Source organism: Malikia sp. (assembly GCF_028687635.1).
Classification (GTDB): Bacteria; Pseudomonadota; Gammaproteobacteria; order Burkholderiales; family Burkholderiaceae_C; genus Malikia.
In genome coordinates this window covers 110790-222737 of sequence record NZ_JAQTZS010000004.1, presented here as the reverse complement: position 1 = coordinate 222737, position 111948 = coordinate 110790, and the positions used below count along the sequence as shown (strand labels likewise).

The 111948-nt window shown below is 67.2% G+C and carries 107 protein-coding genes, 1 tRNA gene and 1 pseudogene (2 of these 109 running past the window's edge); 39 read left to right on the top strand and 70 right to left on the bottom strand.

All coding sequences use genetic code 11. From position 1 onward, the window contains the following. The 3 genes from PHR85_RS04880 to PHR85_RS04870 form a co-directional block, all read right to left on the bottom strand. On the bottom strand, nucleotides 1-2619 hold the 5' portion of the coding sequence (locus PHR85_RS04880; RefSeq protein ID WP_300051186.1) for an Hsp70 family protein. 237 nt of this gene lie to the left of the window's left edge; 2619 of the gene's 2856 nt are visible here — the first part of the coding sequence; its start codon is at nucleotides 2617-2619; its stop codon lies beyond the left edge, outside the window. 19 nt (nucleotides 2620-2638) lie between these two features. Continuing rightward, on the bottom strand, nucleotides 2639-4471 hold the full coding sequence (locus PHR85_RS04875) for an Hsp70 family protein (protein WP_300051209.1): 1833 nt from the start codon (nucleotides 4469-4471) through the stop codon (nucleotides 2639-2641). 74 nt (nucleotides 4472-4545) lie between these two features. After that, nucleotides 4546-5172, bottom strand: a complete 627-nt coding sequence (locus PHR85_RS04870; RefSeq protein WP_300051184.1) for a DUF2760 domain-containing protein — start codon at nucleotides 5170-5172, stop codon at nucleotides 4546-4548. Nucleotides 5173-5352: 180 nt separating this feature from the next. On the opposite strand from PHR85_RS04870, the gene PHR85_RS04865 reads away from it, so the two are divergent. The 7 genes from PHR85_RS04865 to PHR85_RS04835 all read left to right on the top strand — a co-directional run bounded on the left by PHR85_RS04865 (nucleotide 5353) and on the right by PHR85_RS04835 (nucleotide 10419). Next, nucleotides 5353-5429: transfer RNA gene (locus PHR85_RS04865), tRNA-Met, on the top strand. Nucleotides 5430-5517: 88 nt separating this feature from the next. Continuing rightward, entirely contained in the window at nucleotides 5518-6663 is a 1146-nt protein-coding gene (locus tag PHR85_RS04860; protein WP_300051183.1) for an ABC transporter permease, read from the top strand. Further along, the gene (locus PHR85_RS04855; RefSeq protein ID WP_300051180.1) at nucleotides 6660-7439 is read left to right on the top strand and encodes an ABC transporter ATP-binding protein; all 780 of its coding nucleotides are present in this window, start codon (nucleotides 6660-6662) and stop codon (nucleotides 7437-7439) included. The genes PHR85_RS04860 and PHR85_RS04855 overlap by 4 nt, the downstream gene beginning before the upstream one ends. A 6-nt stretch (nucleotides 7440-7445) precedes the next feature. Then, the gene (locus PHR85_RS04850; RefSeq protein WP_300051178.1) at nucleotides 7446-8387 is read left to right on the top strand and encodes an MlaD family protein; all 942 of its coding nucleotides are present in this window, start codon (nucleotides 7446-7448) and stop codon (nucleotides 8385-8387) included. Further along, nucleotides 8384-9073 (top strand): ABC-type transport auxiliary lipoprotein family protein, encoded by a 690-nt coding sequence (locus PHR85_RS04845; RefSeq protein WP_300051176.1) that lies wholly within the window; start codon nucleotides 8384-8386, stop codon nucleotides 9071-9073. Before PHR85_RS04850 ends, PHR85_RS04845 begins: the two co-directional genes overlap by 4 nt. Before the next feature lie 162 nt (nucleotides 9074-9235). Then, nucleotides 9236-9772: a phasin family protein gene (locus tag PHR85_RS04840; RefSeq protein WP_300051174.1), complete on the top strand. Its 537-nt coding sequence runs from the start codon at nucleotides 9236-9238 to the stop codon at nucleotides 9770-9772. A gap of 173 nt (nucleotides 9773-9945) precedes the next feature. After that, on the top strand, nucleotides 9946-10419 hold the full coding sequence (locus tag PHR85_RS04835; RefSeq protein ID WP_300051171.1) for a c-type cytochrome: 474 nt from the start codon (nucleotides 9946-9948) through the stop codon (nucleotides 10417-10419). A gap of 15 nt (nucleotides 10420-10434) precedes the next feature. Here the strand turns inward: PHR85_RS04835 and PHR85_RS04830 are convergent, their stop codons facing one another. Next, nucleotides 10435-10953 (bottom strand): Rrf2 family transcriptional regulator, encoded by a 519-nt coding sequence (locus PHR85_RS04830; RefSeq protein ID WP_300051168.1) that lies wholly within the window; start codon nucleotides 10951-10953, stop codon nucleotides 10435-10437. Nucleotides 10954-11205: 252 nt separating this feature from the next. Here PHR85_RS04830 and PHR85_RS04825 point away from each other — a divergent pair, with 252 nt between their 5' ends. Genes PHR85_RS04825 through cysQ form a run of 3 tightly spaced genes read left to right on the top strand, consistent with a single transcriptional unit; the run spans nucleotide 11206 to nucleotide 14050 of the window. Beyond that, nucleotides 11206-12072, top strand: coding sequence for an EamA family transporter (locus PHR85_RS04825; protein ID WP_300051165.1), 867 nt, complete (start codon nucleotides 11206-11208; stop codon nucleotides 12070-12072). 59 nt (nucleotides 12073-12131) lie between these two features. Then, entirely contained in the window at nucleotides 12132-13172 is a 1041-nt protein-coding gene (gene galE / locus PHR85_RS04820) for a UDP-glucose 4-epimerase GalE (RefSeq protein WP_300051162.1), read from the top strand. Nucleotides 13173-13195: 23 nt separating this feature from the next. Beyond that, entirely contained in the window at nucleotides 13196-14050 is an 855-nt protein-coding gene (gene cysQ, locus PHR85_RS04815) for a 3'(2'),5'-bisphosphate nucleotidase CysQ (protein ID WP_300051160.1), read from the top strand. On the opposite strand, the gene hrpA is transcribed toward cysQ, so the two are convergent. Further along, the gene (gene hrpA / locus PHR85_RS04810; RefSeq protein WP_300051157.1) at nucleotides 14013-17990 is read right to left on the bottom strand and encodes an ATP-dependent RNA helicase HrpA; all 3978 of its coding nucleotides are present in this window, start codon (nucleotides 17988-17990) and stop codon (nucleotides 14013-14015) included. The two genes, cysQ and hrpA, sit on opposite strands and share 38 nt — an antisense overlap. Nucleotides 17991-18071: 81 nt before the next feature. On the opposite strand from hrpA, the gene argA reads away from it, so the two are divergent. Together argA and PHR85_RS04800 are read left to right on the top strand one after the other, a co-directional pair. After that, on the top strand, nucleotides 18072-19421 hold the full coding sequence (gene argA / locus PHR85_RS04805; RefSeq protein ID WP_300051155.1) for an amino-acid N-acetyltransferase: 1350 nt from the start codon (nucleotides 18072-18074) through the stop codon (nucleotides 19419-19421). 8 nt (nucleotides 19422-19429) lie between these two features. Further along, nucleotides 19430-22204: a C45 family autoproteolytic acyltransferase/hydolase gene (locus PHR85_RS04800; RefSeq protein WP_300051153.1), complete on the top strand. Its 2775-nt coding sequence runs from the start codon at nucleotides 19430-19432 to the stop codon at nucleotides 22202-22204. A gap of 19 nt (nucleotides 22205-22223) precedes the next feature. Here the strand turns inward: PHR85_RS04800 and ahpF are convergent, their stop codons facing one another. From ahpF to PHR85_RS04780, 4 genes are all read right to left on the bottom strand, one after another. Beyond that, nucleotides 22224-23792, bottom strand: a complete 1569-nt coding sequence (gene ahpF, locus PHR85_RS04795; RefSeq protein ID WP_300051150.1) for an alkyl hydroperoxide reductase subunit F — start codon at nucleotides 23790-23792, stop codon at nucleotides 22224-22226. A 125-nt stretch (nucleotides 23793-23917) separates the two neighbouring features. Next, nucleotides 23918-24481 (bottom strand): alkyl hydroperoxide reductase subunit C, encoded by a 564-nt coding sequence (ahpC, locus tag PHR85_RS04790; protein ID WP_300051148.1) that lies wholly within the window; start codon nucleotides 24479-24481, stop codon nucleotides 23918-23920. 191 nt (nucleotides 24482-24672) lie between these two features. After that, nucleotides 24673-25737: an RNA-guided endonuclease TnpB family protein gene (locus PHR85_RS04785; RefSeq protein ID WP_300051146.1), complete on the bottom strand. Its 1065-nt coding sequence runs from the start codon at nucleotides 25735-25737 to the stop codon at nucleotides 24673-24675. Next, nucleotides 25734-25862, bottom strand: coding sequence for a ribbon-helix-helix protein, CopG family (locus tag PHR85_RS04780; RefSeq protein ID WP_300051143.1), 129 nt, complete (start codon nucleotides 25860-25862; stop codon nucleotides 25734-25736). Before PHR85_RS04780 ends, PHR85_RS04785 begins: the two co-directional genes overlap by 4 nt. A gap of 96 nt (nucleotides 25863-25958) precedes the next feature. Between PHR85_RS04780 and PHR85_RS04775 the strand changes: the two genes are divergently transcribed. From PHR85_RS04775 to PHR85_RS04760, 4 genes are all read left to right on the top strand, one after another. Further along, complete coding sequence (locus PHR85_RS04775) at nucleotides 25959-26804, top strand: energy transducer TonB (RefSeq protein WP_300051141.1); 846 nt, start codon at nucleotides 25959-25961, stop codon at nucleotides 26802-26804. A 9-nt stretch (nucleotides 26805-26813) separates the two neighbouring features. Next, a complete protein-coding gene (locus PHR85_RS04770; protein WP_300051139.1) occupies nucleotides 26814-27527 on the top strand; it encodes a MotA/TolQ/ExbB proton channel family protein in 714 nt (237 codons plus the stop codon). Nucleotides 27528-27537: 10 nt separating this feature from the next. Next, on the top strand, nucleotides 27538-27948 hold the full coding sequence (locus tag PHR85_RS04765) for a biopolymer transporter ExbD (protein WP_300051136.1): 411 nt from the start codon (nucleotides 27538-27540) through the stop codon (nucleotides 27946-27948). Between the two features lie 63 nt (nucleotides 27949-28011). Continuing rightward, the gene (locus tag PHR85_RS04760; RefSeq protein ID WP_300051133.1) at nucleotides 28012-28704 is read left to right on the top strand and encodes a Bax inhibitor-1 family protein; all 693 of its coding nucleotides are present in this window, start codon (nucleotides 28012-28014) and stop codon (nucleotides 28702-28704) included. Nucleotides 28705-28844: 140 nt separating this feature from the next. Here PHR85_RS04760 and rlmD read toward each other — a convergent pair whose 3' ends face one another. Beyond that, on the bottom strand, nucleotides 28845-30317 hold the full coding sequence (gene rlmD, locus PHR85_RS04755) for a 23S rRNA (uracil(1939)-C(5))-methyltransferase RlmD (protein ID WP_300051131.1): 1473 nt from the start codon (nucleotides 30315-30317) through the stop codon (nucleotides 28845-28847). Between the two features lie 139 nt (nucleotides 30318-30456). Here rlmD and PHR85_RS04750 point away from each other — a divergent pair, with 139 nt between their 5' ends. Continuing rightward, nucleotides 30457-31659: an RNA-guided endonuclease TnpB family protein gene (locus PHR85_RS04750; protein WP_300051129.1), complete on the top strand. Its 1203-nt coding sequence runs from the start codon at nucleotides 30457-30459 to the stop codon at nucleotides 31657-31659. A 29-nt stretch (nucleotides 31660-31688) separates the two neighbouring features. On the opposite strand, the gene PHR85_RS04745 is transcribed toward PHR85_RS04750, so the two are convergent. From PHR85_RS04745 to PHR85_RS04725, 5 genes are all read right to left on the bottom strand, one after another. Continuing rightward, on the bottom strand, nucleotides 31689-32546 hold the full coding sequence (locus PHR85_RS04745) for a peptidoglycan DD-metalloendopeptidase family protein (RefSeq protein ID WP_300051206.1): 858 nt from the start codon (nucleotides 32544-32546) through the stop codon (nucleotides 31689-31691). 93 nt (nucleotides 32547-32639) lie between these two features. Further along, entirely contained in the window at nucleotides 32640-33482 is an 843-nt protein-coding gene (locus PHR85_RS04740; protein ID WP_300051126.1) for a protein-L-isoaspartate(D-aspartate) O-methyltransferase, read from the bottom strand. Next, nucleotides 33479-34312 (bottom strand): 5'/3'-nucleotidase SurE, encoded by an 834-nt coding sequence (gene surE / locus PHR85_RS04735; protein WP_300051123.1) that lies wholly within the window; start codon nucleotides 34310-34312, stop codon nucleotides 33479-33481. The genes PHR85_RS04740 and surE overlap by 4 nt, the downstream gene beginning before the upstream one ends. A gap of 94 nt (nucleotides 34313-34406) precedes the next feature. After that, entirely contained in the window at nucleotides 34407-36998 is a 2592-nt protein-coding gene (locus PHR85_RS04730) for a cache domain-containing protein (RefSeq protein WP_300051120.1), read from the bottom strand. A 137-nt stretch (nucleotides 36999-37135) separates the two neighbouring features. After that, complete coding sequence (locus PHR85_RS04725) at nucleotides 37136-39370, bottom strand: NADP-dependent isocitrate dehydrogenase (RefSeq protein ID WP_300051118.1); 2235 nt, start codon at nucleotides 39368-39370, stop codon at nucleotides 37136-37138. Nucleotides 39371-39567: 197 nt separating this feature from the next. Here PHR85_RS04725 and PHR85_RS04720 point away from each other — a divergent pair, with 197 nt between their 5' ends. Then, the gene (locus PHR85_RS04720; RefSeq protein ID WP_300051115.1) at nucleotides 39568-40107 is read left to right on the top strand and encodes a DUF192 domain-containing protein; all 540 of its coding nucleotides are present in this window, start codon (nucleotides 39568-39570) and stop codon (nucleotides 40105-40107) included. A gap of 117 nt (nucleotides 40108-40224) precedes the next feature. Here PHR85_RS04720 and PHR85_RS04715 read toward each other — a convergent pair whose 3' ends face one another. Continuing rightward, nucleotides 40225-40806 carry a Fe-Mn family superoxide dismutase gene (locus PHR85_RS04715; RefSeq protein ID WP_300051112.1) on the bottom strand — a complete coding sequence of 194 codons (582 nt, stop codon included), beginning with the start codon at nucleotides 40804-40806 and terminating at the stop codon, nucleotides 40225-40227. A 152-nt stretch (nucleotides 40807-40958) separates the two neighbouring features. On the opposite strand from PHR85_RS04715, the gene PHR85_RS04710 reads away from it, so the two are divergent. After that, nucleotides 40959-41597 carry a MotA/TolQ/ExbB proton channel family protein gene (locus PHR85_RS04710; RefSeq protein WP_300051109.1) on the top strand — a complete coding sequence of 213 codons (639 nt, stop codon included), beginning with the start codon at nucleotides 40959-40961 and terminating at the stop codon, nucleotides 41595-41597. A gap of 4 nt (nucleotides 41598-41601) precedes the next feature. On the opposite strand, the gene PHR85_RS04705 is transcribed toward PHR85_RS04710, so the two are convergent. Then, entirely contained in the window at nucleotides 41602-43122 is a 1521-nt protein-coding gene (locus PHR85_RS04705; protein WP_300051106.1) for an aldehyde dehydrogenase family protein, read from the bottom strand. Nucleotides 43123-43427: 305 nt separating this feature from the next. Here PHR85_RS04705 and PHR85_RS04700 point away from each other — a divergent pair, with 305 nt between their 5' ends. From PHR85_RS04700 to adk, 5 genes are all read left to right on the top strand, one after another. Next, the gene (locus tag PHR85_RS04700) at nucleotides 43428-43865 is read left to right on the top strand and encodes a biopolymer transporter ExbD (RefSeq protein WP_300051103.1); all 438 of its coding nucleotides are present in this window, start codon (nucleotides 43428-43430) and stop codon (nucleotides 43863-43865) included. Next, nucleotides 43862-44965 (top strand): tetraacyldisaccharide 4'-kinase, encoded by a 1104-nt coding sequence (gene lpxK / locus PHR85_RS04695; protein ID WP_367278703.1) that lies wholly within the window; start codon nucleotides 43862-43864, stop codon nucleotides 44963-44965. The genes PHR85_RS04700 and lpxK overlap by 4 nt, the downstream gene beginning before the upstream one ends. Beyond that, nucleotides 44946-45155, top strand: a complete 210-nt coding sequence (locus tag PHR85_RS04690) for a Trm112 family protein (protein WP_300051098.1) — start codon at nucleotides 44946-44948, stop codon at nucleotides 45153-45155. Before lpxK ends, PHR85_RS04690 begins: the two co-directional genes overlap by 20 nt. Continuing rightward, nucleotides 45152-45943: a 3-deoxy-manno-octulosonate cytidylyltransferase gene (gene kdsB, locus PHR85_RS04685; protein WP_300051095.1), complete on the top strand. Its 792-nt coding sequence runs from the start codon at nucleotides 45152-45154 to the stop codon at nucleotides 45941-45943. Before PHR85_RS04690 ends, kdsB begins: the two co-directional genes overlap by 4 nt. A 144-nt stretch (nucleotides 45944-46087) precedes the next feature. Continuing rightward, nucleotides 46088-46744 (top strand): adenylate kinase, encoded by a 657-nt coding sequence (gene adk, locus PHR85_RS04680; RefSeq protein WP_300051093.1) that lies wholly within the window; start codon nucleotides 46088-46090, stop codon nucleotides 46742-46744. A gap of 110 nt (nucleotides 46745-46854) precedes the next feature. Here the strand turns inward: adk and PHR85_RS04675 are convergent, their stop codons facing one another. From PHR85_RS04675 to PHR85_RS04655, 5 genes are read right to left on the bottom strand one after another with little or no spacing between them, the layout of a single operon-like run. Continuing rightward, nucleotides 46855-47760 carry a hydroxymethylglutaryl-CoA lyase gene (locus tag PHR85_RS04675; RefSeq protein WP_300051091.1) on the bottom strand — a complete coding sequence of 302 codons (906 nt, stop codon included), beginning with the start codon at nucleotides 47758-47760 and terminating at the stop codon, nucleotides 46855-46857. 18 nt (nucleotides 47761-47778) lie between these two features. Next, nucleotides 47779-49800 (bottom strand): acetyl/propionyl/methylcrotonyl-CoA carboxylase subunit alpha, encoded by a 2022-nt coding sequence (locus tag PHR85_RS04670; protein ID WP_300051088.1) that lies wholly within the window; start codon nucleotides 49798-49800, stop codon nucleotides 47779-47781. A gap of 11 nt (nucleotides 49801-49811) precedes the next feature. After that, complete coding sequence (locus tag PHR85_RS04665) at nucleotides 49812-50591, bottom strand: enoyl-CoA hydratase/isomerase family protein (RefSeq protein ID WP_300051085.1); 780 nt, start codon at nucleotides 50589-50591, stop codon at nucleotides 49812-49814. Between the two features lie 7 nt (nucleotides 50592-50598). Then, nucleotides 50599-52206, bottom strand: a complete 1608-nt coding sequence (locus PHR85_RS04660) for a carboxyl transferase domain-containing protein (RefSeq protein ID WP_300051082.1) — start codon at nucleotides 52204-52206, stop codon at nucleotides 50599-50601. Nucleotides 52207-52263: 57 nt separating this feature from the next. Then, on the bottom strand, nucleotides 52264-53988 hold the full coding sequence (locus PHR85_RS04655) for an AMP-binding protein (RefSeq protein WP_300051079.1): 1725 nt from the start codon (nucleotides 53986-53988) through the stop codon (nucleotides 52264-52266). 200 nt (nucleotides 53989-54188) lie between these two features. On the opposite strand from PHR85_RS04655, the gene PHR85_RS04650 reads away from it, so the two are divergent. Beyond that, the gene (locus tag PHR85_RS04650; RefSeq protein ID WP_300051203.1) at nucleotides 54189-55217 is read left to right on the top strand and encodes an AraC family transcriptional regulator; all 1029 of its coding nucleotides are present in this window, start codon (nucleotides 54189-54191) and stop codon (nucleotides 55215-55217) included. On the opposite strand, the gene PHR85_RS04645 is transcribed toward PHR85_RS04650, so the two are convergent. Beyond that, the gene (locus PHR85_RS04645) at nucleotides 55105-56232 is read right to left on the bottom strand and encodes an AraC family transcriptional regulator (RefSeq protein ID WP_300051076.1); all 1128 of its coding nucleotides are present in this window, start codon (nucleotides 56230-56232) and stop codon (nucleotides 55105-55107) included. The genes PHR85_RS04650 and PHR85_RS04645 overlap by 113 nt on opposite strands. A gap of 101 nt (nucleotides 56233-56333) precedes the next feature. Between PHR85_RS04645 and PHR85_RS04640 the strand changes: the two genes are divergently transcribed. From PHR85_RS04640 to PHR85_RS04625, 4 genes are read left to right on the top strand one after another with little or no spacing between them, the layout of a single operon-like run. Continuing rightward, on the top strand, nucleotides 56334-57098 hold the full coding sequence (locus PHR85_RS04640; protein ID WP_300051073.1) for a 3-hydroxyacyl-CoA dehydrogenase: 765 nt from the start codon (nucleotides 56334-56336) through the stop codon (nucleotides 57096-57098). A 15-nt stretch (nucleotides 57099-57113) separates the two neighbouring features. Next, nucleotides 57114-58295 (top strand): acetyl-CoA C-acyltransferase, encoded by a 1182-nt coding sequence (locus tag PHR85_RS04635; protein ID WP_300051070.1) that lies wholly within the window; start codon nucleotides 57114-57116, stop codon nucleotides 58293-58295. 11 nt (nucleotides 58296-58306) lie between these two features. Further along, a complete protein-coding gene (locus PHR85_RS04630; RefSeq protein ID WP_300051067.1) occupies nucleotides 58307-59443 on the top strand; it encodes an acyl-CoA dehydrogenase family protein in 1137 nt (378 codons plus the stop codon). A 21-nt stretch (nucleotides 59444-59464) separates the two neighbouring features. Then, entirely contained in the window at nucleotides 59465-60607 is a 1143-nt protein-coding gene (locus PHR85_RS04625; RefSeq protein ID WP_300051064.1) for a CaiB/BaiF CoA-transferase family protein, read from the top strand. Nucleotides 60608-60622: 15 nt separating this feature from the next. Here PHR85_RS04625 and PHR85_RS04620 read toward each other — a convergent pair whose 3' ends face one another. Together PHR85_RS04620 and PHR85_RS04615 are read right to left on the bottom strand one after the other, a co-directional pair. Then, nucleotides 60623-61072 (bottom strand): PaaI family thioesterase, encoded by a 450-nt coding sequence (locus PHR85_RS04620; RefSeq protein ID WP_300051061.1) that lies wholly within the window; start codon nucleotides 61070-61072, stop codon nucleotides 60623-60625. Nucleotides 61073-61088: 16 nt separating this feature from the next. After that, nucleotides 61089-62270 (bottom strand): isovaleryl-CoA dehydrogenase, encoded by a 1182-nt coding sequence (locus PHR85_RS04615; protein ID WP_300051058.1) that lies wholly within the window; start codon nucleotides 62268-62270, stop codon nucleotides 61089-61091. Between the two features lie 196 nt (nucleotides 62271-62466). Between PHR85_RS04615 and PHR85_RS04610 the strand changes: the two genes are divergently transcribed. Next, nucleotides 62467-62712, top strand: coding sequence for a hypothetical protein (locus PHR85_RS04610; protein ID WP_300051056.1), 246 nt, complete (start codon nucleotides 62467-62469; stop codon nucleotides 62710-62712). A 17-nt stretch (nucleotides 62713-62729) separates the two neighbouring features. Here PHR85_RS04610 and PHR85_RS04605 read toward each other — a convergent pair whose 3' ends face one another. From PHR85_RS04605 to PHR85_RS04595, 3 genes are read right to left on the bottom strand one after another with little or no spacing between them, the layout of a single operon-like run. Beyond that, nucleotides 62730-63767 carry a ketopantoate reductase family protein gene (locus PHR85_RS04605; RefSeq protein WP_300051053.1) on the bottom strand — a complete coding sequence of 346 codons (1038 nt, stop codon included), beginning with the start codon at nucleotides 63765-63767 and terminating at the stop codon, nucleotides 62730-62732. 37 nt (nucleotides 63768-63804) lie between these two features. Beyond that, a complete protein-coding gene (locus tag PHR85_RS04600; RefSeq protein WP_300051050.1) occupies nucleotides 63805-64806 on the bottom strand; it encodes an asparaginase in 1002 nt (333 codons plus the stop codon). A 14-nt stretch (nucleotides 64807-64820) separates the two neighbouring features. After that, on the bottom strand, nucleotides 64821-65360 hold the full coding sequence (locus tag PHR85_RS04595) for a metal-dependent hydrolase (RefSeq protein ID WP_300051047.1): 540 nt from the start codon (nucleotides 65358-65360) through the stop codon (nucleotides 64821-64823). A gap of 178 nt (nucleotides 65361-65538) precedes the next feature. On the opposite strand from PHR85_RS04595, the gene fabG reads away from it, so the two are divergent. Genes fabG through PHR85_RS04580 form a run of 3 tightly spaced genes read left to right on the top strand, consistent with a single transcriptional unit; the run spans nucleotide 65539 to nucleotide 67539 of the window. Beyond that, nucleotides 65539-66282, top strand: coding sequence for a 3-oxoacyl-[acyl-carrier-protein] reductase (gene fabG, locus PHR85_RS04590; RefSeq protein ID WP_300051044.1), 744 nt, complete (start codon nucleotides 65539-65541; stop codon nucleotides 66280-66282). A 22-nt stretch (nucleotides 66283-66304) separates the two neighbouring features. Then, nucleotides 66305-66961: a chromate transporter gene (locus PHR85_RS04585; protein ID WP_300051041.1), complete on the top strand. Its 657-nt coding sequence runs from the start codon at nucleotides 66305-66307 to the stop codon at nucleotides 66959-66961. Next, the gene (locus PHR85_RS04580) at nucleotides 66958-67539 is read left to right on the top strand and encodes a chromate transporter (RefSeq protein WP_300051038.1); all 582 of its coding nucleotides are present in this window, start codon (nucleotides 66958-66960) and stop codon (nucleotides 67537-67539) included. The genes PHR85_RS04585 and PHR85_RS04580 overlap by 4 nt, the downstream gene beginning before the upstream one ends. 6 nt (nucleotides 67540-67545) lie before the next feature. Here the strand turns inward: PHR85_RS04580 and PHR85_RS04575 are convergent, their stop codons facing one another. From PHR85_RS04575 to PHR85_RS04565, 3 genes are all read right to left on the bottom strand, one after another. Then, nucleotides 67546-67884, bottom strand: coding sequence for a hypothetical protein (locus tag PHR85_RS04575; RefSeq protein WP_300051035.1), 339 nt, complete (start codon nucleotides 67882-67884; stop codon nucleotides 67546-67548). A gap of 11 nt (nucleotides 67885-67895) precedes the next feature. After that, the gene (gene rlmB, locus PHR85_RS04570; RefSeq protein WP_300051032.1) at nucleotides 67896-68639 is read right to left on the bottom strand and encodes a 23S rRNA (guanosine(2251)-2'-O)-methyltransferase RlmB; all 744 of its coding nucleotides are present in this window, start codon (nucleotides 68637-68639) and stop codon (nucleotides 67896-67898) included. Nucleotides 68640-68700: 61 nt separating this feature from the next. Then, nucleotides 68701-69399, bottom strand: a complete 699-nt coding sequence (locus PHR85_RS04565; RefSeq protein ID WP_300051030.1) for an ABC transporter ATP-binding protein — start codon at nucleotides 69397-69399, stop codon at nucleotides 68701-68703. On the opposite strand from PHR85_RS04565, the gene PHR85_RS04560 reads away from it, so the two are divergent. Then, nucleotides 69398-70063: an arylesterase gene (locus tag PHR85_RS04560; protein ID WP_300051028.1), complete on the top strand. Its 666-nt coding sequence runs from the start codon at nucleotides 69398-69400 to the stop codon at nucleotides 70061-70063. The genes PHR85_RS04565 and PHR85_RS04560 overlap by 2 nt on opposite strands. A 7-nt stretch (nucleotides 70064-70070) precedes the next feature. On the opposite strand, the gene PHR85_RS04555 is transcribed toward PHR85_RS04560, so the two are convergent. Further along, nucleotides 70071-70442: a hypothetical protein gene (locus PHR85_RS04555; RefSeq protein ID WP_300051025.1), complete on the bottom strand. Its 372-nt coding sequence runs from the start codon at nucleotides 70440-70442 to the stop codon at nucleotides 70071-70073. Between the two features lie 48 nt (nucleotides 70443-70490). Beyond that, nucleotides 70491-71312: a mechanosensitive ion channel family protein gene (locus PHR85_RS04550; protein ID WP_300051022.1), complete on the bottom strand. Its 822-nt coding sequence runs from the start codon at nucleotides 71310-71312 to the stop codon at nucleotides 70491-70493. Between the two features lie 225 nt (nucleotides 71313-71537). Between PHR85_RS04550 and PHR85_RS04545 the strand changes: the two genes are divergently transcribed. Further along, entirely contained in the window at nucleotides 71538-71771 is a 234-nt protein-coding gene (locus PHR85_RS04545; protein ID WP_300051019.1) for a ParD-like family protein, read from the top strand. After that, on the top strand, nucleotides 71768-72052 hold the full coding sequence (locus tag PHR85_RS04540) for a type II toxin-antitoxin system RelE/ParE family toxin (RefSeq protein WP_300051016.1): 285 nt from the start codon (nucleotides 71768-71770) through the stop codon (nucleotides 72050-72052). Before PHR85_RS04545 ends, PHR85_RS04540 begins: the two co-directional genes overlap by 4 nt. A gap of 18 nt (nucleotides 72053-72070) precedes the next feature. On the opposite strand, the gene PHR85_RS04535 is transcribed toward PHR85_RS04540, so the two are convergent. From PHR85_RS04535 to PHR85_RS04470, 14 genes are all read right to left on the bottom strand, one after another. Beyond that, nucleotides 72071-72535 carry a CreA family protein gene (locus PHR85_RS04535; protein WP_300051013.1) on the bottom strand — a complete coding sequence of 155 codons (465 nt, stop codon included), beginning with the start codon at nucleotides 72533-72535 and terminating at the stop codon, nucleotides 72071-72073. Between the two features lie 13 nt (nucleotides 72536-72548). Beyond that, complete coding sequence (locus PHR85_RS04530; protein WP_300051010.1) at nucleotides 72549-73982, bottom strand: hypothetical protein; 1434 nt, start codon at nucleotides 73980-73982, stop codon at nucleotides 72549-72551. Between the two features lie 75 nt (nucleotides 73983-74057). Further along, nucleotides 74058-74816: a hypothetical protein gene (locus PHR85_RS04525; RefSeq protein WP_300051007.1), complete on the bottom strand. Its 759-nt coding sequence runs from the start codon at nucleotides 74814-74816 to the stop codon at nucleotides 74058-74060. Beyond that, complete coding sequence (locus PHR85_RS04520; RefSeq protein WP_300051004.1) at nucleotides 74773-75204, bottom strand: hypothetical protein; 432 nt, start codon at nucleotides 75202-75204, stop codon at nucleotides 74773-74775. The genes PHR85_RS04525 and PHR85_RS04520 overlap by 44 nt, the downstream gene beginning before the upstream one ends. Next, the gene (locus PHR85_RS04515; protein WP_300051001.1) at nucleotides 75204-77432 is read right to left on the bottom strand and encodes a hypothetical protein; all 2229 of its coding nucleotides are present in this window, start codon (nucleotides 77430-77432) and stop codon (nucleotides 75204-75206) included. The genes PHR85_RS04520 and PHR85_RS04515 overlap by 1 nt, the downstream gene beginning before the upstream one ends. A 470-nt stretch (nucleotides 77433-77902) precedes the next feature. Further along, complete coding sequence (locus PHR85_RS04510; RefSeq protein WP_300050999.1) at nucleotides 77903-78622, bottom strand: hypothetical protein; 720 nt, start codon at nucleotides 78620-78622, stop codon at nucleotides 77903-77905. Continuing rightward, nucleotides 78619-79092, bottom strand: coding sequence for a hypothetical protein (locus tag PHR85_RS04505; RefSeq protein WP_300050997.1), 474 nt, complete (start codon nucleotides 79090-79092; stop codon nucleotides 78619-78621). Before PHR85_RS04505 ends, PHR85_RS04510 begins: the two co-directional genes overlap by 4 nt. Next, nucleotides 79076-79702, bottom strand: a complete 627-nt coding sequence (locus PHR85_RS04500) for an OST-HTH/LOTUS domain-containing protein (RefSeq protein WP_300050994.1) — start codon at nucleotides 79700-79702, stop codon at nucleotides 79076-79078. The genes PHR85_RS04505 and PHR85_RS04500 overlap by 17 nt, the downstream gene beginning before the upstream one ends. Before the next feature lie 28 nt (nucleotides 79703-79730). After that, nucleotides 79731-80234, bottom strand: a complete 504-nt coding sequence (locus tag PHR85_RS04495) for a hypothetical protein (RefSeq protein ID WP_300050991.1) — start codon at nucleotides 80232-80234, stop codon at nucleotides 79731-79733. Between the two features lie 29 nt (nucleotides 80235-80263). Then, nucleotides 80264-80695, bottom strand: a complete 432-nt coding sequence (locus PHR85_RS04490; RefSeq protein WP_300050989.1) for a hypothetical protein — start codon at nucleotides 80693-80695, stop codon at nucleotides 80264-80266. An 87-nt stretch (nucleotides 80696-80782) separates the two neighbouring features. Beyond that, the gene (locus PHR85_RS04485; RefSeq protein WP_300050986.1) at nucleotides 80783-83029 is read right to left on the bottom strand and encodes a dynamin family protein; all 2247 of its coding nucleotides are present in this window, start codon (nucleotides 83027-83029) and stop codon (nucleotides 80783-80785) included. 10 nt (nucleotides 83030-83039) lie between these two features. Further along, nucleotides 83040-85352 (bottom strand): dynamin family protein, encoded by a 2313-nt coding sequence (locus PHR85_RS04480; protein ID WP_300050983.1) that lies wholly within the window; start codon nucleotides 85350-85352, stop codon nucleotides 83040-83042. Between the two features lie 32 nt (nucleotides 85353-85384). Beyond that, nucleotides 85385-86281 carry a WYL domain-containing protein gene (locus PHR85_RS04475; protein WP_300050980.1) on the bottom strand — a complete coding sequence of 299 codons (897 nt, stop codon included), beginning with the start codon at nucleotides 86279-86281 and terminating at the stop codon, nucleotides 85385-85387. Between the two features lie 86 nt (nucleotides 86282-86367). Continuing rightward, nucleotides 86368-87018 carry a hypothetical protein gene (locus tag PHR85_RS04470; RefSeq protein ID WP_300050977.1) on the bottom strand — a complete coding sequence of 217 codons (651 nt, stop codon included), beginning with the start codon at nucleotides 87016-87018 and terminating at the stop codon, nucleotides 86368-86370. Between the two features lie 185 nt (nucleotides 87019-87203). On the opposite strand from PHR85_RS04470, the gene PHR85_RS04465 reads away from it, so the two are divergent. Beyond that, nucleotides 87204-87668 carry a helix-turn-helix domain-containing protein gene (locus tag PHR85_RS04465; protein WP_300050974.1) on the top strand — a complete coding sequence of 155 codons (465 nt, stop codon included), beginning with the start codon at nucleotides 87204-87206 and terminating at the stop codon, nucleotides 87666-87668. Nucleotides 87669-87670: 2 nt separating this feature from the next. Next, complete coding sequence (locus tag PHR85_RS04460; protein ID WP_300050971.1) at nucleotides 87671-88243, top strand: PIN domain-containing protein; 573 nt, start codon at nucleotides 87671-87673, stop codon at nucleotides 88241-88243. Between the two features lie 37 nt (nucleotides 88244-88280). Here PHR85_RS04460 and PHR85_RS04455 read toward each other — a convergent pair whose 3' ends face one another. From PHR85_RS04455 to PHR85_RS04355, 21 genes and pseudogenes are all read right to left on the bottom strand, one after another. Next, nucleotides 88281-88601: a hypothetical protein gene (locus tag PHR85_RS04455; protein WP_300050968.1), complete on the bottom strand. Its 321-nt coding sequence runs from the start codon at nucleotides 88599-88601 to the stop codon at nucleotides 88281-88283. Nucleotides 88602-88662: 61 nt separating this feature from the next. Further along, a complete protein-coding gene (locus tag PHR85_RS04450) occupies nucleotides 88663-89844 on the bottom strand; it encodes a PLP-dependent transferase (protein ID WP_300050965.1) in 1182 nt (393 codons plus the stop codon). 4 nt (nucleotides 89845-89848) lie between these two features. Then, complete coding sequence (locus tag PHR85_RS04445) at nucleotides 89849-90379, bottom strand: phosphoribosyltransferase (RefSeq protein WP_300050963.1); 531 nt, start codon at nucleotides 90377-90379, stop codon at nucleotides 89849-89851. An 87-nt stretch (nucleotides 90380-90466) separates the two neighbouring features. Next, on the bottom strand, nucleotides 90467-91855 hold the full coding sequence (locus tag PHR85_RS04440) for an adenylosuccinate synthase (protein WP_300050961.1): 1389 nt from the start codon (nucleotides 91853-91855) through the stop codon (nucleotides 90467-90469). Nucleotides 91856-91882: 27 nt separating this feature from the next. Further along, nucleotides 91883-93043 (bottom strand): ATP phosphoribosyltransferase regulatory subunit, encoded by a 1161-nt coding sequence (locus PHR85_RS04435; protein WP_300050958.1) that lies wholly within the window; start codon nucleotides 93041-93043, stop codon nucleotides 91883-91885. 70 nt (nucleotides 93044-93113) lie between these two features. Further along, nucleotides 93114-94010: a protease modulator HflC gene (gene hflC / locus PHR85_RS04430; protein WP_300050955.1), complete on the bottom strand. Its 897-nt coding sequence runs from the start codon at nucleotides 94008-94010 to the stop codon at nucleotides 93114-93116. A 20-nt stretch (nucleotides 94011-94030) separates the two neighbouring features. Beyond that, complete coding sequence (gene hflK, locus PHR85_RS04425) at nucleotides 94031-95368, bottom strand: FtsH protease activity modulator HflK (RefSeq protein ID WP_300050952.1); 1338 nt, start codon at nucleotides 95366-95368, stop codon at nucleotides 94031-94033. A gap of 28 nt (nucleotides 95369-95396) precedes the next feature. Beyond that, the gene (hflX, locus tag PHR85_RS04420; RefSeq protein ID WP_300050949.1) at nucleotides 95397-96581 is read right to left on the bottom strand and encodes a GTPase HflX; all 1185 of its coding nucleotides are present in this window, start codon (nucleotides 96579-96581) and stop codon (nucleotides 95397-95399) included. 6 nt (nucleotides 96582-96587) lie between these two features. After that, nucleotides 96588-96854 carry an RNA chaperone Hfq gene (gene hfq, locus PHR85_RS04415; RefSeq protein ID WP_300050946.1) on the bottom strand — a complete coding sequence of 89 codons (267 nt, stop codon included), beginning with the start codon at nucleotides 96852-96854 and terminating at the stop codon, nucleotides 96588-96590. Nucleotides 96855-96916: 62 nt separating this feature from the next. Further along, nucleotides 96917-98245 carry a ribosome biogenesis GTPase Der gene (der, locus tag PHR85_RS04410; protein WP_300050944.1) on the bottom strand — a complete coding sequence of 443 codons (1329 nt, stop codon included), beginning with the start codon at nucleotides 98243-98245 and terminating at the stop codon, nucleotides 96917-96919. Next, entirely contained in the window at nucleotides 98242-99381 is a 1140-nt protein-coding gene (bamB, locus tag PHR85_RS04405; RefSeq protein WP_300050942.1) for an outer membrane protein assembly factor BamB, read from the bottom strand. Before bamB ends, der begins: the two co-directional genes overlap by 4 nt. A gap of 5 nt (nucleotides 99382-99386) precedes the next feature. Then, nucleotides 99387-100055, bottom strand: coding sequence for a tetratricopeptide repeat protein (locus PHR85_RS04400; RefSeq protein ID WP_300050940.1), 669 nt, complete (start codon nucleotides 100053-100055; stop codon nucleotides 99387-99389). Between the two features lie 80 nt (nucleotides 100056-100135). Then, nucleotides 100136-101431, bottom strand: a complete 1296-nt coding sequence (hisS, locus tag PHR85_RS04395) for a histidine--tRNA ligase (RefSeq protein WP_300050938.1) — start codon at nucleotides 101429-101431, stop codon at nucleotides 100136-100138. 47 nt (nucleotides 101432-101478) lie between these two features. Next, nucleotides 101479-102768 carry a flavodoxin-dependent (E)-4-hydroxy-3-methylbut-2-enyl-diphosphate synthase gene (gene ispG / locus PHR85_RS04390; protein WP_300050935.1) on the bottom strand — a complete coding sequence of 430 codons (1290 nt, stop codon included), beginning with the start codon at nucleotides 102766-102768 and terminating at the stop codon, nucleotides 101479-101481. A gap of 3 nt (nucleotides 102769-102771) precedes the next feature. Next, nucleotides 102772-103707 carry a helix-turn-helix domain-containing protein gene (locus PHR85_RS04385; protein ID WP_300050932.1) on the bottom strand — a complete coding sequence of 312 codons (936 nt, stop codon included), beginning with the start codon at nucleotides 103705-103707 and terminating at the stop codon, nucleotides 102772-102774. Continuing rightward, a complete protein-coding gene (gene pilW, locus PHR85_RS04380; RefSeq protein ID WP_300050929.1) occupies nucleotides 103700-104515 on the bottom strand; it encodes a type IV pilus biogenesis/stability protein PilW in 816 nt (271 codons plus the stop codon). The genes PHR85_RS04385 and pilW overlap by 8 nt, the downstream gene beginning before the upstream one ends. Continuing rightward, a complete protein-coding gene (gene rlmN, locus PHR85_RS04375) occupies nucleotides 104515-105648 on the bottom strand; it encodes a 23S rRNA (adenine(2503)-C(2))-methyltransferase RlmN (protein ID WP_300050926.1) in 1134 nt (377 codons plus the stop codon). The genes pilW and rlmN overlap by 1 nt, the downstream gene beginning before the upstream one ends. 7 nt (nucleotides 105649-105655) lie before the next feature. Continuing rightward, nucleotides 105656-106081: a nucleoside-diphosphate kinase gene (gene ndk / locus PHR85_RS04370; RefSeq protein WP_300050924.1), complete on the bottom strand. Its 426-nt coding sequence runs from the start codon at nucleotides 106079-106081 to the stop codon at nucleotides 105656-105658. A 98-nt stretch (nucleotides 106082-106179) separates the two neighbouring features. Beyond that, nucleotides 106180-107472: a pseudouridine synthase gene (locus tag PHR85_RS04365; RefSeq protein WP_300050921.1), complete on the bottom strand. Its 1293-nt coding sequence runs from the start codon at nucleotides 107470-107472 to the stop codon at nucleotides 106180-106182. A gap of 89 nt (nucleotides 107473-107561) precedes the next feature. Further along, nucleotides 107562-108065, bottom strand: a pseudogene (gene scpB / locus PHR85_RS04360) (SMC-Scp complex subunit ScpB); the annotation flags it as partial. Between the two features lie 96 nt (nucleotides 108066-108161). Then, nucleotides 108162-109208: an RluA family pseudouridine synthase gene (locus PHR85_RS04355; RefSeq protein ID WP_300050918.1), complete on the bottom strand. Its 1047-nt coding sequence runs from the start codon at nucleotides 109206-109208 to the stop codon at nucleotides 108162-108164. A gap of 35 nt (nucleotides 109209-109243) precedes the next feature. Between PHR85_RS04355 and PHR85_RS04350 the strand changes: the two genes are divergently transcribed. Beyond that, entirely contained in the window at nucleotides 109244-110068 is an 825-nt protein-coding gene (locus PHR85_RS04350) for an outer membrane protein assembly factor BamD (protein WP_300050915.1), read from the top strand. A 44-nt stretch (nucleotides 110069-110112) separates the two neighbouring features. Here the strand turns inward: PHR85_RS04350 and zapE are convergent, their stop codons facing one another. After that, complete coding sequence (gene zapE / locus PHR85_RS04345) at nucleotides 110113-111243, bottom strand: cell division protein ZapE (protein WP_300050913.1); 1131 nt, start codon at nucleotides 111241-111243, stop codon at nucleotides 110113-110115. Between the two features lie 13 nt (nucleotides 111244-111256). Beyond that, a protein-coding gene (lpdA, locus tag PHR85_RS04340) for a dihydrolipoyl dehydrogenase (protein ID WP_300050910.1) crosses the window boundary here: on the bottom strand, nucleotides 111257-111948 show its 3' portion. 736 nt of this gene lie beyond the right edge of the window; 692 of the gene's 1428 nt are visible here — the last part of the coding sequence; its start codon lies beyond the right edge, outside the window — the gene reads right to left on this strand; the stop codon is at nucleotides 111257-111259.

The following is a 111948-nucleotide window of genomic DNA, read 5'->3' as shown; positions in this document are numbered from 1 at the left end:
GTCGAGTTCCAGCAGCGCGTTCAGCCACTCCTGCGCGACCTCGGGCGGCACCACGTTCTGCGCCTGGCCGTAGAGCGAGACGCGCGCGCCCAGACGGCCGACCACCCACCAGTCGCCCGCCTTCTCGATGCCCTGGCCCGCCTCCTTGGCGCTGTTCGGATCGGCACGGCCAGCCGACTTGCGCAGGCGCTCGACCAGCCAGTGGCCGACCTCGGCGCGGTAGCCGTGCGGCACCCGCTCCAGCGCCGCGACCAGCCTGAGCATGTCGCCATGGCTGCCCTTGAGCGGGTGGCTGGCCGACCGGCTGGTGACGAGCTGCTCCAGGTGGGCACCGACCGTCTGCAGCAGCTCGATCTGCGCTGCCTCGCTCAAGCCGCCAGCGGCACGCCGCCACAGCGTCCACCATTCCGACCAGTTGTTGCTCTCGGCGCCGAACTGCAGGCCCTGCGGATAAAGCTCCCACAGCTGCTCGACACGCCACTCGTCGAGCGGCGCGCCGGTGCCCGGGCGCAGGCAATAGCCCGCCAGGTTCAGCCAGGCACGCTCGTGCGCGGCGGATCGGCGCCGGCGCCTGGCACGCGCCAGCAGCGCATCGAACAGCGCGCGCGACAGCGCCAGCTCCCAGCTCTCGCGCGGGCCCAGCAGGCGCTCAAGCCCGGCGCGCAGCTGGCTGACCTCGCGCGGCTCGACCCGCTGCGAACCCTCGCCAAAGACCCGATCCAGCAGCGCGAGCGCATCGGCCAGACGTGGATGCCCGGGCGCTGGAGCTGACTCGTCACCCGGCTGCGAGGCAGTGTCACCTGCGCGCAGGTCGAAGGCCAGCCGCCAGCGCTGCTGCGGGTCGTCGCAGGCCACCGCATGGACTTCCAGCGTGCCGAGCTCGGTCATGGTCGCGACCAGGCCGACCTCGACCTCGGCGCGACGTCGCCCCTGCGGGGGCGGCAGCACGGCGACCAAGGGCGGCAGCCGCAGCAGGCCCTCGTCGTCGGCCGGGATCAGATCGCCAGCCTGCCAGGGCTGGTCGGACACGGTGGAGGCCAGATGAAAGCGCACCGCCTGGCCCAGCCGCAATGCGAAACGGCGGCCCGGCAGCGCCACCGCCTGGCCCTCGGGCGTGCCGCGCGGCAGCACGCACAGGCCCTGCTCGCGACCGCCCTCCTGCAGCAGCAGGAAATAGCTGCGCGCCGCGCCGCCGCCGATACCCGCGCCCAAGCCCGCGAGGCGTCCGGCGCGCAGCAGCGCCTGCGCGACCGCGCCGCGCGCGACCGCGAGGTCGGGATCGAAGTGGTACAGTACGCGCAGCGGACCGCCACGCCAGGACTGCATCAGCTGGATGATGCGGCTGGTGATCGCCGCCGAGCGGAACACGCCGCCGTTGAGCAGCAGCGTGTCGGGCAGCGGAAAGCCACCCTCGCAGTCAGTGGCGTCAGCGCCCAGGGCCGCGCGCGCCGCCACCGCGTGGCGCTGCAGGAAATCGGCCAGATGGCGCGTGATCGCCGCATCGGCCGGATACGGCAGGCCGAACTCGACGATGCCAGCGCGCCGCCGGCGCGGCCGCTCGCGCGGCGACTCCAGCGGCAGGAAACCGTCGAGCACCAGGGCCTCGACCTCGGCGCGGCCGAGCTCGACGCTGCGCGCGCCACCGATCAGCCTGGATCCGGCCCCCAGCAGCGTGACCGGCACCGAATCCGGCGCCGGGTCAGACAGCAGCAGCTCCTTGGCCGCGCGGCAGCGCTGCACCAGCTGCGACAGGCGCGCCGCCGGCAGCGGGGCGTCACCCGTGAGCCGGCGTTCGACCAGATGCGCCAACGCCAGGTCCATGTTGTCGCCGCCCAGCATCAAATGGTCGCCGACCGCGACCCGGGTCAGGCGCGGCGCGCCACCCGCCGCATCGGGCTCGACCCGCACCAGCGTCAGGTCGGTCGTGCCGCCGCCGACATCGACCACCAGCACCAGGCGCGAATCCTTGAGTTCATCGGCCAGGCTAGCGCGATGCTGGAACAGCCAGTCTTGCAGCGCCGCCTGCGGCTCCTCGACCAGGCGCAGCTGCTCCAGCCCGGCCAGCCGCGCGGCCTCCAGCGTGAGCGCGCGCGCGCCCTCGTCGAAGGACGCCGGCACCGTCAGCGTGAGGTCCTGCCGCGCCAGCGGATGACCGGGGTGGCGCTGATCCCAGGCCAGCCTGACCTGCGCCAGGTAGCTCGCGCTCGCGGCGACCGGCGAGATCCGAGCCACCTCGTCCGGCGCGCCCCAGGGCAGGATGGCCGCCTGCCGGTCCACCCCGGGATGCGAGAGCCAGCTCTTGGCGCTCGCGACCAGGCGGCCCGGCGTTTGGGCGCCTAGCTCGCGCGCCCGGCGCCCGAACACGGCAACCGGCAGCTCGATGCCACCGGCGAGCGCCGGCTGCGGCCAGGGCAGCTCCAGCTCGGAGGCGGCGAGCTCGCCCTCAGCCGGGTGATAGCGCACCGAGGGCAGCAGCGGCGAGTCCGCCACCTGTCCCGGCGCGACCGACTGCGCGATCCCGAGCAGCTGCAACTCGGGCTCGGCCGCCTGCAGATCGGCCCAGGCCACCACCGTGTGGCTGGTGCCCAGGTCGATGCCGACCGCGTAGCGTGCGCTCACACCGAACCCCGCCGCCGACTCAGTCCGCTGCCTGGGCCGAAGCCTCGGCCCGCACGTCGAGCTCGACCTTCCAGCGCTCGCTGCCACCGACCGGCAGCGCTTCGAGCTCCAATGTACCGGCCTCGGTCACGCGCGCGTGCAGCCGCACCGCGACCACCTCGCCGGCCGAGCGGCCCTCGGCCGGCAGGCTGGCCTCGATCTCCTGCAGCTCGTGCAACTCGTCCGTGCCCCAGAAGTCGAGCAGAGCGCCGACCTGGTCCTGGCGCCGCACGGTCGAGCCGAAGAAGCGAAAGCGCACCGGCTCGCCCACCACCAGGCCGAACTGCTGCTCGGGCAGCGGCGCCTCGGTGCCCTCCTCCATGCCGAAGGGCGCCAGGCACAGCGCCTGCAGCGGCGGCTCGAAGCCCGGAATCGCGGGCATGGAAGACTCGACACCGACGTAATAGGCCTGGGCCGTGCCGCCACGGATGCGCACGCCACGACCGCGCCGCACGTAGCCGTAATAGGCGGCCCCGCGCGCGACCGCCAGATCCAGGTCGGCGCCATCGAGCAGGCGCGCGGGCTGGGCGCTGTCGGCGGCCAGCCAGCCGTTGAGCACGCTGAGCAGACGCTCGGCGATCAGCCCCGACTTGAGCACGCCGCCGTTGAACAGCACCGCGGTCGGGTGCAGGAAGCTCGCGGCCTCGGGCTGCGGCACGCCAAAGCCCTCGATCTGCTCGGTCGCGCCGAGCTGGCGGCTCAGGAAGGCCGCCAGGTGGCGCGTGACCGCCGCATCCTGCGCATAGGGCAGGCCGAGCTGGGTCAGGCCGGCGCGCGCGCGGCTGACCGGCTGGTCCGAGGCCTGCGCCGGCGGGAAGAAGCCTTCCAGCAACAGCTTGCCGAGCTCGGCGCGCGTGACCTCGGTCCGGATGCTGCCGCCGATCAGTTTCGAGCCGCGACTCGGCACCACCACCGCAACGGATTCCAGCGTGGCGTCGGCCAGCAGCGCCTCCTTGGCGCCACGGCAGGCATGGGCCAGCGCGCGGGTCTGCCAGGCGTCGAGCCGGGTGCCCTGCTGCGCCAGCTTGGCCGTCACGCCATAGGCCAGCGCCAGGTCCATGTTGTCGCCACCGAGCAGGATATGGTCACCCACCGCGACCCGGTGCAGTTCGAGCTCGCCGTCGCGCTCGAGCACCGCGATCAGCGACAGGTCGGTGGTGCCGCCGCCGATGTCGACCACCAGGATCACGTCGCCGCGCCGGACCTGCTTGCGCCAGCCGCCCGCGCTCTGCTGGATCCAGCTGTAGAGCGCGGCCTGCGGCTCCTCCAGCAGCGTCGGCTGGCCAAAGCCCGCCAGCCGGGCCGCCTCGGCCGTCAGCTCGCGCGCGACCGGATCGAACGAGGCCGGAATCGTGACCGTGACCTGCTGCTGCTCGAACGGCGCCTCCGGGTGCGCCTGGTTCCAGGCCGCCTTCAGGTGCGACAGGTAGCGCACCGAGGCCTCCAGCGGCGAGACCCGCTCGACCTCGGCCGGCGCCTCGGCCGGCAGGATCGGCCCGCGCCGGTCCACGCCCGGGTGGCACAGCCAGCTCTTGGCGCTGGCGACCAGGCGGATCGGCGTGGCCGCGCCGCGCGAGCGGGCGAATTCGCCGACCGCGTAGGGCTGGCCGGCCACCCAGGGCAGGCCCAGGTCGCCGATTGCCAGCTCGCTCTCGTGCGGCAGATAGAGGAAGGACGGCAGCAGCGGCTTGTCCTCGACCGCGCCGGGGCCGGTCAGCTGCGGGATCTGCAGCACGCCCTGGACCACCTTTTCGCCGTCGCAGGCCTGGGTATCGACCCAGGACAAGGCGCAATGCGTGGTGCCCAGGTCCAACCCGAGGCTGAAGCGCGGCTGGGTGGCTGGCTGATCCGCTGCCGGGGTTGCGGGGTTCTGGTTCGGAGTCGGTTTCACAGCTCGACCTCCGCCTGCGCCAGCACGGTGGCATCGTGGCCCTGGCCCAGCTTGGGCAACCGGGTCTCGCTCGCGCGCCAGCCGCGGTGGCCCAGCGTGCCGGTGAAGGGCGGCTGACCGACCACATGGCCCGTGACGCGCACGGCCGCGGCGTCAAAGCCCGGCTGCAGCGTCAGGCGGCTGCCCTCGGCCTCGGCGCGCACCGGCTCGAAAGTGAAATGCTCGCGCAACACCTTGCGGCAGCCCTCGTGCACGACGCGCGCGGCCGCGCCGATCTCGGCGTCGCCATAGCCCTTGATGTCTTCCTCGATGAAATCGATGAAGCGCGCCTCGCGCTGCAACAGGCCCAGCAGTTGCAAGGCGGCGGTCTCGGGGGCGAGCTGGGACTGTGGGGCCGGCGCGGGCGGCGGCGCGACCGGAGCAGCCGCCACTGGGGCCGCGACCGGGGCTGCGGCAGGCGGCGTGACCGGCGCGGGCGCCGGGGCGACTGGCTGCGCTGCCGGCCAGCCCTCGGCGCGCAGGCGCTGGACATCGGCGGCAAAGCCGGGCTTGGACAGTATCGAGAAGAAGCTGCAGAGGGCCAGCGAGAGGCGGCTCAGCAGTGGAGGATTCGTGGTGCTCATGGAGGGATTTCGTCCGGTTTGAGAGAGGACTCGACCGCAGCGGCGGGCCGGCTGGCGCGCCCTGCCATTGCAGGGCCGCTGGCTCGGCAAGGCTGCGATATTACTCAATGTCGTCCCGGAAAATAAAAATGCGCCGTTGCCGGGATTCCTTCGAATACCAGCGCATAATAGAGCCTCTGACGCGCGGTGGAGCAGCCTGGTAGCTCGTTGGGCTCATAACCCAAAGGTCGCAAGTTCAAATCTTGCCCGCGCAACCAAACATCAAAAGCCCAGCAGTTCTGCGACTGCTGGGCTTTTTGGTTTTCTTGCCCGCTCATCCTGCACGCCAGGTCGTATAGTCGATCCATGCCCGATAGCCCCGCCACCGCACAGGCCAAGCTGATGACCGCCCAGGGCCGGCCGGCGCTGTGCATCAGCGGCGACTGGACCCTGCCGCGCTACGCCGCGCTGGCCGAGCAGATCGAGGCCTTGCGGCCGCTGCTGACAGCCGACATGGCGATCGATGCCTCGGGGCTGGGCGCGCTCGATACCGCCGGGGCCAGCCTGCTGCACGATCTGCTGGGCCTGCAGCGTCTGCGGCAACTCGCGCACGACAACAGCCCGCTGACGCCGGAGCGGCGCAGCCTGATCACCGCCTGCTGCCAGGCCATGCAGGACAGCGAAGCCTCGCCGCCGGGCCTCGGCGGCTACGAGTTCGGTGACCTGCTGGAGCACATGGGCCGCGCGATGCTGGCGTTCTGGCAGCACGCCATCGGCCTGGCGGGCTTCGTCGGGCTCACGATCGAGACCGGGCTGCGTCTGCTCTGGCGGCCCAGGCGCTGGCGCCTGACCGCCTGCGCGGCCCAGCTCGAACGGGTCGGGCTCGACGCGGTGCCCATCGTCGCGCTGCTGAGCTTCCTGGTCGGCGCCGTGGTCGCCTTCCTCGGCGCCACCGTGCTGTCGACCTTTGGCGCCAGCCTCTATACCGTGCACCTGGTCGCCTACGCCTTCCTGCGCGAGCTCGGCGTGCTGCTGGCGGCCATCCTGGTGGCGGGGCGCACCGCCAGCGCCTTCGCGGCCCAGATCGGCTCCATGCGCGCCGACGAGGAGATCGACGCGCTGCGCGTGATGGGGCTCGACCCGGTCGAGCTGCTGGTGCTGCCGCGCGTGCTCGCGCTGCTGGTCGCGCTGCCGATCCTGGGGCTGGTCGCCATGGGCTCGGGTGTAGCGGGCGGCATGCTGGTCTGCGCGCTCAAGCTCGACATCTCGCCCACGATGTTCCTGTCGGTGCTGGAGCAGACCATCGGCCTGCGCCATTTCCTGGTCGGCATCAGCAAGGCCCCGGTGTTCGCCTTCCTGATCGCCGTGATCGGCTGCCTGGAGGGGTTCCGCGTCGCGGGCAGCGCGCAATCGGTCGGCGAGCACACCACCTCGGCCGTGGTGCAGTCGATCTTCGTCGTGATCGTGGTCAACGCCATCGCCGCGCTGTTCTTCATGGAGATGCGCTGGTGAGCGCCGTGATCGAGGTGCGCGGCCTGCGCACCCAGTTCGGCCAGCAGCTGGTGCACGAGGGGCTGGAGCTGGACGTCTGGCGCGGCGAGATCCTGGGCGTGGTCGGCGGCTCCGGCAGCGGCAAGTCGGTGCTGCTGCGCACCCTGGTCGGCCTCAACCGCCCGCAGGCCGGCAGCGTGCGCCTGTTCGGCCAGGACCTGCTCGCGCTGCCAACCGAGCAGCGCCAGGCGCTGGAACGCCGCCTGGGCGTGCTGTTCCAGCAAGGCGCGCTGTTTTCTTCCTTGACCGTGGCCGAGAACGTCGCGCTGCCGCTGATCGAGCACGCCGGTCTGTCGACACGCGACGCGCAGCGGCTGGCCGCGCTCAAGATCGCGCTGGCCGGGCTGCCCGCCGGCGCGGCGGCCAAGTACCCGGCCGACCTCTCGGGCGGCATGATCAAGCGCGCGGCGCTGGCGCGCGCGCTCGCGCTCGACCCCGACATCCTGCTGCTCGACGAACCCACCGCCGGGCTCGACCCGATCGGCGCGGCCGCCTTCGACCAGCTGATCCTGACGCTGCGCGACGCGCTCGGTCTGACCGTCTTCATGGTCACGCATGACCTCGACACGCTGCACGCGATCGCCGACCGCGTCGCGGTGCTGGCCGGCAAGCGCGTGCTCGTGACCGGCACGCTGGAACAGGTGGCCGCCAGCGACGACGCCTGGGTGCGCGACTACTTCCATGGCCCGCGCGGGCGTGCCGCCCTGCGCGGCGACCAGTCACCCTTGAACGGATAGCCAGACATGGAAACCCGAGCCCACCATATCCTGATCGGATGCTTCACGCTGCTGGCCGCCGCCACCCTGCTGGGGGTGATGCTCTGGCTGGGCCAGGCCGGCGGCGACCAGGCCCCGTATCGCTACGACATCCTGTTTCAGGAGCCGGTCTCGGGCCTGTCGCGCGGCAGCAAGGTCGAGTTCAACGGCATCCGCATCGGCGAAGTCACCGAACTGCGGCTCGACCCGCAGGACCCGCAGCGGGTCTACGCCCGGGTCAGCGTCGAGCAGAGCGCCCCGATCCGCACCGACACGAGCGCGCGACTGGTGCTGGCTGGCGTGACCGGAACCTCGTTCATCCGCCTGAGCAGCGGCAACGACGCCAACAGCCGCGAGCTGCGCCCCCCAGGCAGCGCCGTGCCAATCATCAAGGCCACCCCGTCGCAGATCAGCAAGCTGCTCAACCAGGGCGAGGACGCGGTGCTCAACGTCAACGAACTGCTGCTGCAGGTCAGGACCATCGTCTCGACCGAGAACGCCGACAGCATCCGGCGCACGCTGCAGCATGTCGAGCAAGCCAGCGCCACCGTGGCCGAGCAACGCGAGGACCTCGCGCAGGCGATGCGCTCGCTCGCGCTGGCCAGCGAACGCGCCAACGCGGCGCTGGAGCAGGCCAGCCGGCTGATGCTCTCCAGCCAGCGCCTGGTCGACGAACAGGGGGCCCAGACGCTGCAAGGCGCCCAGCGCTCGCTCGCCGCGCTCGAACAGACCCTGCGCAGCGTCGACCAGCTGGTGGTCGACAACCGGGGGACCATCGACAGCGGCCTGCGCGGCCTGTCCGAAATCGGACCGGCACTGGGCGAACTGCGCGCCTCCCTCGCCTCGCTGCGCGCGATCAGCCGCCAGCTCGAAGACAGGCCCGCCGACTTCCTGCTGGGCCGCGAGCCGATCAAGGAATTCCAGCCATGACCCAGACCTGCTACCCCCCCGTCCAGCCCGACGCTAGGCGCCATCACATCTTGCACTGGAGGCACGGCCTGGCACTCGCCGCACTGGCTTGCAGCCTGCTGCCGGGCTGCTCGGTGCTGCCCAAGCCGGCGCCGGTCGAGGTCTTCCTGTTGCCCTCGACCCTGCCGGTGTCTGTCACGCCGCCCCCCGGTGCGGCCCTGCCGGTCCCGATGCCCGCCTCGCTGCGCGTGACGCGGCCGGCCGCCAGCAACCTGCTGGCTGGCCAGCGCATGCTCGTGCAGCCCGAAGGCGACCGGGTCAGTTACTACAAGGGCGCCCAATGGAGCGAGCCGGCCCCGCAGCTGCTGCGCAACCGCCTGCTCGACGCGCTGCGCAGCGACGGCAGGATTGCGACGCTCAGCAGCGACGACCGCATCCTGCAAGCCGATTTCGAGCTCGACGGCGACCTGCGCGCCTTCCAGGGCGTCTACCGGGACGGGCAGGTACAGGTGCTGCTGCGGCTGGACCTGCGCCTGGTGCGTCCCGCCACGCAGCGCATCGTCGCGAGCCGACGCTTCGAGCTGAGCCAGCCGGCCGCCGAGCGCGATCTGCCAGCGGTGGTACGGGCCTTCGGTGACGCCAGCGACCGCCTCGCGCTGCAGGTCGTGGACTGGACGGTCGGACAGATGCTGAACGCATCGCGCTAAAGGCAAGGCGGCTTCGGCACGGGCCCTGGCGGTACAGCGCAAATAAATCTCCCGACCGCAACAGAAACGCTTGGCAAGGCCCGCGCGGGAGGCTTAGAATGAAGCCATGTTGCAGTGCAACATTAAAGTTTTACCCTGATAACCGATACCGAGGCCCAAGCCATGATCAACACCGAACAACTCTTCTCCAGCTACAAGACCAACATCGAACAGATGCTCGCCAGCAATCCGGCCGCTCCCGAGAGCGTCAAGAAGCTGGTCGAACTGAACCTGAAGACCGCCGAGGCCGCCGTTGACGACGCCTCCAAGCTGGCACAGGCCATGACCAGCGCCAAGAACCCGCAGGAACTGATGGACCTGCAGGCTTCGGTGCTCAAGTCGGTCACCGAGCGCACCATGTCGTACAGCCAGAAGCTGGTCGAGATCGTTTCGAGCACCGCCTCCGACGTCAACCTCGGCAAGTTCGCGCAGGGCTTCGGCGGCGCCGGCCAACAGCCCTTCATGGCTGCCTTCGAGAACATGACCAAGTCGGCTCCGGCTGGCACCGAGCCCATGATCGCCGCGATGAAGAACGCCATGTCCGCTGCCACCAGCGCCATGGAAACCATGCAGAAGACCGTGACCCAGGCCACCTCGCAGGCCCAGTCCAGCTTCAACGCCATGACCGGCGCTGCGGCCAAGGGCGGCAAGAACGCCTGAGCTCCCGGCCTGCCAAGCGGTGACGGGTAGCCCCGAAGCCGCTGGATCAGGACGACAGCCCCGACCCCGCTTCCTCACAGGAGCGGGGTTTTCTTTTTGCTTGTGGCCGGACGGCGCTTGGGTGCAGAATGACCTGGACCAAAAACGACGGAACGCCTGCGAGGAGGGCCTGAATGAGAACCGAGTTCGGCAAATGGGGTAAATGGGGGTTGGCGCTCGCTGGCGCGATGCTGCTGCAGGGCTGCGCGCTCGAAATCAGCAATACCCGGCCCGCGCGCGAATTGGCGCGGCTGTTCCAGCCACCGGGATCCGTCTACACCGGCTGGCGGGTCTACCAGGACCGCTGCGCGAGCTGTCACGGCCCGGCTGGAACCGGCGCGGCCGAGGCGCCCAACCTGCTGCCCCTGGTCCACACCATGGGACCGCGCCGCTTCGTCGGGCTGGTGCTGCAGCGCTACGACTGGACGCTGCCGCCGGGGCAGTCGCGCGAGTCCTGGCTGGAGCAGGCGGTGCAACGCCGCGAGGCCACCTTGGCCATGCCGGCCTGGCAGGAAGAGCCCGCCGTCAACGCCCATGTCATGGACCTCTACGCCTACCTGTCGGCGCGCGCCGACGGCAGGCAGGGTCCGGGCCGGCCAGCCCCCTGAGGCCAGGCCCGAGGCTCAGGCCGGCTCTGGCACGGCAGCCCTGGCCCACTGGAAGACCGAGCTCACGCCGTGCGGCAGCATGGGGCGCGGCAACGGCTTGAGCTTGAACGGTCCTTCGGCCACTGTCGGCCTGGGACTGGCCAGGTCGATGGAGGACGCCACCTCCAGCAGGCTCACGGCCTGGCAGGCACGCCGGAAGCTGTCGTGCAGCGCGGCCTCCACCCCGGCGAAGGCATCGGACGGGCGCGGGGCAGGATCGGCGTCTTCCGGCTCCTGGTAGATCCGGACGACATCCCACAGGCTGACGCCACGCGGATCACGAAACAGGGCGGCGTTGAATTGGTAGCCGCCACCCGGGCCACGATGGGCCACCAGCAAGCCATGCTCGCGCAGATCGCGCACCAGCACTTCCAGATAGCCGACGGACATGCCCAGCGTGTCGGACATTTCCTTGACGGTCACCGGCTTGCCGGGCGTACGCGAAGCCACCAGAACGGCGGCTTCCACAGCCTTGATAACTTTTCTGGAGATCATGATTCAACCCTGCTCGTATATGGACTGGGGCCTATTTTCCCTCACAAAACCCACTTTGTCCTAGACAAATTGGGGGATTTTTAGAAATCGCTGATCATTGCCCCCATGAAGCAACCGGTGCGACGCACCGCTGCGCCTGGGCCAGGCCCGGTGCCAGCCAGCGCCGGACTGCGTTTATGCTCTTGCGGCATTGCAGCTCGCGCCAGGCCGATCTGGCGTCCTGCGTCCCCACCTTCCCCCCGAAAGCCTGAATTGAGTTTCCCCCTGCGTCCCGTCGCGGCCCTGACGGGCTCACTGATTTCGCTTTGCGTGGGCACATCCTTCGCCAAGGGACTGTTCCCGCCGCTCGGACCTGCCGGCGCCACCGCCTACCGCCTGTTCTTCGCGGCGCTGCTGATGGCGGCACTGATGCGGCCCTGGCGCAGGCGCTGGACTCGGACCGATCTGCCCATGCTGGGCCTGTTCGGCGCCGCGCTCGGTCTGATGAACCTGCTGTTCTACTGCTCGCTGGCGACCATACCGCTGAGCCTGGCGATCGCCATCGAGTTCTCGGGACCGCTGGCGGTCGCACTCTGGGGGGCGCGCAAGCCCAGCGACTGGTGCTGGATCGCGCTGGCACTGGCAGGCCTGGGCCTGCTGCTGCCCCTGCCTGGGCTGGAACAGGCGGCCGCACTGGACCCGGTGGGCGTGGCCTACGCGCTCTCGGGTGGACTGTGCTGGGCCGGCTACATCATTTATGGTCAGCGAGCGGCTAGGCGCCACGGCCAGATGGCGGCGCCCATGGGTCTGGCCATCGCGGCGCTGGTCGTCGCGCCGGTCGGAATCCTGCAGGCTGGTCCCGCCCTGCTGGATGCCAGCCTGCTGCTGCAGGGCCTGGGCGTGGGCCTGCTGGCCAGCGCCATCCCCTACACGCTCGAAGTCTACGCACTGGGCCGTCTGCCCAAGCCGGTGTTCAGCATGCTGCTGAGCATGGAACCAGCGGTGGGGGCCATGGCGGGCTGGCTCATCCTGTCCGAGCGGCTCTCGCCCGTCCAGCTGCTGGCCGTGGCCTGCGTGATCACGGCCGCCATGGGCAGCGCCTGGTCTGCCGGCCAGATGCGCAAGAAAAATCCGGCTTGATCGGTGGCATGCCGACGCCACGCCCACTTCCAGTCAGAATGACGGGCGATAATCCCGCCATGAACCCGATTCCACACAACCCAGGCCAGATACTCGTCACCGGCGGCGCCGGCTACATCGGATCGCACACCACGCTGGCGCTGCTGCAGGCCGGCCACGAGGTGGTGGTGCTCGACAACCTGTGCAACAGCTCGGCCGAGTCGCTGCGCCGCGTCACCGAGATCGCCGGCCGCCAGCCGCGATTCGTGCAGGGCGACATCCGCGACCGCGCGTTGCTCGACCGCCTGTTTGCCGAGCAGCAGATCAGCGCGGTGCTGCATTTCGCCGGCCTCAAGGCCGTGGGCGAGAGCGTGCGCGAGCCGCTGGCCTACTACGAGAACAACGTGGCCGGCACCGTGACGCTGTGCCAGGCCATGGCGGCAGCCGGCGTGTATCGGCTGGTGTTCAGCAGCTCGGCCACCGTCTATGGCGAGCCGACCGTGATGCCGATCAGCGAGCAACAGCCGACCGGCGTCCCCACCAACCCCTACGGCCGCTCCAAGCTGATGGTCGAGGAGCTGCTGCGCGACCTGGCCCGGTCGGAGCCACGCTGGGCGATCGCGCTGCTGCGCTACTTCAACCCGGTCGGCGCCCACGAGAGCGGCCTGATCGGCGAGGACCCCAACGGCATCCCGAACAACCTGCTGCCCTATGTGGCCCAGGTCGCGGTCGGCAAGTTGAAGGAACTCGCGGTGTTCGGCGACGACTACCCGACGCCCGACGGCACCGGCGTGCGCGACTACATCCATGTGGTCGATCTGGCCGATGGCCACCTCAAGGCGCTGCGGGCCTTGGCGACCGAGGGCGGCGTGCGGACCTGGAACCTGGGCACCGGCCAGGGCTACAGCGTGCTCGAGATGGTGCGTGCCTTCGAGCAGGCCTCGGGCCGACCGGTGCCGTTCCGGATCGCGCCGCGCCGCCCGGGCGACATCGCCGAATGCTGGGCCGACCCCGCCAAGGCGGCGCGCGAGCTGGGCTGGCGGGCCGGGCGTGGGCTGGACCAGATGATGCGCGACGCCTGGCGCTGGCAACTGGGCAACCCGAATGGCTACGCCGCCTGAAGCGGCGGCACTGGTCAACCGGCATGACAAGCCAGAACACAGCTGATCCGCCAGCCCGGCCCGGGTTCGGCGAACTGCTCGAATCGGTCGCAACCGTGGTGCTGGAAGCCGGCCGCCTCGTCATGGCGGTGTATGCGCGCGACTTCGCCGTCGCAGCCAAGGATGACGCCTCGCCCGTGACCGAGGCCGACCAGCTTGCAGAGGCGCTGATCACGCCGGTGCTGCTTGCCCTGCTGCCGGGCGTTGCGGTGGTGGCCGAGGAAGCCGCGGCGGCCGGACAGGCGCCAGCGGCCAGCGAGCTCGGCCCGCGCTTCTGGCTGGTCGACCCGCTCGACGGCACGCGCGAGTTCATCCAGCGCAATGGCGAGTTCACCGTCAACGTGGCGCTGATCGAGCACGGCCGGCCGGTGCTGGGCGTGGTGCTGGCACCAGCCTTGGGTCAGCTCTACGCGGGCGCGGCGGGCCTGGGTGCCTTCACCCAGGCCGGGGACGATGCCAGCACGCGGCAAGCGATCTCATGCCGGGCGCAACCGGCCGAGGGCCTGACCGTGCTGGCCAGCCGCTCGCATGGCGACCAGGCGGCGCTGAACGCCTACCTGGCGGGCCAGCAGCGCGTGGCCCGGATCATCCACGCGGGCTCCTCGCTCAAGCTCTGCCTGCTGGCCGCTGGCGAGGCCGACCTCTACCCGCGCCTGGGCCGCACGATGGAGTGGGACATCGCGGCTGGCCAGGCGGTACTGGAAGCCGCTGGCGGCCGGGTCGAGGACCTGCAGGGCCAGCCGCTGCGCCACGGCAAGCCGGGCTTCGAAAACCCGAACTTCGCGGCCTGGGGCCGGGCGATCAGCCCAGCTGGGCCCAGACCTTCTCCAGCCGCTTGACGCTGACGGGCTGGGGCGTGCGCAGCTCCTGGGCAAAGAAGCTCACGCGCAATTCCTCCAACAGCCAGCGCAGCTCGTTCATGCGCTCGTCCTGCACCCCCTTGCGCTCGGCGACCAGGCGCCAGTAGCGCTGCTCTTGCGACCGGATCTCGGCCAGGCGTGACGCATCGCGCGCGGGGTCGGCGCGGTACTTGTCCAGCCGCAGCACGATGGCCTTGAGGTAGCGCGGGACATGCTGCAGCTGCAACCAGGGCGAATCGGCCAGGAAGCGCTTGGAGATCAGGCGCTGCAGCTGCTGACTGGCGTCGGCCACTGCCTCGGGCGCGTACTTGCAGTCCTTCAGCTTGCGCGCCGCCGCCGCGTAATCGACCAGCACGGTGGCGCACAGGCGCGCGACCTCGTTGGCGATCAGCGTCAGCCGGCCACGCCCTTCGTCGAGACGGCGCTTGAAGTCGGCCGCGTTGGCCGGCAACGGATCGAGCAGGAAGGCGCGGTCGATCGCGACACCGATGATCTGCTCGCGCAATTCCTCCTGCGTGCCCAGGGCCATGTAGGCCACCGCCATCTTCTGCAAGTCGGGGATGTTCTTTTCCAGATACTTGAGCGCGTCGCGGATCTGCAAGGCGAACAGGCGGCGCAGGCCGGCGCGGTGTTTCCTGGCCGCGACCTCGGGCTCGTCGAAGACCTCGATCGTGACCGCGTCTGCGGCATCGATCAGCGCCGGGAAGCCGATCAGGGTCTGGCCGCCCTTGCGGATCTCCATGATCTCGGGCCAGTCACCGAAGGTCCAGGCGGTGTGGCGCTGGGCGGCGTCAGTGGCCGGCTGTGCCACAGCACCTGCCTGGCCTTGACCAGCGGCCTTGGGCTGCGGGACGGCCCTGTCGGCGACTTTTGCGGCTTTTTCGGCATTGGCAGCGTTGGCGCCCGCCTCGCCCGCCCCCAGATCCGCCACCTTGAGCTTGGCCAGCGCCTGGAAGGCGCCGCGCGCCTTGGCGCCGAGCTCGGCCTTCAGGGCCGGCAGGTTGCGGCTCTGGCCGAGCTGGCGGCCATGCTCGTCGACCACGCGCAGGTTCATGAACTGGTGCGACTGCAGCATGTCGAGCTTGAAGTCGGTGCGCTTGACATCGAGGCTGGTGATCCGTTTGACCTCCTTCAGCAGCGCATCGGTCAGCGATCCTTGCGCCCAGCGCTCAGGCGCGCTCAGGATGGCAGCCAGCTTCTCGGCGCTGTCGGGCAGCGGCACCAGCCGGGCGCGCGGCTTTTGCGGCAGGCTTTTCAGCAGGGCCTGGATCTTGTCCTTGAGCATGCCGGGCACCAGCCACTCGCAACGGTCCTCGCTGACCTGGTTCAGCACGAACAGCGGCAGGCTGACGGTGATGCCGTCCTTGGGGTCGCCAGGCTGGTGCAGGTAGCTCGCGCTGCAATCGACGCCGCCGATCTTGACCAGCTTGGGGAAGGCCTGGGTCGTGATGCCGGCGGCCTCGTGCCGCATCAGCTCGTCGCGCGTGAGGTGCAGCAGCTTCGGCTGGCCCCGGGACGCCTCGCGGTACCAGAGTTCGAGCTCGCGCCCGCTGCAGACCTCGGGTGGCAGTTGCGCGTCGTAGAAGGCGAAGATCAGCGGGTCATCGACCAGCACATCCTGGCGGCGCGACTTGTGTTCGAGCTCCTCGACCTGGGCGATCAGCTTGCGGTTGGCGGCCAGGAACGGCAGCCGCGTCTCCCATTCCTGCCCGACCAGGCCCTCGCGGATGAAGATCTCGCGCGCGCCGACCGGATCGACCCGGCCGTAGTTCAGACGGCGCTGGCTGTAGACCACCAGGCCGTAGAGGGTGGCGCGCTCGTAGGCGACGACCTCGGCCGCCTTCTTCTCCCAGTGCGGGTCGAGCAGCTGTTTCTTCAGCAGATGGGCGCCGACCTGCTCCAGCCATTGCGGCTCGATCGCGGCGATGCCACGGCCGAACAGGCGCGCGGTCTCGACCAGTTCGGCGCAGACGATCCAGCGCCCGGGCCGCTTGCTCAGGTGCGCGCCCGGGTGGCGGTGGAACTTGATGCCGCGCGCGCCCAGATAGACCTCCTCGGTTTCGTGCTTGCAGCCGATGTTGCCGAGCAACCCCGACAGCATCGACAGGTGCAGCTGCTCGTAGCTGGCCGGCGTGCTGTTGAGCTTCCAGCCATGCTCGGCCACCACGGTGTGGAGCTGGCTGTGGATGTCGCGCCACTCGCGCACGCGCCGCATGCTGACGAAGTTCTGCCGCAGCAGCGCCTCGTACTGGCGGTTCGACAGCTTGTGGGTGGCCGCCATCTTGCCGCCGCGCGCCTCCTCGATCCAATGCCAGAGCTTGAGGTAGCTGGTGAACTCGCTCTTCTCGTCGTCGAACTTGGCGTGCGCCTGGTCGGCCTGGGCCTGGGCTTCGAGCGGGCGCTCGCGCACGTCCTGCACGCTGAGCGCGGAGGCGATGATCAGCACCTCGTCGAGGGCGTTGCGGCTCCTGGCCTCCAGGATCATGCGGCCCACGCGCGGGTCGAGCGGCAGCTTGGCCAGCTCGGCGCCCAGCGTGGTGAGTTCGTTGAGGTCGTCGACCGCGCCGAGCTCGTTGAGCAGCTGGTAGCCGTCGGTGATCGCACGCCGGGTCGGTGCCTCCAGGAACGGGAAGTCCTCGACATGACCCAGGTGCAGCGACTTCATGCGCAGGATCACCGAGGCCAGCGACGATCTCAATATCTCGGGATCGGTGAAGCGCGGCCGCCCGTTGAAGTCGGCCTCGTCGTAGAGCCGGATGCAGATGCCGTCGGCCACCCGGCCGCAGCGGCCGGCGCGCTGATTCGCCGCCGCCTGACTGATCGGCTCGACCAGCAGCTGCTCGACCTTGCTGCGCAGGCTGTAGCGCTTGACGCGCGCGGTGCCGGCGTCGATCACGTAGCGGATGCCCGGCACGGTCAGCGAGGTCTCGGCCACGTTGGTCGCCAGCACGATGCGGCGCTGGCCGTGCGGCTTGAAGATCTGGTCCTGCTCGGCCGCGCTCAGGCGCGCGAACAGCGGCAGCACCTCGGCGCTGCGCAGCACCGGCTGGTGGCTCAAATGCTTGCGCAGATGGTCGGCCGCCTCGCGGATCTCGCGCTCGCCGGGCAGGAAGATCAGGATGTCGCCGGCCAGCGCCCCGCCGCGCCAGAGCTCGTCGACCCCGTCGGCGATCGCCTCGTTGAGGCCGTAGTCGCGGCTGTCCTCGAACGGGCGGTAGCGCTGCTCCACGGGGAAGGTCCGACCCGAGACCATGATCACCGGCGCCGGACCCTTGGCGGACTCGAAATGGCGCGCGAAGCGGTCGGCGTCGATCGTGGCCGAGGTCACGATCACCTTCAGGTCGGGTCGACGGGGCAGGATCTGCTTGATGTAGCCGAGCAGGAAGTCGATGTTGAGGCTGCGCTCGTGCGCCTCGTCGATGATCAGCGTGTCGTAGGCCTGCAGCAGCGGATCGGTCTGGGTCTCGGCCAGCAGGATGCCGTCGGTCATCAGCTTGACCGAGGCGTTCTTGCCGAGACGGTCGTGGAAGCGCACCTTGTAGCCGACCACCTCGCCCATCTGGGTCCTGAGCTCCTCGGCGATGCGGGTCGCGACCGAGCTGGCCGCGATCCGGCGCGGCTGGGTGTGGCCGATCAGCTGGGGCCGCTGCCCACGCTGTCCACGCGCCGGGCGACGATCGCCAGCAGCGTTGGCCGCCGCCGCCGCCCGGCCCTCGGCGCTGGCGAGCGCCTGGCGCCGCGCCTGCCCGCCGCGCCCCATGGCCAGCGCGATCTTGGGCAGCTGGGTGGTCTTGCCCGAGCCGGTCTCGCCGCAGACGATGACGACCTGATGACCGGCGATGGCGGCCTCGATCTCGTGGCGGCGCGCCGACACTGGCAGGGATTCTGGGAACTCGATGGTGAAAGAGGCGGACTGCAAGTGGCAAACTTCCGTGGGATGCGAAACCCTCGATTATCCTAAAGGGTCGCCACCCGCGCCCGCGCGCTCCACATTCACCGCATGTCCAACGTATTCAACTTCACTTTCGTGCCCTGGTTCCGCTCGGTGGCACCCTATATCCACAAGTTCCGCAACCAGACCTTCGTGGTCGGGATACCGGGCGAGGCGATCGCCGCCGGCAAGCTGCCCAACCTGGCGCAGGACCTGGCGCTGATCCAGAGCATGGGCGTGCGCCTGGTGCTGGTGCACGGCTTTCGGCCGCAGGTCAACGAACAGCTGGCGACCAAGGGCCAGAGCGCGAAATACCACCACGGCATCCGCATCACCGACAGCGTGGCGCTCGACTGCGCGCAGGAAGCCGCCGGCCAGCTGCGCTACGAGATCGAGGCCGCCTTCAGCCAGGGCCTGCCCAACACGCCGATGGCCGGCGCCACGGTGCGGGTGATCTCGGGCAACTTCATCACCGCGCGCCCGGTCGGCATCATCGACGGCGTGGACTACCAGCACTCGGGGCTGGTGCGCAAGGTCGACGTGCAGGGCATCGCGCGCACGCTCGACATGGGCGCGCTGGTGCTGCTGTCGCCGTTCGGCTTCTCGCCCACCGGCGAGGCCTTCAACCTCGGCATGGAGGAGGTCGCCACCAGCGTGGCGATCGCGCTGAAGGCCGACAAGCTGCTGTTCCTGAGCGAGGTGCCCGGCATCCGCATGCGGCCGAACGAGCCCGCCAGCGAGGACAACCCCATCGACACCGAGCTGCCGCTGGCGCAGGCGGTGCGGATCCTGGCCGAGTCGCCGCGCGCGCTGCAGCCGACCGACACGGCGTTCTACCTGCAGCATTGCGTCACCGCCTGCAAGGCCGGGGTCGAGCGCAGCCACATCATCCCGTTCGCGGTCGACGGCGCGCTGCTGCTGGAGGTCTATGTGCACGACGGCATCGGCACCATGCTGGTCGATGAGCGGCTGGAGGAACTGCGCGAGGCGACGGCCGACGACGTCGGCGGCATCCTGCAGCTGATCGAGCCGTTCGAGAAGGACGGTACCCTGGTCAAGCGCAACCGCACCGAGATCGAGCGCGACATCGGCCACTACACCATCGTCGAGCACGATGGCGTGATCTTCGCCTGCGCCGCGCTCTACCCCTACCCCGAGGCCGGCACCGGCGAGATGGCCGCCGTGACGGTCTCGCCCCAGGTACAGGGCCAGGGCGACGGCGAGAAGCTGCTCAGGCGCATCGAGCAGCGCGCCCGCCTCATGGGACTCAAGAGCATCTTCGTGCTGACCACCCGCACCATGCACTGGTTCCTCAAGCGTGGCTTCGAGCAGGTCGACCCCGACTGGCTGCCCGAGGCGCGCAAGCTCAAGTACAACTGGGACCGCAAGTCGATGGTGCTGGTCAAGAAGCTGAGCTGAGCCCCGCGATGGCCAGTCAATCCTTCTGCAAGTTTCAATCGACCCGGCCTGGGCTGGCGGCCGCCCTGGCGCTGCTGTGCTGGCTCGGGACGGTGGGCCAGGCCACGGCGCAAGGCATCGACCCGCGCGCCGTGCAACGCTGGCAGGCCGGCTGGCGCCATCCGCAAGCGGGCTGGACGGTCGTGCATATCCAGGGCGAGCCCTACGAGCGCGGGCGGCAGCATGGCCATCTGCTGGCGCACGAGATCGCGAGCTACATCGACGCGCTGTCGCGCTACTGGGGACCCGAAGCGCCGCGCCAGGCCTGGGAGCACAACCGCCGGCTGTCGAACGCCATGTTCCTGCGCGGCTTCACGCAGGAACAGCTGCAGGAGATGAAGGGCATCGCCGACGGCGCCGCCGCCGAGGGCGCGACCGTCCACGGCCGGCCGGTCGAGCTGGCCGACATCGTGACGATCAACTCGAGCAACGAGATCGACACGCTCGACGACGCGCTCACGGCCACGCCGACCGGACTCGAAGGCCTGCGCGGTTCGCCCAGCGCGGAGCGCAAGCAGGCCTCGGCCGCGCAGCCACGCAAGAAGAAGCCGCTGCGCTGCAACGCCTTCGCCGCCATCGGCCCCGCGACGCGCGACGGCAAGCTGGTGTTCGGCCACATCACGATGTACGACCTGTATCCGGCCAACCACTACAACGTCTGGATGGAGGTCAGGCCCAGCCAGGGCTACCGCTTCGTGATGCAGACCACGCCGGGCGGCATGCACAGCGGCATGGACTACTCGATCAACGAGGCCGGCCTGCTGCTGAGCGAGACCACGCTCGATCAGGGGCCGCTGGCCCCGGCGGGCGTGTCGCTGGCCTCGCGCATCCGGCAGGCGCAGCAATACGCCGACAGCATCGACAGCGCGGTCGAGATCCTGGGGCGCGACGGCAACGGCCTGGTGAGCACGGAATGGATACTGGCCGACATCCGGCGCAACGAGATCGCGCTGCTGACCCTGGGCACCCACCAGCGCGTGCTGCGCCGCAGCAGCCGCAACGAGTGGCTGGCCGGCGCCGAGGGCTTCTACTGGAGCGACAACAACATCAAGGACCGCGCGGTCCGACTGGAGACCGCCGGTGCGCTCGACGGTCGCCCCTCGGCGGCCGCCGTCTACGAGCCATCCAAGCGCGACGCCGTCTGGCTGCGCATGTACGAGCAGAGCAAGGGGGCGATCGACCTCGACTTCGCCCGCCGCATGCTGAGCACGCCCGAGATCGTCTCGGCCTATGCCGTCGACGCCAAGTACACCGATGCGACGCTGGCGGCCGGCTTCCAGACCTGGGCCTCGTTCGGGCCGCCGGTCGGCGCGATCTGGCAGCCCAGCGTCAAGGAGCAGATGCAGTTCCCCGGCATCAAGCCGTTGATCCACAACCCCTGGACCCGGCTCGGCGTCAACCCGCCACCAGCCCAGCCGCCCGACGAGGAGCCGGCCGTTGATCTCCAGCCCCCGCAGCGGCCGCTGGCGCACAAGGCCAGCGCCAGCGACCGGCTGCGCGACCCGCCCGCCTGGCAAGGCACGCTGCTGCCGGCGGGCGACGCCGACATCTGGCTCGCGACCGGCTTCGCCAACTACGAGCGCATCGTCGCGCTCGAGCACCGGCTCCGGCGTGAAGCGGCGGATGGCACGCTGCCGGAGGAAGCACTCGACGAAATCGCGGTCGAGATCGCCTACTACCGCTCGCAATACGAGCTCGGCGTGCGCGCCGGACGGGATGTCCCGCTCGCGCAGACCCAGTCCAGCTACCGGGACCAACAGTGGTATCGGGTCGCGACCGGCAAGGGCGTGCTGCTGCTGCACACCCTGCGCGGCATCGTCGGGGCCGAGGTCTTCGACCAGGCCATGGACGAGTTCGGCCGCCAGCATGCCGGCCAGCCGGTGACGGGTCGCGACTTCGAGCGCTTCCTGCAAGGCCGCACCGACCAGGCGCTGGGGCCGGTGTTCGACTGGTGGCTCCATCGGACCGGACTGCCGCGCCTGGGCCTGCTGGGCACCAAGGTCGCCCGCAGCGGCAAGGGCTGGCAGACCACCGTCGAACTCGACGGCTCCCGGCTGGGACCGGCGCTCTCGGTGCCCGTCACGGTCGAGACCGATGACGGCGAGGTCACGCGCGAGTTCCTGGTCTCGGGTCCGCGCAGGACCGTCACGCTGGCGACCACTCAGCGACCTACCCGCGTCACCGTCGACAAGTACGGCACCACCGCGCGCGACAATGGCTCGCCCTTCACCATCCTGACGCTCGACGACGAGCTCGAACAGGTGCTGATCGTCGCCGGCACGCGGGACGAGGCCACCGGCAACCTCGAGGCCGCCAAGCTGCTGCAGCAATCGCTGCGCCGGCGCGAGCACAATGTGCTGCCCCGGCTCTTGACCGACCGCGAGGTGAGCGAGGAGGATCTGCGCCGCCACCACCTGCTGCTGGTCGGACGGCCAGCGACCAACTCGCTCACGGCCCGGCTGGCCGGTCAGCTGCCGGTCGGCTTCGGCCCGCAGTCGTTCGAGGTGCGCGAGGAGCGCTACGCCCACCCGGAAAGCGCGGTCATCGCCGCCGGCGACAACCCATTCAACCCGCGCTACTCGGTGGTCGTGGTCGCGGGCCTGAGCAGCCTGGGCACCTGGCAGGTCATGTCGCGCTTCATGGACGAGCAGCTGAGCTACGCGCCGGTCGTCGTGCTGCCGCACGGGCGTGACGACGACAGCCTGGTGCCGCCGCTGGCCGAACTCACGCGCGAGCTCGACTGAGCGCCGACCGGACGCTATATCAGGCCGCTGCCGGAATCCGGATCAGGTGATCGAAGGCCGACAGGGCCGCCTTGGCGCCCTCGCCCGCCGCGATCACGATCTGCTTGTACGGCACCGTGGTGCAGTCGCCGGCCGCGAACACGCCCGGCAGGCTGGTGTGGCCCTTGGCGTCGATCACGATCTCGCCGAAGCGGGACAGCTCAAGCGTGCCCTTGAGCCACTCGGTGTTGGGCACCAGGCCGATCTGCACGAAGATGCCTTCCAGCGGCACCAGGTGTTCCACCTCGGTCGCGCGGTCCTTGTACTTGATGCCGTTGACCTTGGCTCCGTCGCCGGTGATCTCGGTGGTCTGGGCGTTGGTCAGGATGGTAACGTTTGGCAGACTCTTGAGCTTGGCCACCAGCACGGCGTCGGCCTTGAGCTGGTCGGCGAACTCGATCAGCGTCACATGGGCCACGATGCCTGCCAGGTCGATCGCCGCCTCGACCCCTGAGTTGCCACCACCGATCACCGCCGTGCGTTTGCCCTTGAACAGCGGGCCGTCGCAATGCGGACAGTAGGCCACGCCCTTGTTCTTGTATTCCTGCTCGCCGGGGACGTTGACGTTCCTCCAGCGCGCGCCGGTCGACAACACCACGCTGCGGCTGCGCAGCACGCCGCCGTTGGCCAGCTCGACCTGGATCAGGCCGCCCTCGGTCTCGGCCGGCAGCAGCTTGACCGCATGCTGCAGGTTCATGACATCGACGCCGTAATGGCGCACCTGGGCTTCGAGCGCGGCGGCGAACCTGGGGCCGTCGGTCTCAAGCACCGAGATGTAGTTCTCGATCGCCATCGTGTCGTTGGTCTGGCCACCCATGCGCTCGGCGGCCACGCCGGTGCGGATGCCCTTGCGCGCCGCATAGACCGCGGCGGCCGCGCCAGCCGGGCCACCGCCGACGATCAGCATGTCGTAGGGGGCCTTCTCGCTGAGCTTGGCGGCCTCGCGCGCGGCCGAGCCGGTGTCGAGCTTGGCGACGATCTCTTCCAGCGTCATGCGACCCGCGCCGAACACCTCGCCGTTGAGGAGCACCATCGGCACGGCCATGACCTGGCGCTGCTCGACCTCGGCCTGGAAGGCGCCGCCCTCGATCACCGTGGTCCTGACCTTGGGGTTCAGGATCGCCATCAGGCTCAAGGCCTGCACCACGTCCGGGCAGTTGTGGCAGCTCAGCGACATATAGACCTCGAACTCGAAGTCGCCGTCGAGCGCCTGGATCTGCTCCTGCACCGCCTGCTCGGCCTTCGGGGGATGGCCACCGGCCCACAGCAGCGCCAGCACCAGCGAGGTGAATTCATGGCCCAGCGGCAGGCCGGCGAAACGCAGGTTCAGGCTGCCATCGGGACGCTGGAGGGCAAAAGAAGGCTTGCGTGCGTCCTGGCCATCGAGGCGCAGGCTGATCTTGTCGGCGCGCAGGCCCTGGATGGTTTCGAGCAGCTCGCGCATCTGCCGCGCGGTCTCGCTGCCATCGAGCGAGGCCACCAGCTCGAACGGCAGGGTCACGCGCTCCAGGTAAGCGGCTAACTGGGTCTTGAGTGCTTGATCGAGCATGGCGATACCTTTTTAATTTGATAAATTTACAGAAATGAAAAAGCCGGACGGCAGGGCAGAAAAATCCCTGTCGCAGTCCGGCTTCGGGGCGCCACCAGGGCGCCGGGCCGTCAGGAAATGATGGCTTAGATCTTGCCGACCAGGTCGAGCGACGGGGTCAGGGTGGCGGCGCCTTCCTGCCACTTGGCCGGGCAGACCTGGCCGGGGTGGGCGGCGGTGAACTGGGCCGCCTTGAGCTTGCGCAGGGTTTCGCCGACGTCACGGGCGATTTCGTTCGAATGCACTTCCATCGTCTTGATCTTGCCTTCGGGGTTGATCACGAAGGTGCCGCGCAGGGCCAGGCCTTCTTCGGGGATGTGCACGCCGAAGGCATTGGTCAGGGCGTGGGTCGGGTCGCCCACCAGCGGGAACTGGGCCTTGCCGACGGCCGGCGAGGTTTCGTGCCAGACCTTGTGCGAGAAATGGGTGTCGGTGGTGACGATGTAGACCTCGGCGCCGACCTTCTGGAACTCGGCGTAGTTGTTGGCCGCGTCCTCGATCTCGGTCGGGCAGTTGAAGGTGAAGGCCGCCGGCATGAAGATCACGACCGACCACTTGCCGTGGAAGGACTGCTCGGTGACGTCAACGAACTGGCCATTGTGGAAAGCCTGGGTCTTGAACGGCTGGACTTGGGTGTTGATCAGGGACATCGTGAATCCTTTGGTTGTCAGAGGTTGAACTGTGTCTTGGCGACGGAGTGAATCATAGCTCGAAACTATGAGACCCAGCGATTGATAGATACAATCATGGCGATAGCCAACGCCACGCACGCGAGTCCAGGCTTGGCTCGCTGACAGCGCGACCGGCAATGAAAGACTGAGCTTTTGACATCCTCCCCTGCCTAAAGACAGGGGATTCCCTCTGCAGGCGCTCGATGCCCCGAGCGGGCGCTTGACTTGTTCAGGATATTTTTCGCGGCATTCACATCACGATCATGCTCACAGCCACATGCCGAACAGGTCCAGCGCCTTATTCCAAGGTCTGCGATACCTTTCGGCCTCGAATCGGGCAGAGCGCCACAGTTCGAGCAGACTTGGGAAGAAAACGCTTCATTCACTTCTTCGTACCACGCGCCATTCGCAACCGACTTGTACGCGAGCATCTGCTTGAAGGAATGCCAGGAGGCGTCATGGACGCTTTTGGCCATCCTGGTCTTGGCCAGTTTGCTGCTGCTGACGTTGCCCACAGCGATGTAGTCGAAGCGGCGCACGATATCCGTGCTGGCCTTGTGCAGGAAATCCATCCGGCAGTTGGCTATTTTGGCGTGAATGTTCGTCGCTTGCCGCTTCTTGCGCGCCCGCTGGGCCTTGGCGAGCTTGGTCTGCAGCTCCCGGAAGAAGCGCGGGTGCTCGATCTTCTCCCCCGTGGACAGCGTGGCCAGATCCTTCAGGCCGAGGTCGATGCCGACGCCGCGCTCGGGCGTGCGAACCGGTACATCGGCCGCTTCCACCACGATGTTGAGGAACCAGTTGCCGCGCCGATCCTGCGAGAAGCAGGTGCCGTCCTTGATCTTGCCCTCGGGCAGCGGGCGACTGTTGAACACGCGGAAGGTGTTGCCTGCAAACCGGAAGGCATCGCCCTCGCGCTTCAAGTCCCGACCCTTGAGCGGCACCCAGCCCAGCGTGCGCCGGCCGCGATAGCGCAGGTACGGACGGTTGAACTGCTGGCGCGACTTGGCGTACTGCTCACAGACCGCATTCACAGCGCCCGAGTGCAGCCCGAGTTCCTTGCTGCTGCCACTGGTCAGCTTGTTCAGGTCAAAGCCCGTGGGCCAAGGCTTGCGCCACTTGAGCGCGTGCCCCTGCGTGTCGTTGCAGAAGTTCCAGACGTGGTTCACCGCGCGCGCCTGCTGGTTGAGCAGTCCGTTGAGGGACTTGACGCAGTAGCGGTAAACCTGGGTGGTCATTGGCGCTTGAGGTACTCGTCGATGGCGCGGCGGACCAGTTCGGCCACGGACAGCCCGGTCTTGTCGGACAGGGCGCGAAGAGCCAGCAGATCTGGCTCTGGCAAGAAAAGATGTGTGCGCTTCATGCACATACTATATCGACAATCTCAACCCCATGTGCAGCCTGTCGGCTGCGCTCCTTTCCTCCTCCCCCTGTAGGGGGAGGTTTCACGGAGCTACTGATGATCAGCCTGCTCATGTTGCCCGCCAGCCCCCACTTCGTCAAGACCGGTCCGGCTGCGGCGTTGGGCAGCAAGCGCGCCAGGCGCAACCAACTGACGACACTGGCTGTGCTGTCGGTGCATGCCCTGCTGCTGGGCCTGCTTTGGAACGGCCAGCCTGCGCGCACCCCGTTGCCGGCACCACGCCCTGCTCTGATCGAAGTCAGCGTGCTGGCGCCAGCCACGGTGGCAGCGGCTGCCGTGCTGCCTGCAGGCCGCAACACTAGGCCAGTGCCAGCGGCTGACCGGGCCTCACACCCGGCTCCTGCCATGGCCACCGCTCGGACCTCCTCCCAGCCGCAGCCAGCCAGCGCCAGCCCGGATGTGACGCCTGCTCTTGCTGCCGCACCCTCTCAACCAGCCGCCGCCAGCCTGGACGCGGCAAGTAAGGCCAACACCGTGGCTGCGTCCCCATCGACAGCGCAGCAGGCCGCAGCAGCAACCCTGCACAGGCCAACAGATCAGGAGTCCGGCCATGGACAGAGAACCGCCGTTGGACAGGCGCCAGCCTCCGCTGCGACCCGAATCGAGCGGCCCGATTCAAGCGCTGACTACCTCGACAATCCGAGGCCAGCCTACCCCCCGATGAGCCGCCGCCTGGGCGAGCAAGGCCAGGTGATGCTGCGGGTCTGGGTCGAGGCCGACGGCCGGCCGGCCAAGGTCGAGATCGGGCGCGGCAGCGGCTTCGACCGGCTCGATCGCGCCGCGCTGCAGGCGGTGCAGCGCTGGCGCTTCGTGCCGGGCAAGCGCGCGGGCTTGCCCGAAGCCATGTGGACCGAGGTGCCGTTACAGTTCGTGCTGGAGTAGAAACACCATATGGAAAGCAAATTCGGATTGGCCCATGTCTGGCAACAGGGCGACTGGGTCACGCTGGCGGTCGCGCTCGCGCTGCTGGCCATGTCGATCGCGAGCTGGATCGTGATCATCGTCAAGCTGCTCGACCTCAGGCGGCTGCGCGCGCGGACGGCGCGCTGCCAGGAATTCTGGCGCGGCCAGGACTTCCAGGACGGGCTGGCAAGACTCGGCGACGATGCGGACAACCCGTTCCGGCTGCTGGCACAGGCCGGCCGCGATGCCACCAGTCATCTGCTGCATCTGGCCGGCGAGTCACCGGCGCCGCTGCGTGACAGCGTCGACGTCAGCGAATGGATCACGCGCGCCCTGCGCAACACCATCGACGACTGCACGGCGCAGCTGCAGTCGCGCCTGTCGCTGCTGGCCACCATCGGGTCGACCGCGCCGTTCGTGGGCCTGTTCGGCACCGTCTGGGGCATCTACCACGCGCTGATGGCGCTGGGCCAAGGCGGATCGGCCAGCATCGAACAGGTCGCCGGCCCGATCGGCGAGGCGCTGATCATGACCGCGCTCGGGCTGGCGGTCGCCATCCCGGCCGTGCTGGGCCACAACGCGCTGGTGCGCGGCAACAAGCGCGTGCTGCACCGGCTCAACCGCTTCGCGCACGACCTGCACGCCTACTTCGTGACCGGCGCGCGCGTCGAGGCCGGCCGCCATCCCGCCGTCCGCAACTGAGGAGACTGCAATGGCTTTCGGCCAATTCGACGACCAGGACGACGACCAGCTGCTCGGCGAGATCAACATGGTCCCGCTGATCGACGTGATGCTCGTGCTGCTGATCGTCTTCATCGTCACGCTCCCGGTGATCAACCATGCGGTCAAGGTGGACCTGCCCAAGGCAGCGGCGTCTCCAAGTCAACGGCAGGCCGTCACGATCGACCTCACGGTCGATGCGCAGGGGCAATACCACTGGAACCGCGAGCCGGTCAGCGACGAGGCGTTGCGCGAGCGACTGACCGCCGCCGCGCTGCGGCAGCCGCAGCCCGAGCTGCATATACGGGGCGACAAGGCGGTGCCCTATGAGCGCGTCGCGCAGCTGCTGGCGGCGGCACAGCGCGCGGGCCTCACCAAGCTCGGCTTTGTCACCGAGCCCTGACGCCCGCTGGCGACCTGCCCTAGAATGAGTGGCAACCTCATTTTCAAGGAACCATCACCCACCATGAACCGTTACCCCGACACCTTTGGCCGCTTCGGCGGCGCCGTCTCTGGCGCGCAGCGCAATCAGGTGCTGCGCAACACCTACTGGCTGCTCGCGCTGAGCCTGCTGCCGACCGTGCTGGGCGCCTGGATCGGCGTGGCGACCGGCATCACGGCGTACCTGGGCGGCGGTCTGGGCATGATCGTGTTCCTGGCCGGCGCCTTCGGCTTCATGTACGCGATCGAGAAGACCAAGCACAGCGGTGCCGGCGTGGCCGTGCTGCTGGGCTTCACCTTCTTCATGGGCCTGATGCTGTCGCGCATGATCGCCCATGTGCTGGGCTTTCGCAACGGCGGCGAGCTGATCATGACCGCCTTCGGCGGCACCGCCGGTGTGTTCCTGGTCATGGCCAGCCTGGCGAGCACGATCAAGCGTGACCTCGAAGGCCTGTCCAAGTGGCTGTTCGTCGGCGTGCTGGTGCTGCTGGTAGGCGGCATCGTCAACGTCTTCGTCGGCAGCAGCGCCTTGATGGCGGTGCTCAGCACGATGGCGATCGCCATCTTCAGCGCCTTCCTGCTGGTTGACCTCAAGCGCATCATCGACGGCGGCGAGACCAACTACATCACCGCCACGCTGGCGATCTACCTGAACCTGTTCAACATCTTCCAGAACCTGCTGGCGCTGCTGGGCATCTTCGGCGGCGAACGCGACTGATCCGGGTCTGCCGTCTGGCTAATGCCTGACGGTCCCCAGCAAAAAAGGCCTGGAAGCTTGCTCCAGGCCTTTTCCGTTTTCAGCTCAGCAGAAGCCTGCGCGTGACAGGCCCGGGCAATCGCCGATAAGCCCGAAGCGCTTCAGTCGGCGCGCTCGAACACCGCGATGCTCTCGACATGGGCGGTGTGCGGGAACATGTTGACCACGCCCGCCGCCGTGCAGCGGTAGCCGGCCTGATGCACCAGCAGGCCCGCGTCGCGCGCCAGCGTCGAGGGATTGCAGCTGACGTAGACGATGCGCTTGGGGAAGACCCAGCCTGCGGCCTGTTCGGCCTCGGGCGGCAAGGGCTCGGCCCCCTCGGCGCCGATGCGCGCCTGGTGGATGTCGGCCAGCGCCTTGGACAGCGCGAACGCGCCTTCGCGCGGCGGGTCGACCAGCCACTTGTCGGCGTGGCCGTCGGCCACCAGCATGGCGGGCGTCATCTCGAACAGGTTGCGCGCGACGAAACTTGTCGGCGCCAGGCCGCCGCGCCGGGCCTGGTTGCGCTCCAGGTTCTGGCGCGAGCGCGCCACCAGCGCCTCGCTGCCCTCGATGCCCAGCACCTCCTTGGCCTGGGTGGCCAGCGGCAGCGTGAAGTTGCCCAGGCCGCAGAACCAGTCGATGACCCGCTCATCCTGCTGGACTGCGAGCAGGCGCAGCGCGCGCGCGACCAGCACCCGGTTGATATGCGGGTTGACCTGGGTGAAGTCGGTCGGCTTGAACGGCATCTCGATGCCGAAATCGGGCAAGGCGTAGGCCAGCGGCACCGGCGCGGGCTCGGTGTCGAGCAGATGCACGGTGTCCGGCCCCTTGGGCTGCAGCCACCATTGGATCACCTGTCCATCCACGCCGTGGCGCAGCGCGAACTCTCTGAGCAGCAGCAGGTCGGACGCCGACAGCGGCTCCAGATGGCGCAGCACCAGCGCGGTAACCGCGTCGCCGCAGGCCAGCTCGATCTGCGGGCAGGTCTCGCGCGCCTCCATGCCGTGGATCAATGCGCGCAGCGGCAGCAGCCAGGCGCTGACATGGGGCGGCAACACATGGCACTCGCGCATGTCGGCGACGTAGCGGCTCTTGCGCTCGTGGAAGCCCACCAGCACCTCGCCCTTCTTGTGCACGTAGCGCACCGACAGGCGGGCGCGGTAGCGGTAGCCCCAGGCCGGACCGGCGATCGGGCGCAGCAGGCTCTCGGCCTTGACCTTGCCCAGGTGCCAGAGGTTGTCCTCCAGCACGCGCTGCTTGACCGCGACCTGGGCCGACGGCTCCAGGTGCTGCATCTTGCAGCCACCGCAGGCGCCCGCGTGCAGGCCGAAATGCGGACAGCGCGGCGCCACGCGCAGCGAGGACTCGCGGTGGATCTCGGTCAGCTGCGCCTGCTCCCACTGGTTCTTCTTGCGCGTGGTCTGGGCGCTGACGATCTCGGTCGGTAGCGCGCCATCGATGAAGACGACCTTGCCGTCGGGCTTGCGCGCGACGCCCTGGGCGTCGAGGTCCATCGAGGTGATTTCGAGCCAGCCCTCGGGCAGCGCGGGCTTGTCCGCCGGTTCGGCGGCTTGCAGGTTTTCTTGTTCCATCAGGGTTTCATTCAGTTACCGTAAAATCTGCTCAATTCTTCTCTTTCATGCTCATACCTGCTCACGCACTGTAGCGGCATGACGAGAAGAACCGCAGCCCGGTTCAAACCGTGCGGGTTCGTGCCAGAATTATGCCGCCATGCTGATCGCGCATCAGATCGCTCTCGATCCGAACAACGCACAGGCCACCTATCTGGCCCGCGCGGCGGGTGTGGCGCGCTTCGCCTACAACTGGGCGCTGGCCGAGTGGAAGCGCCAGTACGAGGCCTGCAAACTGGATCCGACGCTTTCCAAGCCCTCCCAGGCTGCCTTGCGCCGCCAGCTCAACTCCGTCAAGCGCGAGCAGTTTCCCTGGATGCTCGAAGTCACCAAGAACGCGCCGCAGATGGCGATCATCCAGCTGGGCCAGGCGTTCCAGAACTTCTTCGCCGGGCGTGCCAAGTATCCGCAGTTTCGCAAGAAAGGCCAGCACGACCGCTTCACGCTCAGCAACAACCAGTTCGGTCTCGACGGTTCACGCATCCGTATCCCCAACCTGGGCTGGGTACGGATGCGCGAGGCGTTGCGCTTCGCTGGCAAAGTCCTGTCAGCCACGGTTTCGCGCGTGGCGAATCGCTGGTTTGTCAGCCTTGCCGTCGATACCCAGGACGATTCACCTCTGCCCCAAGCCGAGAACCAAGGCGCGGTGGGTGTGGATCTGGGTGTCAAGGCGTTGGCGACGCTCTCGACGGGGGAAAGCATTCCTGGCCCCAAGCCGCACAAGGCGCTGCTGGACCGCTTGCGCCAGCTATCCAGGAGTCTGTCGCGCAAGCAGAAGGGATCAGCCAATAGAAAGAAGGCCAGGGCCAGGCTGGCGAAGTTGCATGCCCGTATCGCCAACATCCGCTCGGACGCGCTACATCAGCTCACGACGGACCTCACGCGCCGCTTCCACACCATCGGCATCGAGGACCTGAACGTCAAGGGCATGGTCAGGAACCGGCGCCTGTCCCGCTCGATTGCCGACATGGGATTCTTCGAGTTCCGGCGGCAGCTGGACTACAAGGCCGCGAGGCGTGGCGGGCAGGTGATCGTCGCCGATCGCTGGTATCCCAGCAGCAAGACCTGTTCGGGCTGCGGGCATAAGCTCGACGAACTGCCGCTGTCGGCGCGTGAGTGGACTTGCCCGCACTGTGGCGCCACCCACGACCGCGACGTGAACGCGGCAGTGAATCTCAAGAACATGGCGGTGAGTTCCACCGTGTCAGCCTGTGGAGAGGAAGGCTCTGGCCTTGGTCGCAAGACCAAGGCGAAACCGGCCTCGGCGAAGCAGGAAGTCAGCTTTGTTCATGTTTGCACATGAATGAGCAAGTCTGACGGAACGGATCAGTTTCAGCGGGAAGGCAGGTATTTGAGCGGATCGACCGGCTTGCCCTGGCGCCGCACCTCGAAGTGCAGCTTGACGCGGTCGGCGTCGCTGCTGCCCATCTCGGCGATCTTCTGGCCCTGGCGCACGTTCTGGTCTTCCTTGACCAGCAGGATCTGGTTGTGGGCGTAGGCGGTCAGGTAGGTGTTGTTGTGCTTGAGGATGATCAGGTTGCCGTAGCCGCGCAGGCCCGAGCCGGCGTAGACCACACGGCCGTCGGCGGCCGCCAGCACCGGATCGCCGGCCTTGCCGGCGATATCGACCCCCTTGTTGCGCGTCTCATCGAAGCGATCAAGCAAGGCGCCGCTGTTGGGCCAGGAGAAACCGAGCTCTTCGCCATTGGCGGGCGCGCTCGCGGCGGCAGACCTGGCAACAGGCTCCGCGCTGGCGGACTTGGCGGCGGGCTCGGTCCCCTTGCCGTTCAACGGGCGAGGCTTGACGCGCGCATCCGCGGCCGGCGCCACGGCCACCACGCCCGGAGCGGGAACGGCCGGCTCCTTGAGCGGTGGCACGACGCGCAACACCTGCCCCACCTCGATCAGATTGGGATTCTCCAGGGCATTCCAGCGCGCCAGGTCGCGTGGACTCTGACCACTGTCGAGACCGATGCGCGTGAGCGTATCGCCCGGGCGCACAATGTAGTAGCCCGGCTTGCCGGCATTTTCCTGGCCCGGCGGCAGGGACGCGGCCTGAGATACGGAAGAAGACGCGGAGCCGGAAGACCTGTCGGTCACGGGCGCGTGCTGGTCGAGACTGGTGGTGGTACAGGCCGCCAGCAGGGACAGGCCGGCCGCCAGCGCGAGTTGCAGCGGCCAGCGGGCCATCACGGCATGTTGCGGCGCCAGCGCGCCGCTATGCGGAACCATTCGCTCCATCGGAAAACCTCTGCTTGAAATGAGAAGCGCCCGACCGCATGGTCAGGCAACCCCGGATTTTAGGGGGACAAAGTGGACCGCTTCCAGCACGGTCCTGACAAAGCCCTGGGCGGTCCGGTCGACCACGACCAGGCTCTGCCGGCCCGGTGCCTGCGCAACGGGTGCGACCAATCGACCACCGAGGGCGAGCTGGTCCAGCCAGGCCTGCGGGATGAACTCGCCACTGGCCGCCGAGAGGATCGCGTCGTAGGCCGCGCCCCGGGGATAGCCCAGCATGCCGTCACCCAGTATCAGGTGCACATTGTGCAAGCGCAAGGGCCGCAGATTGTCGCGCGCCTTGTCGTGCAGGCCGCGCAAACGCTCCAGGCTGTAGACCTCGCGCACCAGTCGGGCCAGCAACGCGGACTGGTAACCGCAACCGGTTCCGATCTCGAGCACGCGGCCCGGCGGGCTGGCGCGACCCTCCAGCAACAACTCAAGCATGCGCCCGACGACGCTGGGCTTGGAGATGGTCTGACCCAGACCGATCGGCAAGCTGGTGTCCTCGTAAGCCTGGTTGACCAACGCGGAATCGACAAAACGGTGCCGTTCCACCGCCGCCAGCGCCTGCAGCACGGCCGGATGGGACAGGCCCTGCGCCGCCAGGCGGGTGACCATGGCCTGGCGCACGGCGCTGGAATCCAGCCCCAACCCGGTCGGCACCGATGCCGCCGCCGGGTAGCGTGCCGCCGTCGTCACGCCCGACGGGGCGGCCGGCACCGGCCGGGCTATCGGCCCTGGCGCACCGATGCCTTCCAGACGAACCGGGAAGGCCGGCCTGGGCCGGGTCGGGGCCGCCACAGAATCCGGCCTGTGGGGCTTGGGCTGCGCTGAGTGCGGGTTCATGCCGCGTCGCCCCGTGCCAGCGAGTCGAGGCGCGACAGCCGGGCCGCTGTCTGCGCCCAGTACGGCAGCAGAGCATGGTCGGTCAGGTCGATCTGCAACGGCGTGAGCGAGGCATAGCCCTCGCGGGTGGCGTGGAAGTCCGTTCCCTCGCTGGCATCCATCGCGGGGCCGGCCGCGCCGATCCAGTACATGGTTTCGCCGCGCGGGTTGAGCTGCTGGATCACGGGCTCGGCCGCATGGCGGCGGCCCAGGCGCGCCACCTTGAAACCCTTGATCTGCTCGCGCGGCAGGTTGGGAATGTTGACGTTGAGCAGCCAGGGCTTGAGTCCCTGGCCCGCTCCTGGCGCCGCGTCGGCCTGCGCCTGCCGGCTCAGCGCCGCGATGGACGGCTCCAGCGATTGCACCAGTTCGCGCGCGCGCTCGGCGGCCGCCTCCAGATGCGCCCAGGCCCGCTCGACCTGTGAAAAGGCGATCGCCGGCACGCCAAACAGATAGCCCTCCATGGCGGCGCCAACCGTGCCCGAGTAGATCGTGTCGTCCCCCATGTTGGCGCCGTTGTTGATGCCCGAGACCACCAGATCGGGCCGGTAGCCGAGCAGGCCGGTCAGCGCGATATGGACGCAGTCGGCCGGCGTGCCGTTGACATGGCGAAAGCCGTTGGGCGCGCGCTGCACATAGAGCGGGGTGTGCAGCGTCAGCGCATTGGATTTGGCGCTGTTGTTCTGCTCGGGCGCGACCACATCGACCTCGGCAAAGGAGGCCAGCACCTCGTACAAGGCGCTGATGCCAGCAGCCTGGTAACCATCGTCGTTACAAAGAAGAATTCTCATTGGCTGTCATTTTAGAGCCCGGGCGCGACTTTGCACGGATCAGCGGCACGGCTATTGCAATGGGGCGCGCCAGGCCACGGGCGTGGCGAGGCACTCAGGACTGTTCCAGCAGCGCCAGCGCCGCCGGAAAATCGTAGCTGCGCATGGCCTGCGCCAAGGCCCGGTGGCGTTCGCCCAGGGCCGCGCGCAGCAAGTCCTCCTGCTGCTCGAACAACTGCAGGCTGTCGACGTCGTCGTGGCGCAACAGGCTCAGCAGCCGCTCGCGCAAGGCCGACCAGGCGGGGTCATCGGGCACCCCCATGGGGGCCACCCCAGCGACCGGCTCGACAGCGGGTGCCGCTGGGGCCGCCGCGTGAGGCCAGCGATAAGCGGCGGCCTCCTCCCGGGCGGCGACCGGGTGGCTGGTCTGGCCCAGGCACGCCGTGAACCAGAAGGTCGAACCGCGACCGGGCTGGCTGTCGCAGCCAGCCTCGCCCCCCATCAGCTCGGCCAGCTGCTTGACCAGCACCAAACCCAGTCCGGCCCCGCCGTAGCGGCGCGTGCTCGAAGCATCGCCCTGCTCCAGGTGTTGGAACAGTCGCTGGCGTCTTGCCTCGTCGATGCCGATGCCGGTGTCGCTGACCTCGAAGCGCAGCCGCACGCGGTCGACGTCGCGCTGCAGCAGCCTGACCCGCAGGCCGACCGCGCCCTGCTCGGTGAACTTGATCGCGTTGGCCAGGTAATGGTGCAAGGCCTGGCTCAGCCGCTGCGGATCGCCGACCAGCTGGACCGGCACTCCGGCATCGACGGCCAGCGTGAAGCCCAGGTCCTTGGTGGCGGCCTCGCCGGCCAGCCGCTGCGCCAGCTGGTCGAGCAGCTCGCCCAGCACGAAATCCCCGCTCTGCAGCTCCAGCCGGCCGCTGTCGAGGCTGGCGTAATCCAGCATGTCGATGATGATGCCGTGCAACTGGCGACTGGCGAGCTGCACCTGGCGCAGGTAGTCCGTCTGCTGGGGCGACAGCGGCGTCTGCGCCGTCAGGTGCAGCATGCCCAGGATGGCGTTGAGCGGGGTGCGCAGCTCGTGACTGACGTTGGACAGGAAGTCGGACTTGGCGCGGTTGGCCGCCTCGGCGACATCGCGCGCCTGCGCCAGCACGACCTCGACACGCTGGCGTTCGCTGACGTCGGTGGTGACGCCGCACAGGGCGTAGATGCCCCCGCTGACGTCGCGCAGGGGCAGCTTGACGGTGGCCAGCGCCACGCTGCGCCCGCGCAGCTCGCCGACCCATTCGCTGGCGACGCGCTCGCCGCGCTCGAACACGCGGCGGTCGATCTGGCGCACCTGCCGGGCGCGCTCGGGGTCGAGCAGCTCGCGGTCCTCGCGTCCGACGATGGCCGACAGCGGCAAGCCCAGCTCCTCGCAGAGCTTGCGGTTGGCATAAAGGAAGCGGTAGTCCGGCCCCTTGATGAAGATCGAGGCATCGACGCTGTCGAGAATGGTATTGAGGCGATGCTCGCTTTCGCGCAGCGCCTGCTGCTGCTCCAGATTGCGGCGGTGGTAAGCCTGGAACAGCCGCCCCGACCAGCGCGAGAACAGCCATGATCCGCCCAGCGTCAGCAGGGCCGCGGCCAGCAGCACGCACAGCAGCCCCATGGCCTGCTCGCGCCCGAGCAACCGCTGCTGCCCGAGCTCCTGCTTGACCGGCGCCATCAGCTCGTCGTCGAGCATGGCGACGACCAGCACCCAGCCCCAGGGCTGGTAGGCCCGGACCAGCGCGGTCTTGTTCATGATCTGACGGGACTGGGGATCGCGCCAGCCGTAGTTCAGAAAGCCGCCTCCGTCTCGCGCCAGGCGGATGATGCGCTCGACCGATTCCGACTCCAGCTCGGGGAGCTCGCCCATCGGCTTGCCCTCGAGCTCGGGAGTGGAAGGGGTCAGGAGGGTCACCCCATCGAGCGTGGAAACCCCGACATGACCGGTGCGACCAAAGCGGGTGGCGCGCAGCCGGGACAGCGCCTCGCGGCGCTGGTAGCCCTCCCAGTGGTGCAGGTAGTCACCGACGCCGATCAGCCAATCGTAGGGCTCGAAATGGCGCACATAGGACAGCTTGTCCTTCATCTGCCGGGGGTCGTCGGAGGGATACCAGCGGTAGCGCGCCCAGCCCTCGCCGCGCGGCTGGCGCGCGGCTTCGATCAGGCTGCCCATGACGGGCTGACCCCAATCGTCCCGGTTTTGCCGGTTGGACTGGCCCTCCAGTTCCGGTTTGGGTGGCAGCAGCCGGATGTAGCCTTGCATGTCGTTGACGAACACATAGCCGCGCCCGTCGAAGAAACGGGCCGGACGCAAGGCCTCCAGGATCAGCTGCTTGACCTCGGACCGCGGCCGGCGGCCGGACTCGCGGGCGTGGATGCCCTCGGCCACGCCATGGGCGACATCAACCTGGTCGACCAGGCTGCGGCGCAGCGCCGCCTCGGTCTGCGAGCGCGTGAAGTCGATGGCGCCCCGCACGCTGTCCATTTCGCTGGTGAGTCGGGCCTGGATCTGCTGCTGCGACGCTTGCTCGATGTTATGCAGCGCCTCGCGATGGACGCGCCAGCCTTGCCAGGCGAACAGGCCCGCCAGCAGCAGGACCAGCAGCAGCACGATCACCAGGGTGCCGATCCGGTGGAGGCGCGGCAGGTTTTTTTCGTCGGGAACCAGTTTCATACGAGAATATCCCGAGCTTGCGCAAGAACGCCTCAAGCCGTGGCGAAAGTTTGATGGGCACGAAAAAACCGGCCGTCTGGCGACGCCGGTTTCTTGGCGGCCGGCGGCACCAGGACGCCGGCTCGGTCACGGACCGATCAGGCCTTGACCAGCTCCAGCGCGGCGTTGAAGGTCGCGCTCGGGCGCATCACGGCTTCGAGCTTGGCGGCGTCGGGCAGGTAGTAGCCGCCGATGTCGGCCGGCTGGCCCTGGACCCCGTTGAGCTCCTCGACGATCTTGGCTTCGTTGTCGGCCAGGGTCTGGGCCAGCGGCGCGAACTTGGCGGCGAGCTCGGCGTCCTCGGTCTGCGCGGCGAGTTCCTGCGCCCAGTACAGCGCCAGGTAGAACTGGCTGCCGCGGTTGTCGAGCTGGCCGGTCTTGGCCGACGGACCCTTGCTGTTGTCGAGCAGCTTGCCGGTGGCCGCGTCCAGCGTCCTGGCCAGCAGCTTGGCGCGGGCGTTGCCGGTCTTGATGCCGAGGTCTTCCAGCGAGACCGCCAGCGCCAGGAACTCGCCGAGCGAATCCCAGCGCAGGTGGTTTTCCTCGACCAGCTGCTGCACATGCTTGGGAGCGGAGCCGCCGGCGCCGGTCTCGTACATGCCGCCGCCGGCCATCAGCGGCACGATCGACAGCATCTTGGCGCTGGTGCCGAGTTCCATGATCGGGAACAGGTCGGTCAGGTAGTCGCGCAGGATGTTGCCGGTGGCGCTGATGGTGTCCTCGCCGCGGATCACGCGCTCCAGGGTGTAGCGCATCGCGCGCACCTGGCTCATGATCTGGATGTCCAGGCCGGTGGTGTCGTGCTCATGCAGGTACATCTTGACCTTGGTGATGAGCTGGGCCTCGTGCGGGCGGTAGGCGTCGAGCCAGAACACGACCGGCATGCCGGAGTTGCGCGCCCGGTTGACGGCCAGCTTGACCCAGTCGCGGATCGCGGCGTCCTTGACCTGGCACATGCGCCAGATGTCGCCGGCCTCGACGTTCTGGCTCATCAGCACTTCGCCGGTGTTCAGGTCGGTGATGTTGGCCACGCCGTCCTCGGGCACCTCGAAGGTCTTGTCGTGCGAGCCGTATTCCTCGGCCTGCTGCGCCATCAGGCCGACGTTGGGCACGGTGCCCATGGTCTTGGGGTCGAAGGCGCCGTGCCACTTGCAGAAGTTGATCATCTCCTGGTAGATGCGCGCGAAGGTCGACTCCGGCATCACGGCCTTGACGTCCTTCAGGCGACCGTCGGCGCCCCACATCTTGCCGCCGTTGCGGATCATCGCGGGCATCGAGGCGTCGACGATGATGTCGTTGGGCGAGTGGAAGTTGGTGATGCCCTTGGCCGAGTCGACCATCGCCAGCTCGGGGCGGTGCTCGTGGCAGGCGTGCAGGTCGCGCTTGATCTCGTCTTGCTGGCTCTGCGGCAGGGTGGCGATCTTGTTGTACAGATCGACCATGCCGTTGTTGACGTTGATGCCGAGTTCGTCGAACAGCTTGCCGTGCTTCTCGAACGCTTCGCGGTAGAAGATCTTGACGCAGTGGCCGAACACGATCGGGTGCGAGACCTTCATCATGGTGGCCTTGACGTGCAGCGAGAACATCACGCCGGTCTTGCGGGCGTCCTCGATTTCCTTTTCATAGAAGGCCAGCAGCGCCTTCTTGCTCATGAACATGCTGTCGATGATCTCGCGGTCGAGCAGCGAGACTTTTTCCTTCAGGACGATGGTCTTGCCGCTCTTGGTGATCAGCTCCATCTTGACGTCGCGCGCGCGGTCCAGCGTCATGGACTTCTCGCCATGGTAGAAGTCGCCAGCGTGCATGTGCGACACATGGGTACGCGAAGCCGGGCTCCAGTCGGCCATGCTGTGCGGGTGCTTGCGCGCGTATTCCTTCACGGCCCTGGGCGCGCGGCGGTCGGAGTTGCCTTCGCGCAGCACCGGGTTCACGGCCGAGCCCAGGCACTTGTTGTAGCGGGCACGGATGGCTTTTTCTTCCTCGGTCTTGGGCTGCTCCGGGAAGTCGGGCACCGCATGACCCTTGTCTTGCAGCTCCTTGATGGCGGCCTTGAGCTGAGCCACGGAAGCCGAGATGTTGGGCAGCTTGATGATGTTGACATCGGGCTGCAGCGTCTTCTTGCCCAGCTCGGCCAGGGTGTTGGGAACGCGCTGCGCTTCGGTCAGGAAGTCCGGGAATTCGCCCAGGATGCGGCTGGCCACGGAGATGTCTGCCTCGGCGACTTCGACGCCGGCGGGTTGTGCGAAGGCGCGGACGATCGGCAGCAGCGACGCCGTCGCCAGGCGCGGCGCCTCGTCGGTCAGCGTGTAGATGATCTTGGATTTGTCAGACATAGCGTCCTCTTAAGGGTGCGAGCTCAGGGGTGGAGCAGTGAAACGGCGTGCCGGACCGGTGGGCCAGGCCGCACAAGCGGCTTCGGGGGAAGTCAGCCTCAAATTCTAGCCACAAATCACATGGCGGAAAAGTCTTGCATCTTATAGAAGAGTGGCCGGCGACCGATTTCGCCGACGGCAGGTAAGATCACGGCACCATGAGCCAGCGCATCGTCTTCGAAACTCCCGCCATCACGCCCACCGGGGCGAATCGTCAACGGCTGCCGGACGCGGGTCTGGCGCGGCGCGGCCTGCTGGCCCTGACGCTGGCGCTCGGGCTGGGCGCGCAGCCGTTGGCGCGGGCGCAGACCCCGCAAAGCGGGCTGCCACACACCCAGATCCAGGCCGGCATGCACCTGATCGATGCCCAGGTCGCGGCCACGCCCCAGCAGCGCGGCATCGGCCTGATGTGGCGCCAGCAGATGCCGCTCAACGAGGGCATGCTGTTCGTCTTCGAGCAGCCGGCCGTGCAGTGCTTCTGGATGAAGAACACCCTGTTGCCGCTGACGGCGGCCTTCGTCGCCGACGACGGCAGGATCGTCAACCTGGCCGACATGCAGCCGCACAGCGAGGCCAACCACTGCTCGGCCCAGCCGGTGCGCTTCGTGCTGGAGATGCAGCAGGGCTGGTTCGCCAGGCGCGGCATCCTGGCCGGCTTCAAGCTCGGCGGCGCGCCGTTCCGGCCAAGCCAGCCCTGAAGGCGGCGCGGCCAGCCTCAAGCCGGCATCCAGCCGGCGACCCAAAAAAAACCCGCAGGCCGTCGCAGGCTGCGGGTTTTCTTGTCAGCTGCGCGTGACGGACACGCGCGCGGCCGATCAGGCGAAGTTGGCTTCGGCGAACGACCAGTTGACCAGCTTGTCGAGGAAGGTCTCGACGAACTTCGGACGCAGGTTGCGGTAGTCGATGTAGTAGGCGTGTTCCCAGACGTCGACGGTCAGCAGGGCCTTGTCCTCGGTGGTCAGCGGGGTGCCGGCGGCGCCGGTGTTGACGATGTCGACCGAGCCGTCAGCCTTCTTGACCAGCCAGGTCCAGCCGGAACCGAAGTTGCCGACGGCCGACTTGACGAAGGCTTCCTTGAAGGCGGCGTAGCTGCCGAACTTGGCGTTGATGGCCTCGGCCAGCGCGCCGGTGGGCTCGCCGCCGCCGTTGGGCTTCATGCAGTTCCAGAAGAAGCTGTGGTTCCAGATCTGGGCCGCGTTGTTGTAGATGCCGCCGCTGGACTGCTTGATGATGGACTCGAGGTCCATGTTCTCGAAGTCGGTGCCCTTTTGCAGGTTGTTCAGGTTGACCACGTAGGCATTGTGGTGCTTGCCGTGGTGGTACTCCAGGGTTTCCTGGCTGTAATGGGGGGCCAGCGCGTCGATCGCGTAGGGCAGTGCGGGCAGGGTGTGTTCCATCTGTGCTTCCTTGGGTTGGTGTGGATGACAGTCGATGATTGTAGGAAACAAACAAGGCCTTGCGGACGCCACGGGCAAACGGGACATAATCAGCAAAATCATCACGGCGCACCACACAGGAACCCGCCACGCCTGTCACGAGGAGTATCGAATTGCTGTCTATCCTGGAAGCGGCCGGCTGGCCGATCTGGCCGCTGCTGGCCTGCTCGGTGCTGGGCCTGGCGCTGGCACTGGAGCGCTTCATCAGCCTGAGGGCATCGCGCGTGGCGCCGCCCGGCGTGCTCGAGGAGGCCTTATTGGTGGCCGCGCGCGCGGGCCTGCCCGCCCCCGAGGTGCTGCGGCAGTTCGAGGATCATTCGGTGCTGGGCGCCGTGCTGGTCAGCGGCTGGCGCGCGCTGCAGCGCCACCCCGGCGCGAGCGAGGCCGAGCTGCGTTCGGCGCTTGAGTCGGCCGGCCGGCTGGCGGCGGCCCGGCTGCACCAGAATCTGACCGCGCTGGGCACGATCGCCTCCGCCGCGCCGCTGCTGGGGCTGCTCGGCACGGTGATCGGCATGATCGAGATCTTCGGCTCGCAAAGCGGCACCGCCGGCCTGACGCCGGGCGGCGGCGACCCGACCCAGTTGGCCCATGGCATCTCGATCGCGCTCTACAACACGGCCTTCGGCCTGCTGGTGGCGATTCCGGCGCTGGTCTGCTGGCGCCACCTGCGCGCGCTCGCCGACGCGCATCTGCTGCAGCTCGAGATCGCGACCGAGCGCTTCGCGCAGCAGCTGTGCGCGCAGCGCCGCTGAAAGCTCAGAAGAAGCCGAGCTTGCTCTCGCTGTAGCTGACCAGCAGGTTCTTGGTCTGCTGGTAATGGTCGAGCATCATCTTGTGGTTCTCGCGCCCGATGCCCGACTCCTTGTAGCCGCCGAAGGCCGCGTGCGCCGGATAGGCGTGGTAGCAGTTGGTCCAGACCCGGCCGGCCTTGATCGCGCGGCCCATGCGGTAGGCCACGTTGCCGTTGCGGCTCCAGACGCCGGCGCCCAGGCCATACAGCGTGTCGTTGGCGATCGCCAGCGCCTCGGCCTCGTCCTTGAAGGTGGTGACGGCCAGCACCGGGCCGAAGATCTCCTCCTGGAAGATGCGCATCTGGTTGTGGCCCTTGAACAGGGTGGGCTGGACGTAGTAGCCGCCTTCGAGGTCGCCACCGAGGTGGGCCTGGCCGCCGCCGATCAGCAGCTCGGCGCCTTCCTGCTGGCCCAGGTCGAGGTAGGACAGGATCTTGGTCAGCTGCTCCTTGGAGGCCTGCGCGCCCATCATGGTGTCGGTGTCGAGCGGGTTGCCATGCTTGATCGCGGCCACGCGCTTGAGGACACGCTCCATGAACTTGTCGTAGATGCTTTCCTGGATCAGCGCGCGCGAGGGGCAGGTGCAGACCTCGCCCTGGTTGAAGGCGAACAGCACCAGGCCCTCGATCGCCTTGTCGAGGAAGCCGTCATCCTTGTCCATCACGTCGGCGAAGAAGATGTTGGGCGACTTGCCGCCCAACTCCAGCGTGGCCGGGATCAGGTTGTTGGCCGCCGCCTGCGCGATCACGCGGCCGGTGGAAGTCGATCCGGTGAAGGCGATCTTGGCGATGCGCTTGGAGGTCGCCAGCGGCATGCCGGCCTCGCGGCCAAAGCCGTTGACCACGTTGAGCACGCCAGCGGGGAGCAGGTCGGCGATCAGCTCGACCAGGATCAGCAGGCTGATCGGGGTCGACTCGGCCGGTTTCAGGACCACGCAGTTGCCCGCGCCCAGCGCTGGCGCCAGCTTCCAGGCCGCCATCAGAATGGGGAAGTTCCAGGGGATGATCTGGCCGACCACGCCGAGCGGCTCGTGGAAATGGTAGGCGACCGTGTTCTCGTCGAGGTCGGACAGCGCGCCTTCCTGCGCCCGCACGCAGCCGGCGAAGTAGCGGAAATGGTCGACCGTCAGCGGGATGTCGGCGTTGAGCGTCTCGCGGATCGGCTTGCCGTTGTCGACGGTCTCGGCGTAGGCCAGGCGCTCGATATTGGCTTCGATGCGGTCGGCTATCCTGTTGAGCAGGTTGGCGCGCTCGGTCGGGCTGGTCTTGCCCCAGGCGTCGGCGGCGGCATGCGCGGCGTCCAGCGCCAGCTCGATGTCCTCGGCGCCGGAGCGCGCGGCGCGGGCGTAGACCTGGCCGTTGATCGGGGTGATCACGTCGAAATACTCGCCCTTGACCGGGGCCACCCAGCGGCCGCCGATGAAGTTGTCGTACTGGGCCTGATAGGCAATCGGGGCGCCTTCGGTGCCGGGAGCTGCGTAGATCATCTTGTCTTCCTCTTTGTGCGTTGCGGATGGAGCAATGTGCCTGGTGGCGCTGTATCTCTTCAAGTTCCGTGCCAGCCTGGACAGGCATGGCAAGCCATTGATTCGATTGACTCATCGCACAAACCGAGAGTGAAAGCCGCGGCCAGTGCCAGAGTTCAGGAAGTGACAACTGTCACGGAATGGAACAACGCAACGGCCGGGTGGTACAGCACCGGAACCAGACCGTGACCTGAACCGAGGCAAGCCGGGATAATCTGCTCGATCAAGGACCGCCTGCCGGCAAACCCCATCCCATGGGAAACCCAATGAACTTCAGAAAATCGAGCTTCGACCGGGGCAGCCCGGACCCCGAGATCAACCTGATCCCCTTCATCGACGTGCTGCTGGTGGTGCTGATCTTCCTGATGCTGACCACGACCTACAGCCGCTACAGCGAGCTGCAGGTCCTGCTGCCAGTGGCCCAGGCCGATGCACAGCAGCAGCGCCCGCATGAGCTGGTCGTGGCGGTGGCAGCCGACGGCCGCTACGCGCTCGACCGCCAGCCGCTGGCCGGCCAGGACAGCGAGGCGCTGACCCAGGCCCTGGTGCAAGCCGCACGCCAGCACAGCGGCCAGGAGACGGTGCTGGTCATCAGCGCCGACGAGGCGGCCAGCCACCAGGCCGTGATCCGGGTCATGGACGCGGCGCGCCGCAGCGGGCTCGAACGCATCGTGTTCGCCACCCGCCAGTCGCAGGGGAATTGAGCTTGTCGGCAAGACTGCAACAGGCCTGGCTGCGCCGCGGCCCGCTGGCCGCCCTGCTCTGGCCAGTCTCACAGCTCTATGCGACGCTGACGGGGCTGCGACGCCTGGCCTACCGGACTGGATGCAAGCGCAGCGAGCGGCTGCCGGTTCCGGTACTGGTGGTCGGCAACGTGGTGGTGGGCGGCGCCGGCAAGACGCCGACCGTGATCGCGCTGCTGCGCCATCTGCGCGCCCGGGGCTGGACGCCGGGCGTGATCTCGCGCGGCTACGGCCGCGAGGGCGACGGCTGCCTGGAGATCACCCCCGACAGCAGCAGCCGCGAGGCGGGCGACGAGCCGCTGTTGATCGCGCGCGCGACCGGCGCACCGATGGTGGTCGGGCGCCGGCGCGCCGAAGCCGGCCGCCTGCTGCTGGCGCGCCACCCCGAGGTTGACCTGGTCATCTGCGACGACGGCATGCAACACTGGGCGCTGGCGCGCGACCTGACCGTGGTGGTGTTCGACGAGCGCGGCACCGGCAACGGCTGGCTGCTGCCGGCCGGGCTGCTGCGCGAACCCTGGCCGGCACGCCCCTGGGGCGATGGCGCGGGTGAGCTGCTGGTGCTGCGCACCGCACGCCCCGGCGTCGAACTGCCGCCGCTGCTGCCCGCCCGACCAGGCGGCTCGGTCCATGCGGCAAGGCGCGAGCTCGCGGCCGAGGCGGTCGATGCCCGAGGCCTGCGATGCACGCTGGCTGAACTGGCCCTGGCAGAAGGCGTCGAGACCGGTGCGCTGGCCGGCATCGCGCAGCCGCAGCGCTTCTTCGAGATGTTGCGCGCGCGCGGTCTGGCGCCGCAGCAGGAACTCGCGCTACCCGACCATGCCGACGGCCCTGCCCTGCTCGCGACGCTGCTGGCCGGGCATCGCCCCGGCAGGCGCTGGTTCTGCACCGAGAAGGACGCGGTCAAGCTGTTTCCGCTGCTGAGCGGGCAGCCGGAGCTTGCGGTCTGGGCGGTGCCGCTGGTGCAGACGCCCGAGGCCGCGTTCTGGAACGAATTCGACCGCGCGCTGGAGCGGGCCCGGGAGCGACTATCATCCCGTCATGGACGCCAAACTCCTTGAATTGCTGGTCTGCCCCGTCACCAAGGGCCCCCTGATCTACCTGCGCGAGTCGCGGGAGCTTGTCTCGCGCAGCGCCCGCCTGGCCTATCCGGTGCGCGACGGCATCCCGATCCTGCTGGAAAACGAGGCGCGCGAACTCAGCGACGAAGAACTCGAACGCCTGCCGCGCAGCGAAAGCCCCGCCGCATGAGCCGCGACGCGCCCCCCTTCCATGTGCTGATCCCGGCCCGGCTGGCATCGAGCCGGCTGCGCAACAAGCCGCTGGCCGACATCTGCGGCCAGCCGATGATCGTGCGCGTGGCCGAACGGGTGCGCCTGAGCCGCGCCCAGTCCTGCGTGGTCGCGACCGACGACGAGCAGATCCTGTCGGCCTGCCGCGCGGCCGGCGTTGACGCCCTGCTCACGCGCGCCGACCACCCGAGCGGCAGCGACCGGCTGGCCGAGGCCTGCGCCCTGCTGGGCCTGCCCGACGACGCCATCGTCGTCAACGTGCAGGGCGACGAGCCGCTGATGGACCCGGCGCTGATCGAGGCGGTCGCCGCCGAACTGCAGCGCCGCCCCGACTGTGTCATGAGCACGGCCGCGCACGCGATCGAACACGCGGCCGAATTCGCCAACCCCAACGTGGTCAAGGTGGTGCTGGACCGCCTCGGCACGGCGCAGTACTTCAGCCGCGCGCCGATTCCGTGGTGGCGCGACGGCATGGCCGAGGCCTGGAGCGAAGGCATCGTGGAGCTGCCGCAAAGCCCGCTGCCGCTGCGCCATGTCGGCATCTACGGCTACCGGGTCGGCTTCCTCAAGGCCTTCCCCGGCCTGGAACCCGCCCCGACCGAGCAATGCGAGTCGCTGGAGCAGCTGCGCGTGCTCTGGCATGGCGAGCGCATCGCGGTCCATATCTGCGACCAGGCACCTGGCCCGGGGGTGGACACGCAAGCCGACCTGGAACGGGTACGCGAGATCTTCGCGGCCCGGGCCTGAAGCCTGGCGCGGACCGGACCAGAGTTCTTCGCGCCGTAAGCTGGGCGACAAGTCCCACATGCTATCCTTGGTTGTTTGCCCAGGAGGGGCAGGCGGCGAGGAACCGCGAGACAACCGTTTGACACACTGAAGACAAGGAAACCCATGCGACTGATCCTGTTGGGCGCCCCCGGCGCAGGCAAAGGCACCCAGGCCAACTTCATCTGCCAGAAGTACGGCATTCCCCAGATCTCGACCGGCGACATGCTGCGCGCCGCGGTCAAGGCCGGCACCCCGCTGGGCCTGGAAGCCAAGCAGGTCATGGACGCCGGCGGCCTGGTCAGCGACGAGCTGATCATCAACCTGGTCAAGGACCGCATCGCCCAGGCCGACTGCGCCAACGGCTTCCTGTTCGACGGCTTCCCGCGCACGATTCCGCAGGCCGACGCGATGAAGGCCGCCGGCGTCAAGCTCGACTACGTGCTCGAGATCGACGTGCCGTTTGATGCCATCATCGAGCGCATGAGCGGTCGCCGCTCGCACCCGGCGTCGGGCCGCACCTACCATGTCAAGTTCAACCCGCCCAAGGTCGAGGGCGTGGACGACGTGACCGGCGAGCCGCTGGTGCAGCGCGCCGACGACCAGGAAGAAACCGTCAAGAAGCGCCTGGATGTCTACAGCGCGCAGACCCGCCCGCTGGTCGACTACTACGGCGACTGGGCCAAGGCCGATCCGGCCGCCGCGCCGAAGTACCGCGCCATCAGCGGCACCGGCAGCGTCGAGGACATCACCGCGCGCGCCTTCGCTGCACTGGCGGAGTGATGCACTGCGGCGCACAGGCCTGATCGGCCTGTGGCGAACAAAAAACCCCTGAGCGCCGAGCTGCAGGGGTTTTTTCATTTATGGCCCGGACGTAAGTTTTATCATGCTGTTCAGCCGCGCCTGGCCAGCAAGGCCCGCGCCACGCGCGAATTGGTCGGACGGCCCAACGCGGTGCTGATGTAGGCTCCCGCGTCGACCAGCGCGTCGAGGTCGATGCCGGTCGCTATGCCCATGCCGTGCAGCAGGTAGACCAGGTCCTCGGTCGCGACGTTGCCGGTGGCGCCCTTGGCATAGGGACAGCCACCGAGACCGGCGACCGATGACTGGAAGTTCCAGACCCCCAGCTGCAAGGCCGCCAGGGTGTTGCTCAGGGCCTGGCCGTAGGTGTCGTGGAAATGGCCACTGACCTGGTCGAGCTCGTAATGCTTTAGCGTGGCTTCGATGGCGCGCTGCACCTTGAGCGGCGTGCCCACGCCGATGGTGTCGGCGACATCGACCCGCTGCACGCCGATGGCCTTCATCAGCCCGGCCAGCATTTCGACGCGCTCGGGGGCGATCTCGCCCTCATAGGGGCAGCCAACCGTGCAGCTCATGGCGCCGCGCACCGCGATGCCGGCGTCGAGCGCGGCCTGCACGACGGGTGCGAAGCGGGCTATGCTCTCGGCGATGCCGCAGTTGATGTTCTTCTGGCTGAAGGCCTCGCTGGCGGCGCCGAAGACCACGATCTCGTCGGGCCGATCGGCCAGCGCGGCCTCGAAGCCCTTGAGGTTGGGCGTCAGCACCGAGTAGCGCACGCCGTCGCGCCGCTGGATACCGCTCATGACCTGGTGGTTGTCGGCCATCTGCGGCACCCATTTGGGGCTGACGTAGCTGGTGACCTCGATCTCGCGCAGGCCGCTGTCCTGCAGGCGGTGCACGAGTTCGATCTTGACCGCAGCCGGCACCGGCTGCGGCTCGTTCTGCAGGCCGTCGCGCGGGCCGACCTCGACCAGCCGGACGCTTGGGGGGTAGTTCATGCTGATTCCTCTGCGGTTTCAGGCCGGCTCGAGTTCGAGCTTGAGCAGTTCGGCGCCATCGCCGACCTGATCCCCGACCGCGTACAGCAGCTCGGCCACCACCCCGTCGGCAGGGGCGGCAATCGTGTGCTCCATCTTCATCGCTTCCATCACGGCGAGTGGCTGGCCCTTGGCGACGCGTTCGCCCGCCGCGACCATGAAGGCGACCACCTTGCCCGGCATCGGCGCGGTCAGGCGACCGGCCTCGGTGCCGCTGTCGCCGGCGTGGGCCAGCAGGTCGATCTCGACCAGCTGCGCGGCCCCCTGCGGCGTGAAGACCTCGACCCGTTCGCCATCGAGGTAGATGGTGGCCAGGCTGCGCTGCGCGCCAAAACTGATGTCCAGCGCCCAGTCGCCATCCTGGCGCGGCGTGAATTGCAACGGACCCGAGACGGCTTGGGCGCCCTCGCCCACGGTCAGCCGCAGCGCGGCGTCGCGCTGATAGGACAGCGTGGCGGCCACGCGCTCGCCGAGGTAGTCGAAGGCGAAGCGGCGCGCGAAGACCCCATGGCTGCGCCAGCCGTCGGTCCTGCTGAACGGGTCAGCGCCTTCAGTGGCGCGCTCGGCCAGCAAGGTCTGCGCCACGGCAGCGGCAACCGCCAGCGGCAGTCCGACCTCATCCTGGCCGAACAGCACGGCGCGCTCGCGCTCGATCAGCGCGGTATCGAGGTCGGCGCCAGCGAACGACGGGCTGCGCACGACGCGGCGCAGGAACTGGACGTTGGTCGACAGGCCGACGACATGGGTCTGGGCGAGGGCCTCGTCGAGCCGGGCCAGCGCCTGCTCGCGGGTGTCGCCCTGCACGATCAGCTTGGCCACCATCGAGTCGTAGTAGGGACTGATCGCGTCGCCCTCGCGCACGCCGTCGTCGAAGCGCAGCGGCGCGATCTGGAAGCTGTCGTGCGCAGGCTTGTGGTAGTGGTCGAGCCGGCCGGTGGCGGGCAGGAACTGGCGCTCGGGGTTCTCGGCGCAGATGCGCGCCTCGATCGCGTGACCCTTGATCCGCAGCTGGTCCTGGCGCAGCGGCAGCGGCTCGCCGGCGGCGACGCGAAGCTGCCACTCGACCAAATCGAGCCCGGTGATGGCCTCGGTCACCGGGTGCTCGACCTGCAGCCGGGTATTCATCTCCATGAAGAAGAAGTTCATGTCGCCGCCTGCGCGCTGCTCGACGATGAACTCGACCGTGCCGGCGCCGACATAATGCACCGCGCGCGCCGCCGCGACCGCCGCCAGGCCCATCTGGGCGCGCAGCTCGGCGCTGAGCCCCGGCGCCGGCGCTTCTTCGAGCACCTTCTGGTGCCGGCGCTGCACCGAGCAGTCGCGCTCGAACAGGTAGACGATGTTGCCGTGCGTGTCGCCAAAGACCTGGATCTCGATGTGGCGCGGGCGCTGCACGTATTTCTCGATCAGCACGGCGTCGTCGCCGAAGCTGTTGCGTGCCTCGCGCTGGCAGGACGCCAGCGCGGCGGCGAAGTCTTCGCCGCGGTCAACCGCGCGCATGCCCTTGCCGCCGCCACCCGCGCTGGCCTTGATCAGCACCGGATAGCCGATGCGGTCGGCCTCGGCCTGCAACAGCGCGGGGTCCTGGTTGGCACCGTGGTAGCCGGGCACGAGCGGCACGCCGGCGCGCTCCATCAGTTGCTTGGACTCGGCCTTCAGGCCCATGTCCTTGATCGCGGAAGGCGGCGGGCCGATGAAGACCAGTCCGGCATCGGCACAGGCCTGCGCGAATTCCTCGTTCTCGCTCAGGAAGCCATAGCCGGGATGGATGGCCTGCGCGCCGGTGGCCTGGGCGGCCTCCAGGATGGCCTGCCAGCGCAGATAGCTTTCCTTGGGCGAGCTGCCGCCGATATGGATGGCCTCGTCACAGGCAGCGACATGCTTGGCGCCGGCGTCGGCATCCGAATAGACCGCGACGGTCTTGATGCCGAGGCGGCGCGCGGTGGCGGCGACGCGGCAGGCGATTTCGCCACGGTTGGCGATCAGGATTTTCTTGAACATGTCTGGTCTCCTCAGGCCAGCCAGGCCGGCTGGCGTTTTTGCAGGAAGGACTGCACGCCCTCCCTGCCCTCGGTGCTGGCGCGGATGTCGGCGATCGCCTCGACCGTCTGGGCGATCAGCGCCGCGTCGATCTCGCGCTGCGCGACGTCCTGCAGCAGGCGCTTGCAGGCGCGCACGGCGGTCGGGCTCGCGTTGAGCAGCGCCTTGACGACCGCATCGACCCGGGTGTCGAGTTGGTCGGCGGGAACCACCTCGTGCACGAAGCCGATGCGCAACGCCTCGGCGGCGTCGAAGCGCTCGGCGCTCAGGCAGTAGCGCTGCGCGGCGCGCGGCCCCATGGCGCGCATCACGTAGGGGCTGATGGTGGCCGGCACCAGGCCGAGCCGGGTTTCGCTCAGGCAGTAGTGCGCGCTGTCGGCGCTGAGCGCGATGTCGCAGCAGGCCACCAGGCCCATGCCACCGGCGTAGACATCGCCCTGCACCCGGGCCACGATCGGCTTGGGACAGTGGTAAATGGTGCGCAGCATCTCGGCCAGGCGCGCCGCGTCGGCCAGGTTCTGCGCGCGGTCGTAGTCGGCCATGCGGCGCATCCAGTTCAGGTCGGCACCGGCGCAGAAGGCCGCTCCCTCGGCCGCCAGCACGATGGCGCGCACGTCCTCGCGTGCCCCGAGTTCGGTGAAGGCCTGGGTCAGTTCGGCGATCACCTCGTCGTTGAAGGCGTTGCGCAGTTCGGGCCGGGTCAGCGTGAGGGTGGCGCGCTGCGCCTCGACTTTTATGTTCAGGTTGCTCATCACGGCCTCACATGCGGAAGATGCCGAACTTGGTGTCGGGGATCGGCGCGTTCAGACTGGCGGACAGGCCCAGCGCCAGCACGCGGCGGGTGTCGGCCGGGTCGATCACGCCGTCGTCCCACAGCCTGGCGCTGGCGTAGTAAGGGTGCCCTTGCTCCTCGTACTGCTGGCGGATCGGCGCCTTGAAGGCTTCCTCCTCGTCGGCGCTCCACTGGCTGCCCTTGGCCTCGATGCCGTCGCGCCGGACGGTCGCCAGCACGCTGGCGGCCTGCTCGCCGCCCATCACGCTGATGCGGGCGTTGGGCCACATCCACAGGAAGCGCGGCGAGTAGGCGCGACCGCACATGCCGTAGTTGCCGGCGCCAAAGCTGCCACCGATGATGATGGTGAACTTGGGCACCTGCGCGGTCGCGACCGCCGTGACCATCTTGGCGCCGTTGCGCGCGATGCCCTCGTTCTCGTACTTGCGCCCGACCATGAAGCCGGTGATGTTCTGCAGGAACACCAGCGGGATCTTGCGCTGGCAGCACAGCTCGATGAAATGCGCCCCCTTCAGCGCCGACTCCGAGAACAGGATGCCGTTGTTGGCGATGATGCCGACCGCCATGCCCTCGATATGCGCGAAGCCGCACACCAGCGTGGTGCCAAAGCGTGGCTTGAATTCGTGCAGCTCGGAGCCGTCGACCAGGCGCGCGATGATCTCGCGCACGTCGAAGGGCTTGCGCGTGTCGGTCGGGATCACGCCGTAGAGCTCATCGGCCGGGAACAGCGGCGCGCGCGGCTCGCGCAGTGGAATTTCCGGGCACTTGGCGCGGTTGAGGTGGCCCACCGCCTCCCGCGCCAGGCTCAAGGCATGCAGGTCGTTCTGCGCCAGATGGTCGGCCACGCCCGAGAGGCGGGTATGGACGTCGCCGCCACCGAGGTCCTCGGCGCTGACTTCCTCGCCGGTGGCGGCCTTGACCAGCGGCGGGCCGCCCAGGAAGATCGTGCCCTGGTTCTTGACGATGATGGTCTCGTCGCTCATCGCCGGCACATAGGCGCCGCCCGCCGTGCAGCTGCCCATGACGACCGCGATCTGCGCGATGCCCTGCGCGCTCATGTTGGCCTGGTTGTAGAAGATGCGGCCGAAATGGTCGCGATCCGGGAACACCTCGTCCTGGTTCGGCAGGTTGGCGCCACCCGAGTCGACCAGGTAGATGCAGGGCAGCCGGTTCTGCTCGGCGATCTCCTGCGCGCGCAGGTGCTTCTTGACCGTGGCGGGATAGTAGGTGCCGCCCTTGACGGTGGCGTCGTTGCAGACGATCATGCAGTCGATGCCGGCGACGCGGCCAATGCCGACGATCAGGCCGGCGCCGGGCGCGTCGTTGCGGTACATGTTGAGCGCGGCCAGCGGCGCGACCTCCAGGAAGGGCGTGCCGGGGTCGAGCAGCATCTGCACGCGCTCGCGCGGCAGCAGCTTGCCGCGCGCCAGATGCTTGGCGCGCGCGGCGTCACCGCCGCCTTGCGCGATCTGTTCGATCCGCTCGCGCAGGTCGTCGACCAAGGCGCGCATCGCGGCGGCGTTGGCCTGGAAGTCCGCGCCGCGCGGATTGAGTTGGGTGCCGAGTGTGCTCATCGGGGGCTTTCTGTCTTGGGTCTTGAAGGTGGGGGCTACAGGCGGCTTCAGGCGGCATCAAGCCGTTTTGGCTTCCCGCAGGCCGAGCTGGGCCTTCATCGCTTCGCGGATCCTGAACTTCTGGATCTTGCCGGTCACCGTCATCGGGAAGCCCTCGACGAAGCGGATATGGCGCGGGATCTTGTAATGCGCGATGCGGCCACGGCAGAACTCGCGCAGCGCGTCCTCGGACAGGCTCTGGCCGGGCTTGAGCACCACCCAGGCGCACAGCTCCTCGCCGAAGCGCTCATCGGGCACGCCGACCACCTGCACGTCCTGCACCTGCGGCAGGCGGTAGAGGAACTCCTCGATCTCGCGCGGGTAGATGTTCTCGCCGCCACGGATCACCATGTCCTTGATGCGGCCGACGATGTTGATGTAGCCCTGCTCATCCATGGTCGCGAGGTCGCCGGTGTGCATCCAGCCCTCGGCGTCGATCGCTTCGCGCGTCCTGGCCTCGTCGCCCCAGTAGCCCTTCATGACCGAGTAGCCACGGGTGCAGAGTTCGCCCGCCTGACCGCGTATGAGCGTGGCGCCAGTATCGGGGTCGGCGATCCTGACTTCGAGATGCGGCTGGACCTGGCCAACGGTCGAGACCCGCTTGTCCAGCGGCGTGTCGGTGCGGCTCTGGCAGCTGACCGGGCTGGTCTCGGTCATGCCGTAGGCGATCGTGATCTCGCCCAGGTGCATGTCGCTCACCACCCGCTTCATGACCTCGATCGGACAGGGCGAGCCGGCCATGATGCCAGTGCGCAGGCTCGACAGATCGAACTCGGCAAAGCGCGGGTGGTCGAGCTCGGCGATGAACATGGTCGGCACGCCATGCAGTCCGGTGCAGCGCTCGTCCTGCACCGTCTGCAGCACGGCGAGCGGGTCGAAGGCATCGTTCGGGTAGACGATGGTCGCGCCGTGCGTCAGGCAGGCCAGGTTGCCCAGCACCATGCCGAAGCAGTGGTAGAGCGGCACCGGGATGCAGAGCCGGTCGGCCGGGGTCAGCCGCATCGCCTCACCGATGAAGAAGCCGTTGTTGAGGATGTTGCGGTGCGTCAGCGTCGCGCCCTTGGGAAATCCCGTGGTGCCGCTGGTGAACTGGATGTTGATCGGGTCAATGGGATTGAGCGTGGCGGCCACGCGGTCGAGGCGCGGGTCGTCGGCGCGGCCGCGCGCCATCAGCTCGGAAAAGCGCAGCAGGCCTGGCACTTCCTCGCCCTGGCCGGGAACATCGATCCAGACCACGGTGCGCAGGTGTGGCAGCTGGGCCGACTCAAGCGCGCCCGGCTGGCCGTGGACCCATTCGGGCGCCAGCTGGCGCAGCATGGCCAGGTAGTCGCTGCTCTTGAAGCGGCTCATGGTCACCAGCGCGCGGCATTCGACCTTGTTGAGCGCGTATTCGACCTCGGCCGTGCGGTAGGCCGGGTTGATGTTGACCAGCACCAGCCCGACCTGCGCCGTGGCCAATTGCAGCAGCACCCATTCGGCGTTGTTGTGCGACCAGATGCCGACCCGGTCGCCGGGCTCCAGGCCCAGCCCGAGCAAGGCACTCGCAAGCTGGCGCGCGGCCTGCTGCAGGCCATGGTAGCTGTAGCGCCGGCCCTGGTGCACGCTGACCAGAGCCTCGTGCTCGGGCTGGCGCGCCACCATGGCGTCAAAGCAGGCGCCGATGGTCTGCTCGATCAGGGGCTGGTCGGTCGCGCCCCACGCCAGGGCAAAGGCGGTGGTCGGTGTCTTGTCGTCTTGCTGCATGCGGGTCTCCTGCTGTCGCTTGGGGTTCTTGTGCCGCCATGGTAGGGACGCGCACCGATTGGCGTGTGCCACAATGGTTGCAATTCATGCCATCAAGGCAGCCCTTTCACATGCCCCTCGCCAGCGCGTACCCCAGCAGCGTGGATACCAACCAGCGCCAGCCCGCCTCCCCCCGCCTTGCGGGCCAGGCCGTCACGCCGATGGCCTTCGTCCAGGCGATTGCCTGGGCTTATTCCAGGCGCGGGCTGAATCCGGCGGCAGCCCTGGCCGCGGCACAAATCCCGCCAGACCGGATCAGTGACCCGGAGGCCCGCATCAGCGCGCTGCAGATGGAGCGCATCTCGGGCCACGCGATGCGCGAGCTCGACGACGAGGCGCTGGGCTGGTTCGACCGCCGCCTGCCCTGGGGCAGCTACGGCATGCTGGCGCGCGCCTCGCTGGGCGCGCCCACGCTCGGGCTGGCGCTCAAGCGCTGGTGCCGCCACCACGGACTGCTGGCCGATGAGATCGAACTGCAGCTGACGCAAGCCGACGGGGTCGCGCAAATCGCGCTGGCCGACCCGCGCGTCCCGCTGCCCACGCGCGAGTTCTGCCATGTCTCGGTGTTGCGCAACATCCACGGCCTGGCTTGCTGGTACACGGATTCGCGCATCCCGCTGCTGGAGGCCCGCTTCAGCTTCGCTGCGCCGCCGCATCGCGACAGCTACGCGGTGCTGTTTCCGGCGCCGGTGCGGTTCTCGGCCGCGCAGACCGCGATCCGCTTCGATGCGCGCTATCTCGACCTGCCGCTGCGCCGCGACGAGGCCGCGATGAACCAGCTGCTCAAGAACGCGCTGCCGCTGATGGTCCAGTCCTACCGGCGCGATCGGTTGCTGCTCGAACGGGTGCGCCAGTTGCTGCGCGGCCGGCCGCAGGACGCGCACAACGCCGAGGGGCTGGCCGCGCTGCTGCATGTCTCGCCGCGCACGCTGCACCGCCAGCTGCACGAGCTGGGCAGCTCGCTGCAGGCGCTCAAGGACGCGGTGCGGCGCGAGCGCGCGATCGAGCTGCTGCTGCGCACGCAAAAGCCCAACAAGCAGCTGGCCGAGGCCATCGGCTTCACCAGCGAAAAGAGCTTCATCCGGGCTTTCCGTGGCTGGACCGGGCAGACACCGGCGGAATACCGCCAGCAGCAGCGGGAGCTCGCGGCAGGCGGTACTCGCCTGGACGCGAGCCGGTCCATTTCCTGAACGCGCGGTGAAACGCGCTGGCCTCGGAGAATCCGAGCGCGGCGGCGATGTCGGCCAGGCTGGCCTGGCTGTCGGCGAGCAGGCCGATCGCCATGTCGCGCCGCAGGTCGTCGAGGATGGCGCGGTACGAGCTGCCCTCGGCGTCGAGGCGCCGGCGCAGCGTCGCCTCCGACAGATTGAGCTGGCGCGCCAGCTCGGGCAGGCTTGGCCAATCGGTCGGGTCCTGGTCACGCAGCCAGCGCCGGATGCGCGCCGACAGGCCGGCGCTGTTCTTGTACTTGACGAGGAAGTTGGCCGGCGCCGAACGCAGGAACTCCTTCATCGCGGATTCTTCGCGGAGGTTGCGCAGCGCGAGGTAGTCGGCGTCGAAGGAGATGCCGGAGCCGGTCTGGCCGAAGCGGAGATCCTGCGCGAACAGCACGCGCCACTCCTGGCCGTAGGGCGGCTCGGCACAGCGGAATTGCGCGCTCAACAGCGGAATGCGACGTCCGACCAGCCAACAGGCCAGCCCGTGCAGCAGCAACAGATAGGTGCCGTAGGCGAAGGCGCGCCGTGGCGCGATCGGCTGCCCGCTCGCCCGGTCCAGCCGGTCGATGAGGCGGATGCGGGCGATGCCAGCTTCGATTTCAAGCTCGCCATGGAAATCATCGAGCAACAGGCGCAAGAAGCGCAGCGCGCGCCGCAAGGCACGCCCGAGCGTATCGCTGTGAATCAACGCATGACACAGCAAGGTGAAGCTGCCCGACTTCATGCCCCGGCTGTCGAGCCCGAAGAACTCGTCATCGATGGCCCGCGCGATGCCGTGCCAGAGCAGACCGTAGGCGGACGAGGACACGCGCGCCTGCGGCATCACGAGCAGTTCGGGCGAAATGCCGGCGCGCGCCAGCAGCGGGCGCTCGTCGATGCCGCGCTCGCGCAGGCAGGCCAGCGCCTCGTGCACGAAGGCGATCGCGATCGTGCCCTTCTCGGGCTCCGAGAGCCGAGGCCCAGGCTGGTGATTGACCAATTCAGTCATCTGGCTTGCACGCTTGTGGCATTGAACGTCGAGCGAGGGCGATCTAAAGTGACCGAAAGCGTCGCGATGGCGCGCGCTGCAGAAAAACAATGGAGCATCAGATGGAAATCAAGGACAGGGTTTTCGTGGTGACGGGCGGCGGCTCGGGCCTCGGGGCCGCGACGGCGGCGCTGCTGGTCGCCCGGGGCGGCAAGGTCTTGCTGGCCGACGTCAACGCCGAGGCCGGGCACAAGGTCGAGGCCGAGCTCGGCGAACGGGTCCGCTTCGTGCGGACCGACGTGACCAGCGACGAGAGCGCGCGCGCCGCGTTCGAGATCGCCCGAACCATGGGACCGCTGCGCGGCCTGGTCAACTGTGCCGGCATCGCGCCAGCCGAGAAGGTCGTCGGCAAGCAAGGCACGCACCGGCTCGACAGCTTCGCGCGCACGATCGGCATCAACCTGGTCGGCAGCTTCAACATGATCCGGCTGGCGGCCGAGATCATGAGCGACAGCGAGGCGGAGGACAACGGCGAGCGCGGCGTGATCGTCAACACCGCCTCGGTCGCGGCCTACGACGGCCAGATCGGCCAGGCCGCCTACGCGGCGTCCAAGGGTGGCATCGTCTCGATGACGCTGCCGATCGCGCGCGAACTCGCTCGCGGCGGCATCCGCGTCATGACGATAGCGCCGGGCATCATGGAGACGCCCATGCTGCTGGGCATGCCGGTCGAGGTACAGCAGGCGCTTGGGGCAATGGTGCCCTTCCCCTCGCGCCTGGGCAAGCCGGCCGAATACGCGGCCTTGGTCGAACATATCCTGGGCAATCAGTACCTCAATGGCGAAGTCTTCCGCCTTGACGGCGCCATCCGCATGGCGGCCAAGTAACAAAGGAAAAATGCAATGTCTCAAGACCCGATTGTCATCGTTTCCGCCGCCCGCACGCCGATCGGCGGCCTGCTCGGCGATCTGTCCGGCCTGGCCGGCTGGGAACTCGGCGCCGTGGCGATCCGCGCCGCCATCGAGCGCGCCGGCCTGCCCGGCAGCGCCGTCGACGAGGTGCTGATGGGCTGTTGCCTGATGGCCGGCCAGGGCCAGGCCCCCGCGCGCCAGGCCGCGCTGGCCGCCGGCCTGCCGGTCTCGGCCGGCGCGGTCACTTTGAGCAAGATGTGCGGCTCGGGCATGCGCGCCGCGATGTTCGGGCACGACATGCTCAGCTCCGGCAGCGCCGAGGTGGTCGTCGCCGGCGGCATGGAGAGCATGAGCAACGCGCCGCACCTGATGTTCGCGCGCAAGGGCGTGAAGTACGGCGCTACCCAGATGTTCGACCACATGGCGATCGACGGCCTGGAGGACGCCTACGAGCGCGGCAAGGCGATGGGTGTGTTCGCCGAGTCCTGCGTCGAGCGGTTCGGCTTCACGCGCGAGCAGCAGGACGACTTCGCGATCGCTTCGACCACACGCGCCAAGGCGGCCAACGAGGACGGCAGCTTCGACTGGGAGATCGCGCCAGTCACGCTCAAGGGCCCCAAGGGCGAGACCGTGATCCGCCACGACGAGCAGCCGTTCAAGGCCAAGCTCGACCGGCTGCGCGGACTCAAGCCCGCGTTCAAGAAGGATGGCACGATCACGGCGGCCAACGCCAGCAGCATCTCGGACGGCGCGGCCGCGCTGGTGCTGACGCGCGAATCGACCGCCAGCCGCCTGGGTCTGACGCCGATCGCGCGCGTCGCGGCCCAGGCCGTGCATGCGCAGGAGCCGGCCTGGTTCAGCACCGCGCCAGCCGGCGCGATCCGCAAGGCGCTGACACGCGCGGGCTGGCAGGCATCCGATGTCGAGCTGTGGGAAGTCAACGAGGCCTTCGCCGCCGTCACCATGGCGGCGATGAGCGAGTTCGCGCTGCCACATGAGATCGTCAACGTCCATGGCGGTGCCTGCGCGCTCGGACACCCGATCGGCGCCTCGGGCGCGCGCATCATCGTGACGCTGCTCGGTGCGCTCAGGCAACGCGGACTGCGCCGTGGCATGGCCTCGCTGTGCATCGGCGGCGGCGAGGCAACCGCGCTCGCGATCGAGCTGTACTGAAAGGACCCGAAATGATTCTGAGCCCGGAACAGGAACAGATCCGCGACGCCATGCGCGCCTTCGCGCAGGAGCGCCTGGCACCCCACGCCGCCGAATGGGACCGCAACAAGACCTTCCCGGCCGAGGCGCTGCGCGAACTGGGCGAGCTCGGCGCGATGGGCGTCTGCGTGCCCGAGCAATGGGGCGGCGCCGGCATGGACTACATGAGCCTGGTGCTGATGCTGGAGGAGATCGCCGCCGGAGACGGCGCGACCTCGACCATCGTCTCGGTGCAGAACTCGCTGGCCTGCGGCATCCCGGCGCGCTACGGCAGCGACGCCCAGAAGGAGCAATGGCTCAAGCCATTGGCTCGTGGCGAGCAGATCGGCTGCTTCTGCCTGACCGAGCCGCACACCGGCTCCGACGCCTCCGCGATCCGCACGCAGGCCGTACGCGACGGCGACGACTTCGTGCTCAACGGCGTCAAGCACTACATCACCAGCGGCGCCCATGCCGATGTCGCGATCGTGTTCGCCGTCACCGACAAGGCCGCCGGCAAGAAAGGGATATCGTGCTTCCTGGTACCGACCGCGACGCCCGGCTACCGGGTCGCGCGGATCGAGAACAAGATGGGCCAGCATGCGTCCGACACCGCGCAGATCCTGTTCGAGGACTGCCGCGTGCCGGCATCCGCCCTGCTCGGCCAGGAAGGCGAAGGCTACCGGATCGCGCTCTCCAACCTGGAGGCCGGCCGCATCGGCATCGCGGCGCAGTCGGTCGGCATGGCGCGCGCGGCCTTTGACGCGGCGGTCGGCTACGCCAAGCAGCGCGTCACCTTCGGCCAGCCCATCATAGAGCACCAGGCGGTCAACTTCAGGCTGGCCGACATGGCGACCCAGCTCGACGCCGCGCGGCTGCTGGTCTGGCGCGCCGCCAGGCTCAAGGACGCCGGCCGGCCCTGCCTGACCGAGGCGTCGATGGCCAAGCTGTTCGCCTCCGAGATGGCGGAGAAAGTCTGCTCGGCCGCGATCCAGATCCACGGCGGCTGCGGCTACACCGACGAGACCCCGGTCGAGCGCATCTACCGCGACGTGCGCATCACGCAGATCTACGAGGGCGCCAACGACATCCAGCGCCTGGTCATCGGTCGCAGCATCGCGGCCGCCTGAAGCGGCATGAAGGAACAAGCCATGGGACCCTTGCAGGGCATCAAGATCATCGAGTTCGCCGCGCTCGGGCCGGCGCCGATGGGCACCATGCTGCTGGCCGATCTCGGCGCCGAGGTGCTGCGCATCGAGCGCAAGGCGGGCGCGGGATCACGCCCGACGGCCGAGCTCTTCGATCCCGCGCTCGACATCCTGAACCGCAACCGGCGCGTGGTGGCGCTCGACCTCAAGCGGCCCGAGGCGATCGCCGCCGTGCTGCGCCTGGTCGAGGGCGCTGACGCGCTGATCGAGGGTTTCCGCCCTGGCGTCATGGAACGCCTGGGGCTCGGCCCCGAAGTCTGCCTGCAACACAACCCGCGCCTGGTCTACGGCCGCATGACGGGCTGGGGCCAGCAAGGCCTGCTGGCACAGTCGGCCGGGCATGACATCAACTACCTGTCGCTGTCGGGCGCGCTGCACGCGATCGGCGAACCCGGCCGCAAGCCGGTCGTGCCGCTCAACCTGGTCGCCGACGGCGGTGGCGGCGCGATGCTGCTCGCGCTCGGCGTGCTCGCCGGCCTGCTGGAGGCGCGCGGCTCGGGCCAGGGCCAGGTGGTCGACGCCGCGATGACCGACGGCGCGGCACTGCTGATGTCGATGATGTACACGCTCAAGGCGATGGGGCAGTGGCAGCCGGAGCGCGGCAGCAACCTGCTCGACGGCGGCGCGCATTTCTACGACACCTATGAGTGCCGCGATGGCAAATGGCTGTCGATCGGCGCGATCGAGCCCCAGTTCTACGCCCTGCTGCTCGAAAAGACCGGCATCACCGATCCCGAATTCCAGCAGCAATGGGACCGCAGCCGCTGGCCACGGCTGAAGGAAAAGCTCGCGCAGGTGATCGGCACGCGCACGCGCGACGAATGGTGCGAAATCTTCGACGGGACGGACGCCTGTGTCGCGCCCGTGCTCGACATGGACGAGGCGCCTCGGCACCCGCACAATCGCTCGCGCCACACCTTCACCGAAGTCGGTGGCGTGGTGCAGCCAGCCGCCGCGCCACGCTTCAGCCGCACGCCGCCCGCCAGACCTGCTCCGCCCCAGACCGCGAGCGATCCGCAGGCTCTGCTCGACTGGGGCTTCAACGCGGGTGAACTCGCCGCGCTGCGGGAGCAGCGCTTGCTGTGACGCCCTGAAGCCCAGTCAGCTCGACAGTATCAGCAGGCTGGAGGTCGCCGACGCGTAGACCTTGCCGTCGGCATCGATCAGCCGGGCCTCGGTGAAGGCCACGCGCCGCCCGGCGGTGATGACCTTGCCCTCGGCCCGGACCGTTCCGGTCTCGCGCATGAGGGCCCGGTGATACGAGATCTTGAGCTCTATCGTCGTGAAGCTCTGGCCCGACGCGAGCTTGGACAACGCCGCGTAGCCGCAGGCGAAGTCCAGCATGGTCGCAACGAAACCACCATGCACCGTGCCCATGGGGTTGTAGACGTTGACATCGGGGCTGGCTTCGAGCACGACCCGCCCGTCCTCGGCCGACGCCAGCCTGATGTCGAGCGTCTTGCCAATGCCGGGGCGGTGATCGGCCTCGACGATGGCATTGAGCAGCTCGATGCCCGACAGGTGCTGGCCGATTTCATGCAGCAGGTTCATCCTGGCTCCCGTGGGCTCAGGCGGTCTCGGCGAACAGCTCGCGACCGATCAGCATGCGGCGGATCTCGCTGGTGCCGGCGCCGATCTCGTAGAGCTTGGCGTCGCGCCAGAGCCGTCCCAGCGGGTATTCGTTGATGTAGCCATTGCCGCCGAAGAGCTGGATGCCGTCGCCTGCCATCTTGGTGGCCTGCTCGGCGCACCACAGGATGACGCTGGCGCAGTCCTTGCGCACATGGCGCGCGTGCCCGTCGCCGAGGTTGTCCAGGTTCTTGCCGATCTGGTAGCAGAAGGCGCGACCGGCCTGCAGCACGGTGTACATGTCGGCGACCTTGGCCTGCACCAGCTGGAACTCGCCGATGCTCTGGCCGAACTGCTTGCGGTCGTGGATATAGGGCACCACGTTGTCCATCACGGACTGCATGATGCCGATCGGACCGGCCGCGAGCACGGCGCGCTCGTAGTCGAGTCCGCTCATCAGCACCTTGACGCCCTGGTTCAGGCCGCCCAGGATCTGCGAGGCCGGCACCTCGACGTTGTCGAACACCAGTTCTCCCGTGTGGCTGCCGCGCATGCCGAGCTTGTCGAGCTTTTGCGCCACCGAAAAACCCTTCATGCCCTTCTCGATGATGAAGGCGGTGATGCCCTTGGCGCCGAGCTCGGGCTCGGTCTTGGCGTAGACCACCAGCGTGTCGGCGTCTGGGCCGTTGGTGATCCACATCTTGCTGCCGTTGAGCAGGTAGTAGCCGCCCTTGTCCTGCGCGCGCAGCTTCATGCTGACCACGTCCGAGCCCGCGCCGGGCTCGCTCATGGCGAGCGCGCCAACATGCTCGCCGCTGATGAGCCGGGGCAGGTATTGGCGCTTCTGCGCCTCGCTGCCGTTGCGCTTGATCTGGTTGACACAGAGGTTGGAATGCGCGCCGTAACTCAGGCCCACGCTGGCCGAGGCGCGGCTGATCTCCTCGAGCGCGATCATGTGCGCGAGGTAGCCCATGCCGGCGCCACCGTACTCCTCGCTCACCGTGATGCCGAGCAGGCCCAGGTCGCCCATCTTGCGCCAGAGGTCCATCGGGAACTGGTCGCTGCGGTCGATCTCGGCCGCGCGCGGCGCGATCTCGGCCTGCGCGAAGTCGCGCACCGCGTCGCGCAGCGCGTCGATGTCCTCGCCGAGCATGAAATCGAGTCCTGGAATCTGCGTCATCTCTGTCTCCTGGTCTTGTGGTGGTTATCGACTGGCTGAAATGTTACGCAAGCCCGGCCCAAGCCATGCGCCAGATTGGTTGCAATTCGCGCCATGCTGGACAGATTGATTGAAATGACATCAATCTGCCAAGATTGACAAAACAAAGGGTTTACCCTAATATTCAGGCTTCATCTCAAAAAGCAGGATGCCCGCCATGATCCCCGCGCTGCAGCAACCGTTTGCCGACGCCATCCACCCCGCCTTCACCCAGGCTTTCAGCCAGGCCACCGAGCTGACCAGGCGCCCGATGGCCGTGCCGTTCGAGGCGGCCAGGCAGCAGTACTCGCTGGCCGTCAGGGCCGGCCTGCAACCCAACTCGATGCTGGCCTACCGCGACCACTTCAAGACGCTGGACCAGCTGGAAAAGGCCACCCTCGGCCCGTTCGCGCGCCAGCTCTGATCCGCTGGCCCCGGGCCTCAAGCCCTGGGCTTGGCTGCCAGTTCCCGGGCCGACGACATCAGCTCGTCGATCTGGCCCAGGCGGATGCCCTGCTGCGAACTACCCTGCGCGCCGCCGGACTGGCACAGCCGGCCAATCCCCTGCTGTATCGCCGCGTTGAACGGCGTGGCGACCCCATGCAGGCGCCCCAGCAGCACGATTTCGCCGTTCAGGAAATCGACCTCGTGCGATGAGCCGCGCGCGATGCTCTGCCAGGTCGACTGCTGGCCCGGCTCGATGCCGCAACCGGGCGCGATGCCCCAATGCGACACCCGGTGCCGGCGCTCCTGCGCGCGCGCTGGCGCGATCCCCATGGCACTGAACACCGCGATCGCTTCCCGCGCCAGTTCCGTGGCATAGGCCTGCAGCAGCCCGGCCGGCCCCTCGAACAGGTCCAGGGCATTGTTCCGCACGCTGTTGATCAGCTTGGCCGCCTTCCAGCGCAGGATGTCGGGCTGGGCCTCGGCCAGATAACCGGCGCGGCACAGGTCGGCGGCGATCTCGGCCGCCTGACTGTCCTCGCCCTGCGGGAAGCGTCCGACCACCACCAGCCCCGGCTCGGGGTAGCCGCCCACCACGATCTGGCCGACCTCGGTAAAGCGCGCCGGCGTGTTGACACTGGCGCCGTAGACCTGGCCAAACCAGCGCAGGGCGATGCGCTCGGCGGCCAGGCCGTTCTGCGGCGTCAGCACCGGCAGCTCGGAGGCGGTGCGCGCCGGACCATTGCCGTACACCGGCAGCCAGGCCCAGTCCATGCAGGCCCGCTCCAGATCCTGGGTCTTGGGCGTGAAGACCAGCAGGTCATCCTGCGTCAGCACCAGCTCGCAGCGGTCCGAGCAGGCCTGCAGTTTCAAGGTACGGGTGCCGTCGGGTCGGACATAGCGGATGCCATGGGCCTGGATATGCCGGATCTGCTCGCCGCGGCCGAACAGCCGATAGGGAACGCCGCTGAGCTCGAACTGCGCGGCCAGGCTGGCGCCGATCGCGCCAGCGCCAATGATGAGGTATCGCTTCATGAGAAGATGACTGTATCGGACAGGGAGGGACGGTGGATCAGCTCGTGAGCAGGTCGAGCAACAGCGCCAGCCGAGCCTGCGCTGGTGGCAAGGCCACGGCAGGTATCGGCTCCGGGCTGGAGCCTGCCAGCACAACCCGACCCGAGGCACAGCGCGTCGTACGCCAGACCCGGATGCCGGCGGCTTGCGCCTCCAGCAAGGCGGCCAGCAGCTCGGCGTGCAAGGTGCCGTTGCCGGTGCCGGCCACGACCAGGCCTTGCAGGCGGTCGGCCCGCTCGCGGCCCAGGGCCGCGTCCTGCGCCAGCAGCGCGCGCACCAGCCAACCGTCGGCGCCGCCGTGACTGTAAAGGCATTCGACGCGCGGCCAGACCTGCCGCGCCAGCAACCGGGGCAACAGCGCCTGGTCGGGCTCGGCGCCGGGCCAAGGCTGGAACAGGGTGCAGGCGCCCTGCTCCACCAACCCCAGCGGCCCGGCATCGCCCGAATCGAAGGCATCGAGCCGGTAGTGATGGACCTTGCGCACCGCCAGCCCGCCATGGATGCGGCCGGCGCAGACCGCCAGCACGCCGCGCCCGCCCGGCTGCGCCGCCACGGCCAGCGCATCGGCCAGGTTCTGCGGCCCGTCGGGCGCCAGCGCCGTGGCCGGGCGCATGGCGCAGGTCAGCACCACCGGCTTGGCCGGCTGCAGCACGCGCTGCAGCAGGTAGGCGGTCTCCTCCAGCGTGTCGGTGCCATGGGTGATGACGATGCCGCGCACCCCAGGCTGCATCAGTAACTGGCTCACGCGCGCCAGCAGCAGGCGCCAGACCCCAGGCCCCATGTCCTTGCTGTCGATCTGCGCCAGCTGCTCGGCCTGCACGCTCCAGTCCACCGGCAGCGGGATGCCTGCCATCAGATCGCCCACCGCGACCTCACCGGCCCGGTAGCCAACATGGTCGTCGCGCTGAGCCGCCCGGCCCGCGATCGTGCCGCCGGTACCCAGCACCACCAGCCGATCGGGCAGGGTCTGATCGTCTCGCGGCTCGATGTTCGAATTCACAACAGGCCTCCTGTTCAGGAACGCAAGCGCTGCAGCGACAGGTCCCAGACCTGCGACAACCAAGCCTGGAGCTGGACCGGCGGCTGTAAGTTGATCACGCCCACCCAATGCAGCGACAAGGCGCCCACCAGCCAGCTGAACCACACCATCGGCCAGACCATCTGGTCGCCGCGCCACCAGTTGAGCGTCACGCGCTGGCGAAACGGATGCAGGAAGCGAATGCCGGAGGGATTGGGCAGATCCATGGCCAGGTGGACCAGCGCTCCGACCACGAAGCCCAGCAAGGCCGAGGCCCAGAGCTCCTGCTGCAGCGACAGCAAGGCCCAACTGTACAGCGCGCCCCAGAGCAGCAGCCAGTGGGTCCAGGTGCGGTGCGGGATGACGCTGTGGCGAATACCCTTCTTGAACCAGGCGATCTCCAGCCAGTCGGGGGCCGTGGCCCCGGGGAACGCCAGCGCAGCCGCCAGCCAAGGCAGGCCGTGATAGGCATGCGCGATGGAGTAAGCAATGGCGGCAGCCCCCAGGCTGGTGGCGCGATGCCCGGTACGAGTCATGATTTTCAAAGGTAAGAGGATAAAGCGGCGAATTTCCGCCCGGCTTCGAGGCAGCGAGTATGACACTCCTAGGACCCACCGCGGCAATGCTTGACGCCGGTCAAACAAGAGCGATCGGCCTGAGCCAGGCCAACCGTTCTTTGGCATGATGGAAACTCAACCATCAGGAGGACATTGCATGAAGCGGCTCGAAGGAAAAGTTTCTCTGATCACCGGTGCCGGCCAGGGCATAGGCGAAGCCACCGCGCTCAAGTTCGCGCGCGAGGGCGCGGTCGTGATCGTCTGCGACCGCAAGCAGGATCAGGTGGACGCCGTGGCACAAGCCTGCCAGGCGCTCGGCGCGCAGGCCGATGGCTACGTGATGGACGTGACCGACCGGGCTCAGGTCGATGCAGTGGTGGCCCAGGTGATCGCGAAGCATGGCCGCATCGACACGCTGGTCAACAACGCCGGCATCACGCAGGACGCGCGGCTGCAGAAGATGACGATCGAGCAGTTCGACAGCGTGATCGACGTCAACCTGCGCGGCGTCTTCCACTGCGCCCAGGCCGTGGCCGGGCACATGACCCAGCAGGGCAGCGGCGTGATCCTCAACGCGTCGAGCGTGGTCGGGCTCTACGGCAACTTCGGCCAGACCAACTACGCGGCGACCAAGTTCGGCGTGATCGGCTTCACCAAGACCTGGGCGCGCGAGCTCAGCCCCAAGGGCGTGCGGGTCAACGCGGTGGCGCCCGGCTTCATCAAGACGCCGATGATCGCCACGGTGCCGGACAAGGTGCTCGACGAGCTGGCGCAGAAAGTGCCGCTCAAGCGCCTGGGACAGGCCGAGGAGATCGCCAACGCCTACGCCTTCCTGGCCAGCGACGAGGCCAGCTACATCACCGGCGCCGTGATCGAGGTTGATGGCGGCCTGACGCTCTGATCCTGGGCGAAAATCGGCGGTGATGAAAGCCTCAGCACCGCCGGCCCTGCCCGCCTCCACTCCCCCACCTGCGCCCGGATCCGACCCCGGTCCCCAGACCGAGCAACCGCGCTCGCGCGCGGACCTGTTCTGGTCGTTCAACTGGCTCGCGCTGCAAGGCTTCGGTGGCCTGCTCGCGGTGGTGCAGCGCGAACTGGTCGAGAAAAAGCGCTGGTACACCAGGGAACAGTTCCTGGAGGAATGGGCGGTGGCGCAGATCATGCCGGGGCCCAACGTCGTCAACCTCGGCATGACCTTGGGTGCGCGGCATTTCGGCCTGTCGGGCGCGCTGGCCGTGCTGTTCGGGCTGCTGACGCTGCCGCTGCTGCTCATTCTCACGCTCGCGGTGCTCTACAGCGGTGTCGCCGAGCACGCGGTCGTGCGCGGCGCGCTGCGCGGCATGGGCGCGGTATCGGCCGGGCTGATCCTGGCGACCGCCCTCAAGCTGGCGCCAGCCCTGAAAACCAACCCGATGGGCACCATGGTCTGCGCGCTGCTCGCGCTGACCTGCTTCGTCGCGGTCGCGCTGCTGCGCCTGCCGCTGGCCTGGGTGCTGCTCGCCATCGGCGGCATGGGCTGGTGGTGGGCGGCGCGCTGCATCCGGCAGGCCGACCAGCTGCGCGCGCGGGGCCGCAAATGAACGGAATCGCCGACTGGTTCGCGCTGTTCGCGCATTTCGCCAGCCTGTCGCTGCTGGGCGTCGGCGGCGCGCTGACCACCTCGCCCGAGATGCAGCGCTTCCTGGTGCAACAGCAGCACTGGCTCAGCCATGAGCAGTTCGCCTCGTCCATCGTGCTGGCGCAGGCCGCGCCCGGCCCCAACATCCTGTTCGTCGCGCTGATGGGCTGGCAGATCGGACTCAATGCCGGCGGCGGGCTCGCGGCGGGTCCGCAAGCCTGGTTGCTGGCGCTGCTCGGGCTGCTGCTCGCGATGCTCGGCTGCCTGCTGCCATCCTGCACGCTGAACTACTTGGCCACGCGCTGGGCACACCGCAACCAGCAGCTGCTGGCAGTGCGCGCCTTCAAGACCGGCATGGCGCCGGTCGTCGTCGGTCTGCTGCTGGCGCTGGGCTGGCTGCTCGGCGTGGCGCCGCCCGAGAGCGACTGGCCGCTGTGGGGACTGACCGCGGCGACCACGCTGCTGATCTGGCAGACGCGGGTGCATCTGCTGTGGGCCATGGCCGCAGGCGCGCTGCTGGGGGCCTGCGGGCTGGTCTGAGCCGGATCAGCGCGGGTTGTCGAAGAACACCGCGTTGGTGTAGTCGCTGATCTCGAAATAGACCTTCTTCTCGCCCGGATCGACCTGGAAGTTCAGGTTCTCGTCGAATATGCCATAGCCGTAACGGTAGGCGCGCGGCGTCTTGTCGTCGGTGCCCAGCGCGGTGCTCATCTTGTCGACCTTGAGGAAGCGGCGCACCACCTTGTCGCCCGCGTAGACCTCCAGCACGCCTTCGGTGCCGGTCCAGTTCTGGATGCCGCGCCCGAGCTTGTTCTGCTGCTCCTGGGTGCAGCCGGCCAGCAGCGCGAGCGTGACAGCCGCCAGGGTGATCGTGATCCGCTTCATCATTTGTCCTTTCAGCCGCGCTGGCGCAGCGCTTCGTACAGGCAGACCGCGCTGGCGACCGAGACGTTGAGGCTCTCGACCGCACCCTTCATCGGGATGCTGACCAGATCGTCACAGGTCTTGCGCGTGAGCTGGCGCATGCCCTGACCCTCGGCGCCGAGCACCAGCGCGACCGGACCCTTGAGATCGGTCTGGTAGACCGTCTTGTCGGCATCGTCGCTGGTGCCGATGATCCAGATGTTGCGCTCCTTGAGCTCGTTCAAGGTGCGCGCCAGGTTGGTCACCATGAAATAGGGCATGGTCTCGGCCGCGCCGCTGGCGACCTTGGCCACCGTCGCGTTGATGCCGGCCGCGTGGTCCTTGGGTGCAATCACCGCGTGCGCGCCAGCGCCGTCGGCCACGCGCAGGCAGGCGCCGAGGTTGTGCGGATCGGTCACGCCGTCGAGCACCAGCAGCAGGGGCGCGATGCCGTCGGCTTCGAGCTGTTCCAGCAGCTCGTCGAGCGACCTGACCTGCTCGACCTCGTTGACGCGGGCCGCGACGCCCTGGTGGCCGTGGCTGCCGCAGAGCTTGGCGAGGCGCAGGCTGTCGGCCTCGATCAGGCGGGCGCCCGCCTCCTTGGCGCGGTCGATGAACTGCCGCATGCGCGCGTCACGCCGGCTGCTCTCGTAATAGATCTCGATGATGGACTGCGGCGCGGTCTTCAGGCGCACGCCGACGGCGTGAAAGCCGAACAATACTTTGGGGGAGGACATGCCCCCAATTATCAGGCCTGATCGGGCCTGGCGCGAGTCCGCGCAGACCGATGCGCCCGGTTCAGTCGGTTGAGCCGGCCAGCGGCGCGAGCTCGGTGGCGCGACCGGCCTCGATCTCGATGCGGCGCTCGCAGCGCTGCGCGATCGCGCGGTCGTGCGTGACCAGCACCAGCGTCGTGCCCTGCTCGCGGTTGAGCTCGAACATCAGCGCCATGACCTTCTCGCCGGTGGCGAAGTCCAGGCTGCCGGTGGGCTCGTCGGCCAGCAGCAAGGCGGGCTCGACGACGAAGGCGCGCGCGAGCGCGACCCGCTGCTGCTCGCCGCCCGACAGCAGGCGCGGGTAGTGGCCGAGCCGCTCGCCCAGACCCACCCGCTGCAGCATGCGGGTGGCGGCGACGCGGGCATCGCGCCGTCCGGCGAGCTCCAGCGGCAGCATCACGTTCTCGAGCGCGCTCAGGTTGGCCAGCAGCTGGAAGCTCTGGAACACGAAGCCGACCTGGCGCGAGCGCAACGCGGCGCGCTCGTCCTCGTCGAGCGCGAACAGGTTTTCTCCGGCGAGCAGCACCTGGCCGGAGGTCGGCGTATCGAGCCCGGCCAGGATGGACAGCAGCGTGCTCTTGCCCGACCCGGAAGCGCCAACGATGGCGACCGTCTCGCCGCGCCGCAACTCGAAGGCGACATCGCGCAAAATGTCCAGCGTGCCGCCGCTATCGGTCACGGACTTGGACAGGCGCCGCACGGCAAGGATGAGATCTGACATGGAAAGGCTTTCCCGATTGAACCGTCGACACTTTAACTCGCGCCTGGGCGCGTTGCTGCTGGCGGGGTCATGTGCCGCCGCCCTGCCGGCGCTGGCGGCCGAGCCCAGGCGAGTGCTGATCGTCGGCGATTCGCTGAGCGCCGAATACGGCCTGCAGCGCGGCAGCGGCTGGGCTGCTCTGTTGCAGCAGCGCCTCGACCAGCAGCGCCCGGGCTGGCAGGTCGCCAACGCCAGCATCAGCGGCGACACCACCTCGGGCGGCCGCTCGCGCCTGCCCGCGCTGCTCAAGCAGCACCGCCCGGCGCTGGTCGTGATCGAGCTCGGGGCCAACGATGCCTTGCGTGGCCTGCCGCTGGAGATGACGCGCGACAACCTGCGCGCCATGGCGCGATCGGCGCGCGAAACCGGCGCGCGCGTGCTGCTGCTGGGCATGCAGGTGCCGCCCAACTACGGCGCGCGCCACGCCGAAGCCTTCCGCCGCCTCTATGCCGAGGTGGCCAAGGCCGAGCAAGCCGCGCTGGTGCCGTTCTTCCTCGCGGGCGTGGCCGACGCGGCGAACCCAGCCGCCCTGTTCCAGGCCGACCGCCTGCACCCGAACGAGGCGGCCCAGTCGCGCATGCTGGACAACGTCTGGGCCGAGCTGCGCCCGCTGCTCAGGCCCTGACCACCGCTCAATGCTTCTTGGCAGCGTCCTTGGCCTGGGTACTGCCCTCCTCTGACTTGACGGCCGCCTCGGTGGCCACGCCATGGAATGGCATGCCCTCGATGTTCTTCTCGCGCATGTAGCCATCCATTTCCCGCCAGCCCTCGAAGATGGCGGCCTTGGAGGCCTTGGGATTGTTCTCGTAGCAGTCCTCGATGCTGCGCAGCGAATGGCGGCAGCCGCTGCCAATCGCCTTGCTGTCGGCCATCTTCCTGGCCTCGATCTGGGCGCCATTGTCGAGTCCTGGCAACTCACATCCGGCCAGACCCAGGGTCAGACAAAGGCCGAATCCAGCCAGGATGGAACGAAACAAGGGGAAACGGTTCAAGTCGGACTGCATGAGGATGATTTTGATTGCGGATTCGAGGAGTTTATCCGTGCAACGGCCTCAGGCGGCCTGGGTCACGATCACGCTCTGCGCCGGCATGGGTGCCGGGAAGCCGGCTTCGGCCAGCGCCTCGCGCAGCACCCGGTTGGTGTCGAAATACACCTGCCAATAATGGTCGTTGTGGCAATAGGGGCGCACCGCCAGCACCGGGCCGACCAGCGTGAAGTCCAGGATCTCGACATCGACCTTGGGCTCGGCCAGCACGTTGGGGATCGCGGCGATCTTCTCGCGCAACAACGCAGCCGCCGCCCGGTGATCCGCAGCGCCCGAAAGCTGGCACTTCAGGTCGACGCGGCGGAACGGATTGGTCGAGAAGTTCTGGATCGTCTCGCTGAACACCTTGTTGTTGCCGATGATGGTGTGGACGTTGTCGGGCGTGTTGATCACGGTCGTGAACAGGCCGAGCTCGACGACCGTCCCACTCACTCCGGAAACGCTAACGAAATCGCCAACCTTCATCGGGCGCAGCACGACCAGGAAGGCACCGGCGGCGAAATGCGCCAGCAGGCCCGACCAGGCCATCCCGATCGCGACGCCCGCGGCTGCGATCAGCGCGGCGAAAGTGGTGGTCTGGATGCCAAAATAGCCCAGGATACCGACCACCAGCAGGACGTTCAGCGTCACGGAGACGATGGAGCCGACATAGCGCAGCACGGTCGGATCGACCTTCTGCCGCTCCAGCGAACTGCGCACTAGGTTGAGCGCGAAACCGATCAGCCAGCGACCTATGACCCAGAATGCGACCGCAGCCAGGACCTTGAGCCCGACCTCGGTCATCGTCGTCAACAGGATGTCCTGATAGCGCGCAAAATCTTCTTTCATGTTTGGCTCCCTTGGTGATTTCCAGCCTGATTGGCTGGTCTGATTCTCCCAAGCAAAGTCTTGCAATGGAAGACCAGATCCGCCGCAGCTACCGCACGATCGGCAGCTCGATCTCGGCATGCTCGAACCTTGGGCTGAACCCCGAGACTTGCCGCTCAGTTCTGGGCACAAAGCCCAACCGATTGGCCACAATTGATTTACCACAATTGTAGTAAAGTCATTCCCATGTCCGCTACCACTTCCATCCGGATCGATCAATCGCTCTACAACCAGGCGAAGGCGGATGCCGCAGCCGAGCACCGAACCATCTCCGGCCAGATCGAGTTCTGGGCCAAGGTGGGGCGTGCCGCGCTGGACAATCCCGACCTGCCGGTGAACTTCATCGCGGAGTCGCTGGCTTCGATGACAGAGCCCCGTGAAGATGCGACACCGTTCGTGCCCCGGAGCCGGCTGCAGTGAGCGACTATGGCGTCGTCCAGACGCGCCGTTTCGCTCGTCAGTACAAGAAACTGCACGACAACGTCGCGAGCGACGTCGACCAGGCCGTGGCTGACGTCGCGTCCAGCCCCGAGAGCGGAGAGCGCAAGAAAGGCGACTTGGCGGCGTTGCGGGTCGTGAAATTCAGAAGCCAAGGTCAGCTCTACCTGCTCGGCTATACGCTGGAGGACGCCGTTCGGCTGGTCTACCTAGAAGCCGTCGGGCCGCACGAGAACCTCTATCGGGACCGCAAGCGCAATTGACCGAAGGCATGCCACGGCTCAACGCACGCTGAGCGCCGTACCTGGTGGCAGCGGCACGGCCGTCACGCTGTTCTTCGGACTGCCATCGATCAGGCGATCGGAATAAGTGAGGTAGATCAGTGCGTTGCGCTTGCTGTCGACCATGCGCACGACGCGCTGGCGCTTGAACAGGATCGAGGTTTTTTCGGAAAACACCTCCTCCTGCCTGGGCAGCGGGCCACCGAGCCGGATCTCGCCGACCTGGCGACAGGCAATCGAGGCTTCTGCCTTGTCCTCGGCCAGTCCGAGCGCGCCACTGACACCGCCGGTCTTGGCGCGCGAGAGGTAGCAGGCGACCCCGGCGACCTTGGGGTCGTCGAACACCTCGACGATCACCTTGTGATCGGGTCCGATCAGCTTGAAGGCCGTGTCGACGCTGCCGATCAGTTCGGCTTGCGCTGCCAGGGGAAGCAGCAAAAGGCAAGAAGACCAGAACAATCTCATCATTTCTCCTATTTCATGCCACGTGTTGGGCGTAATAGTCCTCGTAGCGAGCCTGCAGCAAAGAAAGCGTGAACAGGGTGGCCAGACGCTTTTCCGCTGCCGGCTCATCGAGCAGCTCCTGCGCGGTCTGGATCAGACAGCTGAAACTGCTGTCGAGCGCCGACAGCGCACGAGCGTGCGGCTGGTCGAGCTCGGCCAGCAGGTAATCCTTGAGGTCCTTGACATCGTACGTCAGGCGGTCGATGGCTTGGCGGGCGGAATCGAAGAAGGCCTGTACCGGCGCCAGCGTCTGGCCGAGCTGTTGCTGCCAGTAGCTGGACCACCAGTCCGACAGCGGATGATCGCCGGGCAGCGCGGGCACCGACCAGTCACCGAGATCAGCCGGCTCGCACCCGAGCTGCCTGAGCCAGGCCGCCGACACTTTCTTGCGCATCGCATCGTTTTCCAGGCCGGTCAGGCGGTACATGTTCATTCCGGAAATGAACTCGTCATCCTGGCGAGACTTCTGCAACAGCGCTCTAGCGCGCTCCAGGCGATGCGCGCTGGCGCGCAGACCCGAACGCAAATCCCAGCTATCCGGCCAGCGACGCAAGGCCAGCGCCCAGGGATCGCCGGCCAGCTGGGCTGGCTGCTTCAGCGGTTCAAGCAAGCTGCGCCAGAATCCGGCCCGGAATTGCGCCAACATTTCTGCCGACATGGCATGAAAATCGACACAGAATATGTCCAGGCTGAGCTCTGCCTCATCGCGCCCGAGCTCGGCCCAGAGCCGATGGACCAGCTTGCGCGCGAGCTGCTGCATGCGCTGGGCCTCGGCCGGCGGACAGCGGGTGACGACCAGCAGCAGCTTGGCCTGATCAAGAAACTCTGCATCGGCCAACGCCGACATGAAGTCGCGCAGGTGGCCAGCGTTGACGACGCCATCGAGCCGTCCCGCCTGACTCACATACACCAGGGCCAGGTTGTGGTACCCGGTCATGAGCGCGGACGCTTGCTGCTCGGCGAGCTCATCATCGCCCGAACTCCAGCCCGGCGTGTCGATCAGGAACAGGCGCTGGGGCTGTTTCTCCTGACCGTAACCATCACCCTCCTCCAGGATCAGACGGGGCTCGTTGACAGCCAGGCGCAGGCGGTAGAGCATCGGATCGAAATTGGCCAGTTCCTGCCGCTCGGGAAAACAGCTAAACGGCCTGACCAGACGGGCCGGTCGGTAGTCCTGCTCGCGCTCGACCAGGGACAGCGTGGGCACATCGCCATAGGTGATTTCAAGCTGCAAGCGGGTCTGCGGCTCCAGCGAGCTGATCGGCATCAGCGACTCGGGTATCAGCGGGCCAAACAGTTCGCTCAGCAGCCGGGTCTTGCCGGCGGAGAACTCGCCCACCACGCGCGCAGTCAGGAAACCATCGGTCAGCTCGGACCTGCGCAGCAGATTCTCAGAGAACGACCGCAAGCAATCGTAAAGGGCCATCGACCGAGGAAACCCAGCCGAATTATTGTCAGATTTTTTCATGAGATCAAGATAAATTCAGCCGCACAACACATCAAACAATTGACGAGCATTCCAGACAATGCGCTCGGTGGCGGCAGGCCAACCGTTTCGACTCAAGACCGCCAGTTTTTCGGTATTCAGGCAGTCCACCAGAAATTCAATGAATTCAGAACGAAGTCGATTCTGATTCATCTCACCCTGGCGCCACTCATCACCCGCCTGCACCAAGGCGATAAGAGCCGAGAGTTCACGACGACAATCCTGATAGGCCGGGCTGTTGCCCGACAGCAAAAGCGGAATCAGCAACAGATGATGGTTCTTGGCCCCCCAGTACAGAGGATTGCGCTCCCGGTCGTCAATCTGCACCGCTGAGACGGTTTCAGCGATCAAGTGGGCGGCCTCGCCGGCCACGGTTGCCGGCACGGCAGCGCCAATGTTCTGCACCGCCTCCCAGAACAAGGGTTGGGCGCGCAACAGGTTATGCCGATAAAGCGGCCCTTGCTCATCCACCGCGTCGTCGAGGATGCGCGCGTAAAGGTGGATGCGAGCGCAATCCCTCAGCAAGCCACCCGTGCGATCGGTGATGTCTGCTCCGAGCCAGGGCTCGGCCAACAGGCAGATGAAGGCCGGCGAATGCTCGGCCACCGCCTCCAGGCGTCGGGCAGCGGTCTGGGAAATTTCGCTTTCATCCGGCTGGTGGATACGCTCGACGTCGGCGCGCAACAGCTGCCGCAGATCGGCGATCAATGCCTCATCCACGACGGCGCCCTGAACTAAATAGCGTTTTCTTGACAACAGTTCTTGAAACTGGCTCCTTGATTTTCATAGTCTCGTCCGGGACCGAACTCTTTACTTTCTCAACCATTTTTTCGAAATGCAGCGGGTAAGTCAAAAACCCAGCAATTTTTTCCTTTTCCAGACTCAGCTGGTGCCTTTCTTGTGCAATCTCTGCCTTTTCCTTCAGTAGATCAGACTGCAGCGCAGCGATTTCAGACATCGCTTTCAGGTGCACCACCGTCATCGCCAGGTTTTTCAGGTAGGCATCGACATGCCTGCCGATGGCGTGACCCATGAATTCCTGCAGGCGGGCGTCCGTTTCGGGGCTCCAGGTTTCAGACGATGGAAGCTTGGGTTTCATCGCAAGGGTTTTTGACTTTTTTCTGTACTTCATGGTGTTTGCCATCACTGCCCCAGATTCAAGGTCATCGCGTTGTCGCTGTCACCCTGCTCGGCCGCGTCGAGCGAGGCTGCGGTGCACAGTTCAATCGTGGTCGGCCCCGTGACACGGGCAAATACCTTGTTGCCCTGCGGCGAACCTGGGAAGTCCAGTCGCTGCTTGTACAGACCGGGATCACCTTGCCGCATCTCGCTGCTGTGTGCGTGAGGCGACTGGGTGTGATACAGATTGAAGACGCCTTCGCTGGGAACGCCGATCTCGTGCCACTGCCCGTAGACGCTGCCCTGGGCGATGCCGACCTGGAACTTCCCCTGCCGGATGCGCCCGACGTAATGGGCAAACGGGGCGTCGTCCGCGCTGCTGTCCATCGCGCGATTGATCACCTTGACCGGACTGCCCGGGCAGAGCCGCAGCAGACCCAAGGCGACGCCGGTCTTGGCGGTTGGAGTGAAGGGATTGTCAGCATCGACTGGTAACGGCGTATGCACGATCAACACGGGCAAACCGCCAGCAAACAGTTCGCTGGCATGGCGCAGGATGCGCTCCTGCAGCGGCACCAGCTCACTGTCGTTACAGTAGTCGTCATCCAAAGCCCCAAAGGCAGTCAACACCCAGTCCGAACGACTCGCGTTGCCGGCCAGCAAGACGTGGACCGGCTTGGATAACTGACCGCCGGAAGCCTTTCTGAGCGCCGCCAGGAAGTTGCGAACGCCCTGCTCGATGCGCTGCTCCAGATAGGCTGTCAACTCATCCAACGGGATCTCAAGCTGGCAAGGAATCTTCTTGCCCTCGCGGTCGAGCAGATCCTGCGACACCATGCCGGTGGAACTCTCCAGTCGCCCCTGCTCCAGCAGGGGACGCAGCACGGCCATCAACATCACGGTGTTGGTGGAGGCGGCCTGGGTCTGCTCCAGGAACATTTCGGAACCCGCGAAATCGTCGGCATCCAGCGGGCGGGTGAAGACGATCTTGTGCTGACGGCAGAGGTCGAGGTTGTGGCGGAACACCCGGTATGCCAGGTTCTCCAGCAGGTTCTCGCCGCCGAGGAACTTGTCGCCGGCCGCGCCGAAATGCTCGAACACCTCTTCCTTGCCTTCGTCCTCCTCCTCGGCCGTGGGCAGCCGGTACAAGCCGAAATCGAAGTCGGTGGTGCCGCCCCCGAAATCGAACACCGCGTAGGCAACGCCATCAGCGGTCGGGTAAATTCCCAGGCAGGGCATGGCGCTGGCAGCGTAGGCCGCGGGCTCGGAGGCGCGCTCCTCGACCGTGAACTGCTGGAACACGGACTGACCGACCAGCGTCGCCGGCAAGCTGCGCTGCAGACCGCGACGGAACGAAGCCAATATCTTGTCCTTGACCTCGCGCGGATAGGCCACCGGAAAAGTCATGTAGTAGCGCGGGAAGATACCGCGACCGCGCCAGTTGATGTTCAGTCCCAGGAACCAGGCGTAGAGCTCGATCGGATCGAACGGGTCCTGCTCGCTCACGGTCAGGGCCTGACCGCGAACCGGGTTGCGCAGCGTCAGCGCTGCCAGTTCGTGCTCGACGGCGGGCTCGCTGCGGTCGGTCAGGCGCAGGCGGCTGGACTCGGCCTCGCGCAAGGCCCAGTGCTTGATCTTGGCCAGCACGCTGGCGACCACGCGCGGCTCGCCCTTGTTGTCACGAAAGTTCTGCAGCGCGGCGTGGGAACAGCGCACCTGGTCCCAGGACACGCCGGGGCGGTACGCCTCGCTGCGCCAGATGTCGAGCATGCCCTTGAAATCGAGGAATTCGAGCACGGTCGGGTTTTCGTAGTGCTCGGGGCGGTCCTGCTCCCAATAGTTGGCGACACCGATGCGCAGCAATTTGTGCTGATCGTTGTCGTCATAGGCCACCACGGTGCTGCTGGTGCCGAAGTCGATCGCCACGTTGCAGTCGCGCAGGTCGAGCGCCGGATTGCGCGTGCGCAGGCCCTGTTGCGCCAGCAAATCGGCCTCCATGCCCCAGAACTCCCACAGCCCCTTGTTGGGGTCGGTGAACTGCGATGCATCCAGCCTGGGCAGGCGGGCTGACAGGTAATCGACGTCCTGGTAAACGAGTTGTAGATCATTCAAATAGTTCAGCTCGCGCAGCGCCTGCAGCAGATCGGGCGCATCGGCCACATCGCAGGCGCGCAGCGACCAGGACCGCTCGATGGCGATCTGGATCACCTGATGCGAGTCGGCATCGGCCAGGAAATCGTTGCAGGCCAGCACGCGCCCACCAATACTAACATCATTAAGACCTAAATTATCCAGATCAATACTATTACTGGAAGTGCACCAAAAATCACACCCCAGCAATCTATAATGACGCCCCGACTTCAATGGATTGCTAGCCTGCTGAGTGAAGTCGATGATCTCCTTATTCAAAGGAAGTCGCCAACCTGAGGTGCCACCGATCTGGATTTGAGCCACCTGTTTCTTGGCATTCGGAACACTAATAAGAACACCCGTGTCGGGGTTCCCATCCCACAAGAGCCGGCTGCTGCTGTCATAGAGCATTACCCGCACAGCGGATGAATCACCAATCCACCAAAATCTTTTCTGTCCGAGCCAATTGGCAAGCGATTTTTTCAACTCACCTTGATAATGACGCACCACCGAAGCCGAGACAGCACTGGACATATTATTGAGACTCATTTTTATTCTTGATGAATTAGATTGATTTTTTATTGGCAAGAAATTCAAGTCCTGACCAGCGGCTTCTTCTGCAACTGGCCGGCGGCATTCAGCAGGCCAGGCAGCCATTCGGCGCTCACGGTGTCGCCACGGACGGTGCCGCGATCGTGCTGGCGCGGCTCGTAGTCCGCGCCCGGCAACGCTTGCTGCAGGCAAGCCTGCCGGCCCTGCCAGATCAGGTTGTGCAGCGCCAGACAGCGCTTGAGAATCTGGCGTTCGGTCATGCTGGCCGGCCGCTGCTCCTGCTTGCAGCGCGCGGCGAACCGATCCCACAGCAACAGGACCTGCTCCCATTGCGACGCCACGGCGATCAGCCTGACCAACTGGCGCGCGGCTGTCTCGTCGGGCTGGCCCAGCCAGGCGGCGCACAGCGCTTCATCGGCCTGCACCCAGGCCAACAACTCAAGCTCGGGACTCAGTTCCTCGCGCCAGCTGTCCCTGGCTGGCGGTACAGCCGGCTCGGCCGGCAAGCGGTAGGCAAGCCTCGGCGGCTCGACGACGCTGACCTGCGTTTCTGAGGGGCAAAAGCTCTCTTCTTCAGTGCAGTCCGGCTCGTCCGGTTCGGTCACCGCCTCGGCCGGCTGATCGACCATCTGCAGGATGGCTTGTCGGATCTCTCCGTCATGCCGAAGCAGCAACAGCAGATCGCTGCGATCCAGCCGCTCGGAGAAAAAAGATCCGACTTGCTGCAACTTTTCCAGCCGTGACTGTTCCTTGTCGTTCATGTGCTCTCCAGCAACGCACGCATCTCGGCGCGCACGGTCAATTGATAGGGCAGCTGGCGGCAGAAGGCGATCAGGCTGGCGCGCTCCTGCTCGGGCAGTTGCAGGAAACGCTTTTTCATTGCTGCAACAATGGCTGCACCAGGTTCAGGATAAGGCGAAGGGATGACAGGCACATCAAGAAAACCCGCGAGCTGCGCGAGCTCGTCGGGTCGAACTGTGCCCCAGAAATTTCGGTAAATGACCGGCAGGAACACCAGCAGGGATTCCATCGCTGGTCGATCCAGCCTGACCAGCTGATCACGCAGCTCCCGGTTTTCCCGCCGCAGTTGCCGGATCTCGTCGACACCGACCCTTTGCTCCAATGCCACGGTGCGCTCGGCCAGCAGGTCGAGGTAGCGGTAGATGACATTGGATTGACTGGAGGAATTCATGAAATTTTCAATTTCCATAAAATCACAGGTACTTGCCACAATTCCTGCAGAAATGTGGTTTCAAGGTACTACTTGAAATCATCACATTTCTACTTCCACAGTGTTTGCATGAAGCACCAGTCCTGTATTTCATGAGTCTGGCATCCAGCTCACGTATCTCGGTATTCATCTTTATTTCATTGGCGCGGCTCTGCGCCAGCTCATCCTGGATACCGGCCAGGCGGCGGTCGATGGCGCCGAAGCGCTGCTGCGTCCGCGCCGATGACTCAGCCAGGCTGGCGAGGTAGCGCTCCAGCAGCCCGCCATCGACCAGGCCGGGATCAAGGACAGGCGGCATCCGGGCCGACTCGGGTCGGAATGGCTGCTGCCGATGCGCTGGCCGCGGGGGTCCCCGACGGATGGAGACGTAGTAGCGGGGCGGATCGACCTCCTGGTCCTTCCTGATGTGGAGCAGTTCAGGGAACTCGCCGCGCAGCAGGTAGAGTAGTTTCTCGTGACCGTAGGCCTGGTGCGTAAAACCGGGTTCGAGTTCGCGCAACAGCTTTCCGAACGGCGCGAGGTCGATCGGCGACTCGAAGCCTTGGCTGTGAGCGCGCTCGAACGCCGCATGGATCAGGTCGCGCAGGAATTTTCTTTGCGCAGGGGTCATGATCGGGGATGCATCAGAAAATATCAAGTCAACTGATTCTCATGCGCCCGATAACGATATTAGGACCATATAAATTTTCCCCACTGTTAAACAACTTATCAACAAGTATGCCATCGCCAGGCGACCCAATAGCACCACACTCAGCATCAAGACTTCCAGGCAAGCAGAGAATTGCAACCACCTGCCCTTCCTTTATACGATCACCCACCTCAAATTTCCATTTTAAATACCCACCATAAAAATCTCCTTCAATATCCACCCTGCTACCTTTCACGCCACCGCGCTCAATTTTCAGTGATTCGCCTCTGCCCAGCTGCTGCTGGATAATGGGCACTATCCCTCCATGCCCATATGTTTCTTTATTGACTTGGCGCGAGAGGTCTCTCAGTTTCAAAAATTCATCCTGAAACAGATCCAGGCGTTTCTCGCATGCCTCCAAACGGGAGGCAAGCTGTGCCGTGTTTTCAGCCAGGCGACTCAAATAGAGGTCCAGGACACTGCCATCCACCAGCAGCTGGTCAAGAAACTTCATTTTGCTTTCCATTCAGCAGATTTTTCATTTTATCTATTTTCAATATAGCCAACAACGATATTTACCCCATACAAATTGGTACTATCAGGAAACGATTTATCAATAAACACTCCATCAGCAGGAGCAGAAATCGATCCGTATTCAACAACCATGTTTTTTGACATGCAGCAAACCGCGACAACCTGCCCTTTTTTCACGATATCACCCACCTTGGCCTTCCACTTCAAATAGTCATTGTAGAAATTGGCTTCGATCGGCACCTTCCTGCCAGTTCTCGCGGCGGAACTACTGCGGGAGGAATCCGGCGCTTTTTTCCCTGAATCGAGCTGCTTCTGGATCGCGGCAAGGCGCTGCTCGCACGTCTCCAGCCGAGAAAGCACCTGTGCTGTGTTTTCAGCCAGGCGACTCAGGTAGCGGTCCAGGATGCTGCCATCCACCAGCAGCGGGTCAAGAAGCTTCATCGGGGGTAATCTCGCGAATCGATAGAAACAGAACCGGTCCGGATCGCCGACGGCGACCCAGAGCCGGTGAATGGCGGAGCCAGCGCCTCAGTGGAGCGCTGCCAGGGTGCGCTCGATGGCCGTGGCCTCGTCACGCAACTGCGCCAGCAGCGCGCGCTTGTCGGCCGAGCTGGCCTGGGCCTGGGCGTCGAGCCGCCCGATGTCCTGCAGCCGCTCGTCGATCAGCGCAGCGACGCGATCCTCCCAGTGGCTCTTGACTCGGGCATGCAGCAGCTCGGTCATCGCGGCGCTCTGGCGGTCGAAGCCGCGCAGCCATTGCGAGACGGCGCGCTCGGCACCGTGCCGGATCTGGTTCTGACGCTGTTGCTGCAGCTGCTTCTGCGCGTCGCGCTGCTTCTGCTCGGCCTGCGCCTTGAGGCGGACGAGCTCGGCCTGCAGCCGCTGCTGCTCCTTGCGGCTCTGCTCCAGCGCCCAGCCGGTCAGCTGCTTTTCATTGGCGATGTCCTCGTTGCGCGCCAGCGTGCGGCGCAGCGCCTGGCTCTGCTTCTCCAGCTCGGCGAGTGCGGCATCGCGTGCCGCCACGGCTTCGGGATCGACGACTTCGACATCGACCGGACCACCGAACATCCCACCGATGCGCTCGCCCCAGTAGCCGAGCGAAAGCATTTCCAGCATGCCTAGCTTGTTCGTCAGTTGATGAGGAATTGTTGAGGCCTTGTCTATCGGCCGACCCTGGACCACTTCCAGGCCAGTGCCGAACATGGCTCCGACCTTTGCAGTGTCGACCACGACGTTGACCATTTTGGCCCCCTTACCCACGATCGCCGCCGCCTTGGCACCTACCGCTGCCGGATTGACAAACATCAGACCAATGTCGCCGATTTCACCCACCATACGACCGATCGAAGCGCCATTGCCCTCCTTGACGCGCTGCGTCACGGTCGGCAGCGGCTGGGCGGCGATGGCGTTCTTCTGCTGCAGCAGTTCGCGCAGTGCCTGCTCGCTCTCGCTCATGTCGGCCACATTCATCGCGGCGAGCTTTTGCTCGGTCACGGCGAACTGCTCCTGCTGCTCGACGATCTGCTGCTCCAGCTGGCTCAGCTTGCCGAAATCGAGGAAGTCGTCAGCAGTCACCGTCTCGGGTTCGGGCAGGCGCAGATTGAACTCCGCGACCTCGGCCTCGGGCAGTTGCAGCGCGCCGTAGTTCGACGACAGGCCGCTCAAGGTCTGTGCCAGCCTGGAGGTGGCGGTGCGCAGCAGTTCGCTGCCCTGCTGGCCGAAGGTATTCCAGCCAGATTCGCCGGTGAGCTGCTCAGCCTGCGCGTCAAGCCGCGCCTTGAACTGCTGGCGCTCGGCCTGCACCGAGGCGCTGGCTTGCTGCTCGATGCGCTGGCGGTCCTGCTGCTGCTCGGCCTGCTGGGCGGACTTGAATTCGGCCAGCTTGTGCTTGCGCTGCAGCAGTTCCTGGTGCAGGGCTTGCGCCTGGGCTTCCGAATCGACCTGGCAGCTGCGCTGCTGCTCGGCATTGAACCCGAGCGCATTTTGCAGAATGGGCTTGAGCTCGGCCTGGAAGCGGCGCAGGCGTATGCCGTCCAGATCGGTACGAGCGCGCTGCACGAAGTCGATGATCTCGTCGCGGCCGAGCCCGTCGCGGTGGCAAGGTGCCAGCCGCGCGCGCAACCCGCTCGCCTGCTCGATCTGGGCCGCCCACTGCTCCAATGAGGGCATCTTCTCGCCTCGGGCAACCGAAGTCTCGACCTCGTCCCAGCGCGCGACCATGAGCTTGACGCGCTTGCCGGCTTGCTGGATCAGCGCCAGCGTCTCGGTGTCCGATTTCGACGGCCCGCTTGGCGTCAGCAGATAAAGCACGACGTCGGCCTGGCGTATCTGTGCCAGCGTGTACTCGCGGTGCGTCTGCGACACGCTGCCCAGCCCTGGCAGATCGATGATCGACACGCCTTCTAGCCAGGACAAGGGCAGCGCCAGCATCGCGCAGGCGGCGCCTTCGGGGGCCTGGGTCGTGGCTGCTGCGAAGCCGGCTTCGTCCAGCGGACGGCTGCTGCCGTCCTGGCCGACCAGCAGCATCTCGCGCTCGGCGCCGTATTCGATGAAGGTCGGCAGCGCGGTCGTCTCCTCCAGCGCGGTCTGCAACAACGGCTCCTGCAACAGCATGTTGAGCAGGCTGCTCTTGCCGACCGAGAAACCACCGACCAGGATCAGGCGCAGCGGCCGGTCGGCCTGCATTGTCTCGGCGGCCAGCGCGGCGACCGGCTCTTGCCAGGCGGGCGGCAGCGCGGACTGGATTTCGGCGAAAAAGTTGTGGGCTTGAGTCATGGGGCAGCTTTCAGGCGTTCAGGGCGTTCTGGGTCAGCACCAGCAGGTCGGCGACTTCCTTGCGCGCCTGCTGCAGGCGGACGCGGCGCTGCGCGATCTGGGCTTCGCCCTGGCTCAGCAACTGCTGCAGTTCCTCGCGCTTGGCGCGCTTGGCGTTGAGCGGTTCGAGGTACTGCTCCTCGACGCAGGCTTGCAGGGCCTGCAACTGGTCGGCAAACACCTGCTCGATCAATTTTGCAGCATGGTTCTGCAGGTACTGGATGCGCTGGTCGAGCTGGCCGGCGGTGTTCCTGATCAGGCGCTGGGTGATTTCCCGCACCAGATCACCCTCGGCGGCCTTGGCCTGCTGCTCGGCCTGCATCTTCTTGTGCCCGGCGTCGGCGACCTCGCGCTCGTACTTTTTCTGAGCCCTTTCCAGCGACAGGCGCTGCCCGGTCTTGCGTTCTTCCTCCTTGAGGATCTGGGCCAAACGAGCCTCTTTGTCTAGGAGGTCGGCTTTTATTTCTTTTTTCTCATTTTGATAAATTTCAACATTATTGAAATCATAGTACGTTTTATCTTCATATTCATCACGCCCCCACGGCCCGCCATCCTTGACCTTCTCTTTGCCACGGCCGACAACAACGGGAGCCGGCTGTCCGCCCAGACCCTCAAACATGCGTTCCGCGCGGCGGAGCGCCTGACGGGCATCATTGATCTTCTCTTGGCTGGCAGCGTATTTCGACTGCTCGCTTTCGAGCTCCTCGATCTGCTCTTGATGCGCGGCGATTTCCTGCTCCAGCGCCCTGGCCTGCTGGTGATACTGCTCGATCGCGCTGAAATCGGTCTTGAAGCTGATGTCGAGCGACGGCAGCTCGACGTCCATCCGGCCCAGCTCGCCCTTGATCTGGCCGGCGTGATTTTCCATCTGCTTGCGGTAGTTGGCGCTCAGGCCGTCAAGCACTTTGGTCATTTCCTGCTTTTTCGCATTCCAGGCCTGGTTGACCCGCTGCGACACCGACTGAAACTGCTGGTGCAGGTCCTCGGGCAGGCCGATATTCTTGACGCGCTTGTCGATCTGGCGCTGCACATAACGGATATCGACCTTATTCTCGATATCGGTCTTGAGCTCGGCCAGAGGTGTGACCAGCTCACGCCTGACGGTTTCGACCAGCGCACGAGCGTTGTTTTCATGCTCGCTGCGAGACTCCAGTGCAACCCTCTCAGCATCTTGCTTGAGCAACTTGATGTCCTGGTCGAACGCGGTCAGGTCGCGCGCGCGCTCTTGCAGCGTCTTGTCCGAGTCGAGCTGCTGCAACTCGTCGTCCAGGCTGTCGGCGAGCTGGCGCTGGATATTCGAGAGCTGCTGCAATGGCTTGCCATAAATCTGTTCGGTTGCCTCGCCATTCGACAGCATCTCGGCGATACGATGCGACAGTATGTCGATGCCTGACTGCGCCTGCTTGTCGGGGTCACCGCTCATGGCCCAGTGGGCGCTGACCGGAATCAGATGATCGGAATTGGTCAGCAGCGCGAGCTCTTCCTGATCCTGGACATGCCTCTCGAAGTTCTGCTTGACGATGTCGAGCTTTTCCTCGATGCGCTGCTCCAGCGGCTTGCGGCGGTCGCGCGCGTCTTCCGGCGCCAGCACCTTATCCCACCAGCCGATCACGGTGATGAACTTGCGGAAGTTGTTGCGTAGCGTGTCAGTCAGGAATTCCCATTCGGTCGCCGCACCGCCGAGCTGGGTCGTGTTCTGCACCCAGAGCGCGATATGTGCCTCGGCGATCGCCTTGCGCGTGATCGCCTCGTGGTGTTCCATCACCGCCTGCAGGCCGGGCGTATCGACCAGCACCAGACCCTTGGCCAGCAAGGGGTGGCCCATGAAGGCCTCGATGTAGTCGATCGTCTTGCGCGCGTCGGCATGGCTTTCATCGAGCTCGGTGCCCCAGCGCTCCAGCGTCGCGTCATCGGTCCACAGCACTTCCTGCGGCTTGCGGCCGTCCTGGAAATGGATGCGGATGAAGCGCTCACTGCGATCGGACGGCAGCATGCGGATGAAGGTGTTGATCGCGGTGGTTGCCTCCAGCGAGGTCGGCAGCAGCTCGATGCCCAGCAGCGCGTTGACCAGGCTGGACTTGCCGCGCGAGAACTCGCCCAGCACTACCAGCCGGATCGAGTCGGAGTTCAACGCATCGAGTAGCTCAGAAAATCTGGCATGCGAAGTCTTGAGCTCGGCGCTACCGAACTCGTCGAACAGCTGCTGCGTGCGAGCAAGAAAATCCTTGGCGGTCTGGATCTTTTGCTGACGGGATTCAAGGGTCTGGTTGAGAATGTCGGTCATTTTTATATTGATTTCAGTTATTAACGGGGAATTTAATGCTTCAGATAGTCTGAAACTTCCTGCTCCATCTCCGCCTGCAGTCCCTCCGGACTGATGATGCGGACATGCGGAATCCAGTAGCGCACGATCGGCAGGATCTGGTTCGGGTGAGCGACCTTGGCTGACACGATCAGGCCACCGTCCTCGAGGTCTTTCTCGATCACCTGATTGGCGATCAGCTGGCGGCGCTTGAAGTAGCCGGCCACCGCCTTGGCAACCTTGAGGACGACTTCCTTTTTCTCCTGGCCCAGCCAGATGCCATCCTCCTGTTGCAGGCGGGGTTCGATGGTGGGATCGGGCTCGAAGACGGTGTCCGACACGCGCAGCCGCTCGATCTTGCTGAAGCTGAAGGACTTGAGCTTGTCGCCGTCCTGGGCCGCGAGGTACCAGATGCCCTTGTGGTTCAGTAGCTTGTAGGGCTGCACCCCGGCGTAGGGCTTGAGCCCCTCGGGCTTGCGGTAGTCGAAGCCGACCCGATGCCGGTCGCGAATCGCCTGCTTGAGTTGCTGGAAGTCGGACTCGCGCCCGCTGAGGTCTTCGTAATGGTGGCCCTTGACCAGCAGCGAACTCTGGATGCGACTGTCAAAGATGTCGCGCAGGAAGTCCGACGACAGCCGAGGAAACAGGCCCTGCACGCCCGCCAGGGACGCAAAGCGCTCGATGTCCTTGCCGCTGATCTGGCCCAGCACGGCCGGGTCGAGGGCATAGCGCCCGTCGCTCTTTTGCAGCGGCAGGTAGGACAGGCGCTCGTTGAGGTCGCGCTGTATGGTGCGCAGGTTGACGCCGAACTCGTCCGCCAGGGCCTGGGGGTCAAGCCGTTCCCCCTGGTTGAGCTTGAGCAGCATCCGGGACAGCCGGACCACCAGGGTATCGTGTGAGGTTGGATGCATTAATGACTGCAATGGCAAATTCTGCAACCATCTTACGAAAGATGAACGACAGCTGATGTCGTTTTCGCGGAATTCGTGAACTTTTTTCAGAACCGCGAGTCTTCGGAAGTCGAGACGGCCTCGATCTCCGCCGGGGGGCCGTAGCGGGAGATGATCTGCTCCACCCCTTGCGCATCGACCAGCCACAGCCACTTGCTGAAGCGGCCCGGGTCCAGCGCCCAGTCAAGGCCTTGCACGATGCCGTACTCCCCCGAGTTCTTCAGGTGTTCCACGGTTCCCTGGGCCGGGGCGGCAAACTCGGGGCTGAGCTGGCTGCAGTCGAACAGGACCAGCATGCCGGAGAAACGGTCACGGGTCTGGTCGAGCAAGCTCAGGTTCTCGTTGAGCTGTTTCCTGCCCTTCCTGATGCTGGCCGGTGACGTGCTGGCCTTGACTTCCAGCAACATCGAGCCCTGGTCGAGCTTGAAGATCCCGTCCGTTTCCTTGTACTTGCGGGCGTAGTGGCCGTAGACCGTCAGTTCCTCCCAGGAAATGATGTTGCGGCGGTCCTGCTCATGCTGCTGCGCGATGATGCGGCAGGCCACCTGCTCGGCCCATGCGGTGACATGGCGGCGGGTATCCGCCTCCCTCTCGCCCGACTCGATGCGCCGGAGGGTCGCGTGGTAGGCACAGCGCTCCCGGTAGGAGCGGTTGTCCTTCGAGGACAGGCGGACGTTTCTGATTCTGAGCTTGGACATGGAGGGCTTCCGTGATGAATCCTGCAACCATGTTACGAAAGGCGAACGACAGGTGATGTCGTTTTCACGGAGGTCGCCAGATTTTTTCCAGGCAAGCCCCCGCAGGGAAACTTGATTGAGTTGGCCCTCAATGCACGTGTTTCATATATTTCGAATATTCGTTTATTTCGATTAAAATCCCTCCTATGACCAAACTCTCACCCACCCATTCCTTGCCAACGGCCGAAGAGGTTGCCATCGCCCGCGAGAGCGGCCGTGCCCTGTCTGCCTACCTGCAGACCCGTGCCGAAACCCAGCAGATCGAGATCTTCGACGACAAAGGTGCGGCCCACCCGGTCCGCGTCCCGGTATCGGCATTGCGCTTGCTCGTGGATGTCCTGACCGAAATCGGTGAGGGCAACGCGGTCAGTATCATCCCGATCCATGCCGAACTGACCACCCAGGACGCAGCGGATGTGCTCAACGTCTCGCGTCCCTTCCTAGTGCAGTTGCTGGAGCGCGGCGAGATTCCGTTCCACAAGATCGGCACGCACCGCCGTGTCCGCTATCAGGACGTGATGGCGTACAAGGCGCGAATCGACGCTGAGCGCAGCAAGGCCCTGGATGCGCTGGCCGAGCAAGCCCAGGAGCTCAACATGGGGTACGAATAAAAATGAGTTCGAACTTCACCGTCATCTATGACGCGTGCGTGCTCTACCCGGCACCGCTGCGCGACTTGCTGATGCGCCTGGCACTGACCGATCTGTACCGGGCGCGTTGGACGGACATGATCCACGACGAGTGGACGCGCAACGTGCTGAAGCAAAGGCCAGATCTGAAGGCCGAAGACCTGCAGCGGACGCGGTCGTTGATGAACTCGCATGTGCGAGACAGCCTTGTGACCGGTTTCAAGCATCTGATCCCGTCCGTCGAGCTACCGGACGCTGACGACCGCCATGTGGTTGCCGCCGCCATTCACGGCGGCGCCAACCTGATCGTCACCTTCAACTTGAAGGATTTTCCGCCGGACCAGCTCAAGCGCTACAACCTGGCCGCCCAGCATCCGGACGACTTCATCTTTGATCTGCTGGATCTGCACGCGGCCCGAGTGTGCGAGACGGCGGCCAATCACCGGCGGTCGCTGAAGAAGCCGCCCAAGACGGCGGACGAATACCTGGACACCTTGCTCAAGCAGGGGCTGACGCAGACTGTTGGTCTATTGCGGGAGTGGAAGGTCGCGCTCTGAGGAACACGGTACTCCGAGAAAAGCTCGGCCCTGAGCCTCAAATGAGCCAGAAGGTCGAGTGGATCAACCACTGGTAGCCATGGCCCGTCGCGACCACGACGGCGCTGAGCAGCAGCACGAACAGCAAGAGCCTAGCGGCGCTGCGGCCCAGCGGGGTCTTGCCAGACACATCGCCCGCCGACGCCGGCAATACCCGGTTCACCAGCCAGCGGATGCCCAGCAGCACCAGGATCAGGTCGACCAGCAGCGCGACCGGTATGCCCACCACGGAGGCGATGCCAACCGCGTTGATGCCGATGACCAAGGTCCACAGCAGCAGCTTGTTGCCCAGCAGGTCGGACAGAAATTTGGCAGTCATGGCGTGGTGTTCCTCTCGCAGGATGAGGCCGCTTGCGCGCGGCGGGACGATGACTGAATTCTCAGGCGTTCAGCACGCGCAAGGCTTGTGCCAGATCGGCGCGCAGGTCTTCCACCGCTTCGAGCCCGACCGCGAAGCGCACCGGCCCATGGGCGTGTGGCCAGTCGCGCCCGCACATCTCGGCCCTTTCATAGGGCACGCACAGGCTGACCGGACCGGCCCAGCTGTAGCCGAGCCGGAACAGCCTGAGCGCATCACAGAAGGCCACCACGCGCTCGGGCGCCAGGCCATCGTCGAACACCACCGTGAACAGGCTGGCCGCGCCGCTCGCGTCGCGCTGCCAGGTTTCGTGCCCGGGCGAACCCGGCAGCGCCGGATGCAGCACCCGCTGGACGCCGGCCTGCGACTGCATCCAGCCGGCCAGCTCGCGCGCGGCGGCATCCTGCGCGGCATAGCGCAGCGCGATCGAGGGCAGGCCGCGCAGCACCAGTTCGGCATCGTTGGCGCCCACGCCCAGGCCCAGCCGCATGTGGGTCAGCAGCAGCTCGCGGTGCAGCGCCGGGTCGCGCGTGACGACGGAGCCCATCAGCACATCGGCGCCACCGCTGGGGTATTTGGTCAGCGCCTGCAGCACGACATCGGCGCCCAGGTCGAAGCCACGGAACGCCACGCCCGCGCCCCAGGTGTTGTCGAGCACGCTCACGATCGGACGCGCCCGGCCCGGATTGGCGGCGCGCACCAGGGCTGTCAGCGCCGGCAGATCCGGAAATTCGAGCGTCACCGAACCGGCCGCCTCCAGCCAGACCAGCCGGGTCTTGTCGCTGATGCGGGCGGCCAGGTCGGCCGGGTCCATCGGGTCGTAGTAGCGCGCCCGGACGCCCCAGCCCGCCAGCTCGACCGAGGCGAAGGACTTGTTGGGTCCGTAGGCGTTGTGCGGGATCAGCAGCTCGTCGCCAGCGCGCAGCAAGGCCATGTCCACCAGCGCGATCGCGGCCAGCCCGCTGGGCGCCAGCACGCAGTGCGTGCCGCCTTCTAGGGTTGCGATGCGCTCCTCCAGCGTGAAGGTGGTCGGCGTGCCGTGCAGGCCGTAGGTGTAGGCCGACTTGTCCTTCCAGTCGCGCGAGCGCAGCGCCGCCACGCTGGGAAAGAACACGGTCGAGGCCTTGTGCACGCCCACGGCTGGGGCGTCGAAATCGGCCGGCGCGCGGTAGCCGTGATGGATCAGGCGGGTAATCGAGTCCATGCGCTCAGGATTTCGGCTGCTGCCTGGCCAGCAGGTCCTGGGGTCGCAGGCTGTCATAAGCCTCGAAGGGCTGGTGGATCCAGGGATTGGTCGGCAGGAACTCGACCGAATAGTCGGGCTGCAACACCGAGCAGGCCTTGGTCCAGATCACCGCGCTGCGCAGCTCGGTGATGGGCGGGTAGTCGTTGCGCAGCTGGTCAATCACGGCGCGCAGGGTGTGGCCCGAGTCGGCCAGGTCATCGACCAGCAGCACGCGGCCGGCGATCTCGCCCTTGGGGGTCGTGATGTAGCGCGCGATGTCGAGCCGGCCCCGCACCGTGCCGGCCTCGGCCCGGTAGGAGCTGGTCGACATGATGGCCAGCGGCTTGTCGAAGATGCGCGACAGGACATCGCCCGGGCGCAGGCCGCCGCGCGCCAGACACAGGATGGTGTCGAATTCCCAGCCGGACCGATGGACCTGGAGCGCCAGTTTCTCGATCAGGCCGTGGTATTCATCGTAGGACACATACAGGTGCTTGCCATCTTCACTCAACATGTCGGCTCCGCTTCTGCTGTTTCTTCGTTGCTTGGTCAATCCCGGAACGAATGCGAAAAAGCGGCCTCGGGGCCGCTTTCTCATTCATCAGGCTGCGTAGGGGTGCTGCAGCAGGATGGTGTGGTCCCGGTCCGGGCTGGTCGAGACGACGTGAACCGGCACGCCGGTGACTTCCTCGATCCGCTTGAGGTAGGCCTGGGCGTTGGCCGGCAGGTCCTGGTGGCGGGTCACGCCGACCGACGAATCGGTCCAGCCCGGCAGCGTCTCGTAGATCGGCTTGCAGCGCGAGATCTCGTCGGCGCCCATCGGCAGCAGGTCGATCTGCTCACCGTCGAGCTCGTAGCCGACGCAGAGCTTGAGCTCGGTCAGGCCGTCGAGCACGTCGAGCTTGGTGATGCACAGGCCCGACAGGCCGTTGACCTGGGCCGAGCGCTTGAGCAGCGCGGCGTCGAACCAGCCGCAGCGGCGCGAGCGGCCGGTGGTGGTGCCGCGCTCGGCGCCGATGCTGGCCATGTGGTAGCCCGGCGTGCCTTCCTTTTCCCATTCGAGTTCGGTCGGGAACGGGCCGCCACCGACGCGGGTGCAATAGGCCTTGGTGATGCCGAGCACGTAATGCAGCAGGCCAGGGCCGACGCCGGCACCGGCGGCGGCGTTGCCGGCCACGCAGTTGCTCGAGGTCACGAACGGGTAGGTGCCGTGGTCGACGTCGAGCAAGGTGCCCTGCGCGCCTTCGAACAGCAGGTTGGCGCCGGCCTTGTGGGCGTCGTTCAACTCGCGCGAGACATCGGCCATCATCGGCTTGATCTGCTCGGCCTGCGCCATCGCCTGGGCGAACACCGGCTCGAACTGGATCCGGCCGTCAACGATGAAGGGCGCCAGCGCGGCGTCCCACTGCATCTCGGCGCTGCCCAGATAGGTGGTCAGCGCGTGGTTGTGCAGGTCGAGCAGCTCGCGCAGCTTGGTCGCGAAACGCTCGGGGTGCTTCAGGTCCTGCACGCGCAGCGCGCGGCGGGCGATCTTGTCCTCGTAGGCCGGGCCGATGCCACGGCCGGTGGTACCGATCTTCTCGGTGCCGGCGCGGGTCTTGGCGGCTTCGCGCGCGATGTCGAGCGCGGCATGGAACGGCAGGATCAGCGGGCAGGCCTCGCTGATGCGCAGGCGCGAGCGGACCTCGACGCCGGCCTTCTCCAGGCCTTCGATCTCTTCGAGCAGCTTGGTGACCGACAGCACCACGCCGTTGCCGATGTAGCACTTGACCTCGGGGCGCATGATGCCGCTCGGAATCAGGTGCAGCGCGGTCTTGACGCCGTTGATCACCAGCGTGTGGCCGGCGTTGTGGCCGCCCTGGAAGCGCACCACGCCCTTGGCGGTCTCGGTCAGCCAGTCGACCAGCTTACCCTTGCCCTCGTCGCCCCACTGGGTACCGACGACCACGACGTTGCGCCCAGGCTGGGCCTTGAAATTGTTTTCGCTCATACAAATACCGATTTCATCTTTACGGAGTCAGGCTGCCAGGGGCTGCACCACCCACGCGCCGTCTTGCGCGACGAGCGCGCGGTTGCAGTGGAACTCGTCCACCTCATGTTCATGGCCCGGCAGCACGCAGACCACGGTTTCGCCGGCCGCTCGCAGACCGGCAATGGCGGCGCGCAGGCCGGATTCCGAGCCCCAGGGAGCGCGGATCGCGGCTTGCAGCGCCGGTGCGGCGGCGGCCGATACCAGTTCCTTCAGGTCCAGGCTGAAGCCGACGGCCGGACGCTTGCGCCCGAAGACGCCACCGACCTCGTCGTAGCGACCCCCGCGCACCAGCTCCTGCAGGCGACCGACCGGGCCACCAAACAGCGAGAAGCGCACGCCGGTGTAATAGGCATAGCCGCGCAGGTCGGCCAGGTCGAAGGACAGGTTGGCGCCCGCGAGCTGAGCCGCCAGCCAGCGCAGGTCGCCCAGCGCACGCTCCAGCAAGGCGCTCGGGCGCAGGCGACGGGCCGCCTCGTCGAGGACTTCCGGGCCGCCATAGAGCTCGGGCAGGGCCAGCAGGCTGTCGCGCACCTCGGCCGGCAGCTCGCGGCTCAAGGTGGCCAGCTCGGCGCTGTTCTTGGCCGCCAGCGCGGCGTGGATGCGACCGACGGCGGCCGGCTCCAGCGCCAGGCCGGCCAGCAGCGAGTCGACGATGCGCACATCGCCCAGGTCCACGGTCTGCTGCTGGAGCCCGGCGGCGGACAGGCAGGCTTGCGCCAGCTCGATCACTTCCAGATCGGCCTCCAGGCCGGCGTGGCCGTAGATCTCGGCGCCGAGCTGCAGCGGCTCGCGGGTACCGAAGGGCCGGTCGACGCGGGCGTGCAGGACCGGTCCGCAATAGCAGAGCCGGGTCAGGCCCTGGCGGTTCAGCAGGTGCGCGTCGATGCGCGCGACCTGCGGCGTCGTGTCGGCGCGCAGACCCAGGCTGCGTCCCGACAGCTGGTCGACCAGCTTGAAGGTCTGCAGGTCGAGGGCCTCGCCGGTGCCGGTGAGCAGGGAATCCAGGTGCTCGATCATCGGAGGGATGACGAGCTCGTAACCGTAGGCGCGCGCGGTGTCGAGCAACGCCCGGCGCAAGTCTTCGATATGCCGGGCCTCGGAGGGCAGGACGTCGGCGATTTGATCCGGCAGTAGCCAGGCGGACATGGGGGGTATCGGAGGCTGTTAAAAAAGAGATTTTACCGGGTGCGCGGACGCACCCGGCAGGCGGAACCCATCAGCGTGCCGAATTGGCCGCTCCGCTGGAGCGCATGGCCTTGAAGAATTCGCTCGACGGGTCGAGCACCAGCATGTCGGACTTGTCGGCGAAGCTGGACTTGTAGGCTTCCAGGCTGCGGTAGAACTGGGCAAAAGCCGGGTCCTTGCCGAAGGACTGGGCATAGATCCGGGACGCCTCGGCATCGCCCTCGCCCTTGATCTTCTGCGCATCGCGAAAGGCCTGGGCCACCAGCACTTCGCGCTGGCGGTCGGCGTCGGCGCGGATCTTCTCGCCGTCGGCCGAGCCGGTCGAGCGCAGCTCGTTGGCCACGCGCTTGCGCTCGGCCTCCATCCGGTCGTAGACCGACTTGGTGATGGTCTCGGCGTAGTCGACCCGGGTGACACGGACATCGACCACGTCCATGCCCCAGGGCTTGTCGGCGCCACGCACGGCCGCCAGCACCTCGCGCTTGACATCGGCCATCAGCTGCTCGCGCTGGCTCGACAGCAGCTCCTTGACGGTGCGCTTGTTGACTTCCTGCTGGAAGCTGTTGCGCACCACGCGCTTGAGCTGGTCGGTGCCAGCGCGCTCGTCGAGGCCGACGTTGCGGATATAGGCCTGCGGGTCGGAGATGCGCCAGCGCACATACCAGTCGATCACGACGCGCTGCTTCTCGGCCGTCAGCGTCGGCTCGGTGTCGCTGCTCTTGAGCGTGAGCAGGCGCTTGTCGACGTAGGAGACGTTCTGGAACGGGGGCGGCAGCTTGACATGCAGGCCCGGCTCGGTGATGACGCTCTTGATCTGGCCCAGCGCGTAGACCACGCCGAACTGGCGCTGGTCGACCACGAAGAGCATCGAGCTGGCCAGCGCCAGCGCGACCAGCAAGGAGGCAAGGATGAATCCGATTCTGTTCATGTGGGGTTCCTCACAGCCGTTCAGCGGACATCGCGCTCACGCGAGCGCTCGCTGTCGCGGCTGCGCGAGGCGGACGCGGCGGAGCCGGCAGCCGACGGACTGGCTGCCGCCGAGTTCGGGGTCGGTGCGGTCGCAGCGGGAGCCGCGGCAGCGGACTCGCCGGGCTTGCTCAGCTGCATGACCTTGTCCAGCGGCAGGTAGAGCATGTTGGAGCCCTGCCTGGTATCGACCAGCACCTTGCTCACGTTGCCATAGACCTGCTGCATCGTGTCCAGATACATGCGCTCGCGCGTGACCTGCGGGGCCTTGGCGTATTCGGCCTGCACCAGGCGGAAGCGCTGGGCATCACCCTCGGCCTGCGCCACGATGCGGGCCTTGTAGCCCTCGGCTTCCTCGAACAGGCGCGAGGCCGTGCCCTTGGCGCGCGGCACCACCTCGTTGGCGTAGGCTTCGGCCTCGTTCTTCGAGCGCTCGCGCTCCTGGCCGGCCTTGAGCACGTCGTCAAAGGCGGCCTGCACTTCCAGCGGCGGACGCACGCCACCTTGCTGCAGGTTGATGCCGACGACCTCGATGCCGATCTCGTAGCGGTCCAGGATGGCTTGCATCAGGGTACGCACGCGCGGTCCGATCTGGTCGCGCTCCTCGGCCAGGGCCGCATCCATCTTCATCTTGCCCACCACCTCGCGCACGGCGGTCTCGGCGGCCTTGCGCACCGCGTCCTCGGGGTCGCGGCTGTTGAACAGGAAGGCGCGCGCGTCGCTCAGCCGGTACTGGACCGCGAACTTGATCTCGACGATGTTCTCGTCCTCGGTCAGCATCGCCGACTCGCGCAGGCCGGTGGCGCGCATGACGGCGTCGCCACCGACATCGACCGAACGGATCTGGGTCGCGTTGACGGTCTCGTGGCGCTGGATCGGATACGGCAGGCGCCAGTTGAAACCCGCGCCCACGGTGCCGTGGTAGCGGCCGAACTGCGTGATGACGGCCTGCTGACCTTCCTGCACGATGAAGAAACCGGTGCCGAGCCAGACCAGCACCAGCGCGCCGCCAATCAAGCCGAAGCCGATGCCCGTGCCCTTGGGGCCGGGCTTGAAGCCCGGCAACTGGCCGCCGGTCTTGCCGCCGTCGCCCCCACCGAACAGGCCGGAGAGCTTGCGACTGAAGTCCTGCCAGAGCTCATCGAGGTCGGGCGGCCCCTGGTTGGAACCGCCGGGACGCTTGGGGCGCTGCTCGCCACCCGCATCACCGGCATCGGGCTTGCCCTCTTCACCGCGACCCCAGCGGGGGTCGTTGAGGTTGAACATGCCCCTGAGCCGGTCCCAGCGGACGGCGCGCAGGCTCAACAGATTGAAGTTCATGTAGAAATTTGCTTGCGATGGATGGAGGCTATTGTGCCGAATCCGCTGCGTCGGCGTCGCCTTCGGGGAACTCGGCCGGCTTGACGCCGAAGCGGGCCTGCACCCGCTGGGCCAGCAGGCCGCGCAACTCGTCCAGGCCGTCGCCGGTGTGCGCGCTCAGGAAGATGCGCGGCACGCCCTCGCCTTCGAGCTCGAACACGTCGACGCGCTGGCGCGGCTGGCGCTCGGGCTCGATCGCGTCAAGCTTGTTGAAGACCAGGATCTGCGGCAGGTCATCGGCGCCGATCTCGCGCAGCACGCGCATGACTTCGGCGATCTGCTCGGGGTGATCGGGGTTGGACGCATCGACCACATGCAGCAGCAAGTCGGCGTCGCGCGCCTCCTGCAGCGTGGCGGCGAAGGCCTCGACCAGGCCGTGCGGCAGGTCGCGGATGAAGCCCACCGTGTCGGACAGCGACACCGTGCGGCCGACCTCGCCCAGGTAGAGCTGTCTTGTGGTGGTGTCGAGCGTCGCGAACAGCTGGTCGGCCGCGTAGGCGCGCGCCTTGACCAGCGCGTTGAAGATCGAGGACTTGCCGGCGTTGGTGTAGCCGACCAGCGAGATGGTGAAGGTCTCGCGCCGCTCGCGCTGGCGCCGTTGCGTGCTGCGCTGGCGCTTGACCTTTTCGAGCCGCTCGCGGGTGCGCTTGATCGAGTCGCCGATCATGCGGCGGTCGAGCTCGATCTGGGTCTCGCCCGGGCCGCCACGCATGCCGATGCCGCCGCTCTGGCGCTCGAGGTGGGACCAGCGCCGCACCAGGCGGGTGCTGAGGTATTGCAGCCGGGCCAGCTCGACTTGCAGCTTGCCCTCGTGGCTGCGCGCGCGCTGGGCGAAGATTTCGAGGATCAGCAGGGTGCGGTCGTTGACCGGCAGGCCCAGGTAGCGTTCGAGGTTGCGCTGCTGCGACGGGCTGAGCGCCTGGTCGAACAGGACTTCGGTGGCGCCATGTCCCAGCGCCAGCGCCTTGATCTCGTCGGCCTTGCCGGAGCCGATGAACAGGGACGGATCGGGCGCGCGGCGCTTGCAGCTCACCCGGTCGACCACACGGTAGCCGGCGGTCTCGGCGAGCTGGGCCAGCTCCTCGAGCTCGGCATCGAAATGAGGAAACCCCAGGTCAACACCGACGAGCACGACGCCCGGCAGCTCGGACTGGGGTTTTTTATGGTCGTTCAAGAGCGATCAGACAGCCGCAGCTTCAGACGGGGCGGCGTTGAACTGGACCGGACGGCCCGGAACGATGGTCGAGATGGCGTGCTTGTAAACCATCTGGGTGACGGTGTTGCGCAGCAGGACGACGTACTGGTCGAAGGACTCGATCTGGCCTTGCAACTTGATCCCGTTGACCAGGTAGATCGACACCGGCACGTGTTCGCGGCGCAGCTGGTTCAGGAAGGGATCTTGCAAGAGTTGGCCTTTGTTGTTGCTCACGATATGCTCCGTGTTCAAGAGAGTTTAGGGAAGGTGACCATACCACAGCCGACCGGGTTCGGCCGACCGTGGCGGACTTGTCATTCGTCGTAGGGGTTGGCCGAGGTCTTGAACTCGATGCGCAGCGGCGTGCCGACCAGGTCGAACGCCTTGCGAAAGCGCCCTTCGAGGAAGCGCTTGTAGGCGTTGTCGACGTTGTCGAGCGAGTTGCCGTGGATCACGATCACCGGCGGGTTCATGCCGCCCTGGTGCGCGTAGCGCATCTTGGGCCGGTACATGCCGCCGCGCTTGGGCGCCTGCAGCACGATCGATTCCTGCAGCAGGCGGGTCAGCAGCGGCGTCGGCATCTTGACCATGGCCGAGGCGTAGGCCTTGGCGATCGAGGTCCAGAGCGGGCCGATGCCCTGGCGCTTCTTGGCCGAGATCATGTGCAGCGGCGCGAACTTGAGGAAGCCCAGCCGGCTCTCGATCGAGCGCTGCAGGGTCTCGCGCTGATAGCTGTCGATCGCGTCCCACTTGTTGATCGCCAGCACCACGGCGCGTCCGCTCTCGAGCGCGAAGCCCGCGATATGCGCGTCCTGGTCGGTCACGCCCTCGGTCGCGTCGAGCAGCAGCAGCACGACATGGGCGTTCTCGATCGCCTGCAGCGTCTTGACGACCGAGAACTTCTCGATCGCCTCGAAGACACGGCCCTTGCGGCGCAGGCCGGCGGTGTCGATCAGCTCGAACTTCTGGCCGTTGCGCTCGAACGGCACCGAGATGGCGTCGCGCGTGGTGCCCGGCATGTCGAAGGCGACCAGGCGCTCCTCGCCCAGCCAGGCATTGATCAGCGTCGACTTGCCGACGTTGGGCCGACCGGCGACGGCGAGCTTGATGACGGTCTCGTCGGGCTCGACGGCTGCTTCCTCGTCGGGCCAGGACAGCTTGTCGAGCGCGGCTTCGAGCATCGGGCGCACGCCCTGGCCATGCGCGGCCGAGACCGGCAGCACCTCGCCCAGGCCGAGCTCGTAGAACTCGACCAGCTGGCCGCCCTCCTTCATGCCTTCGGCCTTGTTGGCCACCAGCAGGGTCGGCTTGTTCAGGCGGCGCAGGTAGTTGGCGATGTCGTGGTCCTGCGCGCTCAGGCCGCCACGGGCGTCGAGCACGAACACGACGACGTCGGATTCGGCGACGGCCTGCTGGGTCTGCCTGGCCATCTCCTTGAAGATGCCGCTGCCGGCGTCGGGCTCGAAGCCGCCGGTGTCGATCACGATGAATTCGCGCTTGCCCAGGCGCGCGTTGCCGTAGTGGCGGTCGCGCGTCAGGCCGGGAAAGTCGGCGACGATGGCGTCGCGCGTCTTGGTCAGGCGGTTGAAAAGGGTGGACTTGCCGACGTTGGGTCGGCCCACCAGGGCGATAACAGGTTTCATTCGGGGCGCCAGGCGTAGAGTGCGCCTTTGCGTGTCAGGGCCAGCAGGTTTTGACCCGCCAGCAGGGGGGCGGAGACGATGGCCGAGCCATCGGTCTCCAGTCGGTTCAGCAGCTTGCCGTCGGCGCGGGCGAGCACATGGACATAGCCCTGCGCATCGCCGATCGCGACCGAACGGCCCGCCGCCAGCGGGGCGCTCAGGCCGCGATGCAGCAGCAGATCGGACTGCCACTGGACATCGCCGCTGTCGGATTTCCAGGCCAGCACGCGGCCATTGCTTTCGACGCCATAGACCAGGCTGGCATCGGCCGCCAGGCCCACGGCACCGTTGGCCGGCTTGGTCCAGCGCAGCGCGCCGCGCTGGGCGTCGACGCAAGCCAGCGCGGACTGGAAGGCGCGCACGCAGACATCGCGCTGGACACGGGCGGCCGGGCCGACCAGGTCGACCAGGCGTTCGATTTCGTTGACACCGCGCGGGGAGGCGACCGGCGCTTCCCAGAGGGTGACGCCGTTGCCAGGGTTGAGGCCCGTCAGGCGTGCGCCGAGTCCGGCGACCAGGGTGTTGCCGACGGCCAGCAGGACGCCAGGCTGCTGCAACACCAGCGGCTCGGTGCCGCGTGCCGGCTGGCTCCAGATCCGGGCGCCGTTGCGCGCATCGAAGGCCGAGACGCTGCGGTCACCCGACAGCACGAAGATGCGCTGGCCGGCCACCAACGGCGCGGTGAAGCTGCGCGAGGCCAGGCGCAAGCGCCACTGAACCTTGCCCTGCGCGAGCGCGACCAGTTCGTTGCCCTGGGTCACGACGGCGGTGGTCTCGCCGTCGAATCCGACCCCCACCGCCACCGGGCTGCCGACCTCGGCGCGCCAGCGCTCGCGCCCGCTCTCGGCATCGAGCACCCGCACCGTGCCGGACGCGCTGGCCAGCGCCAGCTCGCCGCCGACCAGCACCGGCACCGACAGCGGCGCCGCCTCACCAAGCTGGACCTTCCAGGCCAGGCGTGCCGGCAGCGTGGGATTGAAGGCGGTCAGCGCGGCCGGCTCGGGCCGGGACGGGCTCGACGAGCAACCGGCCAGGGCCAGCAGCACGGCTGCAGCGGCGGCGGCCAGACTGGGGGTGAGGCTAAAGCTGGACTTCACGGGACTCACTCCTTGGAGGGGGTTGCGGCCGGCTGGGGATCGAAGCCCAGCGCGTTGAGCTTGGCCTGAACGATGCGGCGGTAGTCGGGCACGGCCGACAGGCCATCCCAGGCCTTGCGGTATTCGGCCAGCGCCGCCTCGGTCTGCCCTTGCGCCTGCAGCACATCGCCACGGCGGTCAGCCTGCAGCGGCGCGAATTCGGCATCAGCCTTGAAATCAAGCGTCTTGAGCGCCTTGACTGGGTCCTTGGCTTCGAGCTCCAGGCCCGCCAGGCGCAGACGGGCGATAGCCCCCAACGCCTCGTCGGAAGACTTCTCGATCACCCAGGCCAGCGCCTGGCGTGCCTCGTCGCTCTTGCCCGCGTCCTGCAGCGCGCGCGCCGCCAGCAGACCGGCCTGCTGGCCCTGCTGGGTGCGCGCCGCCTTGGCCTGCACATCGGCCCAGACGCGCTGCAGCTTGTCGACTTCACCGGCCTGGGCCGCGCGCTCAAGCTCGTCCTGGAGCACGGCGGCTTCCTGGGCCGACTTGCGCTGCCAGAACTGCCAGCCGTTGAAGGCCGCATAGGCACCCAGCACCACGATCAGCACCCAGCTGATCAGGTTGCCGTACTGGGACCAGAAATGTTTGAAGTTGGCGAGCTGTTCCTGCTCTTCCAGGTCGAGATGGGAGGCCATGGGGCTCAATCGAAAGGGGGTGGGACGGCGGGTCTGACAGGCGAACCCTGGCCGATCATTGTAGGACCATGCGGCCGGATTCAGGCCTGGCGCAGCCGAGCCGCCCAGTCACCGGCCTGCGCCAGCGCGAACAGGGTCTGCTCGGTGATGGCGCCGGCGCCCTCGCGCAGCGGCTTGACGGCCACCTGGCCGGCGGCCAGCTCGCTCTCGCCGAAGATCAGCGCGTAGCGCGCGCCGCTGCCGTCGGCCTTCTTGAACTGCGACTTCATGCTGCCGTGGCCGTCAGCACCACCGGCGTGCATCTGCACCGACACGCCAGCGGCGCGCAGCGCCCGCAGCACCGGCATCACCTGCGCCAGCGCCTCGCGTTGCGGCACCACCGCGTAGCAGTCCGGCACCGGAACGGCCGGCAGCAGCTGCTGTTCCTTGAGCAGTTCGAGGATGCGCTCGACCCCCAGCGCCCAACCAACCGCCGGCGCCGGCTTGCCGCCGACTTGAGCAATCAGGCCGTCGTAGCGGCCACCCGCGCAGACCGTGCCCTGCGAGCCCAGCGAGGTCGTGACGAACTCGAACACGCTCAGGTTGTAGTAATCCATGCCGCGCACCAGGCGCGGGTTGATGCGGTAGCCGATGCCCTGGGCATCGAGCAGCGCGCGCAGGCCGTTGAAATGCGCCAGCGACTCCGCGCCCAGATAGTCCATCAACTTCGGCGCGCCCTCGACCAGGGCCTGCATGGCCGGATTCTTGGTGTCGAGGATGCGCAGCGGATTGCTGTAGAGGCGGCGCTTGGCGTCCTCGTCGAGCTGGCCCTGATGCTGCTCCAGATAGGCGATCAGCGCGGCGCGGTGCAGCTGGCGCTCGGCCGGCTGGCCCAGGCTGTTGATCTCCAGCGTCACGTCAGTCAGACCGAGCTCGGCCCAGAGGTCACAGGCCAGCGCGATCTGCTCGGCGTCCACGTCGGGGCCGGCAAAGCCCAGCGCCTCGGCGCCGACCTGATGGAACTGGCGGTAGCGGCCGCGCTGCGGGCGCTCGTGACGGAACATCGGACCCAGGTAGTAGAGCCGCTTGGGGCCGTCATAGATCAGGTTCTGCTCGACCACGGCGCGCACCACGCCAGCGGTGCCCTCGGGGCGCAGCGTGAGCTGCTCGCCGTTCAGACGGTCCTCGAAGGAGTACATCTCCTTCTCGACGATGTCGGTGACCTCGCCCAGGCCGCGCACGAACAGCGCGGTCGGCTCGACGATGGGGGTGCGAATGTTGCGGTAGCCGTAGCGGCCCATCAGCGCGCGCACCTTGGCTTCGAGCCATTCCCAATGCGCCGATTCGGGCGCGGCGATGTCGTTCATGCCTTTGACGGCACTGATTTTTTCTGCCATTTGTTCTTCTATGCTGCTTGCAACAGCTGCTTGCGTTAAGCGCCGGCTCAGGCCGGAACGCCGTATTTCTTCTGGATGTACTGCTCGACGAGCCGCTGGAACTCCTGCGCGATGCCGGCGCCGCGCAAGGTCAAGGCCTTCTCGCCGTCGATGAAGACCGGCGCGGCCGGTGCCTCGCCGGTACCGGGCAGGCTGATGCCGATGTCGGCATGCTTGCTCTCGCCCGGGCCGTTGACGATGCAGCCCATCACCGCCACCTTGAGGTTCTCGACGCCGGGATAACGCTCGCGCCAGGCCGGCATCGAGCCGCGCAGGTAATCATCGATCTGCTTGGCCAGTTCCTGGAAGGTGGTGCTGGTGGTGCGGCCGCAGCCCGGGCAGGCCGTCACGCTGGGCACGAAGCTGCGCAGGCCGAGCGCCTGCAGGATCTCCATCGCGACCACCACTTCCTGGGTGCGGGCCTCGCCCGGCTGGGGCGTCAGCGAGACGCGGATCGTGTCGCCGATGCCCTGCTGCAGCAGCACCGACAGCGCGGCGGCCGACGCCACCGTGCCCTTGGTGCCCATGCCGGCCTCGGTCAGGCCCAGGTGCAGCGGATAGTCGCAGCGCTGGTGCAGCTGCTGGTAGACCGCGATCAGGTCCTGCACGCCACTGACCTTGCACGACAGGATGATCTGCTCGGGCGCCAGGCCGATTTCCTCGGCACGAGCAGCCGAACCCAGCGCGGACGCGATCAGCGCCTCGTACATCACCTGCTTGCCGTCCCAGGGCTGGGCGCGGCGGGCGTTCTCGTCCATCATGCCGGCCAGCAGGTCCTGGTCCAGACTGCCCCAGTTGACGCCGATGCGGACCGGCTTGTTCCAGCGCACGGCGGCCTCGACCATCTGCGCGAACTGTCTGTCCTTCTTGTCGCCGCGGCCGACGTTGCCGGGGTTGATGCGGTACTTGGACAGGGCCTGCGCCATCTCGGGGAACTCGGTCAGCAGGGTGTGGCCGTTATAGTGGAAATCGCCGATCAGCGGCACCGCGATACCCATGCGGTCGAGCTGCTCGCGGATCCGCGGCACGGCGCGCGCGGCCTCCTCGTTGTTGACCGTGATGCGGACCAGTTCGGAGCCGGCCAGCGCGAGCTCCTTGACCTGGATCGCGGACCCGATCACGTCGGCGGTGTCGGTATTGGTCATCGACTGCACGCGCACCGGCGCGTCGCCACCGACCGTGACCTGGTTGTCGCCCCAGGCGACCACGCCCTGGCGCGACTTGCGCGCGGGAATTCCAGCAGGAATGGCAGACGACACGGCAGGCAGACTGTCAGCGGCGGACTTGATTGGGCTCATGCTTCACTTCACCTCGAAACGCGCGACCTTGTTGGCCGCATAGGCCGAGGTGTCGAACACCTGACCCCGCACGATCACCTCGACCCCATCGGCCCGGCCCAGCACGACCTGCAGCGGCGCATCGCCGTCGTAGTCCAGCGTCTGGCCAGCTTGCAGCGTGCGCTGGCGCAATTCCTTGCCTGCCGCATCCTTGAGCTGGACCCAGGTCGTGGCCCGCGCGCGCAGCTGCAACAGCGGCTGGGCGGCAACAGCCGCCGGGGCCGGAGCCGCCGACACGGGCGCCACCGGCTTGTCGACCACGGGCGCCGGGACCGGGGGCGCAATGGCAGGTGGCACCGGCGCCGGCTGGGCCTGGTCTGGCTGGGTCGGCACGACGGGCGTGGCAGCCGCAGGCGCCGGATCGGCGGGCAATGCCTGCGGCGGAACCCCGGCCGGCTCCTGGGCCGGCGGCACGACCGTGCCCTCGGCGGGCGCGGCGGCCTCAGGGGGCGGCGCGCTGGCTTCACGCTGCGGCAGCCACCACCAGAGCACCACGGCCAGCGCGAGCAGCAGCAGCGCCCAGACCAGCGACGAGCGCAAACCCAGCCCGGACAGCGCCACCACGGGCCGGCGGCGCGTCGAGCTGAAATGGCCGGTTTCCAGCGGCTGATCGGAACCGAGCCTGACCTCGACCGCCCTTGGCAGGCTCTGCAGCACGGGCACGGGGTCGATCTTGAGCGCACGGCAGACACTGGAGGCCAGCGCGCGCGCGAAGGTCAGGTTGGGCAGCTCCTGGTAGCGTCCGTCCTCCAGCGCCTGGAGGCGATCGACCGGCACCTTGAGCATGGCCGCGAGTGCCGCCACCTGCAGGCCGGCCGCCTCGCGCGCCTGGCGCAGGGACTGGGGCGCGGGGGCGATCTCCGGCGCGGGATGGGACGGGCTGTTGGAATCTTCAGTCATCGAAAGCGCCGCGCTCGTAGGTCGCGGCCTCCTTGGATTCGGGATAGCGACGGCGCAGCTGCTCGCCGAGCTGACGCACCGCCTCCCGGTTGTTGAGCCTGTGCTCGATCCGCGCCCCCAGCCAGAGCGATTCGGCGTTGGCGAGCTCGGAATTGTTCAGGCGCCGGACATAAAACTGGGCTCGCGCATAGTCCTTGCGCTGCATCAGCAGGGACGCCAGGGTATAGCTCGTGACCGGATGGCCGGCGTCGAGCTCGAAGGCGCGCATCAGGCTGCGCTCGGCTTCGAGCGGCTGGCCGGCGCGCGCCTGGCAGATGCCCTGGCTCATCCAGGTCTTGGCCATGGCCGCGTACCGGGGTATCTGCAGGGCCTTGCCAAAGGCCTCGACCGCTGCGGCGTAACGCCCGGCCTCGCAGTGCATCCAGCCCAGGTTGTGCCAGCTGTCGCCGTCACGCGGGGCCAGCTTGATCGCCTGCTGGAAGCTGGCCTCGGCCAGCCTGGGCTCCTGCAGCCGCAGGTAGATCAGGCCGCGCAGGTTGTAGGCCGGCGCGTACGACGGGTCGGCGGCGAGCGCTTGCTTGACCTCGTCGAGCGCGACCGTGGTCTTGCCCTGCTCGAAGTAGCCCGAGGCGAGCTCGACGCGCAGGCGAGCGCGCCGGCGCTGCTCGGGCTCGTCCGAATCGGTGACCCATTCCTGGCCGGTGCCGGCATCGGCTGCGGGACCCGCTGGCGCCGCCGTGCCAGCGGCACAGCCGTAGAGGGCAGCGGCCGAGCCCGCCAGCAGCCAGCAAAGCAGGCGCGACTTCATCAGGACGGCTCCCTGGGTTGCCAGACCACGACCTGCTCGACCTGACCCCGGCGCTGCGCCATGCGTTCGGCCACGTTGGTGCGGTCGAGCACGTCACCGGCGAGCTGACCGCAGGCCGCGTCGATGTCGTCGCCGCGCGTCTTGCGCACCGTGGTCACGATGCCGGCCGCGTTGAGCTGCTCGGCGAAGGCCTTGACCACCGCGCGCCCCGAGCACTTGAGGCCCGAGTCCGGGAAAGGATTGAAGGGGATCAGGTTGAACTTGCAGGGCACGCCATGCGCGCGCACCAGCGCGATCAGCTCGCGCGCATGCTCCGCGCTGTCGTTGACGCCGTCGAGCATGCAGTACTCGAAGGTGACGAAGTCGCGCGGCGCCGCCGGCAGGTAGCGCTTGCAGGCCGCCATCAGCTCGGCCAGCGGGTACTTGCGGTTGATCGGCACCAGATGGTCGCGCAGCTCATCGTTGGGCGCGTGCAGCGAGACCGCCAGCGCGACCGGACAATCCTGGGCGAGGCGGTCCATCATCGGCACCACGCCCGAGGTCGAGACCGTCAGGCGCCGGCGCGACAGGCCGTAGCCATGGTCATCGAGCATGGTGCGCAGCGCCGGCACCAGCGCCGAGTAGTTCTGCAGCGGCTCGCCCATGCCCATCATCACCACGTTCGAGATGACTCGCTCGCTGGTGTTGAAGCGCTGGCGCAGGAAATGCTCGGCATGCCAGAGCTGGGCGATGATCTCGCCCGTTCCCAGATTGCGGGAAAAACCCTGGTGGCCGGTGGAACAGAAGCGACAGCCGACGGCACAGCCCGCCTGCGAGGACACGCACAGCGTGCCCCGGTCGTCTTCCGGAATGAATACGGTTTCAACGGCATTGCCGCCGCCGACATCGAACAGCCACTTGATGGTGCCGTCGGTCGAGATCTGTTGCGTCAGCACCGGCAGGCCGCGCACTTCGCACAGGCCTGGGAGTTTCTCCCGCAGGCTGCGCGCCAGGTCAGTCATGTCCTCGAAGCGGGCCACGCCTTTCTGGTGGATCCAGCGGTAAAGCTGGACGGCTCGGAAACGTTTCTCTCCGAGCCGTTCACAGAAGGCGGCCAAGCCCTCGAGGTCGTAGTCGAGCAGATTGGCCGTCATGTGCCAATCAACGTGCGTAGACGTTCAGGGCCGGGAAGAAGTAGGCGATCTCGACGGCAGCGGTTTCCGGAGCGTCGGAGCCGTGCACGGCGTTGGCGTCGATCGACTCGGCGAAGTCGGCGCGGATGGTGCCGGCTTCGGCCTTCTTCGGGTCGGTGGCGCCCATCAGTTCGCGGTTCTTCAGGATCGCGCCTTCGCCTTCGAGCACTTGCACGAAGACCGGACCCGAGATCATGAAGTTGACCAGGTCGTTGAAGAAGGGGCGTGCGCTGTGGACGGCGTAGAAGCCTTCGGCTTCGGCGCGCGACAGCTGCACCAGCTTGGCAGCGGCAACCTTCAGGCCAGCGCCTTCGAAGCGGCTGACGATTTGGCCGATCACGTTCTTGGCGACGGCGTCGGGCTTGATGATGGACAGGGTGCGTTCGATTGCCATTTTTTTACCTTGTGGGTTGGGTGTGGAAAGTCGCTGATTCTAACTGTTCGCCGTGACGGTGCCGGGCGGCAAAAAGCCGGGTCGGCACCGTCGCCAGCTCAACGGCGCGGACCCTTGCGCGGGCCGCCCTGCCCGCCCGGCGAGCCCGGTCGGCCGCTCTTGCCGCCGGCATAGAGACCGGGTCCCTTGCGTTTCTGGCCGGCCTCGGCGCCGATGTAGCCTTGGGCGTTCTGCGTCGGGTCGGGCTGACGACCGAACGGCGCCTGCTGCTCGCCGTAGCCCTGCTCCTCGTGGCCGTAGCGCGGCTCGCGGATGGCGCGACCGCTGCTGCGCGAGATCGCCGGGCCCTCGACCAGCTTGGGCGCGCTCGGACGCGGGCCGGTGCCCTTGTTGCGGCGCGGCGTCGGGTTGCGGCTGGCGGCCTTGCGCGCCGAGTCCTGTGCCTGCTCGTCGGTGCGGCGCATGCCGGCGGCCAGGGTCAGGCGCTCGATGTCGCGGTAGTCGAGCTCGGTCCAGACGCCACGGCGCAGGCCGCGCGGCAGCACCACGGCACCGTAGCGGATGCGGATCAGACGGCTGACCGCGTGGCCAACCGCCTCGAACATGCGGCGCACCTCGCGGTTGCGGCCCTCGGCGATCGTGACGCGGTACCAGCAGTTGGCGCCATCGCCGCCGCCGTCCTCGATGCTCTGGAACTGCGCCATGCCGTCATCGAGGCGCACGCCGTCGAGCAGGCGATCCTTCTCGTCGTTGCTCAAGGCGCCGAGCACGCGCACCGCGTATTCGCGCTGCAGGCCGAAGCGGGGGTGCATCAGCTTGTTGGCCAGTTCGCCCGAGTCGGTGAACAACAGCAGGCCCTCGGTGTTGAGGTCGAGCCGGCCGACCGACTGCCACTTGCCGTTGTACAGGCGCGGCAGGCGACGGAACACGGTCGGACGGTTCTGCGGGTCGTCGTGCGTCACGACCTCGCCAGCGGGCTTGTGATAGGCCAGCACGCGCGGCGGCGGCGGCGCGATGCGCACGCGCACCGGCTTGCCGTTGATCCGGATCTGGTCGCCATGCTGGATGCGCTGGCCGACATGGGCCGGCTCGTTGTTGACCGAGACCCGGCCGTCCTGGATCAGGCGCTCCATCTCCAGGCGCGAACCGAGGCCGGCCTGCGCCAGCACCTTGTGCAGCTTGGGCGCGTCGGGCTGCGGCAGCAGCACGCGCTTGTCGTCGACCGGCTCGGCGGCTTCCTGCTCGGCATCGAACTCGCCCGAGACGAGGTCGGCGAACAGCAGCTGGTCGGACGCCGGATCGGCTTGATCCAGGGGCGTGGCATGGCCGGCGGTGGCATGACCGGCGGCATGGCGCTCGGCGTCGGGGGAAACGGGGGACTGGTGCTTCATGATTCTGATTCTGCGAGCCTTTGCAGGCTGGCGATTGGCATATGGGGGGAAACCGGCGCCGCGCCTTCATCGGCGGGCGCCGGCACCGCTTCGAGCGGCGGCAGGGCGTCGAGCGAGGCCAGGCCCAGGTCATCCAGGAAGGTCCGCGTGGTGGCGAACAGGGCCGGGCGGCCAACCGTTTCGCGGTGGCCGATGACCTCGATCCAGCCGCGATCCTCCAGCTGCTTGATGAGGGCCGAGTTGATCGTCACGCCACGGATCTCCTCCATGTCGCCGCGGGTGACCGGCTGGCGGTAGGCGATGATCGCCAGCGTCTCCAGCACGGCCCGGCTGTACTTGGGCGGCTTCTCGGGGCGCAGGCGATCCAGGAAGGGCCGCAGCTCGGGCCGGCTCTGGAAGCGCCAGCCGCTGGCCACGCAGACCAGCTCCACCCCCCGGTTGTCCCAGGCACGCTGCAGCTCGGCCAGCAGTCGGCGCAAGGTATCTGGTGACAAGGCCCCCTCGAACAGCACGGACAGCTCGCGCAGGCTCAAGGGCTCCTGCGCGCAGATCAGTGCGGTTTCGAGGATGCGGCGCGCATCCGCGGTGTTCATGGTGCTGGGTCCGAGGGTCCGGAACGAATAAGGGATTCGATCCGGGGCATTCCGGGATCGCAGGCCGGCGGCGCGGCTAGGGCTGTAGTCAAGCGGTCAGGTGGCGCGCACCTGCCATAGGTAGCCCAGATTGTAATGCAGTCCGGCGTTTTGCACAGCCTGCGCGAGATCGGGCGGCGGCGCGCTCTCGAACTGCAGCTCCTGGCCGGTGACCGGATGCAGCAGCGCGAGCCGGTGCGCGTGCAGTCCCTGGCGCCGCAGGCCGGGCACCAGCTTGCCGCCATAGCTCACGTCCCCGACCAGGGCATGGCCCAGGCTGGCCATGTGGACCCGGATCTGGTGCGTGCGGCCGGTATGCAGCTTGCAGCCGACCCAGCAGTAGTCGTCGTTGGCGTCGAGGCGCCGGAGGGTGGTGCGGGCCTCCTTGGCGCCACCGCTGCCGGGCGCCAGCACCGCCATGCGCAGGCGATTGCGCGGATCGCGCCCGATCCAGCGCTCGACCTCGATCTCGTCCTCGCCGCGCCAGCCGCCGTGCGCCAGCGCGACATAGATCCGGTGCACACGCCGCTGCGCGATCATCTCCACCAGCGCCGAGCAGGCCTGGGGCGTCTTGCCGACCAGCATCAGCCCGCTGGTGTCCTTGTCGAGCCGGTGCACGATGCCCGCGCGCGGCAGCCTGGCGGCGCCGGCGTGGTAGGCCAGCAGGCCGTTGAGCAGGGTGCCGCTCCAGTTGCCGGCGGCCGGGTGCACCACCAGACCGGCCGGCTTGTCGATCACCAGCAGATGCTCGTCCTCGTAAACCACCCGCAAGGCCATGGCCTCGGGCTGGAAGGCCATGGCCTGGGCCGTGGGCCTGAGCTCGACCTCGACCGGCTCGCCGACCCGGACCTTGGCCGAGGCCTTGGCCAGCACGCGGCCGGCCAGCCGCACCGCGCCATCCTGCAGCAAATGCTGGAAATGGCCACGGGAAAACTCGGGACAGCGCTGCGCCAGCAGCTTGTCTATCCTGATGCCATGCTCCTGGGGCTCGACGACGAAGCAGCGCCGCTCGGGCACCAGTTCGAGTTCATCGCCCTCTTCGGAGGGGTTCCAGACCGGCAAGCCGGTCTCCTGTGGGGTGGTCGATATAATTTCTTCAGACAATCCGATTTTCCCGCTGCTGCAAAGGTGTACGCACGATGTTCCTGTCCCGATTATCCGCTGTGTCCCGTTTGCGTCCGGGCCTGACGGCCATGCTGTCAGCCGCCCTGCTGGCCGCCTGTGCAGCGCCCAAGCCCATCGACGAGACAGCGGGCTGGAGTCCGGAAAAGATCTACGCCGAGGCGATGGACAACCGCGCCAACGGCATGCATGAAAAAGCCATCCAGCTGTTCGAGAAGCTCGAAGGCCGCGCGGCCGGCACCCCGCTGGCCCAGCAGGCCCAGCTGGAGAAAGCCTACTCGCACTACAAGGCTGGTGAGCAGGCGCAGGCCGTGGTGACGCTGGACCGCTTCATCAAGCTGCACCCGGTCAGCCCGGCGCTGGATTACGCGCTCTACCTCAAGGGCATCGTCAACTTCAACGACAACCTGGGCCTGTTCGGCGGCCTGTCGCAGCAGAACCTGTCCGAGCGCGACCAGAAGGCGGCCAAGGTCTCGTTCGAGGCCTTCCGCGAGCTGGTGCAGCGCTTCCCCGACTCCAAGTACGCGCCCGACGCCCGCCTGCGCATGACCTATGTCGTCAACTCGCTGGCAGAGTCCGAGGTCAACGTGGCGCGCTACTACTTCAAGCGCGGCGCCTACCTGGCGGCCATCAACCGGGCCCAGCTCGCCGTGACCGAATACCAGGGCGTGCCCGCCGCCGAGCAGGCGCTGTCGCTCATGGTCAAGTCCTACCAGGCGCTCGGCATGCAGGACCTGGCGCAGGATACCCGCCGCGTGCTGGAACAGAACTTCCCCGCCAACGCGCCCAGGGCGGAATCGGCCAGCCCGCAGGACAGCTCCTGGTGGAAGAAGCGGCTCTGAACTGCTGAACCCGACCTGAATCACCGGCCCATGGCCGGTGGCGTTCAGCTCAGCGAGGTATCGACCTCGCGGTATTCCATGTCCAGGTATTCCCTGGACTGCATCTCGTTGAGGCGCGAGACCGTGCGCGGGAACTCGTGCGACAGCGGGCCTTCGGTATAGAGCGCCTCCGCCGGCACCGCCGCCGACAGGATGAACTTGACCCGGCGGTCATACAGCACGTCGACCAGCCAGGTGAAGCGGCGCGCCTGCGAGGCCAGGCTGACCGGCATGTAGGGCACCTGGCTCAGCAGCACGGTGTGGAACTGGCTGGCGATCTCCAGGTAGTCGCTCTGCGAGCGTGGCCCGCCGCACAGGTCCTTGAAGTCGAACCAGACCACGCCACCGGCACGGCGCAGCGCACGGATCTCGCGCGCCTCGATGTGCAGCACCGGGTCCTCGTCATGCGCCTCGGCCAGCTCGTCGAAGGCCTGCCTCATCTGGGCATCGGCCTCGGGTCCGAGCGGGCAATGGTAGAGCTTGACATGCTCCAGCGTGCGGCGCCGGTAGTCGGTGCCGTTGTCGACGTTGATGACCTGGTGATCTTGCTTCAGCAGCTCGATCGCGGGCAGGATGCGGTCGCGGTGCAGGCCGTTCGGGTACAGCCCGTCGGGGTGGAAGTTGCTGGTGGTGACCATGCCGACGCCGTACTTGCGCATGGCTTCGAGCAGGCGGTACAGGATCATCGCGTCGGTCACGTCGGCCACGTGGAACTCGTCGAAGCAGATCAGGCGGTAGCGCTTGGACATGCGCAGGCCCAGCGCGTCGAGCGGGTTGACCGTGCCCTGCAGGCCGGCGAGTTCGCGGTGCACCTCGCGCATGAACTCATGGAAATGCAGCCGCGTCTTGCGCTTCAAGGGGACCGCGTTGTAGAAGCAGTCCATCAGGAAGCTCTTGCCCCGCCCCACTCCGCCGAACATGTAGACGCCCTTCGGGATGGGCAGGCGGTTGATGAACTTCTTGAGCGCGTTCGAGCGGCGCTGCTTGAAGTGCGACCACTCGGCCGCGCAGCGCTCGAGCGCCTCGACGGCGCGCAACTGCGCCGGATCGCTCTGGTAGCCGCGCGCCACCAGCTCGGCCTCGTAGGCCAGGCGCACCGGGCCGAAGCCCGACTCGGATGCATGCTTGTCGTTCATCAACCGTTGCCGCTTAGAAGTTGAGCGTGCGCTTGTCCACCGCCAGCGCGGCTTCCTTGGTCGCTTCCGACAGCGAGGGGTGCGCGTGGCAGATGCGGGCGATGTCCTCGGCGCTGGCGCGGAACTCCATCGCGACCACCGCCTCGGCGATCAGCTCGGAAGCCATCGGGCCGACGATGTGCACGCCCAGGATCTCGTCGGTCGTGGCGTCAGCCAGGAACTTGACCATGCCGGTGGTGTCGCCCAGCGCGCGCGCGCGGCCGTTGGCCAGGAAGGGGAAGCTGCCGGCCTTGTAGGCGACGCCATCGGCTTTCAGCTGCTGCTCGGTGCGGCCGACCCAGGCGATCTCGGGGCTGGTGTAGATGACCCAGGGGATGGTGTTGAAGTTGACGTGACCGTGCTGGCCGGCGATGCGCTCGGCCACCGCCACGCCCTCTTCCTCGGCCTTGTGCGCCAGCATCGGGCCGCGCACCACGTCGCCGACCGCCCAGACGCCCGGCAGGTTGGTCTTGCAGTCGCCGTCGACCAGGATGGCGCCGCGCTCGTCGAGCTGCAGGCCGACGGCTTCGACGTTGAGGCCATTGGTGTTGGGGACGCGACCGATCGAGACGATCAGCTTGTCGGCGTCGAGCTTGACTTCCTCGCCCTTGGCGTTGGTGTAGGCGATCGAGACCCCTTTCTTGAGGGACTTGATCTCGCCGACCT

Bases quoted from the DNA above. Each gene is read 5' to 3' on its own strand.
- PHR85_RS04870 (WP_300051184.1), bottom strand. From the start codon at position 5,172: ATGAGCACCACGAATCCTCCACTGCTGAGCCGCCTCTCGCTGGCCCTC.
- PHR85_RS04860 (WP_300051183.1), top strand. From the start codon at position 5,518: ATGCCCGATAGCCCCGCCACCGCACAGGCCAAGCTGATGACCGCCCAG.
- PHR85_RS04850 (WP_300051178.1), top strand. From the start codon at position 7,446: ATGGAAACCCGAGCCCACCATATCCTGATCGGATGCTTCACGCTGCTG.
- PHR85_RS04845 (WP_300051176.1), top strand. From the start codon at position 8,384: ATGACCCAGACCTGCTACCCCCCCGTCCAGCCCGACGCTAGGCGCCAT.
- PHR85_RS04840 (WP_300051174.1), top strand. From the start codon at position 9,236: ATGATCAACACCGAACAACTCTTCTCCAGCTACAAGACCAACATCGAA.
- PHR85_RS04835 (WP_300051171.1), top strand. From the start codon at position 9,946: ATGAGAACCGAGTTCGGCAAATGGGGTAAATGGGGGTTGGCGCTCGCT.
- PHR85_RS04830 (WP_300051168.1), bottom strand. From the start codon at position 10,953: ATGATCTCCAGAAAAGTTATCAAGGCTGTGGAAGCCGCCGTTCTGGTG.
- galE (WP_300051162.1), top strand. From the start codon at position 12,132: ATGAACCCGATTCCACACAACCCAGGCCAGATACTCGTCACCGGCGGC.
- cysQ (WP_300051160.1), top strand. From the start codon at position 13,196: ATGACAAGCCAGAACACAGCTGATCCGCCAGCCCGGCCCGGGTTCGGC.
- argA (WP_300051155.1), top strand. From the start codon at position 18,072: ATGTCCAACGTATTCAACTTCACTTTCGTGCCCTGGTTCCGCTCGGTG.
- PHR85_RS04800 (WP_300051153.1), top strand. From the start codon at position 19,430: ATGGCCAGTCAATCCTTCTGCAAGTTTCAATCGACCCGGCCTGGGCTG.
- ahpF (WP_300051150.1), bottom strand. From the start codon at position 23,792: ATGCTCGATCAAGCACTCAAGACCCAGTTAGCCGCTTACCTGGAGCGC.
- ahpC (WP_300051148.1), bottom strand. From the start codon at position 24,481: ATGTCCCTGATCAACACCCAAGTCCAGCCGTTCAAGACCCAGGCTTTC.
- PHR85_RS04785 (WP_300051146.1), bottom strand. From the start codon at position 25,737: ATGACCACCCAGGTTTACCGCTACTGCGTCAAGTCCCTCAACGGACTG.
- PHR85_RS04780 (WP_300051143.1), bottom strand. From the start codon at position 25,862: ATGAAGCGCACACATCTTTTCTTGCCAGAGCCAGATCTGCTGGCTCTT.
- PHR85_RS04775 (WP_300051141.1), top strand. From the start codon at position 25,959: ATGATCAGCCTGCTCATGTTGCCCGCCAGCCCCCACTTCGTCAAGACC.
- PHR85_RS04770 (WP_300051139.1), top strand. From the start codon at position 26,814: ATGGAAAGCAAATTCGGATTGGCCCATGTCTGGCAACAGGGCGACTGG.
- PHR85_RS04765 (WP_300051136.1), top strand. From the start codon at position 27,538: ATGGCTTTCGGCCAATTCGACGACCAGGACGACGACCAGCTGCTCGGC.
- PHR85_RS04760 (WP_300051133.1), top strand. From the start codon at position 28,012: ATGAACCGTTACCCCGACACCTTTGGCCGCTTCGGCGGCGCCGTCTCT.
- rlmD (WP_300051131.1), bottom strand. From the start codon at position 30,317: ATGGAACAAGAAAACCTGCAAGCCGCCGAACCGGCGGACAAGCCCGCG.
- PHR85_RS04750 (WP_300051129.1), top strand. From the start codon at position 30,457: ATGCTGATCGCGCATCAGATCGCTCTCGATCCGAACAACGCACAGGCC.
- PHR85_RS04745 (WP_300051206.1), bottom strand. From the start codon at position 32,546: ATGGCCCGCTGGCCGCTGCAACTCGCGCTGGCGGCCGGCCTGTCCCTG.
- PHR85_RS04740 (WP_300051126.1), bottom strand. From the start codon at position 33,482: ATGAACCCGCACTCAGCGCAGCCCAAGCCCCACAGGCCGGATTCTGTG.
- surE (WP_300051123.1), bottom strand. From the start codon at position 34,312: ATGAGAATTCTTCTTTGTAACGACGATGGTTACCAGGCTGCTGGCATC.
- PHR85_RS04730 (WP_300051120.1), bottom strand. From the start codon at position 36,998: ATGAAACTGGTTCCCGACGAAAAAAACCTGCCGCGCCTCCACCGGATC.
- PHR85_RS04725 (WP_300051118.1), bottom strand. From the start codon at position 39,370: ATGTCTGACAAATCCAAGATCATCTACACGCTGACCGACGAGGCGCCG.
- PHR85_RS04720 (WP_300051115.1), top strand. From the start codon at position 39,568: ATGAGCCAGCGCATCGTCTTCGAAACTCCCGCCATCACGCCCACCGGG.
- PHR85_RS04715 (WP_300051112.1), bottom strand. From the start codon at position 40,806: ATGGAACACACCCTGCCCGCACTGCCCTACGCGATCGACGCGCTGGCC.
- PHR85_RS04705 (WP_300051106.1), bottom strand. From the start codon at position 43,122: ATGATCTACGCAGCTCCCGGCACCGAAGGCGCCCCGATTGCCTATCAG.
- PHR85_RS04700 (WP_300051103.1), top strand. From the start codon at position 43,428: ATGAACTTCAGAAAATCGAGCTTCGACCGGGGCAGCCCGGACCCCGAG.
- PHR85_RS04690 (WP_300051098.1), top strand. From the start codon at position 44,946: ATGGACGCCAAACTCCTTGAATTGCTGGTCTGCCCCGTCACCAAGGGC.
- kdsB (WP_300051095.1), top strand. From the start codon at position 45,152: ATGAGCCGCGACGCGCCCCCCTTCCATGTGCTGATCCCGGCCCGGCTG.
- adk (WP_300051093.1), top strand. From the start codon at position 46,088: ATGCGACTGATCCTGTTGGGCGCCCCCGGCGCAGGCAAAGGCACCCAG.
- PHR85_RS04675 (WP_300051091.1), bottom strand. From the start codon at position 47,760: ATGAACTACCCCCCAAGCGTCCGGCTGGTCGAGGTCGGCCCGCGCGAC.
- PHR85_RS04670 (WP_300051088.1), bottom strand. From the start codon at position 49,800: ATGTTCAAGAAAATCCTGATCGCCAACCGTGGCGAAATCGCCTGCCGC.
- PHR85_RS04665 (WP_300051085.1), bottom strand. From the start codon at position 50,591: ATGAGCAACCTGAACATAAAAGTCGAGGCGCAGCGCGCCACCCTCACG.
- PHR85_RS04660 (WP_300051082.1), bottom strand. From the start codon at position 52,206: ATGAGCACACTCGGCACCCAACTCAATCCGCGCGGCGCGGACTTCCAG.
- PHR85_RS04655 (WP_300051079.1), bottom strand. From the start codon at position 53,988: ATGCAGCAAGACGACAAGACACCGACCACCGCCTTTGCCCTGGCGTGG.
- PHR85_RS04650 (WP_300051203.1), top strand. From the start codon at position 54,189: ATGGCCTTCGTCCAGGCGATTGCCTGGGCTTATTCCAGGCGCGGGCTG.
- PHR85_RS04645 (WP_300051076.1), bottom strand. From the start codon at position 56,232: ATGACTGAATTGGTCAATCACCAGCCTGGGCCTCGGCTCTCGGAGCCC.
- PHR85_RS04640 (WP_300051073.1), top strand. From the start codon at position 56,334: ATGGAAATCAAGGACAGGGTTTTCGTGGTGACGGGCGGCGGCTCGGGC.
- PHR85_RS04635 (WP_300051070.1), top strand. From the start codon at position 57,114: ATGTCTCAAGACCCGATTGTCATCGTTTCCGCCGCCCGCACGCCGATC.
- PHR85_RS04630 (WP_300051067.1), top strand. From the start codon at position 58,307: ATGATTCTGAGCCCGGAACAGGAACAGATCCGCGACGCCATGCGCGCC.
- PHR85_RS04625 (WP_300051064.1), top strand. From the start codon at position 59,465: ATGGGACCCTTGCAGGGCATCAAGATCATCGAGTTCGCCGCGCTCGGG.
- PHR85_RS04620 (WP_300051061.1), bottom strand. From the start codon at position 61,072: ATGAACCTGCTGCATGAAATCGGCCAGCACCTGTCGGGCATCGAGCTG.
- PHR85_RS04615 (WP_300051058.1), bottom strand. From the start codon at position 62,270: ATGACGCAGATTCCAGGACTCGATTTCATGCTCGGCGAGGACATCGAC.
- PHR85_RS04610 (WP_300051056.1), top strand. From the start codon at position 62,467: ATGATCCCCGCGCTGCAGCAACCGTTTGCCGACGCCATCCACCCCGCC.
- PHR85_RS04605 (WP_300051053.1), bottom strand. From the start codon at position 63,767: ATGAAGCGATACCTCATCATTGGCGCTGGCGCGATCGGCGCCAGCCTG.
- PHR85_RS04595 (WP_300051047.1), bottom strand. From the start codon at position 65,360: ATGACTCGTACCGGGCATCGCGCCACCAGCCTGGGGGCTGCCGCCATT.
- fabG (WP_300051044.1), top strand. From the start codon at position 65,539: ATGAAGCGGCTCGAAGGAAAAGTTTCTCTGATCACCGGTGCCGGCCAG.
- PHR85_RS04585 (WP_300051041.1), top strand. From the start codon at position 66,305: ATGAAAGCCTCAGCACCGCCGGCCCTGCCCGCCTCCACTCCCCCACCT.
- PHR85_RS04580 (WP_300051038.1), top strand. From the start codon at position 66,958: ATGAACGGAATCGCCGACTGGTTCGCGCTGTTCGCGCATTTCGCCAGC.
- PHR85_RS04575 (WP_300051035.1), bottom strand. From the start codon at position 67,884: ATGAAGCGGATCACGATCACCCTGGCGGCTGTCACGCTCGCGCTGCTG.
- rlmB (WP_300051032.1), bottom strand. From the start codon at position 68,639: ATGTCCTCCCCCAAAGTATTGTTCGGCTTTCACGCCGTCGGCGTGCGC.
- PHR85_RS04560 (WP_300051028.1), top strand. From the start codon at position 69,398: ATGGAAAGGCTTTCCCGATTGAACCGTCGACACTTTAACTCGCGCCTG.
- PHR85_RS04565 (WP_300051030.1), bottom strand. From the start codon at position 69,399: ATGTCAGATCTCATCCTTGCCGTGCGGCGCCTGTCCAAGTCCGTGACC.
- PHR85_RS04555 (WP_300051025.1), bottom strand. From the start codon at position 70,442: ATGCAGTCCGACTTGAACCGTTTCCCCTTGTTTCGTTCCATCCTGGCT.
- PHR85_RS04550 (WP_300051022.1), bottom strand. From the start codon at position 71,312: ATGAAAGAAGATTTTGCGCGCTATCAGGACATCCTGTTGACGACGATG.
- PHR85_RS04545 (WP_300051019.1), top strand. From the start codon at position 71,538: ATGTCCGCTACCACTTCCATCCGGATCGATCAATCGCTCTACAACCAG.
- PHR85_RS04535 (WP_300051013.1), bottom strand. From the start codon at position 72,535: ATGAGATTGTTCTGGTCTTCTTGCCTTTTGCTGCTTCCCCTGGCAGCG.
- PHR85_RS04520 (WP_300051004.1), bottom strand. From the start codon at position 75,204: ATGGCAAACACCATGAAGTACAGAAAAAAGTCAAAAACCCTTGCGATG.
- PHR85_RS04510 (WP_300050999.1), bottom strand. From the start codon at position 78,622: ATGAACGACAAGGAACAGTCACGGCTGGAAAAGTTGCAGCAAGTCGGA.
- PHR85_RS04500 (WP_300050994.1), bottom strand. From the start codon at position 79,702: ATGACCCCTGCGCAAAGAAAATTCCTGCGCGACCTGATCCATGCGGCG.
- PHR85_RS04495 (WP_300050991.1), bottom strand. From the start codon at position 80,234: ATGAAGTTTCTTGACCAGCTGCTGGTGGATGGCAGTGTCCTGGACCTC.
- PHR85_RS04490 (WP_300050989.1), bottom strand. From the start codon at position 80,695: ATGAAGCTTCTTGACCCGCTGCTGGTGGATGGCAGCATCCTGGACCGC.
- PHR85_RS04485 (WP_300050986.1), bottom strand. From the start codon at position 83,029: ATGACTCAAGCCCACAACTTTTTCGCCGAAATCCAGTCCGCGCTGCCG.
- PHR85_RS04480 (WP_300050983.1), bottom strand. From the start codon at position 85,352: ATGACCGACATTCTCAACCAGACCCTTGAATCCCGTCAGCAAAAGATC.
- PHR85_RS04475 (WP_300050980.1), bottom strand. From the start codon at position 86,281: ATGCATCCAACCTCACACGATACCCTGGTGGTCCGGCTGTCCCGGATG.
- PHR85_RS04470 (WP_300050977.1), bottom strand. From the start codon at position 87,018: ATGTCCAAGCTCAGAATCAGAAACGTCCGCCTGTCCTCGAAGGACAAC.
- PHR85_RS04465 (WP_300050974.1), top strand. From the start codon at position 87,204: ATGACCAAACTCTCACCCACCCATTCCTTGCCAACGGCCGAAGAGGTT.
- PHR85_RS04460 (WP_300050971.1), top strand. From the start codon at position 87,671: ATGAGTTCGAACTTCACCGTCATCTATGACGCGTGCGTGCTCTACCCG.
- PHR85_RS04455 (WP_300050968.1), bottom strand. From the start codon at position 88,601: ATGACTGCCAAATTTCTGTCCGACCTGCTGGGCAACAAGCTGCTGCTG.
- PHR85_RS04450 (WP_300050965.1), bottom strand. From the start codon at position 89,844: ATGGACTCGATTACCCGCCTGATCCATCACGGCTACCGCGCGCCGGCC.
- PHR85_RS04445 (WP_300050963.1), bottom strand. From the start codon at position 90,379: ATGTTGAGTGAAGATGGCAAGCACCTGTATGTGTCCTACGATGAATAC.
- PHR85_RS04440 (WP_300050961.1), bottom strand. From the start codon at position 91,855: ATGAGCGAAAACAATTTCAAGGCCCAGCCTGGGCGCAACGTCGTGGTC.
- PHR85_RS04435 (WP_300050958.1), bottom strand. From the start codon at position 93,043: ATGTCCGCCTGGCTACTGCCGGATCAAATCGCCGACGTCCTGCCCTCC.
- hflC (WP_300050955.1), bottom strand. From the start codon at position 94,010: ATGAACAGAATCGGATTCATCCTTGCCTCCTTGCTGGTCGCGCTGGCG.
- hflK (WP_300050952.1), bottom strand. From the start codon at position 95,368: ATGAACTTCAATCTGTTGAGCCTGCGCGCCGTCCGCTGGGACCGGCTC.
- der (WP_300050944.1), bottom strand. From the start codon at position 98,245: ATGAAACCTGTTATCGCCCTGGTGGGCCGACCCAACGTCGGCAAGTCC.
- PHR85_RS04400 (WP_300050940.1), bottom strand. From the start codon at position 100,055: ATGGCCTCCCATCTCGACCTGGAAGAGCAGGAACAGCTCGCCAACTTC.
- hisS (WP_300050938.1), bottom strand. From the start codon at position 101,431: ATGGCAGAAAAAATCAGTGCCGTCAAAGGCATGAACGACATCGCCGCG.
- ispG (WP_300050935.1), bottom strand. From the start codon at position 102,768: ATGAGCCCAATCAAGTCCGCCGCTGACAGTCTGCCTGCCGTGTCGTCT.
- PHR85_RS04385 (WP_300050932.1), bottom strand. From the start codon at position 103,707: ATGACTGAAGATTCCAACAGCCCGTCCCATCCCGCGCCGGAGATCGCC.
- pilW (WP_300050929.1), bottom strand. From the start codon at position 104,515: ATGAAGTCGCGCCTGCTTTGCTGGCTGCTGGCGGGCTCGGCCGCTGCC.
- rlmN (WP_300050926.1), bottom strand. From the start codon at position 105,648: ATGACGGCCAATCTGCTCGACTACGACCTCGAGGGCTTGGCCGCCTTC.
- ndk (WP_300050924.1), bottom strand. From the start codon at position 106,081: ATGGCAATCGAACGCACCCTGTCCATCATCAAGCCCGACGCCGTCGCC.
- PHR85_RS04365 (WP_300050921.1), bottom strand. From the start codon at position 107,472: ATGAAGCACCAGTCCCCCGTTTCCCCCGACGCCGAGCGCCATGCCGCC.
- PHR85_RS04350 (WP_300050915.1), top strand. From the start codon at position 109,244: ATGTTCCTGTCCCGATTATCCGCTGTGTCCCGTTTGCGTCCGGGCCTG.
- zapE (WP_300050913.1), bottom strand. From the start codon at position 111,243: ATGAACGACAAGCATGCATCCGAGTCGGGCTTCGGCCCGGTGCGCCTG.